The organism is Caulobacter sp. (assembly GCF_017744445.1).
GTDB lineage: Bacteria > Pseudomonadota > Alphaproteobacteria > Caulobacterales > Caulobacteraceae > Caulobacter.
Genome location: NZ_JAGIBH010000169.1, coordinates 1 through 109,740, shown reverse-complemented (window position 1 = coordinate 109,740; position 109,740 = coordinate 1). Strand labels below are relative to the sequence as shown.

The following is a 109,740-nucleotide window of genomic DNA, read 5'->3' as shown; positions in this document are numbered from 1 at the left end:
CCAGGGTTTCAGCCGCCTTGGCCGCCGCGTCCAGTTCCGAGGCCGCGCGGGCGAACTCAGCCGACAGGGTTTCATAGTAACCGTTGCGCGGGTCGGGTTCGGTCTGCGGGGCCGGGTCGGGCAGCAGCCAGGCGAAGTCGCGGACGGCCAGGGTCTGGTGGGCGGTCATCATGAAGCGCCGCCAGATGCTGGCCGGGATGTCGCCGCCGACCACCTTGTTCATCGGCTTCTCGTCGTCGTTGCCGACCCACACGCCGGTGACGTAGTCGGGCGTGAAGCCCACGAACCAGGCGTCGCGCCAGTTCTGGCTGGTGCCGGTCTTGCCCGCGGCCGGGCGGCCGAAGGCGGCGCGCTTGGCCGTGCCTTCCGAGACCACCTTCTTCATCATCTTCACCATGATGCTGGCGTGGCCGATGTCGTAGACGCGGCGCTCGGCGGCCGGCGGGGCGTGCTGAAAGACGCCGCGGCCGTCCTGGGTCACGATCGACTCGATGACGTAGGGCTCCAGCCGCACGCCGCCCTGCTGGAAGACCTGGAAGCCCGACGTCAGCTGCAGCAGGTTCACCTCGTACGAGCCCAGCGACACCGACAGATCCGGCACGGGCGGCAGGGTGGTGATGCCGAAGCGGCGCACCAGATCGCCGATCGCCGCGCCGCCGGCTTCCTTGCCCAGCTTCACGGCCACGGTGTTGGTCGAGGTGATCAGGGCCTGCTCGACAGTCATCGGGCCGCGATAGCCGCCGCTGTAGTTCTCCGGGCTCCAGTCGCCGAACTTCACGGGCTCGTCGACGCGGATGTCGGTGGGCAGCACGCCCTTCTCGACGGCGGCGGCGTAGATGAACGGCTTGAAGGTCGAGCCTGGCTGGCGGCGGGCCTGGACGGCGCGGTTGAAGGGGCTCTCGCCATAGCCCGTGCCGCCGACCATGGCGCGGATAGCCCCGTCGGCCGACAGCGACAGCAGGGCCGCCTGGGACGCGCCCGAGCGGGTGGTCTCGGTGGCCATGGTCTGGCGCACGACCTCGGCGCCGTCGCGTTGCAGCAGCGGATCGATGGTCAGGCGCACAACAAGATCGGGCGCGTTCTGGCCGGCGATCTTCACCGCTTCGGTGGTGGCGTAGTCCAGCACCCAGCCGTAGTCGCCCTCGTCCTGCAGGGCCATCGGCGACAAGCGCGGGGTGTCGTCCAGCGCGCGGCTTTCCTGCTCGGCGGTGATCCAGCCTTCCTTGCGCATATTGGCCAGGATCAGGCGCGAGCGGGCCAGGGCGCGCTCCATGTCGTTGGTCAGGGCCAGACGCGAGGGGGCCTTGGGCAGGCTGGCCAGCAGGGCCGATTCCGACAGGGTCAGCTGGCTGGCGGGCTTGCCGAAATAGGTCTGGGCCGCGCCGTCGACGCCATAGGTGCCGGCCCCGAAATAGATGCGGTTCAGGTAGAGCTCGAGGATCTCGTCCTTGGTGAGGACCTGCTCCAGCTTCCAGGCCAGCAGCATCTCCTGCAGCTTGCGCTTGACCACCCGGTCAGGCGTGAGGAACAGGCCCTTGGCCAGCTGCTGGGTCAGGGTCGAGGCGCCCTGGCGGGTCTTGCCGGCGCGCCAGTTGATCCAGGCGGCCCGGCCGATGCCTTGGACGTCGATGGCGCCGTGCTTGTAGAAGCGCCGGTCCTCGGCCGCCAGGAAGGCCATGGGCACGTAGTTGGGCACCGAGCCGATGGTGATGCGCTGGCCATAGCGCGGGCCGCGCGTGGCGATGACCTGGCCGTTGCGATCCTCGAAGCGGATGCCGGGCGCGCGGTTGACCGCGAACAGCGCCGAGCGCGAGGGCAGCGGCGGGGTGTCCTTGAGATACTTGAACCAGACATAGGCCGCACCGCCGCCGACGGCGAGCACGCCGACCAGGAACGAGACCAGCAGCACGCCCCAGATCCAGCCCCACTTGCGAGCCTTCTTCCTGGCGGCGTGGTGCTTCAAATCCGCGCGGAACGGCTCCTCGGGCGGGGGAGGGGGCGGAGGCGATTGAGGTGGCGGGGCGCTATCCGAAAACTTGAACGGATCGCGCAGCGGCGGCTCGGAAGCCCACGGATCATGGGGCTGCGCAGGCGCGCCGGGGCCCTGTCCCTGCCCACGCTTGGACGGATCCTTGTCGTCGAACTTGTAAGGCGGCAGCGTCCAGTCGTTCACGGTCTGCGTCAGGCTCTGTTTGGTCGCCGGGTCAATCGGGTTTAGGACGGCGCCATGACGCCACACAAATATTTCTGGCAGACGAAGACGCTCGTCGAAATGACCGTCCCCGAGTGGGAAAGTCTATGCGACGGCTGCGGACTTTGCTGCCTCGTTCGCTTCGAAGACGAAGATACCGGTGAAATCGTCCCTACCCGCGTGCACTGCCAGCTGTTCGACGAACATCGCTGCCAGTGCAAGGACTATCCGAACCGCAAGAAGACGGTGCCGGACTGCATCAAGCTGACGCCGCACAATATCGAGGACCTGGAGTGGATGCCCCCCTCCTGCGCCTATCGCCGGCTGCACGAGGGCAAGGACCTGCCGCAGTGGCACCCGCTGGTCACCGGCGACCCGGACAGCACCCACAAGGCGGGCGTCTCGGTGCGCGACCAGACGGTCTCGGAGCTGTGCTTCGACGACGCCGAGGACGCTCTGGATTTCACGGCGACGGATTTGATGCGCGATCGCGGGGATGATCCGTACGAGCCGGAAGCCGAAGACTAAAGGGGGCGCTTGCGAGCGTCCTGGTTCTCCCCATCTCGGGTGGAGCTTCGCCGGAGTCTCGCATGTCCTTGCTGATCGCCGCCCTGATCGGGCTTCTGGCCGTGATCGTGTCGCGCGCGCCGGGCGGAAGTCTCTGGCGACTGCTCGTCGATGCCCCCGCGCAGCGACTGAACGCGACAAGCTGGCGAACGCTGCTGGCCGGGGCGATCGTCATGGCGTTCGCCATCTTCGCCGCCGAGTTGGTCATCGCGGACCTGGTCTGGGTGCTGGCCTTCGATATCGTCGGCTGGATCGAGCTGTTCGCGGCGACCCTGATCGTCACGCGGCTGGCGCCGGGGTGGCGATCGTTCAAAGGGCAGTTCAGTAACGTCGTCAGACGTATTTCCCGGCCAAGGCCAAGGGCGGTGCGCGCTCGGCGGATTCGCCGTCCGGGCCGAATCTCCGAGAACCCCGACCCAATTTGGACCCCGGCCTTCGCCTGAGCCCCAGAAACAGAAAAGGCCGGCCCGCGAAACGCGGAGCCGGCCTCTCGTCGCCCTTACGGCGAGAAGGTCTAAGCTTAGGCCTTCTTGCCGGTGAAACCGGCGAACTTGGCGTTGAAGCGCGAGACGCGGCCGCCACGGTCCATCAGCTGGGCGTTGCCGCCCGTCCACGCCGGGTGGGTGCGCGGATCGATGTCGAGCGCGAGGTTCGCGCCTTCCTTGCCGTAGGTCGAGCGGGTTTGATAGCTCGAGCCGTCGGTCAGGGTGACGGTGATGAAGTGGTAGTCGGGGTGAATGTCTTGTTTCATGGCGGCGATCCAGACCGACTAAGCCGGCGAGTGTGAATTGGGGTAAGCGCCAACCTGCGCACGCGCGGGGTGGCCCTCGAAGACGGGCGGCTATAAAGAACCCGCGCGATTTTGGCAAGGGACTGTTGATGACTGACGTGAACGCCGGCGAGCAAAAGGCCGATGGCCGCCCCGGCGCGGGGGCCGAACTGGTCCAGGGCATGGCCGAGGCCAAGGCCCGCCGGCCGCGCCGCAAGGACATCCGTCCGCTGGTCCACCTGCTGCCTTTCGTCAAGGCCCACAAGGGCGACGGCTTCGCCGCGGCCTTCTTCCTGCTGTTTTCGACGGGCGCGACCCTGGGCCTGACGGCGGCCTTCAAGGAGGTGATCGACCACGGATTCGCCAAGGGCGCTGGCGCCGAGATCAACAGCGCGTTCCTGGGCCTGGGCGCGGTGGCGATGGTGCTGGCGATCGCCACGGCCCTGCGATTCTTTTTCATCACCCGCCTGGGTGAGCGGGTCGTGGCCGATGTGCGTCGCGCGCTCTATGGCCACACCCTGACGCTTGATCAGCAGTATTTCCTCAAGACCCGCACGGGCGAGGTGCTGTCGCGCCTGACCACCGACGTCAGCTTGATCGAGCAGTTGGTCGGCGCCTCGGCCTCGATCGCCCTGCGCAACATCCTCAGCCTGGTCGGGGGGCTGGGCTACATGGCCGTGGTTTCGCCCAAGCTGGCGGGCTTCATCGTCTTGATGGTGCCGGTAATCCTGGCTCCGATGTTCCTGGTCGGCCGCCGCGTGCGCAAGCTGACCGTCACCGCCCAGGACAAGTTCGCCGACGCCGTGGGTTATGCCGGCGAGAGCCTGGACGCCCTGGAGACCGTGCAGGCCTTTGGCCGCGAGCGCGCCTCGGCGGGCCGCTTCGGTGGCGCGGTGGACGAGGCCTACAAGGCCTCGGTGCGCCGGATCACCACCCGCGCCAGCATGACCGCCATGGTCATCACCCTGGCCTTCGGCGGCGTGACCCTGCTGCTGTGGAGCGGCGCGCGCCTGGTCCTGGCCGGCGAGATGACCGGCGGCACCCTGGCCCAGTTCGCCATGCTGGCGGTGATGGCCGCCGGCTCGATCGGCGCCCTGGGCGAGGTGTGGGGCGACGTCCAGAAGGCCTCCGGGGCCATGGACCGCATCGCCGAACTGCTGAACGCCAAGCCCGACATCGCCGCCCCGCCGGCGCCGAAGACCCTGCCGGTCCCGGCCCAGGGCGCGATCGCGTTCGAGAACGTGGTCTTCGCCTATCCCGGCCGCCCCGACCTGCCGGCCCTGAACGGCTTCGACCTCAGCGTAAAGCCGGGTGAGACCGTCGCCCTGGTCGGCCCCTCGGGCGCGGGCAAGAGCACCGTCCTGCGGCTTCTGCTGCGCTTCTACGACCCGCAGAGCGGCGGCATCCGCCTGGACGGCGTCGACCTGCGCGACGCGTCTCCCGAAGAGGTGCGCGCCCGCATGGCCCTGGTCGCCCAGGACTCGCCGCTGTTCTCGGGCTCGGCCATGGACAACATCCGTTTCGGCCGCGCCGACGCCACCGAGACCGAGATCCACGCCGCCGCCGACGCCGCCCAGGCCGCCGGTTTCCTCTCCGCGCTCCCTCAGGGTTTCGACACCCCGGTCGGTGAGCGCGCCAAGACCTTGTCGGGCGGCCAGCGCCAGCGCCTGGCCATCGCCCGCGCCCTGGTCCGCCAGGCGCCGATCCTGCTGCTGGACGAGGCCACCAGCGCCCTGGACGCCGAGAGCGAGCGCCTGGTCCAGCAGGCCCTGACCGCGGCCATGGAAGGCCGCACCACCCTGGTCATCGCCCACCGCCTGGCCACGGTGCTGAAGGCCGACCGGATCGTGGTGATGGAGGAGGGCAAGGTGGTCGAGCAGGGCACGCACGCCGAACTCTTCGCCAAGGGCGGCCTCTATGCCCGCCTGGCCAGCCTGCAGTTCGGCTTCGAGGCGGCCTAGACCGCGGCCCCGAGGATCACCGCCAGCACGGCCACGATCAGCACCACGCCCTCGACGGCGTGGATCAGCACCGCCAGCCAGCTGGATCGGAAGATCTGGGCCGGCAGGCTGTAGCAGAGGCAGCTGATCAGCAGGCCCGGCATGATCCAGAACTTGTGGGCGTGGTAGGCGGTGAACAGCACGCCATTGCCCAGCCAAGCCCATCGGCCCCAGGCCTTCTCCATGCGCGGCAGCAGCACGCCGTGGAACAGCAAGGCTTCGCCCAGGCCGTAGTTGAAGACGCTGGAGACCACGGCCAGCGCCAGGATGTCCCAGCGTCCTCGGGCTTCCGGCGTGGCCAGGTGCTCGATGAAGGCGAAGGACGGGGTGTGGGCCGCCAGGGCCTGGCCCAGGGCCGTGCCCTGGAACCAGGCGCCGGCCGCGTCGTCGCCGACGAAGCCGACGGCGGCGAACACGGGGACCAGCAGGAAGGCCGCGATCGCCGGCCGTCCCCTCCAGGTCGGCGTCGCCAGCCACAGTCGCCGAGCCAGAGCGGCGGGCCGGAAGGGGACGCCTTCCAGCTTCAGCACGATGACCGACAGCATGCCCTGCCAGGCCATGCCGACGACCATCAGCCGCCAGAAGACCAGGCCCGGCAGCGGATCGCCGGGCGCGATCAGCCGGGGCGCGACGACCCAGGCCAGCACCGCCATCGGCGCGGCGGCGGCCAACCAGATCACCAGGATGGCCGCCGTCCCGCTGGCCGGCCTGGCGGGCGCTGAGACGGGCACGAGCGCGTGGGAGCGGTCGATCGCGCTCACGACTAGAACCGCCGCACCAGGCTGACGAAGGCGCCGGCCGAATGGTCCTTGGCCATCAGAGGGCTGTCGGTGATGTCCTTGTCGAAGAGTTCGACCTCGCCTGCGGCGATCACGAACAGGCGGTCGGTGACCTGGTAGCGGGCCTGGACGCCCAGCGACGGGACCAGCACCCCGCCCGATGCCGCGCTGGGCGTGCGGCCGTATTCGTAGGCCCGGGCGACGCCGGCTTCCTTGACGCTGAGGCCGTACAGCCAGGTGGCCAGCTTCTTGTCCTTCCACGAGACGCCGGCAACCACGTCGACCGACAGCTTCTCCGAGGGCTGGGCCGACAGGGTCAGGTCCAGGTTGATCTCCTGGCCCTTGGTCTCGCAGCTGACGTCGCGCAGGTATTCGACGCTGAGGGTCGCGGGGCCGGTCGTGCCGCTGAAGCGGCCGCCCAGGTCGACGCCGGTGCTGCGCTTGAGGAAGGCGAAGTCGCGGGTGTCCTTGGGATCGACCAGCTGGAAGCGTGGCGCGACGCGGCCCTCCAGCTTGAAGTGGTCATTGCCCCAGGCCTTGACCGCCAGGCCCGACAGGTCGGCCGTCAGGCGATCGGTCTGGTAGACGAACAGCGGCAGCACGCCGGTCTGGGTCTTCTTCTTGGCGGTCGCGTAGGGATTGGTGGTGGCGTAGACGCCAGCGCCCAGCAGGAAGAGGCGCTCGGGCTTTTCGGTTTCCTGGGCGTGGGCGGCGATGGGAGCCAGGGCCAGGACGCAGGCGGCCAGGGAAAAACGAAGGATCATGACTGTTCTCATGCAGTGGGAGGAACAGTCGTCTAACTGGCTCAGCTTGCGCCTAGGCGCCTTCCGGACGGGTAGGCTCGAAGGCTCGGAAGCTTCCGGGCCGTCCCGTTCGGACATCAGGCCCGGAAGGCGCTGGGCGGCTGGCCGGCGTGTTTCTTGACGGCGGCGTTGAAGGTCGAGCGCGAGTTGAAGCCGACGTCGTAGGCGATGGTCAGGATCGGCTCGTCCGAGCTCTTGATGCGTTCGACCGCCTCCTCGACCCGCCAGCGATTGACGTAGTCGAAGAAGCTCTGGCCCAGGTGCTCATTCAGGGTCTGGGACAGATGGTTGGGCGTGATGGCGATACGGCTGGCCAGGGCGCTCAGCGACAGCAGCGGATCGCGATAGAGGGCGTCGGCGCGCATGGCCTGCTCCAGCCTGACCGCGATCTCGACCTGGCGCGTCTCGGGCAGGGCCGAGCGGGCGTATTTCTCGGGCGAGGGCAGGACCTTCGGGGTCTCGGTCTCGCGGGTGTAGATCGGCTTTTGCGACAGGCCGAACAGGCCGATAGCCGCGGTCCAGCCCAGCTCGATCGCGGCGGCCGCGACGTCCAGCCAGTGGGTGCTGGCGCCCAGGGACAAGGCCGACTTCACCGCGCCCCAGGCCCAGGCGGCCAGCATGATCAGCACCAGCGCCCGCAGCCAGCTCAGGGTGCGGTCCTCGATGTTGGAGAAGAGATCGCGCACCCGCCGCACGTGCCGGCTCAGCACCACCAGGGCGGCCGCCAGATAGCCCAAGGTGACCAGCAGGAAGAGGGCCACGAACAACAGCTGCAGGATGCCCGCCAGCGTGTCCGTCTCGGCCAGGCCATAGACCGCCAGCCGCGTCCGCGCTGGCAGCAGGAAGAACGGCGAGGCGATCAGCACAGCCACGCTGGCCGGCCAACCGATCCGCCAGGCGCGGGCGAAGGTCCAGCGATCGGGCTCGCCGGTCATGGCGAGCACATAGGCCAGGATCGACGGTCCCAAGAACAACGACAGCGCCCACAGGATCCCGGTCGTCCACGGATGGGCGCCATAGACCCCGGTGCGGTCCAGCAGCAGGTCGATGCCGGATATCCCGCTCAGCGCCAGGAACACCGCCAAGGCCGTCGCCGGCGCGTCCTTCCAGTCGCGCCGCACGCCCAGCTGCGCGGCCGCGAACAGCCCGATCGCGGCCGTCGCCGAAGACAGGATCAGCGCCGGAGCGTCGACCATGAACTGAGAGCCTCCCCCGAAGCCCGACCTACTTTCGCAAATCCGCCGGCGTCGTCGGTTCGCTGATCACGCGTTCCATCGCCTTCCAGCGGGCGTCCTCGGTCTTGCCGGCGCGGTAGACGTGGTCGCGGACCATGTCCTGGCCGATGTTGTAGTTGATGACGTACGAGCGGTAGGTCTCGATGAAAGACACCCGCTTTTCGGCCCCGCCGCGCGAATAGAGGCTGTATTTCATCAGCGCCTGTACAGCCTGTTCCTTGGTCATCTTGCCCGACAGATACAGCGCCGCGACCGTGTTGCCGCTGCTGGCCAGCGCGCCCTTGGCCGCCTGCAGTTCGCCGTAGGTTTTCGCCGTCGCCGGATCCAGGCCCGCCAGCGGATACAGCTTGTCGCGCTCGAACTGCGTCTTGGCGTCGCCGGGGAAGGCCAACTCGATGCCGAAATTGGCGCTGCCCTCGGCGATGAACGACTGCGGCGAGAACAGCGGATAGACCGAGAACTCGATCCAGCCCTTGTCCTTGGTCAGCTTCTGCTCCAGCAGGGCGTTCAGCACGTGGTGGCCCGGATAGCCCTCGTGGCAGCCCAGATCGAGCGCGCGGCTGATGTAGATCGGCAGGTCGGTGTTGATCTGGATCAGGCTGTGGGCGTTGCCCTTGTACCAGTTGTAGCCGCTCCAGGGCTTCTTGGTGACGAACTCCATGTCGAAGCGTTCGCCAGCCGGCAGCTTGATGTGCGCTTCCGTCTTGGCCTTGCAGGCGGCGATGCCGGCCTGCATCACGGCCTCGACCTTGTCGGTCGGGATCACGTAGCGGTTCTGGAAGGCGTCGACGCGGGCGGCCAGGTCACCCTTGCCGGGGACCAGCTTTTCGATCTTCGCCAGGATCGGATCGTAGCTCTTCAGGGGCTTGAGCACTGGGCGGACACTGAACAGGCCCTCGGCCTCGTCCTCGAAGCTGAACTTGTCGCCAGCGATCATGGCCAGGCGGGTCTGGGCGGCCTTCACCTGACCCCTCAGGAAGGCCTTGCGGCGCAGCTGGTCGGCGTCGAGATCCTTATTGGGAACCTTGGCCAGCAGCAGCTGCAGGCGGTTGGCTTCCTTGCGCAGCACCGAGACGGGGCGCGGGGCCAGCTTGGCGGCGTCCTGCATCGCCTGTGGGCCGTAATAGGCGTCGACATAGCCGGGCTCGCGCTCGCCGGCCTCCAGGGTCAGGCGCACGAAGTCGACGGCGATCTTGTCCAGCAGGTCCGAACCCGGCGAGGCGAAGGCGGGCGCGCCCAGCAGCATGACGGCGGCGAGGGCGGCCGCGGAGACGGCGTGGCGAAGCTTCATGGAGTTCCCCTGAACGGACAGGCGCGCACGCTGCACCGTCTCGCCCCGCTTCGGCAATATCGAGGAACGATTTAGCCTCGCGCGGCGGCGGCCAGGCCCGGGAAGTCGCTGAACACCCCGTCGACGCCGGCCGCGTACAGGGCCCTGAACACCGGCGCGACGTCGCCGTGCAGGGCCAGGAAGGCCGGGTCCTGGGGATCGCCTTTCCGCAGGCTGGCGGGCAGGAAGTAGTTCTCGGCGCGGACAGTCCAGGGGTGGACGGCCAGGCCGGCGGCGTGGGCATTCTTCACCAAGTCGGTGGCCGGCAGCAGGACCTGCTTGTCGTTGGGAACCACCAGGCTCCAGTTCGGGCCCAGGCCGTCGGCATAGACGGCGACGTCCTTCAGGCCCTGGGCGGTGATCAGGTCGGCATATTTGACGTTCGGCAGGTCGGCCGGGCCGCCTTCGCCATCGACCAGTAGAACCAGGCGCGCGGCGGTCTTGGCCTTCAGCTTCTTCAGCGGGCTGACCTCGAAGCACTGCACGAACACCGGCGCGGTCGCCGAGTTCAGGTCCAGGGCCTTCAACTTGGCGACCAGGCGGTCCTCGGTCGGCAGGCCGATCGAGGCGAAGTAGGTCGGGTGCTTCAGCTCGGGATAGACGCCGATCGTGCGGCCCGTGCGCTGGGTCCCGGCGCGGGCGATGGCCACGACCTCCTCGAAGGTCAGGATCTGAGCCTGGCCGTCGAACGCGGCGCTGGCCGGACGCAGTTGCGGCAGCCGCTCGCGGGCGCGCAGGGTCTTGATCTCGGCCAGGGTGAAGTCCTCGGTGAACCAGCCGGTGACTTGCTGGCCATCGATCGTCTTGGTGGCCTTGCGGGCGGCGAATTCGGGACGGCTGGCCACATCGGTCGTGCCGCCGATCTCGTTCTCGTGGCGGGCCACCAGGTGACCGTCCTGGGTTGGGACCAGGTCCGGCTCGATGAAGTCGGCGCCCTGCTCGATGGCGCGCTCGTACGACAGCGCCGTGTGCTCGGGTCGCTCGCCGCTGCAACCGCGATGGCCGATGACGATCGGCTTTTTCGTCTGGGCGAAGCCGAAGCCGGGCAGCAGCGTGCCGGCGAGCGCGGCGGTGGTCATGGCGCGACGGGTAAGCAGGGTCATGGGCGCGGATTTAGCGCTCGGATGTGACGGTTTGGCTAGAGGGACGAGGAATCTGAATTTCCACCGCTTGACGAGAATAAATTATTGTATGACGATAATTTCAACTTTAGCGGAGGGGCGGGCTATGGACAGGCAGGGCGCGAGCGTGGGTCGTGGGATACGCTGGATTAGCGCGGCGATGGCGGGCTTCTGCGGCCTGATGGCCACGGCGCTGACCATGATCGTGGCGGGGATGCTGGTCCTGACGGCGATCGCGGACTGGACGCATCAGCAAGCGACCTGGCGCGCCGGCAACGACAAGATGAACGTCGCGGCGAAGGTGACCAGTACGGCTGAGGTCTGCGGGCCCGACAAGCCGTCCCCCTGTCCCATCCTGAAGCCCGACACAGCGCGCCCCACTCTGAAGGCCTATGTCAGCGGCCTGATCGGGAAGGCGGTCATGCAGGCGCCGCTTGCGGCCCTGGCCTATGGCTTGTTCCAGGCCTGCGCCTGCTTCGTCGGTTTCGCTCGCGGGCGACTGCTGGCGCGGCGCACGGTGGACCAACTGGTGCGGTTCGCGCTGGCCGGGCTGGGCTTCGTCCTGCTGTCACCGTTCGCCGCGAAGCTGGGCGGTCTGGCGACGGACGGTTCGCGCAAGCTGATGGACATCGTGACCGGCGACCGCTCGGTGCTGTTCTCGGTCAGCACCTACACCGCCAGCTACGCGGGCGTATCGAACGTTCTGACCGTGATCTATGCCGTCACCTTGACCCTGATCGCCCTGATCATGGTGAAGGCGGCCGCGATCGCCGACGACCACGCCCAGATCGTCTGATGCCGATCGTGGTCAAGCTGGCCGTGATGATGGCCGAGCGGAACGTCAAGTCCAAGGACCTGGCGGCCCATATCGGCATCACCGAGGCCAATCTCTCCCTGCTTAAGCAGGGCAAGGTGAAGGGCGTGCGTTTCGAGACCCTGGAGAAGATCTGCGACTATCTGGATTGCGAGCCCGGCGACATCCTGCGGATGGATCGCCGCCCTTAAAACCTGTCATCCCGGGCGCAGCGTAGCGGAGACCCGGGACCACAACAGGCTCGGAGTTTCCGGCGGTCCCGGCTCGGCGCGCTTCGCGCTTGGCCGGGATGACAGTTTTTAACGGCCTTAGGCCGCCCGCAGGCGTTCCAGGATCTGCGGATAGAGGTCCTGGTTGCTGGCCAGGATCGACTTGCCGCCCACGACGTCCAGGTCGTTCTCGTCGATCGTGGTGACCTTGCCGCCCGACTCCTGGACCATCAGCACGCCGGCGGCGATGTCCCACGGGTTCAGGTTACGCTCCCAGTAGGCGTCGAAGCGGCCGGCGGCGACCCAGGCCAGGTCCAGGGCGGCCGAGCCGAAGCGGCGCACGCCGGCGACCTTCTGGCTGACCTGGTGCAGCTCCTTCAGGAACTGGCCGTGGCCCGGCTTGCCGGCGAACGGCACGCCCGTGGCCAGGATGCTCTCGTCCAGGTGACGGCGGGCGGCGACGCGCAGACGCTTCTCGGCGCCCAGGAACGCGCCTTTGCCCTTTTCAACCCAGAACAGGTCGTGGGTGATCGGGTTGTAGGTGACGCCGGCGACGACGCCTTCGCCTTCACGCTGCAGCGCGATGTTGACCGCGAAGTGCGGGATGGCGTGCATGAAGTTGGTGGTGCCGTCCAGCGGATCGACGATCCAGGTGTGGGTCTTGTCGGTGCCCTCGATCATGCCACGCTCTTCGCCCAGGAAGCTGTAGCCCGGGCGGGCCTTGGTCAGGATCTCGAACAGGGTCTGTTCGGCCTTGATGTCGGCATTGGTGACGAAATCGGCCGCGCCCTTCTTGGAGACCTGCAGTTCGGTGACTTCGCCGAAGTCGCGAGCCAGGCCGCGGGCGGCCTTCCGGGCCGCGTCGATCATGACGTTCAGGAGGGCGGAAGGCGTGGCCACGGGCGGATATCCTCAAGGAAATGCCGTCGACGCCCGCCGGAAAGTCCGGCGGCGGAGCGGTAGGTCGACGGTGTGAAAGAACGGGCGCGGAACCTAGTCGTCCACAGGCGGAATGGCAAGATGGGCCTGATTCAACAGGCTTAACGGCATTTTTCGCCGAACCATGTCACACGGGCGGGGTCTGTCTCGTCCTGCCTTCGAACCATTTTCGGAGGGCGACATGCGCTGGATCGCGATCGGACTGACGGTTCTGTTTCTGGGCAACGGCCTGGTGATGCTGACCGTCCCTTACCCTTGGTACCTGACCATTCCCGGCGTCATCCAGACCGGGCCGTTCAACGACCATTTCGTGCGCGACATCGGCGCCACCTATCTGGCCTGCGGGATCGGGACCCTGCTGGGGGCTCTGAACCTGCGGCGGCACGCCGGGGCGGTGGTCGTGGCGGCGGCGTTCCAGGGCGCCCATGCGATCATCCACGTGATCACGCCCTTCTGCGGAACCAGCCTGCCGTGGCCGCTGCTGGCGCGGGACTTTCCGGGCGTCTTCCTGCCGACCCTGCTGACGATCTGGCTGGCGGTCGCGGCGGTTCGGGCTCAGAAAGCTTGGCATGACGGCGTCTGACGCGATCTTCGAGGCCAAGCGCCCGGCCATGACCGGCCTGGCCTACCGCATGCTGGGCTCACGGGCCGAGGCCGAGGACGTGGTGCAGGACGCCTGGCTGCGCTGGCGCAAGGTCGACGCCGACACGGTCGAGGAGCCCGGCGCCTATCTCAACCGCGTGGTCACTCGCCTGGCCCTGGACCGCCTGAAGTCGGCCCGCGCCCGGCGCGAGGTCTATGTCGGCGAATGGCTGCCCGAGCCGGTGGTCGAGCCCGACTTCGAGGCCGGTGGCGACGCCGACCTGTCGGTGGCCTTCCTGCTGGCCCTGGAGCGGCTGACCCCGCTGGAGCGGGCGGCCTTCCTGCTGCACGACGTCTTCGACACGCCCTTCGCCGAGATCGCCGCCGTGCTGGGCCGCAGCGAGACCGCTTGTCGACAGCTGGCCTCGCGGGCCCGCGAACATGTGCGCCGCGACCGCCCGCGCTACACGCCCAGCGCCGACGAGGAGCGCAAGCTGACCACGGCCTTCTTCCAGGCGCTGCTGACCGGCGACGAGGTCGCGCTGCGCGACCTGTTGACCGAGGACGTGGTCTGGCACGCCGACGGCGGCGGCAAGGCCAACGCCAACCTCAATCCGATCTATGGGATGGAGAAGCTGGTCGCCATGCTGCTGGGCATCCGGCGCAAGTGGCCGCCGCCGGCCGACGCCACCGCGCGCCTGGCCCGGGTCAACGGTCAGCCGGGTCTGGTGCTGGCGGCAAGCGGCGTCGTCTTCCAGACCATGAGCCTGGAAATCGAGGGCGGCCGTATCGCCGCCGTCTACACGGTGCGCAACCCGGACAAGCTGGTCGGGCTGGACGCCTGACCTTAAGGCAGCTCGGCCTTCGGCAGCGTGTCCTTGGTCTCGCAGGCCAGCTTGCCGGCCTTGCCGACGGCGCCGGAGATGTCCTCGATCTTGGCTTCCTTGCGCCAGCCCTTGGGCAGGCCCTTGGAGCCGTCGAAGTCCATCCCGAGGTCCATCCACTTGTCGGCCGCGCAGTCCAGCGCGAAGACCAGGATCGGCCCCTTGCTGGCCGGCCAGTTGCGGTAGGCGCCGTTGGCCTTGCCTTCAGCGATGCGGGTGACGATCAGGCCGCTGGTCTGGTCGACGCGGGTGAAGTCCGCGTCGTAGTAGGTCTTGGTCTCGCCCGGAGCCAGCTTCCAGGTCTCGGCGGTCGCGCCTGCGGAAAACGCCACGACCGGTACGCTAAGCAAACACACTACGAGCCGCTTCATGTCAGCGTCTCCCCCTTACCTGTTGTTCGCTGGGGAAGACGCTATGCCTGTGTGCAGTGCGTCACAATATCACTGTTATTCCAAGCTCAGCGGGCGGCGAGACCCTCGGCGATAGCCGTATTCAAGGCCGCGACAGCCGCATCGGGACCTTGCGGATGCGCCCACACGCCGGCCGAGACGGCCAGGAAGTCGGCGCCCGCCGTGGCCAGGGGCGAAGCGTTGGCGGCGGTGATGCCGCCGATGGCCACGCACGGGACCTCCATGGTCTCCTGCCAGATGGTCAGGATGTCGGGCTCGGCGGTGGTCGGGGCGTCCTTGGTCGAGGTCGGGAAGAAGGCCCCGAAGGCGACGTAGTCGGCGCCGGCCTCGGCCGCTTCCATGGCTAGGTGGCGGCTGTCGTGGCAGGTCACGCCGACCATGCGCTCGCCCATCAGCTTGCGGGCGTCGCGATAGGCCATGTCCGACTGGCCGACATGGACGCCGTCGACCGGCAGGCGGGCGGCCAGGTCGGGGCGGTCGTTCAGGATGACGGCCACGTCGCGGGCCTGGGCGATCGGCGCCAGCACGTCGACGGCCGCCTTGATCACGTCGTCAGGGACGTCCTTCAGGCGGATCTGCAGGGCGGCCACGTCGCCGCCTTCCAGGGCCTTGGCCAGCTGGCGGCCGAACCCGGCTAGGTCGTCCAGGGCGGGCGGGGTGATCAGATAGAGGCGGCAGGGAAGCGTCATAGGGCGGGCTTTATGCCAATTTGGGGACAGATGCGACCTCTGGCCGCTGCTAACCAGAGTGAGAGTCAGTTGCAAAACCTCTCGCGACCAGCTAGATGAGAATGACACTCAATCGTGTAGGGCGTTCGTTCCTTGTACGTCTGTAACTGTAATGGCATCCGCGAGCGCGAAGTCCGCGCCGCCATCGACGCTGGCGCCACCCGTCCGGCCGACATCTTCCGCTCGAAGGGCTGCCAGGCCCAGTGCGCCAAGTGTGTCTGCGAGATGCGCCAGATGATCCAAGACAATCGCGAGGCGCTTGCATTCGCAGCCGAGTAACGGCCGAAAAGCCAATAAATTCAGCTATCGCGAAGCACTCTCACAGATTTCTGTGAGAGCGCGAAACACTCGCACACATTCAAGTTGAACCCCGTTTCGGCTTGCCCCAGGTTCCCGCCGACAGACGAACCTTAAGGAGGCCGCCATGCAGGGCGATCCCAGCATCATCCGATTGCTCAACGCGGTGCTCACCAACGAGCTGACGGCGGTCAACCAGTACTTCCTGCACGCGCGGATGTACGACAACTGGGGCTTCAAGCGCCTCGGCAAGATCACCTACGACGAATCCATCGGCGAGATGAAGCATGCCGACATGCTCATCAACCGCATCCTGTTCCTGGAAGGCCTGCCCAACCTGCAGGACCTGCACAAGCTCAAGATCGGCGAGACCGTGCCGGAATGCCTGAACAGCGACCTGCAGGTCGAACTGGCCGGCCGCGAGACCCTGATCCCCGGCATCATCCAGTGCGAACAGGCCCGCGACTATGTCAGCCGCGAGCTGCTACGCGTGATCCTGAGCGACACCGAGGAGCACATCGACTTCCTGGAAATGCAGCTGGGCCTGGTGAAGTCGCTGGGCGAGCAGAACTACCTGCAGTCGGCTGTGGGCGAGCTGCCGGCGTAAATCTACACCGTCTTCCCGGCGAAAGCCGGACCCAGATGGAAGAATGCTGGGACGGGTTCTAGGAGCTCCGAGCTTTTCCAATCAGCCCCAGCGCTCCGAGATCCAGGCCCCGGCCTTCGCCGGGGAAATCGGAGGTGGGGTTAGACCCGCTCCATGAACACCCGCAGGCTCTCATCCAGCCCGCGCGCCAGATGTTCGCGCCGGATCTCCGTGAGGTCCGGCGCTAATTTTTGGTCGTCGAGATCGCGAAAGCCCAGGCGGCGATAGTAGGGCGCGTTCCAGGGGACGTCGCGAAAGGTCGACAGCAGCAGGCGGCGGGTCCGCTCGCCGACCGCATCGATCAGCGTCGCGCCGAGGCGCCGGCGCTCGAAGGCCGGCAGCACGTCGATCTGCTCTATATAGAGGCCATCGCTGACGGGACGGAACATCACGAAGGCCGCAAGCGCGCCGTCGATCTCGGCGACCAGCAGGCCGCCCGTCGCGATCCGATCAGACAGCACCGACGCTGGCGAGGGCTCATCAGCGGCCAGAGCGTCCATCAGGCCGATGAAACGCTGGGCCGAGGCCCGCTCGATGTCTCGAACGGCCTCGATCTCGGAGGCGAGAGCAGGGCGGATGGCGACGGTCATGCCGCCATGCTGACCTGCCGGATGCGCGGGGTCTAGGCCGCGCGGGCGCCCGGACGGCGGCTCTGGGCGACGGGCTGCGAATGGTCCTGACCGGTGTTGAAGCGCTTCACCAGGTCGGCCAGGTCATGGGCCTCGACGCGCAGGTTGGCGGCGGCGGCGGTGGTCTGCTCGACCATGGCCGCGTTTTGCTGGGTCACCTGGTCCATCTGGTTCACGGCGCTGTTGACCTGGTTGAGGCCGGTGGCCTGCTCCTGGGCCGAGCGGGCGATCTCGGAGATCAGGCCGTCGATCTCGCCGACCTTGCTGACGATGCCGTCCAGCGAGGCGCCGCTTTCGCCGACCAGCTTCACGCCGCGATCGACCTGGGCGGTCGAGTTGGCGATCAGGGTCTTGATCTCCTTGGCCGCATCGGCCGAGCGCTGGGCAAGCGCGCGAACTTCCTGGGCGACGACCGCGAAGCCACGGCCGGCTTCACCGGCGCGCGCGGCTTCGACGCCGGCGTTCAGGGCCAAGAGGTTGGTCTGGAAGGCGATCTCGTCGATCACCCCGATGATCTGACCGATCTGGGCCGAGGACTTTTCGATCTCACCCATGGCGGCCACGGCCTGCTGGACGACCTCGCCCGAGCGGCCGGCGTCGACGCGGGCGGCCGAGGCGGCCTGCGAGGCGCGGCGGGCGCCTTCGGCGCTGCGCACCACGGTGGCGGTGATCTCGTCCAGGGCGGCCGCGGTCTCTTCCAGGCTGGCGGCCTGCTGTTCGGTGCGGCGCGACAGGTCGTCCGAGGCGTAGGAGACCTCGTCGATGCCGGCCTGCATGGTGTTGGTGCGCTGGGCGATGATCGAGACGGTCTCGCGCAGGCTGTCGACGGCGGTGTTGAAGTCGGCCTTGATCTGGACGTAGCGCGGATCCACGAGCGAGGTCATGTGCTCGCTGACGTCGCCGCGCGCCAGGCGGCGCAGGCCTTCGGCCACCACCGACACCAGGTTGTTGTCCTCGTCGGCCTTCTTGCGGGCGGCCTCGGCGGCGGCGCGCTCCAGCTCGACGGCGGTGATGTCCGAGGCGAACTTGACGACCTTCACCGGCTTGCCGTTCTTGTCGAACAGCGGGTTGTAGGAGGCCTGGATCCAGATCTCCTTGCCGCCCTTGCCCACGCGCTTGAACTTGTCCGAGAAGAACTCGCCGGCATTCAGGCGGCGCCAGAACTCGCGGTACTCGCCGCTCTTGGCGTAGTCGTCCTCGACGAACAGGCTGTGGTGGCGGCCCTGGATCTCCTGCAGGCCGTAGCCCAGCGTTTTCAGGAAGTTGTCGTTGGCCGTGACGATCGTGCCATCAAGGTTGAACTCGATGACCGCCTGACTGCGGTGGATGGCGGCGATGACGGCCTCCATCTCGGCGGTCTGGCCCGTGGCCTTGGCGTCGTCCTGGCGCGTCCGGAAGAAGGACATCGGCGTTTTCCCTGATCGCGAGGCCCCCGAACTTCACCACCCTGGCGAAGCCCGCTTCTCGCGGTTCGGCGACAGGTTGCGCGCCCAAATTCAAAAAGAGCCTTAACGCGGTGAAGCTCGCGGTTGAATTTCAAAAATCTCGGTATCTAAAAAATCCCATAAAAAACAGCAAGATGATGCCTTTTGCTAAACGCGGCGTTTTCCTTAACGCGGCATCCGGTCGCACGAGACTTTAGGATAGATCGAGTCAGGGCTGTGCTCGTGGGAGTCGTGCTCCCGACACCCTAGGGGCGTTTTGAGGTGGCGCGGCGCGAGGATCAGGCCATCATGGGCGTCAGGCCCTGCTGAAGCTGGAACCAAGGCTCAGCTGGGCTGTTTGACCTTGCGAGTTCACGAGGGAGTCCCGCCATGCATATCGCCAACGGAAAGTCGCGCGAGCGCGCCCTGGCCGGTCGCGAAGCGTTCGAGCTTGATCGGCGGGAGGGCGGCGTCCATCCGGCGGCGCAGGTCGCGGTTGGCGCGGCCCTGGCCGGCGGCGCGATCGTCGCGGCCCTGATGATGGGCCGTCGCCACGAGCGTGTGCTGGACGACGAGATGTACGCGGTCGAGTTCGCCGAGATGCACGAGCCGGTCGCCCATCAGCCCAAGCCCTTGACCAGCCTTCTGCTGCCGCCGCTGTTCATCGCCATGACCCTGTCGGGCCTGCGCACCTGGAACGCGCCGTCCAGCCCGGCCCGCACCCGCGCCTTGACGATCTGGAGCCTGGTGCAAGGCTTCAACGCCCTGTGGCTGGGCCTGGGCGCCAAGCGGGTCGGCGGTCAGCTGGGGGCGGCCACGGCCTCCCTGGCGGCCTCGGCGGCCTATGCCATTGAGGCGCGCAAGGTCGGCGGCGCCGCTGCCCCGGACCTCGGCTGGGTCGGCATCGCTAACGCCCTGACGGCCCAGCTGTGGCGGCGTCCGATGGTTCCGCGCGTCCCGACCATCCACTAATCCCACCATCCGATTTCCCCGGCGAAAGCCGGGGCCCAGATGCAAGAACGCCCGCGATCCGGTCAGAATTGCGGGCGTTTCTGCATGCGCCTCACAGCTTTACGATCTGGGTCCCGGCTTTCGCCGGGAAGACGGAATAGAGGAGGGCTCAGGCGATCTTCAGCACCCGATCCAGGCTGAACTTGCCGCCGCCGCGGGCGATCAGGAACAGCAGCAGGCCCGCCCACGACAGGTGGGTCGGCCAGGCGTCCGGGTAGACGAAGATCTCGATCACCGCCGTCATGCCCAGGAAGGCGAGCGCGGAGAGTCGCGTGAACAGTCCCAGCACCAGCAGCACCGAGAACAGGTGCTCCGAATAGGTCGCCACGTGCGCCGCCACGTCCGGCGGCAGCAGGGGCACGTGGTACTCGCTCTCGAACAGGGCGTAGGTCCCGTCGGTGATGTGCAGGAAGCCGTCGACCTTGGTGCGGCCCGACTGGAAGAAGATGGCGGCCACGCCGAAGCGGGTGACCAGGGCCAGGACGTCCTCGCTCAACAGCTTGCGGGCGGTCTGGGCGAAGGCGTCGAACGGGGCGCGGAGCGAGAGGGCGGTCATCGGGCGGTTTCCATGAAGGCGCCCCGGGCGATCAGGGCGGCGAAGAGTGGGGCAAGCTGGACATCGGGATCGGCCTCGAAGGCGCGGCCGGCGGCTTCGGCGGAGCTCAGGCCGTCGCCGCAGGCGCGCAGGAAGGCTGTTTCAGCGTTGCCGATCACGCGATGCATAACTGCGCCCTTGTCGCGAACGAGCAGCAGCGTCTCGGGCTGATCGGGCAGTTCCAGGTCCTCGCGCCCTTCGCGGGCGGCGACCCACAGGCTGGGCAGGCCGGCCTCGAAGCTGGCGAAGCGGACGCTGGGATGCAGGGCCAGGTTGGTCTCGGCCAGGACCTCGGGCGGCAGGGCCGCTAGCGCCTCGGCGGTAAGGACCGGCGCCTCTGCGGCAAACAGAGCCTCGGTCCACAGGCGGTCCAAATGGGCGATCCCGGCCAGATAGGGCGTGTCGTCGGCCGGGGGGAAGCGCTCCAGCCAGGTGGGGAAGGCCTCGCCATAGTCCAGCAGGGCGGCGCTGGCCGGCGGGGCCTCGCGTGCGAACAGGGCGGCGGCGGCGCGGAACCAGTCCTCGCCGACCATCGACAGCACGGTCGGGAAATTGGCGGCCAGGGCGTCGACACAGCCCTTGGCGATGGTGTTGCGGTAGACCGACAGGCCCGCCGCGCCTTCACCTGGCGCGAGCCAGGGCGACAGGGCCGAGGGGCTGCCGGCGAGGGCGGCGACGAACGCGTCCTGGAAATCCAGCAGCTCAGGCATGGACGGCCTCCAGCGCGGAGAGCTCGGCGGCGGCGCGGTCGCGCTCGGCCATGAGAATGGCGAAGGCGGGAATGTCGTCGTCGCGCTCGATCAGCGTCGGGCGCGGGCCGATGCGGCGGATCAGGCGGCGGTAGAGGGCCCAGACGGGCTCGGCCACCGGCGCGCCGTGGGTGTCGATCAGCAGAGACGAGCCGCCCGTGTCGGCGCCGTGGCCGGCCAGGTGGATCTCGCCGATCGCCTCGGCGGGCAGGGCGTCCAGATAGGCCTCGGCGGCGTAGCCCAGGTTGCTGGCGCTGACGAAGACGTTGTTGACGTCGACCAGCAGGCCGCAGCCGGTGTGCTCGACCAGGGCGGTGAGGAACGTGACCTCGTCCAGGTCGTGGCCGGTCAGGGGCAGGTAGAGCGAGGGGTTCTCGATCAGCACGCGGCGGCCCAGGGCGTCCTGCATGCGGCCGATGTTGGCGGCGATGCGGGCCAGGGCCGCATGGGTGCGGGGAAAGGGCAGCAGGTCGGGCTGGTGCGCACCTCGGTGCGTCGACCAGGCCAGGTGCTCGGACACCACGAACGGCTCGAACCGGTCGACCAGGCGCTTCAGGGCGGCCAGGTGGTCGGGATCCGGATCGGCGTCGGCGGCCAGGGACAGGCCCACGCCGTGTAACGATAGCGGCCGGCGCGCGCGGACGGCTTCCAGCGCCGCCAGGCGCGGCCCGCCGGCCGACATGTAGTTCTCGGGATGGACCTCGAACCACAGCCCCTCGGCGTCGCAACCGAGCGCGTCGGCATAGTGCTGGGATTTAAGGCCGAGGCCGGCGGTGATCACGGGGAAACTCTCCAAATCCGATCTTCCCGGCGAAAGCCGGGACCCAGATCCCAGGGCGTTTGGGCTGATTGGAGGGGCTCGGGGGTATTGGAGCCCACTCCAGTGCTCTTCCATCTGGGCCCCGGCTTTCGCCGGGGAGATCGGAACTTAGGGGATGTGGAATTACATCTTCGGGGTCAGCGAACCCATGCCGGTCGGGGTCTTGATCGTGATGCACGTGCCCTTCTTGACCATCTTCCAGGCGTTGCCCTGGTAGTCGGCCTTCGAGGTGCCGGCGCACGAGGTGCCAGCGCCGGCCTTGCAGTCGTTCTCGCCGGCCTTGGCGACGCCGTAGCACTTTTCCTGGTCGCCCTTGGCCTTGCCGTGGTCGTCGGCGGCGGCGATCGAGACGCCGGCCGACAGGGCCAGGACGGCGGCGAGGGCGGCGGTGGCAGCGGTGCGGTTCATGGGGTTTCTCCTCGGTGTTGTTTCACACCAGGCGGCTCTGTCGCCGCCCGGTCGATGGGGAAGTACGAAGCGACACCGGGGAAGGTTACAACGATCGACGAACAAAATTTCGGCGCGGTTTCACGGCCTAGGTTCCGGCGCGGCGCGCGGGCGTGTAACCATCCGCCCCTCGCGCGCGAATAGGGGCTTGCGTGACGGATACCGAAACCCGTTTGAAGGCGCTGATGCTGCGCGGGCTGGACGGCGACGCCGCGGCCTATCGCGAGTGTCTGGCCGGTCTCGGCGTTCGACTTCGCGCCTATTTCGCGCGGCGGATGTCCGGCGCGCCCGGCGATGTGGAGGATCTTGTGCAGGAGACGCTGCTGGCGGTGCATCTCAAGCGGTCGACGTGGGACCCGTCCCAGTCGTTCACCGCCTGGGCGCATGCGGTGGCGCGCTACAAGCTGATCGACCATTGGCGGCGGCGAAAGATCCGCCAGACCCTGCCGATCGAGGACCACATCGAGTTTCTGGCCGCCGATGAGCCGGATCCGGGTGTCGGCCTCGAACTGGATCGCGCGCTGGCCACCCTGCCGGAGAAGCAGCGGATCCTGGTCACCGACGTCAAGCTGACGGGTCTTTCCCTGGCCGAGGCCGGGACCCGCGCGGGCATTTCCGAAGGGGCGGCCAAGGTCGCCCTGCACCGGGCGCTGAAGTCCCTGGCCGAAAGGATGCGCCGTGCGGACGGATGACCTGATCGACGCCCTGGCCCAGGACGCGGGCCCCAGCCGTGCGCCGCCCAGGCGTCTGGCGATCGTCGCGGGCCTGGGCGCCCTGGCGGCTCTGATCCTGGTGCTGGCCTGGCTGCACACCCGCCATGACCTGATGCAGGCCATGCGCGGCGGCATGTTCTGGATGAAGGCGCTCTATACGGGGGCGCTGGGCCTGGCCGGTTATCTGGCGATCGAGCGTCTGTCGCGGCCGGCGGGCTCGGGCCGGCGCGGCTGGATGCTGGGCGGCGTGGTCTTGGGCCTCTTCGCCCTGGCCGGCGTCGTCCAGGCGATGATGAGTCCCGACATCCAGATGGCCCTGCACATGCTGCGCGGGCACTCGTGGCACGTCTGCAGCCGCAACATCCTGATGCTGGGACTGCCGATGCTGGGCCTGGGCCTGTGGGCCGTGCGCGGCATGGCTCCGACAAGGCCCGTCGCCGCCGGCTTCGCCACGGGCCTGTTCGCGGGCGGGGTGGCGGCCACCGTCTATGGCCTGCACTGCGCCGAGAACACCTTCACCTTCGTGGCCCTCTGGTACAGCCTCGGCGTGCTGTCGCTGGCCGTTCTTGGCGCACTGATCGGGCGCTGGGCGCTGCGCTGGTAGGCAGATGACGCGTCCCCAGAAGTAGTGACGATCACGTTTCGTATCGTCGCCTTAGGGTCGATTGACAAACCATCGTTCCGCCAATGAAGTGCCGCCGCTTTTCGCGAATGAGACGCGAAAAGCTTCACTGAAACGCCAGCCGGCTCTGTGGGGAGAGGCGCGTGACGATCGACGACACCGTTGCTCCGCTGGACGCGGGAGCGAGCGGCGAAAGCCTTGGCGCACCCATATGGTCGACCGCGACCTTGCCCTGGCGGCTGGCCGAGATTGGCGGCGCGGGGGCTCTGGCCGGCGTGCTGATGATCCTGGTCTGGCTGGAGGTGCGGCCTGACCTGACCGGGGCGGCGGGGCAGGCCTTCTTCTGGATCAAGGCCGCCTATACGGCCGGCGTCGCCCTGTGCGCCCTGGTCGCGGCCACCTGGCTGGCGCGCGGACGGCCGGGGGGCCTGACGGTGCTGAGCCTGGCCGGCGCGGCCGCGGTCGCCATGCTGATCGCCGCCGGCGTCCAGAGCGCGGCCATGAGCCCGGCCACGCTGATCACGCTTCATTGGCCCAACGCGCTGGTGTGCCTAGGCAATATCTTGGTCATCGCCGCCCCGATGCTGGCGCTGACCGTTTTCGGCCTGCGCGACGTCGACTTGCTGCGACCCGCGCCGACCGGCTTCGCCTGCGGACTGTTTTGTGGGGGCGTAGCGGCGACGGTCGACGGCTTGCACTGCTGGCAGGGGACCTACGCCTTCGTCGGTCCCTGGTTCACCCTGGCCATGCTGGTCAGCGGGGGGATCGGGGCCGGCGCGATCAAGCTGCTTGCCCGTCGCCGCCGCTTTCTCCTGCCGGCGGAATAGAAAAGGCCTCCCGGATCGCTCCGGGAGGCCCTTCATCTTCAAGCTCTAGAGCGCCTTACTCGGCGGCGGCCCTGGCCGCGCCGGCGCCGAACTTGGCGTCCAGTTCGCCGGCCGTGTAGCGCTTGGCCATGGTCGCGGTCGACAGCGCCTTGATCTTGTCGGCGTGGCCGGCCGAGCCGAACTCGACGAAGCGGGCCTGGCAGACCTTGCGCATGGCTTCCTTGGCGGGCTTGAGATAGGCGCGCGGGTCGAACTCGTGCGGCTTCTCGACCAGGATCTTGCGGATGGCGCCGGTGATGGCCATGCGGTTGTCGGTGTCGACATTGATCTTGCGCACGCCGTGCTTGATGCCGCGCTGGATCTCTTCGACCGGCACGCCCCAGGTCTGGGGCATCTCGCCGCCATAGGCGTTGATGATGTCCTGCAGGTCCTGCGGAACGCTGGACGAGCCGTGCATCACCAGGTGGGTGTTGGGCAGGCGGCGGTGGATTTCCTCGATCACGTTCATGGCCAGGACGTCGCCGTCCGGCTTGCGCGTGAACTTGTAGGCGCCGTGGCTGGTGCCCATGGCGATGGCCAGGGCGTCGACGCCGGTGGCCTGGACGAAGTCGACCGCCTGGTCCGGATCGGTCAGCAACTCGTCGTGCGAGAGCTTGCCTTCGAAGCCGTGGCCGTCTTCGGCCTCGCCCATGCCGGTCTCCAGCGAGCCCAGCACGCCCAGCTCGCCCTCGACCGAGACGCCGCAGCTGTGGGCCATCTGGACCACCTTGCGGGTGACATCGACATTGTATTCGTAGGTCGCCGGGGTCTTGGCGTCTTCCATCAGCGAGCCGTCCATCATCACCGAGGTGAAGCCGTACTGGATCGCCGTGGCGCAGGTGGCCGGGCCGTTGCCGTGGTCCTGGTGCATGCAGACCGGGATGTGCGGATAGATGTCGACCAGGGCGTCGATCATCTTGGCCAGCATGATGTCGTTGGCGTAGTTCCGCGCGCCGCGCGAGGCCTGGATAATGACCGGCGAGTTGACGGCTTCGGCCGCCTCCATGATCGCCAGGCCCTGTTCCATGTTGTTGATATTGAAGGCGGGCAAGCCGTACTCATGCTCGGCGGCATGGTCCAACAGCTGGCGCAGCGTGATGCGAGCCACGTAATTCTCTCCTGCAAGCGTGAAGTAGGGTTGGGTCGTTTCTTGTTTTTGGGGCCGTGACGCTTGTGCGTTCTCTGCCCGGGTCAGTCATTAGTCAGTCCGGCGCGGATCTGCACGATCCGCGCCAGGATGAGTATCTTAGGATTCGAGCGCCGCGACGCCCGGAAGGGTTTTGCCCTCCATCCATTCGAGGAACGCGCCGCCGGCGGTCGAGACGAAAGTAAAATCGGCCGACACGCCCGCGTGGTTCAGTGCAGCGACAGTATCACCGCCGCCCGCAACCGCCACAAGCTTACCCGATTTCGCCAGGGATGCAGCGTGTTTTGCCGCCGAAACCGTCGCTTCATCGAACGGAGGCACTTCGAAAACGCCCAACGGACCGTTCCAGATCAGCGTGATGCTTGAATCCATGGCGGCCAGCAGGCGCTTGGCGCTTTCCGGGCCGGCGTCCAGGATCAGGTCGTCGGCCTGAACTTCGTTCAGCGCACGGACGGCGGTCTCGACGCCAGGCGCGACCTTCTTGGCCACGACCACGTCGACCGGCAGCAGCAGCTCGCAGCCGGCGGCTTCGGCCTTCTTCATGATCTCGCGGGCGGTGTCGGCCAGGTCCTTTTCGCAGAGCGAGCCGCCGACATCGTGGCCTTGGGCGAACAGGAAGGTGTTGGCCATGCCGCCGCCGATCGCCAGGCGATCCAGCTTGGCGACCAGGTTGTTCAAGAGGTCCAGCTTGGTCGAGACCTTGGAGCCGCCGACGATGCCGATCACTGGCTTCTTCGGGTTGCCGAGCGCGGCGTCCAGGGCTTCCAGCTCGCGCTGCATCGACAGGCCCGGATAGGCCGGCAGCAGCTTGGCCAGGCCTTCGGTCGAGGCGTGGGCGCGGTGGGCGGCGCTGAAGGCGTCGTTGACATAGATGTCGCCGTTGGCGGCCAGGGCCTGGGCGAAGTCGGCGTCGTTCTTCTCTTCGCCGGCGTGGAAGCGGACGTTTTCCAGCAGCGCGACGCCGCCGTTTTCCAGGCCGTCGACGACCTTGGCGGCTTCATCGCCGATGCAGTCGCTGGCGAAGGCGACCGGCTGTTCCAGCAGCTTGGAGAGTGGCTCGGCCACGAAGCCCAGGCTCATCTCCGGCACGACCTTGCCCTTGGGGCGGTCAAAGTGGGCCAGCAGGACGACCTTGGCGCCTTGCTTGGACAGATAGTGGATGGTCGGCAGGGCTGCGCGCAGGCGGGTGTCGTCGGTGATCTTGCCGCCGTCCACCGGGACGTTGAAGTCGACGCGAACGAGGGCGCGCTTGCCGGCGAGATCGGCGGTGTCGAGAGTGCGGAAGGGCATGGAGCTTCCTGAGTAGCGGGTAAGGAAAACCCCCGCTCCTTGCGGAGCGGGGGCTGGGTCGTTCAGTTCCTTAGAGGAACTTGGCCATCTCGAGGGCCGTGTCGCTCATGCGGGTCGCGAAGCCCCACTCGTTGTCGTACCAGCTGAGCACGCGGACCAGCTTGCCTTCGATGACTTGCGTCTGGGGCAGGGCGGCGGTCGAGCTGGCGGCGATGTGGTTCAGGTCCGACGAGACGACCGGATCGGTCGTGGTGAACAGCACGCCCTTCATGGCGCCGTCGGCGGCGGCCTTCAGGGCGGCGTTGACCTCGTCCACCGTGGTGTCGCGCGACGGGACGACCTTCAGGTCGATGACCGAAACGTTCGGGGTCGGGACGCGGATCGACGAACCGTCCAGCTTGCCCTTCAGGGCCGGCAAAACCAGGCCCAGGGCCTTGGCGGCGCCGGTCGAGGTCGGGATCATGCTCAGGGCCGCGGCGCGGGCGCGGTAGAGGTCCTTGTGCATGGTGTCCAGCGTCGGCTGGTCGCCGGTGTAGCTGTGGATCGTGGTCATGTAGCCGCGCTCGATGCCGACCAGGTCCTGCAGGACCTTGGCCACCGGAGCCAGGGCGTTGGTGGTGCACGAACCGTTCGAGACGACGATGTCGTCGGCGGTCAGGGTCTCGTGGTTGACCTTGTAGACGATGGTCTTGTCGGCGCCGTCGGCCGGAGCCGAGACCAGCACGCGCTTGGCGCCGGCTTCCAGGTGCAGGGCGGCCTTGTCGCGGGCGGTGAAGATGCCGGTGCACTCGAACGCGATGTCGACGCCCAGTTCCTTGTGCGGCAGGTCCTTCGGGTCGCGGATCGCCGTGACCTTGATCTTGCCCATGCCGACGTCGATCCAGTCCTCACCCGAGGTGACCGTGCCGGGGAAGCGGCCGTGGACGCTGTCGTAGCGCAGCAGGTGGGCGTTGGTTTCGACCGGACCCAGGTCGTTGATCGCGACGACCTCGATGTCGCGGCGGCCATGCTCGGCGATGGAGCGCAGGACCAGACGTCCGATGCGGCCGAAGCCGTTGATGGCGACGCGAATAGCCATGGGTCTTTCTCCTGTTATGGCCGCCGGATCTGATGCGATCGGCGTTCCCTATTTGGGTGCGCGTTTTGCGGGGGAAAGGCGCGAAGTCAAGGCCTCAGAAACTGACACGCCTTTCGTAAATGCTGCTATGGGCTCCGCGTCGCCCAAATCTCGCCCCTGCGTCTGGCATAGACGGGCTCGATCTATATGTTGCGTTGCATGATTGGAAACCGCCGATGATCCCGGCCGACGGTACGGCCCTCGACCTCGCCGTGCGCCGCCTGGAGCGCGCGATGGCCTCGCTCGAACAGCGTCTGGCGGCCAAGGCGGCCGAAGCCTCTCGCACGCCTGTGTCCGTCGCGACCTCGGCCGAGCCGGGCCTGTTCCCTGAAGTTTTTGGGGACCAGGAGCGCGCGCGCCTGATCGCCGACCTGGACGCCGCCCGTGAACGCGAGAGGGCCTTGGAAGAAGCCGGCGAGCAGGCTTCGGCGGCTCTGGGCCGCGCTATCGCCGAGATCCGCTCGGCTCTGGGCGACGAGGCCGTGGCCAATGACGACCACGAGCATGATGACGAGGTCGGCGCGCCCGACCAGGACCAGGATCTGTTCGACGATCCCAAGGAGGGCTGACCGATGGCCCAGGTGACCATCCACGTGAACGGCCGCCCCTACATGGTCGGCTGCGAGGACGGCCAGGAGCCGCACCTGACCGAGCTGGCGCGCCTGTTCGACCGCCAGGTCCGCCAGGTCAGCAGCGACGTCGGCCAGTTGGGCGAGACCCGCCTCTTCCTGATGGGCGCCCTGCTGCTGGCCGACGAGCTGTCGGACATGAAGTTGCGCCTGGCCCACGCCAACGCAGAAATCAGCCGCCTGAACCAGGAAGGCACCAAGGCCGAGATCGCGGCGATCCGGGCGCTAGATGCGGCGGCGGAGAAGATCGAGAAGCTGGCGGCGGAATAACGAGCCGCGTCACCGCGCCGCTAGCAATCCACCCTTCGAACCCCTATCTTGTCAGACGGCGGGTCATGCTGTGGCTCTCGTCGAAGATTTCTTATCCCAGGGACCTTAATCTCTCTATCGGGACCTGTTCCCTCCCGTGGCCGTGGCTGCGGGAATACGGGGCCCACCTGTTACTGACAGGTTCGAGTGGATTGAAACGTCTTCACGGTTCTTCGCGGCGCCGCCACCCTTTCCCCTGAAAAGCGCTATAGACGGGCGATGACCATCGTCGACCCCCTCGCGGCCAAGATCGCGCTGCGCGTCTTTCTGCGCAATCAGCGCAAGCAACTGGCCCTCGAACATCCCGAAGCCGACTGGATGATCGCCGAGGTCGCGCGCGAGCCGCTGGCAAAGCTGTTCCCCAATCCCGCCGGCAAGGTCGCGGCGCTGTACCACGGCCTGGGCTCGGAGATTTCGCCGCGCATCCTGGCCGATCAGATGGCGGAAGCGGGCTGGGTCCTGGCCCTGCCGGCGGTGCTTGACAAGGACGACGGCGAGATGGTGTTCCGGCGCTGGGACCGCGCGGCGCCGCTGGTCCACGACGCCATCGGTCTGCGCAGCCCTTCGCCGGAAGCGCCGGTGGTCCAGCCGGATCTCGTGATCACGCCGCTGCTGGCCTTCCAACGCGATGGCCTGCGGCTGGGGCAGGGCGGCGGCTACTACGATCGGGCGCTGGAGGACCTGCGGGCGCGCAAGCCGGAGGTCTTCGTGCTGGGCTTGGCCTATAGCGGTCAGCAGGCGGAGAATCTGCCGCACGAGCCGCATGATCAAAGGCTGGACGCCATTCTCACCGAAAAAGAGTATATGGCCGTCAAAGACATGGGCCGTTAGCGCCCCCCTCAAGGACTTCTGATGCGTTTCGCCTTCTTCGGCGATGTCGTCGGCAAGTCGGGCCGTGACGGCCTGGCCGACCATCTGCCCGATCTTCGCCGCCGGCTCGGGCTCGAGTTCGTGATCATCAACGCCGAGAACGCGGCGGCCGGTTTCGGCATCACCGAGAACACCGCGCGCGAGCTGTTCGACGCCGGCGCCGACTGCCTGACCTTGGGCAACCACAGCTGGGACCAGCGCGAGGCCCTGACCTATATCGTGCGCGAGCCGCGCCTGATCCGTCCGGCCAACTATCCGATCCTGTCGGACGCGCCGGGTCGGGGCAGCCACCTGTTCCAGACCGACAGCGGCAAGACCGTGTTCGTGGTGAACCTGCTGGGCCGCGTCCACATGGACGCCATGGACGACCCGTTCGCCGCCGCCGACCGCGAGCTGGACAAGGCGCCGCTGGGCCAGGTGGCCGACGCCGTGATCGTCGACATGCACTGCGAGGCCACCTCCGAGAAGATGGCCATGGGTCACTATTGCGACGGCCGCGCCTCGCTGGTGGTGGGCACCCACACTCACGTCCCGACCGCCGACTGCCAGGTGCTGCCGGGCGGTACGGCCTACCAGACCGACGCCGGCGCCTGCGCCGACTATGACAGCGTCATCGGCAACCAGAAGGAAGAGCCGCTGCGCCGCTTCACCACCAAGATCAGCGGCGGGCGCTACACGCCAGCCTCGGGGCCGGCGACGGTGTGCGGCGTCTTCGTCGAGACCGACGATCGCACCGGCCTGGCCGTCCGGGTCGAGCCGATCCGGGTGGGCGGGCGTCTGAAGCAGAGCATCCCCGAGGTCTAGCCGGGGGTTCTTGGCACATCCGTGCAAGCCGGTTCTTGCGGCTGTCATGGAACGGGTCTCTGATCAGGCTTCACGCCAAAGGAGACCTGCCATGACCGACGCCCTCTACACCGCCAAGGCCCACGCCGTGGGCGGCCGCCAAGGCACCGCCAAGACCGACGACGGCCACCTGGACGTGACGTTGGGCTATCCCAAGTCGCTGGGCGGCGACGGCAGCGGCACCAACCCCGAGCAGCTGTTCGCGGCGGGCTATGGCGCCTGCTTCCTGGGCGCGCTGGGCCTGGTGGCCCGCAACACCGGCGTCAAGCTGGGCGAGCACAGCCTGGACAGCGAAGTCGACCTGATCAAGGACGAGACCAGCTTCCACATCGCCGTGCGCCTGAAGCTGAACGCCCCGGACCTGGACCGCGACACGGCGCTGAAGCTGCTGCACGCCGCCCACGAGGTCTGCCCGTACTCCAAGGCGACGCGGGGCAATGTCGATGTGTCGCTCGAGGTCGCCTGAGCCTTTCCCACTCTCCGTCTCCCCGGCGAAAGCCGGGGCCCAGATCTCAAAGCGCTGGGGATGATTGGAGGGGCTCAGAGCTCTTAGCGCCTGCCCAAGCGCTCTTCCATCTGGGTCCCGGCTTTCGCCGGGAAGAACGGGTGTTGTGGACTACTGGGCGGGAAAATATTTGAAGAAGGGCTCGGCCTCGGTCAGCACGCGCTGCACCGATGGCCGGGCCTTCAGTCGTTCCAGGTACGACAGGCACAGCAGCCAGCGGCCCTCGAACGCCTGCACCTTGTCGGCATAGAACAGCGCCGGCAGCGCCGCGCAGTCGGCCAGACCGAAGTCGCCGCTGATCCAGGTCCGGCCATCAGCCAGCACCGTCTCCAGATGATCGCAGGCCTTGGCCAGCTGGCTGTAGGCCTCGTCGACGCCGAAGCCGTCCTTGGCCTCGGGCGGGCGCAGGCGGTCGGCGATGATGCGCTGCATGGGGTGGTGGACATAGTGGTCGAAGAAGCGGTCCCAGTACCTTGCCTGCAGGGCCGCGTCCGCATCCGCTGGCACAAGCCGGACGGCCCCCGGATAGTGCAAGTCGAGATATTCGAGGATGACGCTGCTCTCGAGCACCGTCTCGCCGCGGGCGTCATCTTGCAGGGCGGGCATCTTGCCCATCGGCGACAGCTTCAGGAACGCCTCGCGAGCGGCCGGATCGCCGAGATTGACCATGGCGTTCTCGAACGCCGGGCCCATCTCGTAGAGGCCGATCAGCGCCTTCCAGCAGAACGAGGACAGCGGGTGGGCGTGCAGCGTCAGGCTCATCGGGCACTCCAAATACTTAAGTCATTGCCTAACTATATCGGACGGCACTGGCGCGCAACCCTGGCGGCGGGGGTGACAAAACCCGCCTCCGGGCGCTAGAAGCGCGCCACACTTCATTTTCAGATCAGAGACAGAGCCTCCGAATGGCCGGCCACTCGAAATTCAAGAACATCATGCACCGCAAGGGCCGCGCCGACGCCGCGCGCTCCAAGCTGTTCTCCAAGCTGTCGCGGGAAATCACCGTCGCGGCCAAGACCGGCCTGCCCGATCCGGCCATGAACCCGCGCCTGCGCCTGGCCGTGAACAACGCCAAGGCCGAAAGCCTGCCCAAGGACGTCATCGACCGCGCGATCAAGAAGTCGCAGATGGGCGACGCGGCCGACTACTCGGAAATCCGCTACGAAGGCGTCGCCGCCGGCGGCGTCGGCATCATCGTCGAGGTGCTGACCGACAACAAGAACCGCGCCGCCGCCAACGTCCGCTCGTACTTCACCAAGATCGGCGGCAACATGGGCGCCACCGGTTCGGTGACCTTCAACTTCGATCACGTCGGCCAGATCACCTACCCGGCCAAGGCCGCGTCGGAAGACGACATGATGGAAGCCGCCATCGAGGCCGGCGCCGATGACGTCACCTCGGACATGGACGAGGAAGGCGAAGGCCACACCATCTACACCGCGTTCGAGAGCCTGAACGAAGTGGCGGCCGCCCTGGAAGCCAAGTTCGGCCCGGCCGGCAACACCAAGATCGCCTGGCGTCCGAAGATGCAGGTGCCGGTCACCGGCGACTCGGTGGCCACCCTGATGAAGCTGCTCGACCTGCTGGACGAGGACGACGACGTCCAGAACGTCTATTCGAACGAAGACATCAGCGACGAAGACCTGGCCAAGCTGGGTTGATGAATTTGGGGGAGGTCCTGCGGGCCTCCCCTCTGTGTTTGTGTTTCCAGTGATCGAGGCCCCGGTGACCGTCTCCTCCAACGCCCTGGCTGTCGTCGACCTGCCGAACCTGCCCAACCACTATCGCGGCAAGGTGCGGGACAATTACGACCTGCCGGACGGCCGCCGGGTGATCGTCGCCTCGGACCGCCTCAGCGCCTTTGACCGCAACCTGTGCGCCGTACCGTTCAAGGGCCAGGTGCTGACGCAGACGGCGCGCTACTGGTTCGACGTCACGGGCGACATCTGCCCCAACCACGTCGTGGCCTATCCCGACCCGAACGTGCTGATCGGCCAGCGGCTGGAGATGCTGCCGGTCGAGCTGGTCGTGCGCGGCTATCTGGCCGGGACGACTTCGACCTCGATCCTGACCCTCTACAACAAGGGCGAGCGCCAGATGTACGGCGTGACCCTGCCCGACGGCCTGCGCGCCAACCAGCGCCTGCCGCAGCCGATCCTGACCCCGACCAGCAAGGCCGCCGACGGCGACCATGACGCGCCGCTGTCGCCCGCCCAGATCCTGGAACAGGGCCTGCTGACGGCGCAGCAGTGGGACACGCTGGGCGCCTACGCCCTGGCCCTGTTCGCGCGTGGGCAGGAACTGGCCGCCCAGCGCGGCCTGATCCTGGCCGACACCAAGTACGAGTTCGGCCTGGACGCCGACGGCCGCATCGTGCTGGCCGACGAGATCCACACCCCCGACAGCAGCCGCTTCTGGAAGGCCGCGACCTACCAGGCGCGGTTCGAGGCCGGCGAGCGTCCAGAGAGCTTCGACAAGGACTTCGTGCGCGCCTGGGTGGCCGAGCGCTGCGATCCCTACAAGGACGAGATCCCGGAGATCCCGCAAGCGCTGATCGCCCAGACCTCGGACGTCTATATCGAGGCGTTCGAGACCATCACCGGCCAGACCTTCGTGAAGCCTGACGCGGCCGAGCCGGTGCTGGACCGCGTGCGGCGCAACCTCGACGCCTATCTGGCCGACTAGGGATCACTGGAGCTTCCCGCCCGTTACAGCGGGCATGGACTGGCTGCTGTCTCCCTACGACTACCTCCCCATCGTCGGCGCGGTGATCGCCGGCGGCGCGATCGGGCTGGAGCGCGAGTATCGCAGCCGTCCCGCGGGCCTGCGCACCCATGTGCTGGTCGCGCTGGCCTCCGCGCTGCTGATGATGGCCGCCGTGCATCAGGTGCGGTGGATGAGCGACACGCCTATGGACGTCGTGCGTATCGATCCGGTGCGGATGGCGCACGGCGTGCTGACCGGCGTGGGCTTTCTGTGCGGCGGCGTGATCTTCCAGCAGGGCTTCTCGGTCCATGGTCTGACGACCGCCGCCTCCCTGTGGATAACTTCGGCGATCGGGACATTGTTCGGCGTCGGCCTCTACGGCCTGGCGGTGGTGGGCACGGTGATCGCCCTGGTGGTTCTCAGCGCCGCCCGCTTCCTCGACCATCGCCTGCCGCAGAAGAATTTCGCCGAGATCCGCGTACGGTCGCGGCGCGAGGCGATGCTGCGCGAGACTGACTTCCGCGACTTGCTGGGCGCCTTCGAACTGAAAGGGGCGCGCCTGGATCAGCGGCTGGTCGAGGGCGGGGCGATCTTCGAGCTGTCGGGGATGTTCTCGGGCAAGGACACCCTGCCGCTGTCGGCCGTGGCCGATCGCCTGCGCGAGGACCCTCGGATCGTCGAGTTCGATATTCTTCCCCGTAAGGACTGATCTTCTCCCCGTCACACCGCGCGGCTAGACTGCGTCGCATGGTCCTGCGGGTTCACATCGACACCGATTGCGGCGTGGACGACGCCCTGGCGCTCGCCTTGCTGGCCCGGTCGCGACAGGCCGTCGAGGTGGTCTCGATCTCGGCCGTGTTCGGCAACACCTATGTCGACCAGGCCGCCGCCAACGCCCGGGGCGTGCTGCGCCTGGCCGGTTGCGGGGCCGAGGTCTATATCGGCGCCGGCGCGGGCCTGGCCAAGCGCCGGGTCGAGCGCATGCGGCCGGCCCACGGCGTCGACGGTCTGAACGGCGCGGGCTTCTCGCAGCGCTGGAAGCTGCCGGAACTGGATCGCGGCCACTCCACCAACTTCCTGGCCTTCGCCGCCCGCCGCAAGATCAGCGGCCTGTTCCTGGGGCCGTTGACCAACCTGGGCAAGAGCTTGCTGGAGGACCCCGTGGCCTTCCGGGGCTGGCGCCCGACCATCGTCGCCGGCGCGTTCGCCGTCGAGGGCAAGGCCAAGGGCGGCGCCGACTTCAACACCTGGAGTGATCCCGAGGCCCTGCAGCGCACGCTGGAGGCCGGAACCATGCCGCGCCTGATGCCGCTGGACATCACCCACCAGGTCGAGGTCACGGCCGAGGACTTGGCCAAGGGCGCGGTCTGCTGCGGCTCGCCGCTGTCGCAGCGCCTGACCAAGGCCGCCGGCGGCTATATCGCCTTCCACCGCCAGGTCTGGGGCGGCGAGGGCTGCCGGCCGCACGACGCCGTGGCCGCCGCCAGCCTGGTCGCGCCGGAGCTCTTCACCTTCGAGCCGGCTCGCCTGCGGGTGATCGTCGACGGCGAGCGCCTGGGCCGCGTCGAACGCTTCGACGGCGCGCCCAATGCCGAGCTGTGCACGGGCCTGGACATCGCGGCGGTCAAGCGCCTGATCCTGGCCGGGCTGTTCGGCTGGAGCGCGGTGGAAGCCGCCCAGATGGAAGCCTAGTGCGGCTGGCCCCACTGGGCCGCGCGTTCGCGAACGAGATCCCGCATGAACTGCTCCAGATCGGCCAGACGGCGATCCATCTCCGCCACCGACACGCCGTTCCAGATCGCGTGGTCATAGACCGACCGCGCCTCGCGCAGGCTTTCGCCGGCCTGGTAGCGCTCGGTGATGTAGAGGGTCTCGAGGAGCTTTGTGGGGCGGTCGATCTTCTCGTGCTTCATCGACCAGTAGCTGACCATGTACTCGGCCAGGATGCCGTCGTCCGATGTCTCGACCATCGTCCGTCTCCCTTTACGCTGGAGGGGAAATAGGGACGCCGGACGACGGTTCCAGAGTGCGGCGGAGCATTCTTTCGCTGGATCCCGGCCTTCGCCGGGATGAGCGCTTTGGGCGCTCATTTGCCGCCCGCATAGTCCTTGATCAGGGCGTACAGGAAGTCGCGCCCTTCGTAGAGCGACTTGACCCGCATGCGTTCGTTCAGGCCGTGGATGCCGTCGCCGTCCGAGCTGCCGAACAGGCCCGAGACGCCGTAGGTCGGGATGCCCGCCGCATTGGTGTGGACGCCGTCGGTGGCGCCGGTCAGCAGGATCGGCACGACCGGCACGCCGGGCCACAGCTTGGCGGCTTGCTTCTCGATCGGACCCATGATCGCCGGGGTCAGGGGCGGCGGCGGCGAGACGCTGTTGGGTTCGTGGGCCAGGGTCACGGTGGTCGGCGCGCCGGCCAGTTCGGCCAGCTTGGTCCGGACTTCCTCGACGGGCGTGCCGGGCAGGATGCGGCAGTTGACGTTGGCCGTGGCGCGCTGGGGCAGGGCGTTGGGCGCGTGGCCGGCATTGACCATGGTCGCCACGCAGGTGGTGCGCAGCATCGAGTTCCACATCGGGTCGGCCGTGACCGCCTTCAGCGCCGCCGGGTCGTTGATGTCGGCCACCAGGGCCTTCATCGCCGTCGCCTGGGCGGGGTTCACGCGGGCCTGCATCTTGGTGAAGTAGCCGCGCGTGGCGTCGTTGAAGCGGGGCGGGAAGCCATAGGCGCCGATGCGGTCCAGGGCCGCCGACAGCTGGTAGATGGCGTTGTCCGGCACCGGGCGGCTAGAGTGGCCGCCGGGATTGGTCACGGTCAGGGTGAAGTCCTGATAGACCTTCTCGCCGCCCTGGACCTCCAGCACGACGGGCTTGTCGTTCTCGTCCAGCAGGCCGTCGGCGCCTTCGTTCAAGGCGAACTCGGCGTCGACCAGCGGGCGGTGGTTCTTCACCAGGTCTTCGATGCCGTTATAGGCCTCGCTCTCCTCGCCGCAGGTCAGGGCCAGCTTGATGTCGCGGCCGGGCTTGTAGCCCGACTGCTTGAGGCGGATCAGGCTGTCGACCCAGATGGCCGCCTGGGCCTTGTCGTCCGACGTGCCGCGCCCGAAGAAGTAGCCGTTCTCCTCGACCAGCTTGAACGGGTCGCGGGTCCAGTCCTCGCGCTTGGCCTCGACCACGTCGATGTGGGCCAGGAGGAGCATCGGTTTGGACTTCGCATCGGTCCCGTGGAGGATCGCCACCAGCGAGCCCTCCTTGGGATGGCCGTCGGCGACCACGACCTTGACGTCGGCCTCGGGGAAGCCGGCCGTCTTCAGTCGCGCGCCCATCGCCTCGGCGGCGGCGGTGCAGCTGCCGACCGACAGGGTGGTGTTGATCTCGACCAGCTCCTTGTAGAGGTCGCGGAAGGCCAGCTGGTCGGGGCGGACGGTCTTGGGCGGCTGCGCGGTCTGGGCGTTGGCCAGAACCGGAGCGGCCAGAAGCGCCGCCGCCATCATCCACACCGACCGTTTCATCCGTACTCTCCCCAATGAAGCTTGGGTGCGAACAGAGCTTGCCTGACGGGGGTGCGCAAGGGGCGTCGTTTACCGCTCGTTAGCAATACAGGGGCTTTTCCTCGGGGGCGGATCAGACGATGTTGCGAGAACACATGATGAACGCCATTCGCATCCTCGGACTTGATCCTGGCCTCCGCCGCACCGGCTGGGGCGTCGTCAGCGTGCTCGGCTCGCGGGTGACGCACGTCGCCCACGGGGTCATCGCGCCTGACGAGAAGGCCGCCTTCTCCGATCGCCTGCTGCATCTTTTCGAAGGCATCTGCGCGGTGATCGAGCAGCACAAGCCTGACGAGGCGGCGGTCGAGGAGACCTTCGTCAACACCAACGCCCAGTCGACCCTGAAGCTGGGCCACGCCCGCGCGGCGGCGATGATAGCGCCCGCTCGCGCCGGCCTGTTGGTGGCGGAGTATTCCAACGCCATGGTCAAGAAGGCGGTGGTCGGGACCGGCGGCGCCGACAAGGCCCAGATCGCCTTCATGATCGCCCGCCTGCTGCCGACCGCCGGCTCGCCGACGGCCGACGCCGCCGACGCGCTAGCCGTGGCCATTGCCCATGCCCACGCCCGTACGGCCCGGAGAGTCGCATGATCGGTCGTCTCAGAGGGGCTGTCGCCGAGGTCGGTGAGGAAGAAGCCCTGATCGACGTCATGGGCGTCGGCTATGTCGTCCGCTGCGGTCACCGCACGCTGCAACGCCTGCCGGCCCTGGGTGAGGAGACTTTGCTGCACATCGAGAGCCAGTGGAGCGAAAGCGCCGGCCTGCGCCTCTACGGCTTCGCCACCCGCGAGGATCGCAAGGCCTTCGTGCTGCTCCAGGCCATCCAGGGCGTTGGGCCCAAGGCGGCCATGGCGGTGCTGGACGTGTTGTCGCCGGCCGAGCTGGCCTCCGCCGTCGCGCGCGAGGACAAGGCCGCCGTCGGTCGCGCCAGCGGCGTGGGTCCGAAACTGGCTTTGCGCATCGTCACGGAGCTGAAGGACAAGCCGATCACCGACGGGCCGGTGCTGATGGCCGCGCCGACTTCGTCGACGCCGTCCGCGCCCGCCAAGCCCGCGCCCACGGGCGACGCCGTCGCCGCCCTGATGGGCCTGGGCGTGGCCGAGGTGAACGCCCGCCGCGTCGTCGAGGCCGCCGCGGCGGCGCTGGGTGAAGAGGCTACCGTGCAGGCCCTCATCAAGGCCGGCCTGCAGGAGCTGGGGCGATGAGGCTCCTCCCACCTGACCGCTTCGCGGTCGTCCGCCCCCAAAGGCGGGCGGAAGGTTCCCTCTTCCCCCTCCGGGGGAGGAGCGCGCAGCGCGGAGGGGGCCAGTGACCCGCATCATCTCCGGCGACCAGCAGCACGGCGACCTGGCCCCCGCCGACCGCGCTCTGCGGCCCCAGACCCTGGCCGAGTTCGTCGGTCAGGAACAGGCCAAGGGTAACCTGCGCATCTTCATCGAGGCCGCCAAGGGCCGGGGCGAATCCCTGGACCACGTCCTGCTTTTCGGCCCGCCGGGCCTGGGCAAGACCACCCTGGCCCAAATCGTCGCCCGCGAGCTGGGCGTGAACTTCCGCGCCACCTCGGGGCCCGTGCTGAACAAGCCCGGCGACCTGGCCGCGATCCTGACCAATCTCGAGCCGAACGACGTCCTGTTCATCGACGAGATCCACCGGCTGTCCTCGAACGTCGAGGAGATCCTCTATCCGGCCATGGAGGACCACGTGCTGGACCTCGTGATCGGCGAGGGCCCCTCTGCGCGCTCGATCCGCATCGACCTGGCGCCCTTCACCCTGGTGGCGGCGACCACCCGAGCGGGCATGCTGGCCACGCCGCTGCGCGACCGCTTCGGCATTCCGATCCGCCTGGAGTTCTACACTCCGGCCGAGCTGCGCCACGTCCTGCTGCACGCCGCTCGCAAGATGGGCGCGCCGCTGTCCGACGACGGCGCCGACGAGATCGCCAAGCGCGCTCGCGGCACGCCGCGCGTCGCTGGCCGCCTGCTGCGCCGGGTGCGTGACTTCGCCACCGCCGACGGCGCGACCGTCATCGACCGCAAGGCCGCCGGCATGGCCCTGGCCCGGCTTGAAGTGGACGAAGTGGGCTTGGACAGCCTGGACCGCCGCTACCTGCGCGCCATGATCGAGCACTATGGCGGCGGCCCCGTGGGCGTCGAGACCATCGCCTACGCCATCGCCGAGGCCCGCGACGCCGTCGAGGACGTCATCGAGCCCTATCTGATGCAGCAAGGCTTCATCCAGCGCACCCCGCGCGGCCGCATGGCCTGCGGCAAGGCCTACCTCCACCTGGGCCTGACCCCGCCCGCCGCTCCGCCGGGGTCGGCGCAGGGCGGGTTGTTCGACGAAGGCTAGGCGAGACCAGGGGATTTGAGATGGGGTCTGCTAAGCCGCCATACTCGATTGATTTCAAAAAGCGTGTTTGTGCGTTTGCGGAATACGAGGGAGTTTCCGCGACTTCTCAGAAGTATGGGGTATCGAGGAGTTCGATATCGCGCTGGCTAGGGCTCCATGAAGCTGGACGCTTGGGTTTGCATCCATATGACTATGGCGATGCGCGATCGCTTATGTCTTGCCTGCATTGTGGCGGTAAGCCAGACAGCAAAGATCACAATCCATCTAGAATATTTCTGGATAAAAATATCCGAACGGGCCTTGATCCTGACGATCTACCGGTCGTTGGCCTTTGCAGATCATGCAATAGCTTCTTCTCGGTAGATGAGCCGTATCTTGCTTGTCTTGTAGAAGCCGCGCGTACTGGTGTTGCCGAACCGGATGATCGGTGGCGGCCCAAGGCTCGAGTAGCGCTGGCACATAATAGAAAGCTGCAGAGAATCCTCAAAGAAGCAAAGCAGCAATTGCCTAACGAGACGATATGGCGAGTTGATACGGTTCGTGTCGATAGGGTCGCTCGGAAGCTTGCCGTTGGTCATGCCGCCTTCGAGCTACATGATCCTCCGTACTGTGAGCCTTCGCTGGTTTCGCTCTTTCCGCTTCATACGTTGAGATCGGCGCATAGGAATCACTTCGAAACAGTCCCCGAACTACCCGGGTATCCGGAAGTTGGATCTAGGGCCCTTTTCCGAATGTTCGAAGATTATCCATCTCAAGATGAGAATGGATGGATTGTGATCCAGCCGGGAAGATATCGCTACATGGCGGTTGGCAGCGGGAATTTGGCCATGGTTCGGATGGTTCTTAGCGAATATCTGGGAATCGAAGTGATTTGGAACGATGGGGAGCCACTAGAAGCTCCCGAATACAATCCAGATCAAATGTCGTTTGATTTCTACAGCGGCTTTTCCTAGCCACACAGAAATTATGACCCTCTCGCTAGCCAGACGATCCGCCGCACTAATCGCCGACTTCGGGCGGCGGCTGCGGATTACCTTCGGCCAACGAGGTCAGCCAGCGGCTGACTGCCTCGTGGCTGATTACCCGCCCAGCGGCGACATCGGCTTCAGCGCGGGCGTCTGCGGCTGCCTCTGCGGCGGCGTCAATCTCGTCGAAGATGGCGGGCTCGACCTTCATGCAGAAAGGCTAGCACAAAAGAAGAACATGTCCAGCGCGACCCGCATGGGTTGAGGCTCTCTTTAGGGCTGACGTCCGCGATCTCAGCCGCTAAGCAGTCCCCATGACCACCCCGCCCGAACCCACAGCCGGCGTGTTCTCCGGCCGCGAGCATCAGCTGCCGGTGCGGATCTATTACGAGGACACCGACTTCTCCGGGATCGTCTATCACGCCAACTACCTGCGCTATCTGGAGCGGGGGCGGAGCGATTTCTTCCGGATGGTCGGCATCTCGCACACCGAGCTGGCCAAGGCCGATACGGCTTTCGCGATCATCCACATGACGCTGGACTTCAAACGCTCGGCGCGGATCGACGACGCCCTGGTGGTGCGCACCACCTATGACCGGGTGAAGGGCGCGCGGCTGTACGTCACCCAGCGGGTCACGCGCGGCGACGAGGTGCTGATCGAGGCCAAGGGGGAGGCGGTCTGCATCACCCTAGACGGCCGCCCGCGTCGTCCGACGGCGGAGATGTTGGCGCAACTGGCGCCCTGGCTCGCAAGCGAGAGCGAATAAACAAACATCGTTTTTCGGGATCGCTCGACGATTGTCATAGTTTCACCCAAGCGTCGCTTCATGCCATACGGCGCAGAGTAAGATCTTTCAGACGCCCCAACGGAGCCAAACCCGCATGGACGCCTCGGCCGCCGCACCGAATTTCTCGTTCTTCGCCCTCTTCATGCAGGCCGACTGGGTCGTCAAAGGCGTGATGATCGGCCTGATCCTGGCGTCGCTGGGTTCGTGGGCCGTGATCCTGGACAAGCTGTTCCGCTTTTCGAACCTGAACCGCGCCGCCGACCGCTTCGAGGAGCAGGTCTCGGGCGGGCGTTCGCTGGAGGACGTCGCGGGCGAGGCCGGCGCCAATCCGCGCCACGCCCTGCCGCGCATGCTGCAGGCGGCCCTGAAGGAATGGCGCGACGCCAAGACCAAGGGCGCGATGAGCGAGAACCAGGCCGCGTTCCTGGTCGCCCGCATCGACCGCATCCTGGACACCCAGATCGCCCGCGAGACCAGCAAGGTCGAAGAGGGCCTGGGCAGCCTGGCCATCGTCGCCACCGCCAGCCCGTTCATCGGCCTGTTCGGCACGGTCTGGGGCATCATGCACGCCTTCCAGAACATCGCGATCTCGAAGAACACCTCGCTGGCCGTTGTCGCCCCGTCGATCGCCGAGGCCCTGTTCGCCACGGCCGTCGGCCTGATCGCCGCCATCCCGGCCTACATCGCCTACAACAAGTTCTCGACCGACGCGGGCAAGTACGCCGGCCGCCTGGAAGGCTTCGCGGACGATCTGTCGACCGCGATCCAGCGCCGCCTGTCGGAACGGGTCTAAGCCCATGTCGATGTCGTCCAGCGACGCCTTCGCCACCAATAGCGGCCGTGGCCGCCGCCGTCGCGGTCGCCGCTCGCGCGGGGCCCTGTCCGAGATCAACGTCACGCCTCTGGTCGACGTGATGCTGGTGCTGTTGATCATCTTCATGATCAGCGCCCCGCTGCTGACCGCCGGCGTGCCGCTGGAGCTGCCCAAGACGGAAGCCGCCGCTTTGCAGAACCAGGAAGAACCGATCACCGTCTCGATCGACCGCGAAGGCAAGATCTTCGTCGGCGAGACCCAGATCCCGTTCGAGAACCTGGCGCCGGGCATCCGCGCCAAGGCCGGCGACGGCTACGACAAGCCGATCTTCGTCCGCGCCGACGGCGGGGCGACCTATTCGGTCGTCGCCCAGGTGATGGCGGGCCTGTCGAACGCGGGCTTCAACAAGATCAACCTGATCACCGAGACGGGCGGCCCGTCCTCGGGCGCGGCGCCCAAGGACGCCCAGCCGGAGGGCGCGGGCGACCTGCGGCCGGCTCAATAGGCGCTGCATGAGCGCTCGCCGCGAACAACAGATCTCTCCGGGCCTGGTCGGCTCGATCGCGCTGCACGGAGCCGTGGCGGCGTTGATCGCGTTCGGCTTGCCGTGGAAGCAGGCCAAGCCGATCACGATCGGGGAGTCGGTGCCGGTGACCATCGTCACCAACGGCCCGACCAACGTCCGCCCGGCTGAGCAGGCGCCCGAGGAGCAGACGGCCCAGGCGCCGGACCCGGTCCCGGAGGCGACGCCGCAGCCGCCGGCTCCGACCCCCGCGCCGACGCCGACCCCGGCTCCCGCGCCGCCGCCCAAGCCGACCCCGACGCCCAAGCCTTCGCCGACCCCGACGCCGACCAAGCCGACGCCGGCCAAGAAGAACGACAACGACTTCTTCGCCTCGCTGGAAGCGTCGATCGCCAAGTCCAAGAAGGCGACAGGCAAGCCCACCGCCAATGCCCCCAAGGGCCCGGCCCGCGCGGAGACCTCGGTCTCGGCCCGTCCGGCCATGGGCGCGGCCACCGGGCTTTCCGCCGCCGCGCTGGGTCGCCTGCAGGGCGAGGTTCAGGACCGCTGGAACCCGAACTGCGAGGTCGAAGGCGGCGCCAATGTCAGCGTGCGGGTGGTGTTCGTGATCGGCCCGGGCGGCCGCGTCGTCGGCCAGCCGGAGTCGCCGGGCACCTCTTCGCCCGATCCCGTCGTCAAGGCGGCCTCGGACCGCGCCGTGCGCGCGCTGTTCGCCGCTTCGCCGTTCGCCTACCTGCCGCAGGACCTGTACGGTCAGAAAATCGCCCTCAACTTCAACGCAAAACAGGCCTGTTCGCGTTGATGCTGGGACGGAAACACAAGGAGACCTCGATGCGCTTCAAAGCTCTGGTGCTCATGGCCGCCGTCCTGCTGGGCGGCGCAGCGTTCGTGACCCCGGCCGCCGCGCAGATCGAGGTCGACATCAACGCCGGCGCGGTCAAGCCGCTGCCGATCGCCGTGCCGGCCTTTTCGGGCGCGACGCGCGGCGCTGAGATCGCCCAGGTCATCACCGGTAACCTCGAGCGCTCGGGCCTCTTCCAGCCGCTGAATGTCTCGAGCGTCGCCGACAAGCTGAGCGATGTGAATGTCCAGCCGCGCTTCCCCGACTGGCAGGCGACCGGGGCCCAGGCCCTGATCAACGGCCAGGTGACGGTCGGCCCCGACGGCGGCTTGCGCGTCGACTTCCGCCTGTGGGACGTGTTCAGCCAGCAGCAGCTGCTGGGCCTGCAATTCTCGTCGACGCCGGACAACTGGCGCCGCGTGGCCCACAAGATCAGCGACGCCGTCTATGAGCGCCTGACCGGCGAGAAGGGCTATTTCGACACCCGCGTGGCCTTCGTCGCCGAGAGCGGCCCCAAGCTGAATCGCGTGAAACGCCTGGCGATCATGGACCAGGATGGCGCCAACCCGCAGTACCTGACCGACGGCTCGTACATCGTGATGACGCCGCGCTTCTCCTCGACCAGCCAGGAACTGACCTACATGGCCCTGCGGCCGACGGGGTCGTCGATCTACCTGCTGAACCTGGAGACCAGCCGCCAGGAAACCATCGGCAAATTCCCCGGCATGGTGTTCGCCCCGCGCTTCTCGCCCGACGGCGGCAAGGTGGCGTTCTCGGTGGAGAAGGCCGGCAACAGCGACATCTACATGATGGACCTGCGCAGCCGCTCGTCGACCCGCATCACCACCGACCCGGCCATCGACACCTCGCCGTCATTCTCGCCGGACGGGACCAAGATCGCCTTCAACTCCGACCGCGGCGGCCAGGCGCAGCTGTATGTGATGAATACGGACGGTTCGGGCGTGCGCCGGATCTCGTACGGCGGCGGCCGCTACACGACCCCGGTCTGGAGCCCGCGCGGCGACTTCATCGCCTTCACCAAGCAGACGGGCGGCGAGTTCCACATCGGCGTGATGCGTCCCGATGGCAGCGACGAGCGCCTCTTGACCACCAGCTATCTCGACGAAGGCCCGACCTGGGCGCCGAACGGCCGAGTGCTGATGTTCTTCCGTGAGGGGTCGTCGGGCAATCCGCGCCTGTGGACGGTGGACATCACCGGCCGCATCCTGCGTCCCGCCGCCTATCAGGGCGCGGGCTCGGACCCGGCGTGGTCGCCGCTGCTCAACTGATTGACATAGAGACCGGGTAAATCGAGCAACCTGGGCCAGATCAATGCGTTCATGGCTCAGGTTTCCGGGCGCGGGCTATTCGCGCCGGAAGTGAATCCGCATCGTGTGTCGACCATCTGACATCATTGTGAGGTTTGGTCAGACATTTTCAGGACCCATTCCAAGCGCAGCTTAGGTATGGGTCAGATCCAGAGTTCGTAGACTGAGGAGAAACTGGATGAGCTTCGACACCAAGCGCGCCTTTAGACTGGCGCTCGTCGGCGTTGCCGCCGCCTCGCTCGCCGCCTGCGCTTCGCGCCCGAAGCCCCAGCCTGTCGCTCCGACCCCGGAGCCGCCGCCGGCGACCCCGAGCCAACCCTACACCCCGCCGACCCAACCGCCGGTGTCGTCGGGCGTGCTGCCCGGCTCGGTGCAGGACTTCGTCGTCAATGTCGGCGACCGCGTCTATTTCGACACTGACGAATATTCGGTCCGCGCCGACGCCCAGCCGGTCCTGGCCGGTCAGGCCCAGTGGCTGAACCGCTATCCGGCTGTCCGCGTCCGCATCGAAGGCAATGCCGACGAACGCGGCACCCGCGAGTACAACCTGGCCCTGGGCGCCCGCCGCGCCAACGCCATCCGCGACTTCCTGATCGCTCAGGGCGTCTCGGCCGCGCGCATCGAGACGATCTCGTTCGGTAAGGAACGTCCGATTGACGCCGGCACCAGCGAAGAAGCCTGGGCCAAGAACCGTAACGGCCGCACGGCCATCACGGACGGCGCTCGCTAAGCTGAAGTAAGACAGGGGCGGCTTCTTCAACGAGAAGCCGCCCTAGTTTTGTCTGGTCTCTATCGGTAGATCACGGTCATGAAGCTGAAATCCGTCCTGCTCGCCGCCCTGTTCGCTTCGGTCGCTACGGTCGCCGTGGCCCAGACCCCGCTGCCGCCCGCCGATCCGCTGGACGACCGCTCGGCCAAGCGCGTGGAGCGGATGGAGAAGGTGGTGCGCGAGCTGCGCGCGATCGTCTTCCAGGGCCGCGACACCGGTAAGCCCGTCGTGGTGCAGCCGGCCGAGACCGACGCCCAGATCGGCGCGCTGAACGAGCGCGTCGGCGACCTGGAACAGACCCTGACCAAGCTGAACGGCCAGAACGAGACGGCCAATTTCGAGCTGACCAAGGCCAATCGCGCCGCCGCCGACCAGAAGGCCCGCGCCGACGCGCTGGAGCAGCGCCTGGCCGCCGTCGAAAAGACCCTGGCCGACCTGCAGACGGCCGCCGCCGCCCAGGTCGCCGCGCCGGCCGTGGGGACCACCCCGCCGCCGCCCGCGCCGCCGGCCGATCCGGCCGTGGCCTTCAAGCAGGCCAAGGACCTGCTGCTGGCCGGCGACTACGCCAATGCCGAACAGGCCTTCTCGGCCTTCGTGGCCAACTACCCGGAAAGCACCCGCTCGGCCGAGGCCAAGTACTGGTGGGGCGAGACCCTGTTCGTGCGCGAGGCCTATAGCGACGCCGCCGGCGCTTATATCGGCGCGATCCGCGGCTGGCCGCAGACGACCTGGGGACCGGACGCGACGCTGAAGCTGGCCCGCTCGCTGGTGGCGCTGAAGAAGACCACCGACGCCTGCCGCACCCTGGACGAGCTTTCCAAGCGCTATCCCAAGGCCCCGGCCCAGGTGACCTCGCGCGCGGCCTCGACCCGCGTCGCGGCGAAGTGCTCCTAGGCGAACTGCGTCCTATCCAATTCTTGCTTCCCTAGGCCTTGTGCCTAGGGCCCATCGTTCAGCAGATCAGACGTTGGAGACTGGGCGCCCACGCAAGCGGCGCTCACCTACTGCGCCGAGCCTGGCGGAACCATGGATCCTGGGCACAAGGCCCAGGAAGGCAATGAAGGGGATATCGGAATTTATAATGTTCGCGCCATCTTCGACCAACGCCTCGATCCGGCCTCCGCCGCTCCGCTGGCCGTCGGCTTTTCGGGAGGCGGCGACTCCCTGTTCCTGCTGAAGGCGGCCTTGGATCTGGGCCGCCCCGTGCTGGCCCTGGTCGTCGATCATGGCCTCCAGGCCGGCAGCGACCGCTGGACCGCTGAAGCCGTCGCCAAGGCGCGCGCCTTGGGCGCCGAGGCTCAAGCCCTGGTCTGGACCGGCGACAAGCCGAAGACGGGTCTGCCCGCCGCCGCTCGCCGAGCCCGGCACGCCCTGCTGGCGGAGGCTGCTCGCGCCGCCGGCGCCAAGGTCCTGCTGCTAGGCCACACCGCCAGCGACTTGGCCGAGGGCGCGGCCATGCGGGCCGAGGGCTCCAGCGTTTCCGACCCCCGCGAATGGGCGCCGTCACCGGTCTGGCCGGAGGGGCGCGACGTCTTCCTGCTGAGGCCGCTGCTGAGCCTGTCCCGCGACGAGATCCGGCAGGCCCTGGCCGATCAGGGCGAGACCTGGCTGGACGATCCGGCCAATGAGGATCTGCGCTACGCCCGTGCGCGAGCGCGTGCCGCCGGGGCAGGGGAGATATCCCCGATGGAGGCGACTTCGCTTTCGCCGCCGTGTTTCACCGTCGACGCCGTCGGGACGATCCGCCTGCCGCGCGACGTCGCCGCCGCCCATCTGGCCGCCGCCCTGCTATGCGCTGCCGGAACCGAGCGACCGCCGCGCGGCGAGCGGCTGGAGCGCCTAGTCCAGCGGATCCGATCCGGCGAAACCTTCGCCGCCACTCTGTCCGGTGCGCGGATCGAAGCCGGCGACGATGTCCTGATTTGCCGCGACGCCGGCGAGACCGCGCGCGGCGGCCTGGCGGCGCTGGAGCTCGCGCCTGGTCAGGCCGGCATCTGGGACGGCCGCTGGGGAGTCACCGCTGGCGATACGGCCCTGACCGTCACCGCGCTGAAGGGCAGGGCGGCCAGCCTCTCCGCCGCCGATCGCGCGAGGCTGACCGCCATTCCCGCCTCGGCGCGCCCCGCCTTGCCGCTGATCTCAAGCCCGCTTGACGGCCCGAAGCTTGCAACCGAAGGAGAGGCGCGCGCGCGCCTGCTCGTTCTGGGTCGCTTCAAGGCCGCTGTCGGCCTTTGCGACCAAGAATCCGTGACCTGATGTCACGTGCATGGCGCTTGCGCGTTCAACCGCCTATCTTGGTGGGTCAAGGCCTATCGTTGGAAAGACGACGCGTATGAATTTCAGGAACCTGGCCATCTGGCTGGTGATCGTTGCGGTGCTGGCAGGCGTTTTCGTCGTCAGCCAAAATGCGCGCACGAAGACCAATAGCGATGTCAGCTACTCGCAGCTGCTCAAGGACGTCGACGCCGGCAAGATCAAGTCGGCCGAGATCGCGGGTCAGCAGGTCATCGCCAAGACGGCGGACAACAAGACGCTGACGGTCAATGCGCCGCTGAACTCCGACGAGCTGGTCAACCGCATGGTGGCCAAGAACGCCGACGTGAAGTTCAAGAGCGGCTCGATCAGCCCGTGGGCCATCCTGGTGCAGCTGCTGCCGATCCTGCTGGTCGTGGGCGTCTGGCTGTTCTTCATGCGCCAGATGCAGGGCGGGGCGAAGGGCGCCATGGGTTTCGGCAAGTCCAAGGCCCGCCTGCTGACCGAGAACAAGAACCGCATCACGTTTGAAGACGTCGCGGGCGTCGACGAGGCCAAGGAAGAGCTGCAGGAGGTCGTCGATTTCCTGAAGGATCCGGCCAAGTTCCAGCGCCTGGGCGGCAAGATCCCCAAGGGCGCCCTGCTGGTCGGTCCTCCCGGCACCGGTAAGACCCTGATCGCCCGCGCCGTCGCGGGTGAGGCGGGCGTCCCGTTCTTCACGATCTCGGGTTCGGACTTCGTCGAGATGTTCGTCGGCGTCGGCGCCAGCCGCGTGCGCGACATGTTCGAGCAGGCCAAGAAGAACGCCCCCTGCATCATCTTCATCGACGAAATCGACGCTGTCGGTCGCCACCGCGGCGCCGGCCTGGGCGGCGGCAACGACGAGCGCGAGCAGACGCTGAACCAGCTGCTGGTCGAGATGGACGGCTTCGAAGCCAATGAAGGCATCATCCTGATCGCCGCCACCAACCGTCCGGACGTGCTGGACCCCGCGCTGCTGCGTCCGGGTCGCTTCGACCGCCAGGTCGTGGTGCCCAACCCCGACGTCGCCGGTCGCGAGAAGATCATCCGCGTGCACATGAAGAACGTGCCGCTGGCCGCTGACGTCGACGTCAAGACGCTGGCGCGCGGCACCCCGGGCTTCTCGGGCGCCGACCTGGCCAACCTAGTCAACGAAGCCGCCCTGACGGCCGCCCGCAAGAACCGTCGCATGGTCACCATGCACGACTTCGAGCACGCCAAGGACAAGGTCATGATGGGCGCCGAGCGCCGCTCGATGGCCATGAGCGACGCCGAAAAGAAGCTGACCGCCTATCACGAGGGCGGCCACGCCCTGGTGGCCCTGCGCGTCCCCGTCGCCGATCCGGTCCACAAGGCCACGATCGTGCCGCGCGGCCGCGCCCTGGGCATGGTCATGCAGCTGCCGGAAGGCGATCGCTACTCGATGAGCTACGACATGATGACCTCGCGCCTGGCCATCATGATGGCCGGCCGGGTCGCGGAAGAGCTGATCTTCGGCAAGGAGAAGATCACCTCGGGCGCGTCCAGCGACATCAGCGCCGCCACCAGCCTGGCCCGCAACATGGTCACCCGCTGGGGCTTCTCGGATGAGCTGGGCACGGTGGCCTATGGCGACAACCAGGACGAGGTGTTCCTGGGCCACTCGGTCGCCCGCACCCAGAACGTCTCGCCCGAGACGATGATCAAGATCGACAAGGAAGTCCGTCGCCTGGTGAAGGGCGGCGAGGACGACGCGCGCCGCATCCTGACCGAGGAGCTGGACCACCTGCACTCGGTGGCCAAGGCTCTGCTGGAGTTCGAAACCCTGAGCGGCGACGAGATCGTCGGCGTCATGAAGGGCGAGATGCCCAAGCGCGACGAGGACGAAAGCAACAAGGAAACGGTCGCCGCGCCGTCCCTGGTGCCGCTGTCCCCGGGCGCGGGCGCCAGCGTCACCGCCTGAGGCGGGGATCCGATCCAAAGAATGAAGCCGGCTCGCAAGGGCCGGCTTTTTTCTTACGCCCGCACCCGGAACTGCCGAGGCCAAGACGTCTTTCCCAAGAAGGCCGCAACCTGTCGGCCATCCGACCGTTCAAGCTTGGCCGCGTAGGCGCGGTCGAGGGGCTCTGCTATTGGAAACCATGTCCGCCAAAGACGAGCCGGTTGGCTCGCTCCCGCCCTCGTCCGCAGTGTTCGCCTTCCTGGCGGGAGGCGGCGATATGGGCGCGGCCGTTGCGGCCCGTGATTGGTCGCAGACAGCGCTGGGAGCGATCGACGGCTGGTCGCCGGCCCTGAAGACCATGGTCGGGCTGATGCTGGCCTCGCCGATCCCGTCATTCCTGGCCTGGGGCGTCGATGGCGTGCTGCTGCACAATGACGCCGCGCGCCGGCTGCTGGCCGCCAACACGCCTGCCCTGGGCGGACGGTTCGCCGAGGTTTTCCCGATCCCCGCTGGCTTGCCGATGCTGGACCAGGCGCGGGCGGGCACGAGCGTGGTGCGCGAGTCCATCGGTTTCTCCCGCGCCGACGGTGAGGCGGCCTGGTGCAACCTGATGCTCTCGCCGGTGCGCGACGAGACCGGCGCGGTCGTCGGCGTCCACGTGCTGTGCAATGACATCACCGAGCGCGTCCGCCGCGAGCAGGCCCACCTGGAGGACGAGCGCCGCTATCGCGCGCTGTTCGAGTCGATGGACGAGGGCTTCTGCGTCATCGAGTTCCTGGACGGTCCGTTCGGCCCGCTCAGCGACTACATGCACATCATGGCCAACGCCGCCTATGAGCGGCATGCGGGCATCCCCAACGTGGTCGGCCAGAAACTGCGCGAGATGGTGCCGGCCGAGGCCGACGCCTGGGTCGCCCGCTACGGCGAGGTGCTGCGCACGGGCCAAGCGATCCGGTTCGAGCAGGAGCTGGTGGCCACTGGCCGGCATCTGTCGCTGTCGTCGTTCCGCATCGAGCCGCCCGAGCTGCGCCAGGTGGCGGTGCTGTTCCAGGACATCACCGCTCGCAAGCAGGCCGAGGAGGAGCTGCGCCTCCTGAATGAGACCCTGGAGGCCCGCGTTGCCGAGGCGCTAGCCGGTCGCCGCCTGCTGGCCGATGTGGTCGAGGGCGCCAGCGTCTTCGTCCAGGTGGTCGACATGAACCTGACCTGGCTGGCCATCAACAGCGCCTCGGCGGGCGAGTTCGAGCGGATCTTCGGCATCCGTCCCAAGACCGGCGACAACATGGTGGAGTTGCTGGCCGACTATCCGGAACACCAGGCCCAGGTGCGGGACGTCTGGTCGCGCGCCCTGGCGGGCGAAAGCTTCATGGAGACCGATGAGTTCGGCGATTCCGAGCGCGAGCGTCGCCACTACGAGATGCGCTTCCATCCCCTGTACGACATGAACGGCCAGCGGATCGGCGCCTATCAGTTCGTCTACGACGTCACCCAGCGTGTCGTGGAGCAGGAGCGCCTGCGCGAGACCGAGGAAGCCCTGCGCCAGGCCCAGAAGATGGAAGCCGTCGGGCAGCTGACCGGCGGCCTGGCTCACGACTTCAACAACCTGCTGGCCGGCATTTCCGGCTCGTTCGAGATGATCGGCGCGCGGCTGGCGCAAGGGCGGGCGGCCGATGTCGATCGCTACCTGGCGGCCGGCCAGGGCGCGGCCCGTCGCGCGGCCGCCCTGACCCATCGCCTGCTGGCCTTCTCGCGCCGCCAGACGTTGGCCCCCAAGCCGGTGGTCATCAACCGGCTGATGACCGAGTTCGTCGAGCTGGTGCGCCGCACGGTCGGCCCCGGCATCCAGGTCGAATATGTCGGCGCCACGGGCCTATGGCCGACGCTGGTGGACGCCAACCAGCTGGAGAACGCGCTTCTCAACCTGTGCATCAACGCCCGCGACGCCATGCCGGACGGCGGGGTGATCACGCTGGAGACCGGCAACCGCTGGCTGGACGCCCGCACCGCCCGCGACCACGGGCTGGAGCCGGGCCAGTATGTCTCGGTCTGCGTCAGCGACACCGGCACGGGCATCGACAAGGCGACGCTGGAGCGGGTGTTCGATCCGTTCTTCACCACCAAGCCGATCGGCCAGGGCACGGGGCTGGGGCTGTCGATGGTCTATGGCTTCGCCCGCCAGTCGAACGGCCACGTGCGGATCTATTCCGAGGTGGGGCAGGGGACCATGGTCTGCCTGTACCTTCCGCGCCGGCTGGGCGAGGAGGACGAGGTCGAGGCCGTCGAGCGCCCGGTCGACGCCGCGCCGGTCAAGGCCGGCAAGACAGTGCTGGTGGTCGACGACGAGCCGACCGTGCGGATGCTGGTCGTCGATGCGCTGGAAGAGCTGGGCTATGCCTGCCTGGAAGCCGCCGACGGCTCTGCCGGCCTACGCATTCTGCAATCGGCCGCCGAGATCGACCTCTTGATCACCGATGTCGGCCTGCCGGGGGGCTTGAACGGCCGCCAGGTCGCCGACGCCGCCCGCGCCTTGAAGCCCGACCTGAAGGTCCTGTTCATCACCGGCTATGCCGAGAACGCCGTGCTGAACCACGGGCATATCGAGCACGGCATGGAGGTGCTGACCAAGCCCTTCGCGGTCGGCGACCTGGCCGGCCGGGTCGACCGGATGCTGCGCGAGGCGTAGAACGCCCGGATGGTCACGCCCAACCGTCCTCAGGTCATGGGGATCGTCAATGTCACGCCCGACAGCTTCTCGGACGGCGGCAAGTTCGTCGCCGCCGCCGACGGCATCGAGCATGCCCGCCGCCTGATCGCCCAGGGCGCCGACATCCTGGACGTCGGCGGCGAGAGCACCCGGCCGGGCGCGGCCCCGGTCTCGGAGTTCGACGAGATCCTGCGGGTGGTCCCGATCATCGAGGCGATCCGCAAGGCCAGCGACATCCCGATCTCGATCGACACCATGAAGCCCGGCGTGGCCCGCGCGGCGATCAAGGCCGGGGCGACGATCTGGAACGACGTCGCCGCCCTGCGCGTGTCGCCCGACGGACCGGAGGTCGCCGCCGAGCTGGGCTGCGAAGTCGTGCTGATGCACATGCTGGGCGAGCCGGGGACCATGCAGGACGACCCGCGCTATGACGACGTGGTCGCCGAGGTCGAGGCCTTCCTGCTGGCGCGCGCCTTCACGGCCATGGCCGCTGGCGTGGCCAAGGAGAAGATCTGGCTGGATCCCGGCATCGGCTTTGGCAAGACGGTGGAGCACAATCTGGCTCTGCTGAAGGCCCTGCCGCGTTTCGTGGCTCTGGGTTATCCGATCCTGCTGGGGGCCAGCCGCAAGCGGTTCATCGCGGGCATCGACCCTTCGGCCGGCGAGGCGACCGATCGATTGGGCGGCTCGCTCGCCGTCCATCTGCATGGCGCGGACGCCGGCGTGGCGGCGGTGCGGGTCCACGACGTGCGCGAGATGGTCCAGGCCCTGGACGTCCAGGCCGCTATCAAAGCTATTTGAAGCACAGCTCAGGGAACCCCTTGTTCCACAAGCGATAGGTGCGCTCGCGCGCGAGTCAGGGTTGTCCGCGACTCCCGGCCTCGCTTGCGGGTTGGGGAATCACCGCGCTTAAATATCTGGGGACGGCCTATCGAAAGCACCCGCAAGATGCGCTCGCGACATGCCCTGATCATTGAAGACGAGATCCTGATCGCGCTGGAGATCGAGGAACTGCTCAAGGAGCAGGGGTTCACCAGCATCGCCATCGCCGACAGTCCTCTGGAGGCCCTGGACAGCGCGCTGCGGAAAAAGCCCGACCTGATCACTGCCGATTACCGGATCGTCGACGGCACCGGCGTCGAGGCCGTGAAGATGATCATGGCCCACCTTGGGCCGATCCCGGTCGTCTATGTCACCGGCCACGCCAAGGCTCTGGACGACCAGAAGGACGGCGTCGTGGTCCAGAAGCCGATCCGTCCGAACGTTCTGGCGGGGGCCTGGCAGCACGCGCTGCAGGCGGCGTAGCGGGCCTTCCGAATCCCGCCTAAACAGCGGGGATGTCAGACGCAGCAAAAGGCCGCGTCCTCGTCATCGCCGGATCCGATTCCGGCGGCGGCGCGGGGATCCAGGCCGACATCAAGACCATCACCGCCCTGGGCGGCTATGCGGCCACCGCGATCACCGCGGTGACGGTGCAGAACACCCTCGGCGTCACTGGCGTCCATCCGATCCCGCTGGAGGTGATCGCCGCCCAGGCCCGCGCGGTGCTGGACGACATCGGCGCCGACGCGATCAAGACCGGCATGCTGGGCGACGCCGGCGTGGTCGAGACCGTGGCGGCCGCGATCGATCACGCGGGCAAGGTTCCAGCCGTCGTCGACCCGGTGATGGTGGCCAAGGGCGGCGCGCCGCTGCTGGCCGAAGCCGCGATCGGCGCCGTGAAGACCCTGATGATCCCGCGCGCCGCGTTGCTGACCCCCAACGCGCCCGAAGCCGCCGCCCTGACGGGCCTCGTCGTCGAGACCACCGACGACCTGCGCCGGGCCGGCGAGGCGCTGCTGGCGATGGGCGCGAAGGCGGTCCTGATGAAGGGCGGCCACGTCGAGGGGGAGCGCGTCGTCGACGTGCTGATGACCTCCGAGGGCGAGACCACCTTCGAGGGCGAGCGCATCCAGACTCGCCACACCCACGGCACCGGCTGCACGCTCGCCAGCGCCTGCGCCACGGGTCTGGCCCAGGGGCTGCCGCTGCAAGAGGCCGTCGCCCGCGCCTGGAACTATGTCCATGAGGCCATGCTGCGCGCGCCAGGCTTCGGCGCCGGCCATGGCCCTCTCGATCACGGCTGGACCCTTCGCCAATGACCCAGAGCTTCGAAGACCGCCTACGCGAGATCATTCGCGCCACGCCCACGACCTGGGAAGTGCTCAACACCGTCCGCGACCTCGACCTGCCAGACTGGATGATCTTCTCGGGCGCGGTCTATCAGCCGGTCTGGAACCACCTGACCGGCCGCGACCTGGCCTATGGCATCAAGGACTATGACGTCGCCTATCACGACGACAGCGACACCAGCTACGAGGCCGAGGACGTCGTTATTCAGCGCGTCGCCGCCGCCTTCGCGCCGCCGCTGCGCGAGCTGGTCGAGGTCCGCAACCAGGCCCGCGTGCACCTGTGGTTCGAGAAGAAGTTCGGCGCCGACGAGCCCTATCCGCCGCTGGAGGACAGCGCCGCGGCCCTGAAGCGCTTCGTGGCCACCGCCTTCTGCGTCGGCGTGCGGCTGGAGAAGGACGACAGTCTCAGCGTCTGGGCGCCGTTCGGCCTGGAAGACCTGTTCGCCATGCGTCTGCGGCCCAACCCGCTGCGGGTGAAGGGCGCGGGCGGCTGGGAGCGCACCACGGGCTCGGCCAAGGCGCGCTGGCCGGAGATCAGCGTCGAAGGCTAGTTCAGAGCTGTCATCCCGGGCGTAGCGCAGCGTAGACCCGGGACCGCAACAGGCTCGGAGCTTGCGGCGGTCCCGGCTCGGCGCGCTTCGCGCTTGGCCGGGATGACAGTTTTCATTGTCACCGGGACAATAAAGGCTTTGCCGCCTGTCCCGCTGGCGCATAACAGCGAAGTCCATCTGAGGAGCTTCCCATGCGCCAGTGGACCATCGACGCCTTCGCCAGCGGCCCGTTCAAGGGCAACCCGGCCTGCGTGGTCGAGCCGTTCGAGACGTGGCCGTCGGACGTGTGGATGCAGGCCCTGGCGGCCGAGAATAACCAGGCCGAGACCGCCTATCTGCTGAAGACCGCCGACCCGGCCCGCTACGGCCTGCGCTGGTTCACGCCGACCCTGGAAGCCCCGCTGTGCGGCCACGCCACCCTGGCGGCGGCGCACATGCTGTTTGCGGAACTCGGCGTCGACGTCCCGCTGCTGACCTTCGACACCCTGTCGGGCCCGCTGACCGTGCGCCGGGCGGGCGAGGGGCTGGAGATGGACTTCCCGGCCGACCCGCCGCGCCAGACGGGCGTTCCCGAGGGGCTGGCCGAGGCCCTAGGCGCAAAGCCCGTGGAGGTCTGGGCCGGCGCCTATCTGATCGCGGTGATGGACAGCGAGACGACGGTGCGCGGGCTGAAGCCCGACCTCACCGCCATCAAGAAGATTGAAGGCGAGGCCACTGGCGGTCCGGGCCAGACGGTCGTCGTGGCCAAGGCCGACGCCGACAAGCCCTATGCCGTCGTCAGCCGCTTCTTCGCGCCGGGTTTCGGCATCCCCGAGGACCCGACCACCGGCTCGGCCCACTGCATCCTGATGCCGCTATACGGCGACAAGCTGGGCCAGACGGTTCTGAAGTTCCACCAGGCCTATCCCGGCCGGGGCGGCGACCTGGAATGCGAAAGCCGCGGCGCGCGCGTTCTGTTGCGCGGCCGCGGCTTCACGGTGGTGGAGAGCCGGCTCCGGGTGGAGCCGACCTAGGTCTTAGCGACGGGGGCCGTGGCCGTAGCCATAGCCGTAGTCACGGTCGTGGCGCTCGTAGCGGATCTGGGCGCTGATGCGGTCGAAGCGACGATCCAGGTCGGCGCGTTCCCAGCCGCTCAGGCCGCCGCGGCGGTACTGGGCTTCCAGGCGAGCGGTCTGACGGAGGTCAGCGCGCAGGCGGTTGGCTTCCGAGCGGGTCAGGCTGTGGTTGCGCACGCCCTGGTCGATGCGGCGCTCCAGCATGTCCTGGCGCTGGTTGATCGACTGGGCCGAAGCCACGGCGGGAACGGTGGCGGCCGCCAGGGCCGAGACCGCAACGATCGGGATCAGGATCTTCTTCATCGGTTCGGTTCCTTTCAAATCTCTGCGTCGCCCGTTGTCCTGGGGAAGGGGGGAAGCGACGTTGAGCTAAGAGAAACACGTCCAGCCTGAAGCGGTTCTGAGCCGCTCGTTATGTTCTGTTCATCTGTGTCGAAAGGTAGACTTAGGCCGCCTGGGCCAGGCGCGCGGCGGTCATGGCCGCTTCGATGGCGGCGTACAGCTTGGTGACCTCAATCGGCTTGGCCACGTGGCCGTCCATGCCGGCGGCCAGATAGCCTTCGACCTGATGAGCCAGGGCATTGGCGGTCACGGCGACGATCGGGGTGCGGACGCGGCCTTCCGCGGCTTCCAGCGCGCGGATCGCCTGGGCGGCCTCGACGCCGTCCATGCCGGGCATGTGGATGTCCATCAGCACGATGTCGAACTTGGCGGCCTTCCAGGCCTCGACGCAGGCCGCGCCGTCGGCGACCAGCACCACCTCGGCGTTCAGCGGCGCGAGGACCGCCTCGACGACCTTCTGGTTGGTCGGATTGTCGTCGGCGGCCAGCACGCGCAGGAACGCCGTCTCGGCGGCCGGGGCGGGGGCCTCGGTCTCGACGCGCGGCTCGGGCGCGGGCGCGTGGCCGTCGTCGATATAGTGGACGTCGGTCAGCGCTTCTTCGCGCGGCAGGCCGACCAGGACGGTGAAGGTCGAGCCCCGGCCCTCGCGGCTCTGGACCTTGATCGAGCCGTCCATCATGGCGGCCAGCTCGCGGCAGATGGCCAGTCCCAGGCCCGAGCCGCCGAAGCGGCGGGTGGTGGTGCTGTCGGCCTGAACGAACTTGTCGAACAGGCGCGGCAGGATCTCGGGCGAGATGCCGATACCGGTGTCGGCCACGTCGATGCGCAGGCCCGAACCATCCTCGGCAGAGGCGAAACGCACCGCGACGGCGCCTTCCAGCGTGAACTTCAGGGCGTTGCTGATCAGGTTGCCCAGGATCTGGCGCAGGCGGTCGCTGTCGCCGCGCCAGACGCCCTGCGCCTCGGGCGCGATGGCGACCTCGAAGGCCAAGCCCTTGTCGCGAGCCTGGGGCGCGTAGGTCTCGCGGATAGCCTGGGCCAGTTGCGCGATGTCGAACGGACGGTCGGTGATCTCCAGGCGGCCGGCCTCGATCTTGGAGAGGTCCAGTACATCGTTCAGTACGCCCAGCAGCAGGGCGCCAGATTCGCGGATCACCTTCAGGCGCTCGCGCTGCTTGGGGCCCAGATCGTCCATGGCCATGACCTCGGCCATGGCCAGCACGCCGTTCAGGGGCGTGCGGATCTCGTGGCTCATATTGGCAAGGAAGTGCGACTTCAGGACGTTGGCGGCATTGGCGTCGTCGCGCGCCTTGACCAGTTCGGCCATCGCGCCGCGCAGGTCGTGGTCGTTGGCCTCAAGGCGGCAGACCAGGTGGTTGAAACTGTCGGTCAGGCTCTGGAAGACGTCGTCGTCGGCGGTCTGCTCGACGGCCTTGTAGCGACCGCCGACGGCCGTCTCGTGCATGGCTTCCGACAGGCGCTCCATCGGGCGGGCTAGGCGGCGGGCCAGGCTGTTGGCCAGCAGGATCGCCAGGCCGGCCGCGCCGAAGAACAGAGCGCCGGTCAAGGCCAGATCGCGAGCCAGGGTCTGGCCCAGGCCCGGATGCTGGGCGACCAGCACCAGGGTGCCGACCTTCTGCGAGGACAGCTTGATCGGCCGGGTCAGGGTGTCGGCGTCGGTCGGATTGGCCGCGCCCAGCTGGGCGACGGTGCGTCCCTTGGTGTCCATGATCCGCACAGCCGCGACGCTGGGGGCTTTGGCCACGGCTTCGAGGGCTCGGTACACGCCGACCATGTTGTGGTCGGCCAGCGGCGCGGCGGCGCCGGCGGCGGCCATCTGGGCCAGGATCTCGTGATTGGCGCGGGCTTCCTGTCTCGCGACGCTCCATTGCTGCAGCATGAAGCAAAGACAGGCAGCGACGAGCGCCAGCACAGTCGTGGCCAAGGCCACGCCAGCGATTCGCGCCTGTAGTGGCGCGTGTGTCGCGGCAGTGCTCGCGCTGTTGTTGTGCTTTTCGCCCATCAGCGTTCAGGAACTCAATCGTCGCGACAGTATGCCTGAAGGTTCCTAACGCTTCGCTTCCAAGGCCAGTGCGAGTTGCGCGACAAAACAACGCTAGGGCGCATTTTTGCGTTGCTTTACCTTTAACAATCTATTTACCTTTTCCATTAGTGTTTCGTTAACGGAGGCGGGCGTGGAAAAGGTTTTTGTTGCTCAGCGCGTGGCTAACAAGCTGTACGCGACCGAGGCTGCGGTGGACGCGGCGATGATGGAAGTCACGGAAATGATGGCCGAGCTGGTGCAGGCCCGTAAGGACCTGGGTCTGTCGGCGGTCGTGGCGAACGGCGCCAGCGCCAAGCTCGCCGAAGCCGTTCAGGCGCTGGCGACGGCGCGTACGGCGGTGGTCGATGCTCACGGCGAGCTGGACAGCGTCAAGCTGCGTCTGGGCATCCGCACCAAGATGATCGGCTTCGACAAAGGCGACGGCATCGAGACGCGCGGTCTTCGCGAAGTCGCCAGCGTGCGAGAAGCCGTCTAAGCAAACATTGCAATACTTTAATACCTAAGGCCTCTAATTCCGGTTAGAGGCCTTTTGACATGAGTCCCTTAGTCGCAGCCTGGATAGGTTGGGCGGTGCTGATCATCGTCCTGGTGCTGGCATGCTGGAAAGGCGGCCAGGCCGAACGCCTTGGCGTGGCGATTTTCCTGGCGGGCGCGATCTACGCCATGCTGGTCTACCAGTTCGTTCCGCGCAGCCTCGTGCCGTCGCTGCTTTTGCTGGGCGAGGGCTTGATAGGCGCGGGTTTCCTGTTGCTGGCCTTACGGCACATGAGCGCCTGGCTGGGTGTGGCCATGCTGTTGCAGGCGATCCAGTTCAGCTTGCACGCCTACTATCTGGTGGGCGGGCTGCGGCGCGACAGCACCTATGCGATGATCAACAATCTGGATTCAATCGGTGTGCTGCTCTGCATCCTGGTCGGCACGCTGTTGGCCTGGCGTCGGAGCCGAGCCACGGCAAGATAATTGCCGCGACCGGACGATTGGTCGCGCCTTTCGCAAAATCTCTCCTTGCAATCCACCGCGAAACGAGGTTCTTCGCCGGCGGGCCACATCCCCCCAACGGGATGCAGTCCATCTGTAAGGATGGGAGACATCGCTATGACTACCCTCGCCAAGCCGGCAATCCGTCCGGCTCGCCCCGAGTTCTCTTCCGGCCCCTGCGCCAAGCGCCCCGGCTGGACCCCCGAAAATCTTCAAAACGCCGTGCTGGGCCGTTCGCACCGCTCCAAGCTGGGCAAGGCGCGCCTGAAGGCCGCCATCGACCAGACGCGCGAAGTGCTGGAAGTGCCGGCCGACTTCCTGATCGGCATCGTCGCCGGTTCGGACACCGGCGCCGTCGAGATGGCCATGTGGTCGATGCTCGGCGCTCGCCCCATGCAACTGATGGCCTTCGAATCCTTCGGCAAGGACTGGGTCACGGACGTCACCAAGCAACTGAAGCTGCCCGACGTCGAAGTCCTGAGCGCTCCCTACGGTGAGCTGCCGGATACTTCGAAGGTCGACCCGGCCAAGGACCTGGTCTTCACCTGGAACGGCACGACCTCGGGCGTGCGCGTGCCGAACGCCGACTTCATCTCGGCCGACCGTGAAGGCATCACCATCTGCGACGCCACCTCGGCGGCCTTTGCCCAGGACCTGGATTGGGCCAAGCTCGATGTCGTGACCTTCTCCTGGCAGAAGGCGCTTGGTGGCGAAGGCGCGCACGGGATCCTGATCCTGTCGCCACGCGCCGTGGCCCGCCTGGAAAGCTACACGCCGGCCTGGCCGATGCCGAAGCTGTTCCGCATGACGAAAGCCGGCAAGATCGCCGCCGACATCTTCGAAGGCGCGACCATCAACACCCCGTCGATGCTGTGCGTCGAGGATGCGCTGGACGCCCTGAAGTGGGCCGCCTCGATTGGCGGTCTGGACGCCATGCAGGGCCGCGCCGACCAGAACCTGGCCGTGCTGGCCGACTGGGTCGCCAAGACCCCGTGGGTGGACTTCCTGGCGGCGACGCCTGAGATCCGCTCCAACACCTCGGTGTGCCTGAAGGTGGTCGATCCCAAGATCGCCGCCCTGCCGGAAGACGCTCAAGCCGACTTCGCCAAGAAGCTGGCCAGCCTGCTCGAGAAGGAGGGCGCGGCCCTCGACATCGGCGGCTATCGCGACGCCCCGGCCGGCCTGCGCATCTGGTGCGGCGCCACGGTGGAAGCTTCGGACCTCGAGGCCCTGACGCCCTGGCTCGACTGGGCCTTCGCCACCGTCTCGGCCGAACTGGCCGCTGCTTAAGACTCAGCACTGGCCCCCACCTGACCTGCTCGCGCAGGTCTGTCCGCCCCCAAACGGGGCGGAGGGAAATTCTCCTCCCCCTCTTGGGGGAGGGGGACCGCCGAACGGCGGTGGAGGGGCCTTCACAGACATTCTCCGCAAGGAATCCCGCACATGACCGCTCCTCGCGTTCTCATCGCTGATAAGCTCAGCCCCGCCGCCGTCGACATCTTCAAGAACCGCGGCGTCGCCTTCGACATCAAGGTCGGCCTCAGCAAGGACGAACTGATCGCCGTGATCGGCGACTATGACGGCGTCGCCATCCGCTCGGGCGCCAAGCTCGACAAGGACGTGATCGCCGCCGCCCACAAGCTGCGCGTCATCGCCCGCGCCGGCATCGGCGTCGACAATGTCGACATCCCGGCCGCCACGGCCAAGGGCATCGTCGTGATGAACACGCCCTTCGGCAACTCGATCACCACGGCCGAGCACGCCATCGCCATGATGTTCGCCCTGGCCCGCCAGATCCCCGCCGCCGACGCCTCGACCCAGGCCGGCAAGTGGGAGAAGAACCGCTTCATGGGTGTTGAGCTGTACGCCAAGACCCTGGGCCTGATCGGCGCCGGCAACATCGGCGGCATCGTCGCCGACCGCGCGCTGGGCCTGAAGATGAAGGTCGTGGCCTACGACCCCTTCCTGTCGCCGGAACGCGCCGTCGAGATCGGCGTCGAGAAGGTCGAGCTGGAAGAGCTGCTGGCCCGCGCCGACGTCATCACCCTGCACACCCCGCTGACCGACAAGACCCGCAACATCCTGTCGGCCGAGAACCTGGCCAAGACCAAGAAGGGCGTGCTGATCGTCAACTGCGCCCGCGGCGGCCTGGTCGATGAAGCCGCCCTGCGCAAGCTGCTGGACGAAGGTCATGTCGGCGGCGCGGCCTTCGACGTGTTCACGGTCGAGCCGGCCAAGGAAAACCCGCTGTTCGGCTCGGACAAGGTCGTGGCCACCCCGCACCTGGGCGCCAGCACCAACGAAGCCCAGGAGAACGTGGCCCTGCAGGTCGCCGAGCAGGTTTCGGACTATCTGCTGACCGGCGCGGTCACCAACGCCCTGAACAGCCCCTCGATCACGGCCGAAGAAGCCCCCAAGCTGAAGCCGTTCGTGGCCCTGGCCGAGAAGATCGGCGCCCTGGCCGGCCAGATGGTCGACTTCGGCGTCACGGCCATCGACATCGCCTACGAAGGCGAAGTCACCAACCTGAACGTCAAACCGATGACCTCGGCGGCTCTCGCCGGCGCGCTGAAGCCGATGCTGGCCGAGATAAACATGGTCTCGGCTCCGGCCATCGCGAAAGAGCGCGGCATCACCGTCTCGGAAAGCCGCCAGGAGCTCAGCCCCACCTATGACAGCCTGATGCGCGTCACCATCACCACCGAGAAGGGCAAGCGCGCCTTCGCCGGCACGGTGATCGCCGGCGCCCCGCGCATCGTCGAGGTCAAGGGCATGGAACTGGACGCGGGCTTCTCGCCGGCCATGCTGTACATCAACAACCTGGACAAGCCGGGCTTCATCGGCGCGCTGGGCATGCTGCTGGGCGAGGCGGGCGTGAACATCGCCACCTTCAACCTGGGCCGCGTCTCGGCCGACGAGGACGCTATCGCCCTGGTCGGCGTCGACCAGGCCCCGGCCGCCGACCTGCTGGCCAAGATCCAGGCCCTGCCGCACGTGAAGGAAGCGCGCGCGCTGACGTTCTGAGGAAAAGATGCTCCCCCGCGATGCGGGGGAGCTGTCACGGAGTGACTGAGGGGGCTAATGCGGCTTAGGCCGAGCTGGCCCCCTCCGGCCCTCTGGGCCACCTCCCCCGCATCGCGGGGGAGGAGCTTCCAAAGGCGCCGCATGTCCCTGCTCATCCCCCGCAAGATCAGCTGGCCGGGTTTCCTGGTCTTCCTCGGCGCCGTGGTGTTCACGCTGTACGCGGCCCTGGCGCCCGGCGACGACACGGCCGGCCTGATCCCGTGGGACAAGGCCAAGCACTTCATCGTTTTCTACGGCCTGACCTTCCTGGCCACGATCGCCCTGCCGCGCAGCCGGCCGTGGAAGATCGGCGTGGTGCTGCTGGGCTTTGGCGTCGCCATCGAGATCCTGCAAGGCCTGCCGATGGTCGGCCGCGACGCCGACGTGTTCGACATCGTCGCCGACACCTTGGGGATCGGCTTCTATTTCGGCCCGATCATCGTCACCCAGTGGATGAACCGAGAAGACTAGGCCGGCGTTCCGCCGCGTCCGGCTCCATCCCGGAATCGCGCCGCGCCCGCTCGGGCCTCGCGGCGCAGCGGCTCCAGCCCGCCGCGGCCCTCGACCTTGAGCGCCTCGGCCAGGTCGACATCCCATTGGACATAGGTCGAGGCGCGATCGGCGCGCAGGCACAGCTGCGGGAAGGCCGCGATCTGCCCGGCCAGCTCATGCGCCGCCGCCAGGGCCATGCCCCTCGGAACCACGCGATCGGCCAGACCCCACGACAGCGCCTCGCTCGCTCCGACCGCACGGCCGGTCAGGATCATGTCCAGCGCCCGGCCCTGGCCGATCAGGCGCGGCAGCCGCACCGTCCCGCCGTCGATCAGCGGCACGCCCCAACGCCGGCAGAAGACGCCGAAGGTCGCGTCCTGCGCCGCCACCCGCAGGTCGCACCACAGGGCCAGTTCCAGCCCGCCGGCCACCGCATGACCCTCGACGGCGGCGATCACCGGCTTGGACAGCAGCCGCCGCGTCGGGCCCATCGGGCCTTCGCCTTCCGGGTCGTAGTGCTCGCCTTCGCCGGACGCCGCCACGTGGAGATCAAAGCCCGCGCAGAACGCCCCGCCCGCGCCGGTCAGGATCGCCACGGCGGCGACCTCATCGGCCTCGAAGGCGTCGAACGCCGCGCGCAGTTGCAGGGCGGTCTCGGGATCGACGGCGTTGCGCTTGTCGGGGCGGTTGATCGTGACGGTCCAGACGGGGCCGTCGGTTTCGACCAGCACTTCGGTCATGGCGAGATCTCCAGGCGAAGGTCACGATAGGCAGCCACGAGAGCGTCCTGGCTGAAGGCCAGGTTACGCCCGCTGGGATTGGGCAGCACCCAGGCGATGGCGCCGGCGAAGGGCTCGGTCTGCCGGCCCCAGTCCACCGATCGGCGGTTCAGCATCGCGCCATAGGCCGCCTTGCCCAGGAAGGCGAGATAGGCCGGCTTCCAGCGGCAAACCCAGGCCTCGAACCCGGCGGCGGCCTGTACGAACTCGGCGCGGGCCAGGTCGTCGACCCCGGCGGTCGGGCGCTCGACCACGCTGGTGATGCCCAAGCCGTAGTTTAGCAGGCTGGCGTCATCCTGGGCGGCGACCAGGTGCGGCGTGAAGCCGGAGAGATGCAGCACCTTCCAGAACCGGTTGCTGCGCCCGACGAAGTGATGGCCCTCGGCGGCGGCCGACAAGCCGGGGTTCAGGCCTACGAAGACGACGGACAGTCCCGGCGCGACGATGTCGGGGAGGGGCTTAGGCATTCAGCGCCTTCGTCCCGCTGACGAACGGGTTGCCACGCACATAGAACCGCAACGGCCGGTCGGCGTCCTTGGTGATGCCGATGCGGATGCCGACGCCGATGTCGGCGGGTTCGTGGTCGTCGCGCGCCAGCCACAAAGGCCCCTCGGCGCACAAGTCCATCCCGTCGGCCCACGGGCCGATCTGTAGTGCTTGGGTCAGTCGTCCGGGGCCTCGCGCCAGGTCTCGTAGTTTCTCGGTGCGGCGATGGGCCTGCATCAACGCGACCCCCTCCAGCGGCTCCAGCGCCCGGATCAGGACGCCGGCGCCCACCCCCTCGACCTCGCTGGAGACGTTCAGCATCCAGGACACGCCGTAGTTCAGATAGATGTAGGCGTGGCCGCGCTCCAGGAACATCGGCCGCGTGCGGGGCGTCATGCCCTTGAAGGTGTGGCTGGCCGCGTCGCCGATGATGTAGGCCTCGGTCTCGACGATGCGGCCGCTGATCACGCCGTCCGGCGTCTCGCGCACCACGACCTTGCCGATCAGGAAGCGGGCGAGGGTCTCGGTGTCGACCGGCAGCTCTTCGCGGGTGAGGCGGGCGTGTTTGATCGTACTCATGCCCCTTGAACTCCGACTTCCCCGGCGAAAGCCGGGGCCCAGATCGAACCCACAAACGTTCGCCTACTCGATAGGGCGGTATCTCGGATCATCCCCAAACTCTCCAGGTGAATCTGGGCCCCGGCTTTCGCCGGGGAGACCGGGATTAGAAGCTATCCACCCGCACTTCCCAGGGCCGGCTCATCCCAGCCGCCGCATCCATGCCGCCGACGATCCAGCGCCGGGTGTCGGCCGGGTCGATGACCGCGTCGATCTCCAGGGCGGCGGCCATGCTGGTCGCCTTGCCGGCCGCGTAGAGCCGCGCCACCAACTGGTCGTAGAGAGCTTTTTGTTTCACGGGATCGGTCTCGGCCTCCAGCTCCTTGCGGTAGCCCAGCTTGACGGCGCCCTCCAGCCCCATGCCGCCGAACTCGCCGGTCGGCCAGGCGGCGATGAAGGCCGGGGCGTGGAAGCTGCCGCCCGCCATGGCCTGGGCGCCCAGGCCGTAGCCCTTGCGGGTGACCACGGTGAAGAGCGGCGAGCGCAGCTTGGCGCCGGCGATGAATTGGCGGCTGACCCGGCGCACGGCGGCGGCGTCTTCGCTGTCGGGGCCGACCATGAAGCCGGGGGTGTCGCACAGGCTCAGCACCGGCAGGGCGAAGGCGTCGGCCAGCTGCAGGAACCGCGCGGCCTTCTCGGCGCCCTCGCAGTCGATGGCCCCGCCCAGATGGCGCGGATCGTTGGCGATCAGGCCCATCGGCCGGCCCTCGATGCGGATCAGGCCGGTGACCATGCCGGCCGCGAAGCCGCCGCGCAGTTCCAGGAACGAGCCCTCGTCGACCAGGCCGGCGATCAGGGCGCGGACGTCGTAGACTCGCAGGCGGTTCTCGGGGATCGCGTTCCGCAGCCGGCGTTGGTCCGACGCGGTCCACGACGCCAGCGATCCCTGGAAATAGGACAGCGCCTGCTTGGCCAGCCGGGTGGCATGGGCCTCGTCGTCGGCCAGGATGTCGATGACGCCGTTGGCCCACTGATGCGCCGACGGCCCGATCTGTTCGGGCCGGAAGGCGCCCAGCCCGCCGCCCTCGATCATGGCCGGCCCGCCCATGCCCAGATTGCTGTCGCGGGTGGCGATGATGATCTCCGACAGGCCCGCGATGGCGGCGTTGCCAGCGAAGCAGCGGCCGGCGACGATGGCGATCTTGGGGACCAGGCCCGACAGCTGGGCGAAGCTGCGGAAGGTCGGGACATCGAGTCCCGCCACCGCCGTGGTGTCGGTGTCGCCCGGCCGCCCGCCGCCGCCCTCGGCGAACCACACGACCGGCAGGCGCTGGTCGGCGATCACGCTCATCAGCCGGTCGGACTTGCGGTGGTTCTTCGCCCCCTGCGTGCCGGCCAGGACGGTAAAGTCGTAGGCCAGGGCCGCCGTCCGCGCCTTGTCCGGCGGGAAGAGGGCGCCGTTGACGCTGCCGATCCCCGTGATCAATCCGTCGGCCGGGGTGCTGGCGATCAGGTCCTCGACCGAGCGCCGCCGCTTCTGGGCCGCGATGGCCAGGGCCCCGTATTCCAGGAAGCTGCCCGGATCGACCAGGTCGTCGATATTTTCCCGCGCCGTGCGATGGCCGGTCTTGCGGCGCTTGGCGACGGCGTCGGGACGGGCCTCGTCCAGCGTGTAGCGGTGGCGGGCGATGACTTCGGCCAGGTCGGGGCGGATGGCGTCCAGGTTCTCTTCGAGGGTCTCGGTCGCTTCGCCACCTTCGATGTCCATCGGCTCCAGGAACACCAGCGGCTGGCCCTCGGTGACGGTTGCGCCGGGCGCGGCGGCGATCTTCAGCACCCGGCCGCCGGACGCGGCATGGACCAGATGCTCCATCTTCATCGCTTCCAGCACGGCAAGCGCCTGGCCGGGGCGGACGAAGTCGCCTTCGGAGACGCTGATCGAGCCGACTGTGGCCGCGAGCGGTGCGGCGACGGCAATGGAGCCATCAAGGGTCTCGAAGTGAGCGTTGCCCTCCGAAGGCAAAGGCAGGCCGGCGACCAGTTCGGCGGCGTGGTTCTCGATGAACCGCGTCGTCGGCGTCTCCGGCGCGGTGGCCAGGATGGCGCGCACCAGCGGCGCGGTGGTCGCCACGCCCGTGACCTGGAACTCCGCCAGCGCCCGGTCCAGGCGCGCGGCGGCCTCGAGATAGGTCCGGCCGCGCGCGACCACTTTGGCCAGCAGGCTGTCATAGGCCGCACCGACCGACGTCCCGGCCGTGACGCCGGCGTCGACCCGAACCCCCGGACCGCCCGGCGGGCCCCAGACGCCGATCGTCCCACTGGAAGGCTTGACCTGACCGTCGGCGGTCAGGGTCTCGGCATTGACCCGCGCCTGGATAGCGACGCCGAAGGCAGGTGGGACGTCGAGGTCCAGGGGCTTGCCCGCCGCGATGTCGAACTGCAGCCGGACCAGGTCCAGGCCCGTGACCTCTTCGGTCACCGTGTGCTCGACCTGCAGGCGCGGATTGACCTCCAGGAAGTAAGGCGCGTCGCCCTCGACCAAGAACTCCACCGTGGCGAGGCCGTGATAGCCGGCGCACAGCGCCTCGGCATGCTTCCAGAGTTGGGCCCGCAGCGTCTCTGGCAGGACGCCCGGCGCGATCTCGACCAGCTTCTGGTTCCGGCGTTGCAACGAGCAGTCGCGGTCGCCGACGGCCAGCACTCGCGCGCCGTCGCCGACGATCTGCACCTCGATGTGCCGCGCCCGTTCGACCAGCTTTTCGGCATAGAGCCCGCCGTCGCCGAACGCGGCCTCGGCTTCGCGCTGGCAGGCCGCGAAGGCCGCGTCCAGCTCGGCCGGATCCCGCACCGCCCGCATGCCGCGCCCGCCGCCGCCAGCCCGAGCCTTCAGCATGATCGCGCCGTGCTGGGCCAGGAACGCTAGCGCGTCTTCCAGCAAAATCGCGCCCGTGCCGGGGATAAGGGGCACGTTGAGTTCCGCCGCCAGCGCCCGCGCGCGAGCCTTGTCGCCGAAGACTTCCAGGTGCTCCGCCGACGGACCCACGAAGACGATCCCGGCCTCGTCGCAGGCTCGCGCCAGGGCGGGGTTTTCCGACAGGAAGCCGTAGCCGGGATGCACGGCGTCGCAGCCTTGCGCCTTGGCGGCGTCCACGATCGCGGCGATGTCCAGATAGGCCTTGGCGCCGATACCGGGCAGGGCGACCGCAGGGCCGGCGACATGGGCCGTGTCGCCTTCCGCATGGACCATCACGCTCTCGATCCCGGCCTCCGCCGCCGCGCGGGCGATGCGGACGGCGATCTCGCCACGGTTGGCGATCAGGACGCGGGCCAAATTAGCGCGAGATGGGGACATGCGGGCTCCCGGAAATGGGTCGGCTTCATACGGCCGTTTGACGCACCTTCACCCAGCCAGCTTGACTCTCCAAGCATGAAAGATCAGAACAAAAGTGGAACATGGAGTTGGGAAATGGCCGGACCGCGCGAAGCGCGTCTTGCGGCCCTGAGAGGCCAGATCGCCGCTATCCAAGCGGGGACTCGGACTCCGACTCCGGTCCTGCCGTTCGGTGATCTGGCCATCGACGGCTGCTTCCCGGGCGGCGGCCTGCCGCTGGGCGGCTGGCATGAGGTGGCGGGCGCGGGGCTGGAGGACGAGACGGGCGCGGCGACGGCTGCTTTCGTCGGCCTCCTGCTCAGGCCTCTGGTGCGAACTGGCGCGATCGTCTGGGTCGCGCGGCGCAACGACCTGTTCGCGCCGGGCCTGTTCGGTCTGGGTTTCCCGGCCGACCGGCTGATCCAGGTTCGCACCCGCGACGAGGCCGAGACCCTGTCGGTGCTGGAGGACGCCTTGTCCACCCAGGGCGTCGCCGCCGCTGTCGGCGAGGCCGAGGCCCCGGACCTGACCGCCGGTCGCCGCTTGCAGCTGGCGTGCGAGAAGCGCGGCGGCCTCGGGGTGGTGCTGCATCGCCGGCCCTATGGCGGGCGGACGGGGAAGACGCAGGCCGTGTCCGGTTCGGCTTCGTTCAGCCGCTGGCGGATCGGGCCATCCCCGACCCCGCCGCCGCCGGACGACATCGGCCTGGGTCCGCCGCGCTGGCGGGTCGAACTGGAACGCTGCCGGGGCGGACGCGCCGGCGCCTGGATCTTGGAAGCACAGGAGGCCGGCCATGGCCCGCATCCTTTCCGTCTGGTGTCCCAACTGGCCGATCACGACGTGGCGCCGGCGGAACCCGGGCTACGACGGGTCGGGTGAGGCGCCTGGCCCCCTCCGCGCCTTTGGCGCTCCTCCTCCGGAAGGGAAAGACCGCCGCACTCCTTCTTCCCCCTCCGGGGGAGGAGGATGCGTAGCATCAGGAGGGGGCAAGTTGGCTCCCCCCTTCGCCCTGCTGGTCTCCGAGCACGGAACCCGCCGCCTCGCCGCCGTCGACGAGACCGCTCGCGCCCTGGCCCTCTCCCCCGGCCAGAAGGCCGCCGACGCCATGGCCCTGGTCCCGAACCTCGTCACTTTCGATCACGACCCCGCCGCCGATCGCGCGGCGCTGGAAGCCCTGTGCGACTGGTGCGTGCGGTTCTCGCCGGCCGTGGCGATCGACGGCGACGACGGCCTGTTCCTGGACATCACGGGGGCCGACCACCTGTGGGGCGGCGAGGACCAGATGCTGGTCGATCTCGTCGCTCGGCTGGCGCGCTGGGGCGTGCCGGCGCGGGCGGCGATCGCCGACACGGCCGGCGCGGCCTGGGCCCTAGCCCGCTATGGCGACGACCTCTCCATCGCGCCGCCCGGCCAGCAGCGCGCGGCGATCGAGGACCTGCCGGTCGCGGCCCTGCGCCTGGAGGACGCCGCCGAGGCCCAGCTGCCGCGCCTTGGTTTGCACCGGGTCGGTCAGCTGTTGGCCCTGCCGCGCGCCCAGCTGGCCAAGCGCTTCGGTCTGGCCACGACTTTGCGCCTGGACCAGGCCCTGGGCATGGCGGCCGAGGCCCTGACCTTTCGTCGCCCGGCCACGCCCTGGTTCGACCGCTTGGCTTTCTTCGAGCCGATCAGCGCGCCGGAAGATCTGGCCCGCGTGGCCGGCGACGCCCTGGCGCTGATCTGCCAGCGACTGGAGGCCCAGGGACGCGGCGCCAAGCGTTTCGAGGTCGTGTTCCACCGCCTGGACGGCAAGGCCTATCCGGTGCGCGCCGGCCTGGCCCGCCTCGGCCGCGACGCCCGGCGGCTGGCCAAGCTGATCGTCCCCAAGCTGGACAAGGTCGATCCCGGCTTCGGTATCGAGGTGGTCACCGTCCACGCCTGGGCGGTCGAACCCCTGGCCGCGGCCCAGGAGCGCCTCGACGCGGATGCGGACGCCACGCTCGACGAGACCCTGGCGCCGCTGGTCGACCGCCTGGTCAATCGCCTGGGCGAGAACCGCGTCTGGCGCGCCGATCCGTTCGAGAGTCACGTCCCCGAACGCTCGGTCGTCCGCAACGCGCCGCTCGATCCCCCGGTCGTCGCGCGCTGGGATCCCGACCGCCCGCGCCCGGTGCGTCTGTTCAAGCGCCCGGAGGCGATCACCGCCATCGCCAAACTGCCCGACGACCCGCCGATGCAGTTCACCTGGCGCGGCCGCGCCCACCGCGTGCGCCGCGCCGAGGGGCCCGAACGCATCGGTCAGGAGTGGTGGCGCGCCGGGGTGGGCGAGACCGATACGGGACCGGACAGGATCCGCGACTACTACCGGGTCGAGGACGACGCCGGCGGCCGGTTCTGGATCTATCGGCAAGGGCTGTTCGGCGAGGACGAGACGCCGAAGTGGTGGATCCACGGGTTATTCGGATGAGCGCCTCGCGACAGAACCATCTTTCCTCCCCCTTTGGGGGAGGGGAACCGGCGAACGCCGGTGGAGGGGCCACGCCATGACCCCCGCCTATGCCGAGCTGCAGACCACCACCAACTTCTCGTTCCTGCGCGGGGCGTCGCATGCGGGCGAACTGGCGCTGGCGGCCGACGCACTAGGTCTGACGGCGATCGGTGTCACCGACCGCAACAGCCTGGCTGGTGTTGTCCGCGCCTGGACAGCAGCCAAGACACGCAAGGTCCGAGTCCTGACCGGTTGCCGACTGGACTTCATGGACGGCACGCCCAGCCTGCTCTGCTACCCCACCGATCGAGAGGCGTTCGGTCGCCTGACGCGCCTGCTGACGGTCGGGCAGCGCCGTGCGGAGAAGGGCGAGTGCCATCTCACCTGGAAGGACTTCCTGGACCATTCGGACGGCCAGCTGGGCCTGATCATTCCGCCAGGGACGCTGGACGACGCCTTCCAGCGTGACCTCGTCCGCATGGCCGGCGACCTGCGCGGCCGGTCGTGGCTGGCGGCCAACCGCGCCTACGCCGCCCAGGATCTGAAGCGCCTTTCTCGTCTCGACGCCCTGGGGCGCGAGGCCGGCGCGCCGATGGTGGCGACCAATGACGTCCTCTACCACGGTCCCGAACGCCGGCCGCTGCAGGACGTCATCACCTGCGTGCGCGAGCACTGCACGATCCAGGAGGCGGGCTTTCGCCTGCAGGCCAACGCCGAGCGGCACATCAAGGCGCCCGCCGAAATGGCCCGCCTGTTCGAGCGTTGGCCGCGCGCGGTCGGGCGCACCGTCGAGATCGTCGAACGGATCGACTTCGACCTCGAACACATCAAGGAGGAATATCCCGACGAGCCCGTGCCGCCAGGCAAGACGGCCATGCAGCACCTGACCGACCTGACCTGGAGCGGGGCGGCCTGGCGTTATCCGGCCGGCGTGCCCGAGAAGGTCGAGAAGCAGCTGAAGGAAGAGCTGCGGCTGATCGGCAAGATGGACTACCCCAACTACTTCATCACCGTGCACGACATCGTGCGCGAGGCGCGCAGCATGGGCATCCTGTGCCAGGGGCGTGGCTCTGCGGCCAATTCCTCGGTCTGCTTCTGCCTGGGCGTGACGGCGATCGACCCGACCGAGCACCGGCTGCTGTTCACCCGCTTCATCTCAGAAAACCGCGGCGAGCCGCCCGACATCGACGTCGACTTCGAGCACGAGCGGCGCGAGGAGGTGATGCAGTACGTCTATCGCCGCTACGGCCGCGAGTACGCCGCCATCTGCGGTACGGTGATCCACTACCGCCCGCGCAGCGCCATCCGCGACGTCGGCAAGGCCCTGGGGCTGACCGAGGACGTCACCAGTCTGCTGGCCGGCACGGTCTGGGGCAGCTGGGGCTCGGGCCTGCCCGAGGAGCACCTGCGTAATGCGGGCCTGGATCCGGACGCGCCCGAGATCGCCCGCGCCGTGGCCCTGGCCACCGAACTGATGGGGTTCCCGCGCCATCTGTCGCAGCATGTCGGCGGCTTCGTCCTGACCAAACGACGGCTGGACGAGACCGTGCCGATCGGCAATGCGGCCATGGACGACCGCACCTTCATCGAGTGGGACAAGGACGACATCGACAGCCTGAAACTGATGAAGGTCGATGTGCTGGCGCTGGGCATGCTGACGGCGATCCAGCGGGCTTTCGGCATGCTGCGCGCCGACCATGGCGAGCCGATCCACGACCTGGCCGACGTCCCCGTCGAACTGCCCGGCGTCTACGACATGCTGTGCAAGGCCGACAGCGTCGGCGTGTTCCAGGTCGAGAGCCGGGCCCAGATGTCGATGCTGCCGCGCCTGAAGCCGCGCCGGTTCTACGACCTGGTGATCGAGGTGGCGATCGTCCGGCCCGGTCCGATCCAGGGTGACATGGTGCACCCCTACCTGAAGCGGCGAAACGGGATCGAGCCGGTTGAATGGCCGAAGCCCGATCCGAAGCACGGCCCTGAGAACGAGCTACAAGAGATCCTCGGCAACACCTACGGCGTGCCGCTGTTCCAGGAGCAGGCCATGAGCCTGGCCATCGAGGCGGCCAAGTTCACGCCCGACGAGGCCGACGGTCTGCGCAAGGCCATGGCCACCTTCCGCAACCTGGGCACGCCCGACGAATATCGCGACCGCTTCGTCGAGGGCATGGTCGGGCGCGGCTACCAGCGCGACTTCGCCGAGCGGTGCTTCAAGCAGATCGAGGGCTTTGGCCACTACGGCTTCCCGGAAAGCCACGCGGCCAGTTTCGCCAAGCTGGTCTACATCTCGGCCTGGATCAAATGGGCCTGGCCGGACGTGTTCTGCGCGGCCCTGATCAACTCTCAGCCGATGGGCTTCTACCAGCCTGCCCAGCTGGTGCGCGACGCGCGCGAGCACGGCGTGGAGGTGCTCGCGCCCGACATCCTGGCCAGCGACTGGGACTGCACGCTGGAGGCCATGACCTCGGGTTTCCGCGCCCCCCGGATCCGCGAGGACAAGATCGCCTGCCAGGACAGCCGCAAGCGCTGGAAGGCCGTCCGCCTGGGCTTCCGCCAGATCAAAGGACTGAAGGAGAAGATCGACATCCAGCCGCTGCTGAAGGCCCGCGCCGAGGGCGCCCGCACCCCTGCCGAGTTCGCTCAAGGCGGCGTGCCGCAGCGAGCGCTGGAGCTGCTGGCCGAGGCGGACGCCTTCGCCTCGGTGGGGCTCACCCGTCGCGAGGCGCTGTGGGCGGTGAAGGGGCTGAAGGGCGAGCACAAGGCGCCCGTGCAGGCGCCGCTGCTGGCCGGCCTGCCGCTGTTCGAGGACAAGGTCGCCCTGCCAGCCATGGGCAACCCGCAGGAAGTCGCCGAGGACTACCGCACCACCAGCCTGTCGCTGAAGGCCCATCCGGTCGGCTTCTATCGGTCGATGCTGGCGCGGCGCGGGGTGATCACGGCTGAGCAGCTGCTGACGGTCAAGGACGGGACCAAGGTGTCGGTGGCGGGGCTGGTCCTGATCCGCCAGCGGCCGGGCACGGCCAAGGGCGTAGTGTTCGTGACTCTCGAGGACGAGACGGGCGTGGCCAACGCCGTGGTCTGGAAAGACCGCTTCGAGGCCGATCGCAATGTGGTGATGACCGCCTCGTTCCTGGTCGTCCATGGCCGGGTGCAGCGGGCCGAGAATGTCATCCACGTGGTGGCCGAAGGCTTCACCGACCTGTCGGCGCACCTGTCGACCCTGAGGGACGAACCCGGCGCGCCGGCTCCGCGCGTTCGGCAGAAAGTGTCAGGGCGGCTGCTGCGGAGCCGGGACTTCCACTAGGTCCTTGCGGAGCGCCCCCTCCGTCAAGTCGCCTATCGGCACCGCGCCACCTCCCCCGTTTCACGAGGGAGGAGGAAGCTGCACTCTCCCGCCCCGCTTGCGGGGGAGGTGGATCGCTGCGGATATGCAGCGAGACGGAGGGGGCGCTTCTGAGCCGAAGTCCGCTTCCCACCCCAAAGCGAACGGCTACGACGCCGCACCGCTCCACACCCGCCGCAGCGCCCAGTACACCGCCCCCGCCATGATGAAGCTGGGCAAGGTCGCGCCCAGGTCCGGGACCAGGCGGCTCAAGGCCTGATAGGCGGCGATACCGGCGACCCAGGCTAGCAGGGCCTGGAAGCGGAAGCCGTTGGACGCCTCGACGCTCGCGCGGCGACGGATCACGAAGTGGTCGGTCAACAGCACGCCGAACAGCGGCGCGAACACCGAGCCGATCAGCAGCAGGAAGCCCTCGTACCGGGCCAGCGGCGCGAACAGGGCGATGGTGGTGCACAGGCCGCCGAAGATCAGGGCCAGGTTGGCGGACTTGGCCGGAACCAGGGTGGCGGTCGAAATGGCGGCCGAGTGGATGTCGGCGAAGGTGTTGTCGGTCTCGTCGATGACGATCAGGAACAGCGCAATGCCTCCGCCGCTGGCGGCCAGGGCGGTCAGCAGTAGGGTGTCGCCGCCACCCCCAAGATGCGTAGAAGACGCCAAGGCATAGGCCGCGCCCAGGCCCATGAACCAGATATTGGCCAGCAGGTAGCCCAGGGCGCTGCCCTTGAACATGCCGCCGCTGGTGCGCCCAAACCGCGTGTAGTCGGCGATCAGCGGCAGCCACGACAGCGGCATGGCGATGACCAGGTCGACGCCGGCGCCGAAGCTCATCCCGCCGGTCCCGGCCTTGGCGAAGAGGGCGGCCAGATCGTGCTCGGCCAGGAGTCGCCAGCTCAACCAGCCCGCGCCGGCCAGCAGCAGCCACAGGCCATAGGCGCGCAGGAACCGGCGCACGAACGACAGTGGTCCGACGATGGCCAGCCAGGTGGCGAGGATTCCGAAGACGAGGGTCCAGACGACCGGGCTGGACAGGCCGAAGGTCTGCCTGGCCAGGGCGTCGGCGGCGTCGCGCATGGCGATGATCTCGAACGCGCCCCAGCCGACCAACTGCACGGCGTTCAGCACCGTCGGCACGCGGGCCCCGCCCGCGCCCAGGGTCAGGCGCAGGGCGCCCATCGACGACAGGCCGGTGTCGGTCCCGACCACGCCGGCGGCGGCCAGCAACAGGGCGCCCAGGACCGAGCCCGTGGCGATCGCCGCCAGGGCCGCGCCCAGGCTGAGGCCTGGAACCAGAAACGCGCCAGCTTGCAGGACCAAGAGGCCGATGCCCAGGCTGAACCACAACGAAAAGGCGTCGCGGGCCGTGAAGGCGCGGCGCTCGGCCGGCACCGGGGTCAGGGGATCATAGGTGTCGTCGAGCTGAGCCATGGCCCGGTTTAGCAGGCTCACCGCGCCCGCGCGAATTTACCGTTTATGGCCAAGCTGTGTCGCGTCGGCCGTGAAAGCGTCACCGTTCAGTCGAATCAATGTCTGGTTGCGAATGTGCTCTTGGGGTTGAAGCCATGGGGGTGGCGTAGGGGGACGCGTAATGGACTTGAGCCTGTTGGCGCTGGGTGGCCTGGCGGCCGCCATGGCCCTGGATGCGGCGCCTGATCCGGTTCCAGCGGCGCCGCGCAAGACACCGGTGTCTTGCGACGAGCTCGAGGGCGACGCCGCCAAGGCCAAGTGCCGACGCGAGCGCAACGAGCTGGATCCCCTGACCATCAAGGGCGCCAAGCCCGGCGACACCGAAGGCCTGATCGAGCCCGAGCTGGAGCTGGACGAGGAGGCGATCCGCACCCTGGGGGCCAATACGCTGGGCGAGCTGATGGCCAAGCTGGCGCCGGTCCTGTCCAATGCCCGTGGCCGCAGCGACGAGCCGCCGGTCATCCTGATCAACGGCCAGCGCTCGACCGGCAACATGAGCGACATCCCGACCGAGGCGATCCTGCGCATGGCGCCGCTGCGCGAGGAGGAGGCCCTGGCCCATGGCTACCGCGCCGACCAGCTGGTCCTGAACATCGTCCTGAAGAAGCGGTTCAACGCCATCACCGTGACCAACGAGGGCCTGTGGCTGGCGGAAGGCGGTCGCGCGTCGAGCGACCAGCTGCTCAACCTGTTCAAGGTGCAGGGCGAGGGGCGGACCCTGGCCAGCGCCCGCTATCACCGTGACTCGCCGCTGTTCGAAGACGAGCGCGGCGCGGTCCGCACGCCGGTCGCCGGCAGCTCCGAAGCCCTGGCCGACCAGGTCGTGGGCGGCGACCTGACCGCCTCACGCACCCTGCTGCCGCGCACCGAGCAGGCCAAGCTGGACGTGACCCATACCCGCCCTCTGCGCGGCGGCGCCATCGCGACTCTCGGCGGCGACTTGCAGGTGGGCAGCAGCGTCAGCTTCCGGGGCCTGCCGGCCGTGGCCCTGGATCCGCCCGGCGATCTCGACATCTACCGCTATATCGATGCGTCCGAGGCCCTGAAGGTGCGCAACGACACCCGCAGGATCGGCCTGGTCGCCGGTCTTTCGGGGCGCAAGACCCACTGGCGCTGGAACCTGGACGGCGGCGTCGACCGCAGCGAGAGCGCCTCGCGGATCGGTCGGGGCCTGGACACGACGGCTCTGCGTGCGGCCGTGGCGGCGGGCGAGGTCGATCCCACGGCGGCGATCCCCGATGGCCTGATCCGCTACGCCCCGCGCGACACCGCCGACTCCGTGGCCACCAGCGCCAAGCTGGACATGACCTTGAACGGCACGTTCGCGGGCCTGCCGGCGGGGCGCATGCGAGGCACGGTCCGCCTCGGCGCCGATCATCGCCAGTTCGAGTCCGAGAGTGTCCGCTCGGGCGTGCGCATCGACCAGGTGCTGACCCGCGATCGCGGGACCCTGCAGGCCAGTCTCGACACGCCCCTGGTCAACGGCGCCGGGCCGCTGGCCTTCCTGGGCAAGCTGTCGGTCAACGCCAACGGCCAGTACGAGCGGTTCTCCGACATCGGCGGCTTGCTGACGGCCGGCGGTGGCGTGAACTGGACGCCGGTCAAGGGTCTGAACGTCTCGGCGGACTACAGCTGGGAAGAAGGCGAGCCGACGCCCCAGCAGGTGAACAACCCCGTCCAGCAGACCGCCGCCACGCCGGTCTATGACTACGCCACCGGCCAGACGGCGTTCGTCACCCTGACCTCGGGCGGCAATCCGAACCTGCGGCCCGACAGCCGCCAGCTGATCAAGCTGGGCGTCAACTACAGGCCGTTCGAGACGCGGGATTTGCGGCTGTCGACGAATTATGTCCGTACGCGGATTGATGATCCGATCGGCGGATTTCCGTCGGCCTCGGCCGAGCTGGAGGCGGCCTTTCCGAGCCGCTTCATGCGCGACGCTCAGGGCCGCCTGACGGCGATCGACACGCGGCCGGTCAACTTCGCCCACGCCGACACCGAGGACCTGCGCTCGCGGGTGACCTATGTGCGCCGCTGGGGCGGGCCCAAGCCGGGGACGGGGCCGAACTCGGTGTTCATCGCCCTGAACGACCGCTGGCGGCTGCGCGACGAGGTCACGATCCGCGAGGGCATGGCCCCGCTGGACAAGCTGAAGGGCGCGTCGCTAGGCCAGTTCAACGCCTCGCCGCGCCATGAGATCAACCTGTCGGTCAATCTGGGCATACCCGGCTACACCTTTACCGCGGCGGGTTTCTGGCGCAGCCCGACCCGCGTCGACGGCGGCGCGCGCGGCCAGGACCTGCGGTTCTCGACCCCGCCGGTGCTGATCCTGATGACTTCAGTGGACCTGGGCGCCAACAAGGCTCTGGCCAAGGACCGGCCGTGGCTGAAGGGGACCAAGCTGAACTTCGGCCTGGAGAACGCCTTCGATAGTTACATGCACGTGCGAGACAGCCAGGGGAGGACACCCGAGAACTATCAGGAGGCGCTGGTGAAGACGGGCGGCGGACGGGCGGTGCGGATGAGTTTGCGGAAGCAGTTCTAGGCGCTACGTCGCCGGTCCGTCGCAGCGCCCGTACATCTTGTCGAGGCTGGCGAGGTAGGCGCTCATCGGCTCGAGGCCCAAGGTGGCGCGGCGCTGGTCGACGCCTGCCGGGGCTTCAAGGTCGCTTGGAACGGCGTGTTTGCCTCCGGCGCATCCCGTGCCTTCTGTGCCGTAGCGCTGTGACCGCTTCTCCTGCAGCGCCACGCGATCATAGAGGTTGGCGTAGCCGTTCGGAGCTTTGCCGGCGGCGACCAGCGGCTCCATCTTGGCCAGCACATCCTTTTGGAACGCCAGGTCGTCGGCATGGCTGACCACGCTGAACGCGGCCGAGGCGGCGCGCGAGCCGACCTCGTCGTCGGTGAACCAGCCCCGGTCCGCCAGCAGCACTTTCAGGCGCTGGGTGTTGCGGTGGTCGATGGCCTTGTAGTGATCGGCCCAGACCTTGTCCAAGGCCTCGCGGTCGGCCGGCGAGGCGTCCTTGCGTGCGCGCAGGAAGGTCGTGCGGGCGGCGTAGTCGATCGCGCCCATGGCCCCCAGTTCGCGGATCAGGTCCTCGCGCGCCAGGATCGCCTTGGCCTCGACGGCCGCGCGTTCGACGACGGGAGAGGGCTGCTGGGCCAGGACCGGTGAAGCGGCCATGGCGGCCAGGAACACCAAGTGAATCGCGCGCAAGGTCCCCTCCCGAATGGTCAGGGAAAGCTTGACGCGGCTCGCGGCGAAATTGCGGCGCTCAATCAGGAGGCGCGGATCTTCACCACCTTGGACGGGCCCACCTGGCGCAGGTCCTCGACCAGGTCGAACAGCTGGGCGCGGACGGCGGCTTCGTCGCCGGCTTCGGCCAGGGCGTCCAGCGCATCCAGGCGCTGGTCTTCGATGACCGGCGCGGCCGAAAGGCGCAGGGCCTCCATGATGCCGGGGGCCTTGGGACGGGCGACCTCGTTCACGTCCAGCAAGGTCTCGGTCAGCTTCTCGCCGGGGCGCAGGCCGGTGATCTTGATCTCGATGTCGCGGTCGGGGACCAGACCCTGCAGCTCGATCATGCGCTTGGCCAGGTCGATGATCTTGACCGGCTCGCCCATCTCCAGGGTCAGCACCCCGGCCTCGTCGGCGTCGGTGGCGATCATCGACAGGGCGACGGCGCGCAGCACCAGCTGCACGGCCTCGGGGATGGTCATGAAGTAGCGCTCGACCGCCGCGTCGGTCAGGGTGACCGGGCCGCCGCGGGCGATCTGCTGCTGGAAGATCGGCACGACCGAGCCGGCCGAGCCCAGCACGTTGCCGAAGCGCACGATGCTGACGCGCATGTCGCCGCCGCCGCCGTACTGGCGGGCCACGGCCTCGGCCACGCGCTTGGCCGCGCCCATCACGCTGGTCGGAGCCACGGCCTTGTCGGTGGAGATCAGGGCCAGGTGCGCGGCGCCGCAGGCCTTGGCGGCCATGGCGACGTTGCGGGTGCCCAGGACATTGGTGCGCACGCCCTCGCAGGGGTGGTTCTCGACCAGGGTGACGTGTTTCAGCGCCGCGGCGTGGAAGACGATGTCGGGCTTCATCTCGGCGAAGACGCGGGTGACGCGGGCGGTGTCGCGCACGTCGCACAGCACCTCGCGCCGCGGCAGCAGCGGGTGGCTGTCGGCGATCTCGCGGTCGATATGGAACAGGTTGTATTCCGAAGTGTCGACCATGGTCAGCTGGGCGCAGCCGCTGGCGGCGATCTGGCGGCACAGCTCCGAGCCGATGCTGCCGCCGGCCCCGGTGACCAGCACGCGGCGACCTGAGACCAGGGCGCGGACGGGCTCGGGATCCAGGCGCACCGGCGGGCGGCTCAGCAGTTCTTCCAGGCTGATTTCGCGCAGGGTCTCGGCGCTGGTCGCCGCGCCCATCTCGACCACGCCGTGGCGGCGCAGCAGGCGCACGCCCTCGGTCTTCAGCCGACCCAGGCGTTCGGCGCCAAAGGTGCTCATGGCGCTGTCGGTCAGGAACAGGATGGCGGAGGGCGACAGGCCGCTGTCGCGCAGCCGGGCCAGCACGCGGTCGAAGTCGGCGATGGCGCCCAGCACGCAGACGCCGCGCAGCTCGTCGCCGGTCTCGCGGTCCATCGGCGAGACGACGCCGATCGGGGTGTAGCGCTCGCCCAGGCCCGCCGGGGCGCGCAGGAAGGCGTCGGCCTCGGTCGCCGAACCGACGATCAGCAGGCGGGGCAGGGCCGGGTGCATCGAGGCCGGACCCAGGCGCAGCACCGAGTCCAGCAGCTGGCGCTCGTGCAGGCTGCGGCGGATGACGCGCAGGGCCGACAGGAAGGTGCCCTGGAACAGGGCCGCGCCGGCCACGGTGCGCAGGCCGCCGTCGATGCCCGGATGGGCGAAGCGGGTGATGACCATGAAGGTCGCGGCCGTCAGGAAGGCCGAGCGGAACAGGCGCAGGTGGTCGCTGGCCGACACGAAGCGCCAGGGCGCGCGCTCGACGCGGAACAAGAGTTCGACGATCAGGGACGCCAGGGCGTACAGGCCCGCCTGCAACAGCGTGTCCGGCGTGAAGGGCATGTCGATGACGAGATACCGGCCGACCAGCAGGGCCACGAAGGCCAGCAGGACGTGCGTTCCGATCTTGCCTACATGCCCCATGAAACGAACCTCTCGAGCCTGAAGGCCGGGGCGGGCCCCGGTGGAATCGTTCAAGCAACTAGCACGGCAATCCGTCGCCGTCGCGGTTTCAGCCGCGACGCAGGGGCAGAACTTCAATGACGTCGTTCGCCGAAGCGGCCGGCGCGCCGGGGCGTCGACGAACCAGAGCATCCGCCCGGGCGAAGACGCCGACCAGCGAGGAATCCTGATCGGGGAAAACGCTGGCGAGCGTTCGCCCCTCGGGATCGACCGACAGGGCCGCGCGCATCCAGTGCTCGCGGGGGCCGCCGGCGCGCAGCGGGGCGGCCAGGCGGGCCGGGATCAGGCGCACCTCGGGATCGGCTCCGGCCAGGGCCGACAGCAGGGGGCGCAGGAACAGTTCGGCGCAGACCATGGCCGAGGCGGGGTTGCCGGGCAGGCCCAGGACGCGGCGACCGTCACCCAGATGTCCGAACCACGTTGGCTTGCCGGGGCGAACCGCCACGGTCTCGACGGCCAGCTCCAGGCCCAGGGTGCGCAAGGCCGGCTTGACCAGGTCGTGGTCGCCGACCGAGGCGCCGCCGACGGTGACGATCAGGTCGGCTTCGACAGGCCCCTCTTGGGAAAGACAAGAAGAGGCGGCCTCGGCGATGGCGGCTGCATCATCGGCCGCGGCGGTCAGGCGGAAGGCCTCGCCACCCCAGCTGTCGATCAGGGCCGCCAGGGCGAACGAGCCGCTTTCGAAGATCTGGTCCGGGCGCGGGCTGCCGCCGGGCGGGACCAGCTCGTCGCCGGTGGCCAGGATCGCGACACGCGGCCGGCGGGCGACCGGGACCTGCGCGAGGCCAGCCGAGGCGACCAGGCACAGTCGCCACGGATCGATGACGACGCCGGCCTCAAGCAGGACATCGCCGGCCCGGAAGTCGCCACCGGCTGGGCGGAGATTGGACTTGGGATCCTCGCCGGCCTCGAAACGGACCGTGTCGCCCTCGCGGACGGCTTCTTCCTGGATGATCACCAGATCAGCGTGCGCCGGGATGGGGGCGCCGGTGAAGATGCGGACGGCCTCGCCGGCCTGGACGTCGCGTGGATAGGCCTTGCCCGCCGCGCTCTCGCCGGCGACCGCGAAGGCTCTGCCCGGCGCGTAGTCGGCCCGCCGGATCGCCCAGCCGTCCATGGCCGAGGCGTCGAACGGCGGCTGATGACGGTCGGCCACGACGGGCGCGGCCAGCACGCGACCGATGCTGTCGGTGAGCGGGACGCTCTCGACGCCAAGCCGCGCGGCGCCGTCCAGGATCCGGGCGCGCGCCTCCTCGACCGTGAGGTTCTTGAGGTTGGGAAGGTCAGCCATGTGCTTGCTCAGAATCCAACCCAGACAACCCTGCCTTCCTAGGCCTTGTGCCTAGGACCCAGCGTTCCGCTCGCACGACTTGGCCTGCGGTCGCCCACGCAAGCGGCGCTCCTTCTGGAGTATCCGAGCCTAGCCGAACCATGGGTCCTAGGCACAAGGCCTAGGAAGGCAAGTTTTGTTTGCTTCTGAATAAAGGGCGTAGTCCTACCCCACGAAGGCGCGCTCGATCACGAAGTCGCCCGGCTCGGCGTTGGAGCCTTCCTTCAGGCCGTGAGCCTCCAGGAGGTGGGCGGTGTCCTTGATCATCGCCATCGAGCCGCACAGCATGGCGCGGTCGTGCTCGGGGTCGAACTTGACCTGCTCCAGGCCCAGGTCGGCGAACAGCTTGCCGCTCTCGATCAGGTCGGTGAAGCGGCCCTGACGCTCGAACGGCTCGCGGGTGACGGTCGGATAATAGACCAGCTGGGCCTTGGCCTCATCGCCGACCAGCGGATCCTCGTGGATCTCGGCGGTGAAGAGGTCGCGGTAAGCCAGCTCCTTCACCTCGCGCACGCCGTGGGCGACGATCACCTGCTCGAAGCGGCTGTAGGCGTCGGGGTCGCGGGCGACCGACAGCCACGGCGCCAGGCCCGTGCCGGTGCCGAACAGGAAGAGGCGCTTGCCGGGACGCACGGCGTCTAGCACCAGCGTGCCGGTCGGCTTCTTGCCCAGCAGGATGTCGTCGCCTTCCTGGATCTGTTGCAGGCGCGAGGTCAGCGGACCGTCGGGAACCTTGATCGAGAAGAACTCCAGTTCCTCGGCAAAGTGCGGCGAGCCGATCGAATAGGCGCGCAGGATCGGCTTCTTCTCGTCCTCGCGCGGCGGCAGGCCGATCATCACGAACTCGCCCGAGCGGAAGCGGAAGCTGGCCGGACGCGTGATGGCGAAGCTGAACAGGCGGTCGGTCCAGTGCTTCACCCACAGCACCTTCTCGGTGAAGTAGGGGGCTTCTTTCACGGGAGCGGCGGCGGTCGCGGTGGCCGTCATATGAACCTTGAATCCTTTAGACATACGGGAGCCGCCACGGCCCTGAGGCGGCTATCGTCTCATTTGAGCACCGCCGTCTCCATGTCAACGCCGGTTGTCTAAAGCCGGCGTTGGAAAAACTCAGCTGTCCGGCAGAACGGCCACCGCTGTGTCGGGGAGTCGAAAGATCATCAGCAGTATTCGCATGCGCAGAGAAAGCGGCGTCTCGGTTCGCGAACAAATGTTCAGATGAGAAACGCTATCAGCTTGGCGCGGCATGGGATTGCACTTGGCTGGACGAAGTTTCCAGGCTTCATGCGTCTGTCGTCCGGTTAAGGACAATCCTTTTCCCAATCTGTCAAATCGCCGAACCGGTTTTTCGAAAGCGTCAAAAATGTGATTGCCGCTCTTCAAAACGAGGCGCAGACTTCCTTTTGCTTCGTTCGCGGAGCCAACGATACGGAGGAACGTATGCGGGTTAGGTTCATAGGGGCCGCCGCGGCGGCCGGTCTGTTAGCGTTTGGTTTGGCTGGTTGCAGTGACGGCGGCGCGAAGACGAAAGTCGCGCAAGCCAATCAAGTCGTCGTGGAAGGCACGCCTGTCACGGCGTCGGGCTGCGTCAGGCCCGTCGAGAACACCAATTGCCTGGTCGTGAAGGGCCGGGGCGGTGGTTATTACGACATCAGCAGCGCAAGTCCCGCGCCGGACCTGTCCAAGGGCGTGGCGGTTTCGCTGCGCGGCACCGACAGCGGCAAGAACACCCAGTGCGGGCGCGAGCTGACGAACGTGAAGTTCTCGTACCTGGGCATCCAGTGCGGCGCGACGCTGCCGGCCAGCGCCTCGACCAGCACGGACAAGGACGCCAAGACCAAGCAGGAAAAGGCCGGCTGACCGAAACCAGCCGGGTCTGACTTGTAATCCTAGCCCTCGCCGGAGCCCGGATCGGTCCGGGTCTTCGGCGAACGGGTGCTGTCGGCCGCGCCTGGCGGCTCGGTGGCCGGTCGAGGTGGCTGGCCCTCCCGAGGCGCGGGACGCTGGTTCTCGTGCTCGATCTCCCGATTCGACGGACGATCGGCATTCGAGGGCTGCGGTTGGGGGGAGGAGACTGTCGGCATGGCGAAATAACGCCGTGGCCGGGTCTTCCGATCCCCAAAACCGGCCCGTTCCGCGCTGTTCGAAGCCCCGAACGGCGGGGTTGTGGGCGCCTAAAGCCGTCAAACCGTTCCGCCGCGCTTGCTCGCCGCATGCGACCCTGCTAAATGGCGCGGCTCTGGCGACAGAACATGGCGCGCCGAGGCCTTGAGCCTTCCGGCGCGCTGTCTGTCTCTGGATGTCCGTCAGCCCGAAAGGGCGGTCGGAATGCAGGAGTGTAGCTCAGCTGGTAGAGCGTCGGTCTCCAAAACCGAAAGTCGTGGGTTCGAGTCCCCCCACTCCTGCCACTATATGTTTCCGACAGGCCGCCATTTGGCCGGTCGCATTTGCCGCCGGATCGCTCGCGATCCGATGGTTTTGAGAAAGTCGTGAGCCTCTAGAGCATGGCCAGGAAACCGGGATCCAGCCCGTCCGCGATCAAGAACCGCGCCGCGAAGACGGCCGCGGCGATGGCACCTGCGAGCGCTGGCGCGACGACGGCCGCCGCCGCTCCCGCCGCCCCGAAGAAGCGCACCAGCCCGGTGCAATTCTTCCGCGAAGTTCGCGCCGAAGCCCGCAAGATCACCTGGACCACCCGCAAGGAGACCTGGATCACCTCGGTGATGGTCTTCATCATGGTGGTCATGGCGTCGCTGTTCTTCATGGCCGTCGATGGCGGCCTGGGCCTGGCCATGAATCAGCTGCTGAAGCTGGCGACCGCGGGATAAGATAGAGCGATGAGCACCGAAACCGCCTCGAACCCGAACCACAAGTGGTACATCGTCCACGCCTACTCGAACTTCGAGAAGAAGGTGGCCGAGAGCATCCGCGAGCAGGCCAAGAACCAAGGCCTGGAAGAGAATTTCTCCGAGATCCTCGTGCCGACCGAAGAGGTCGTCGAGATCCGCCGCGGCCGTAAGGTCAATGCCGAGCGCAAGTTCTTCCCGGGCTACGTCCTGGTGAAGATGAACCTCTCGGACGAAGCCTACCACCTGATCAAGAACACCCCGAAGGTCACGGGCTTCCTGGGCAGCGGCTCCAAGCCGATGCCGGTCTCCGAAAAGGAAGTCCAGCGCATCGTCGGCGCGATCGAGGAAGGCGTCACCGCCCCGAAGGCCGTGGTGCTGTACGAAGTCGGCGAGAATGTCCGCGTCACGGACGGCCCGTTCGCCAGCTTCAACGGCTCGGTCGAATATGTCGACGAGGAAAAGGCCCGCCTGCGCGTCACCGTCTCGATCTTCGGCCGCGCCACCCCGGTGGAGCTGGAATACAATCAGGTCGAGAAGATCGCCTAACTCGGCGGTTCGATCGCAAGCTTCTGAAAAGCCCCGCGTCGCAAGGCGCGGGGCTTTTTGCTGTTCGGGGCCTGCCTCCCTTCGTCGTCATCCCGGCCGCAGCGAAGCGGAGAGCCGGGACCCAGCGGCGGCCGCATTGCGCTTGGCTCCTGGGTCCCGGGTCGGCTGCGCCGCCCGGGATGACGAGCGGGGGATGTCAGTCTTCAATGGCCTCGACGCCCTGGCGATCTAGTTCCGCCAGGCGGTCGCGCATCGCCTGCAGCTGCTCGGGCGAATGCCCCGTCCAGCGGGTCAGCTCGCCGACGATCCGCAGAGGATAGGACGTGCGGTAGGAGCGGGTCGGATTGCCCGGAAACTTCTGGTCGGTGAGGTTGGGGTCATCCTCGATCGGGCCGGTCGGCTCGACCACATAGATCCGCGGCGGTCCGTCGCCCCGGGCGAGCTCCGCGCCCCAGATGGCCGCGTCCAGCGTGGCGGTCAGATAGACGAACTTGGCCAGATTGCGCTTGCCGTAGTTGGAGGCGTAGCCCGCGCCGATCAGGTCGCCCAGGTTCAGGTCGGCTTTCGTACCGTGATAGAACGGTTCCGCGCCCGGCGTGACGGTGGTGGTCATGGTCAACGGCCCTTCTGTGATGGAGACCCGACGGTCCCCGCGTCGAGGGCGCTACAAACTGCGCATAAATCGCCGTTCGCCAATTCTTGAAATCAGGTTTTTCCGCCCCAAATCCCCTTCAGGCAGGGGCGACGATATTGGCTGGGGGTTTGGCAAAAGAGCCAACTCGGCGCATTTTCCGCCTCCCGACCCAGGAGACGTCCCGATGAAAGCGCCCCGCAAACTCGTGGTTCTGGCGGTCGCGCCCGTCTCCCTGAGCATCGTCCTGTTGCCGCTGGCCAACCGCCTGCCGCTGCCCGACGGCCTGATCGGCTGCGCCATCGGCAGCCTGTTCGGCCTCTCGTTGGTCGGCCTGCTGGCGATGGCCGGCAAGGCCAAATGCGCCTCTTAAAGCAGGCTCCGCACACAATCCGAAACAGGTCTTGAGGGCCCGAAATCCGCGTGCGGCTTGCCGTCCACGCGAATGTGACTACTCTGTAACTGGAGCGTCCGGGGCTGAGCGAGCGCGATGGGGGGGCCTATCACCAAGTCGCAGACAGGGGACAACGGCCATGCCGTAGCGGTTTCGATGCCTCTCGAGGTCATCGAAGGCGATTGCGCGCGCCTGTCGCCTGACGGCCTCGCGCCCGACGATCCCGTGGTTGCAACCGTGGCCGCTTTCGTGCTCCAGACCCTGCAACCCTATGCGCCCGCGGGCCAGATCGTGACGCCGACGACCGACATCACGACCGACCTGCATATCGACTCGCTGAGCGTGATGAACGCGGTGCTCGACATCGAGGACCGCTTCGACATCTCGGTCCCACTCAATCGACTGGCCCAGTTCCGCACCGCCGAGGACTTGGCCGCCTACATCGTCTCAAGACTCGGAAAACACTGAATTGGGCATCTTCGACACCCATTCCGCCCTGATGGCGCGCTACGAAACCGCTCGCGCGTCCGGACAAATGCCGACCGGCGTGGTGATGGACAGGCTGCTGTCCGCCACCGAGGCCGAGATCAACGGGCGAAAAACCGTGACCGTCGGCACGCACAACTATCTGGGCCTGGCCTATGATCCGGCGTGTATCGACGCCGCCGTCGAAGCCGTGCGCCGCGAGGGTACCGGTACCTGCGGTTCGCGGATCGCCAACGGCTCGTTCTCCGAGCACGTGGCGCTGGAGCGCGAGATCGCCGACTTCCACGGCATGGCCCACGCCATGGTCTTCTCGACCGGCTACCAGGCCAACCTCGGCGTGATCTCGACCCTGGTCGGGGCCGGCGACTTCCTGCTGCTGGACGCCGACAGCCACGCCTCGATCTACGACGCCTGCAAGCAGACGCAAGCCAGCGCCATCCGCTTCAAGCACAACGACCCGGCCAGCCTGGAGGCGCGCCTGCGCCGCGTGAAGGACGAGCCCGGCACCAAGCTGGTGGTGGTCGAGGGCATCTATTCGATGCTGGGCGACATGGCTCCGCTGAAGGAGATGGTCGAGGTCGCCCGTCGCTACGGCGCCTACATCCTGGTCGACGAGGCCCACTCGATGGGCGTGCTGGGCGAGCGCGGCTGCGGCCTGGCCGAGGCCGTCGGCGTGCTGGACAATGTCGACTTCATCGTCGGCACCTTCTCCAAGAGCCTGGGCGCGGTCGGCGGCTACTGCGTCTCCAACCTCGAGCAGTTCGACATCCTGCGCGTGGCCTGCCGCCCCTACATGTTCACCGCCTCGCTGCCGCCGGCCACCGTGGCCTCGGTGCGCGCCGCCCTGGCCGCCGTCCGCGAGCGTCCGCAGCTGCGCGAGAAGCTGTGGAACAACGTCAACCGCTTCTACGGCGCCCTGGCCGACGCCGGCTTCCAGCTGGGCTCGATCGCCAGCCCGATCGTGGCGGTGTGCCTCGACTCCGAGCTGACGACCCTGGCCATGTGGCGGGCGCTGCTGGACCGCGGCTACTACGTCAATGTCGGCCTGCCGCCAGCCACGCCCTCGGGCGAGAGCCTGCTGCGCTGCGCCATCTCGGCCGCCCATTCCGAGGCTCAGCTGGACGGCCTGGCCGAACAGCTGATCAGCCTAGGGCGGGAGTACGGCGTCCTGCCCCAGGAAGACCTGCGTCGGGCCGCTAAGGCCTGACGTCCCGGCGCCTGCCCAGCCACACATAGAAGCTGGGCAGCACCAGCAACGTGAGCACGGTGGAGGTCAGCAGGCCGCCGACCACCACCGTCGCCAGCGGCTTCTGCACCTCCGCGCCCGGCCCGATCGCCAGGGCCATCGGGATGAAGCCCAGGATCGCCACCAGCGCCGTCGTCAGCACTGCCCGCAGGCGGCCGACCGTGCCGTCGATGACGGCGGCGGCGAGGTCGGTCTCGCCCTCAATGCGTTGCTTGATGCTCTGCATGAGCACCAGGCCGTTCAGGGTGGCCACGCCCGACACGGCGATGAGGCCGACGGCCGCCGAGATCGAGAACGGCATCCCCCGCAGCAGCAGCGCCAGCGCTCCGCCGACCAAGGCCAGGGGCACGCAGGCGAAAACCAGCGCCGCCTCCGTCGCCGAGCCCAGGGCGAAGAACAGCAGTACCGCGATCACCAGGAACACCACGGGCACGATGATCGCCAACCGCGCGCTGGCCCGCTCCAGGTTCTCGAACTGCCCGCCCCAGTCCAGCCATGAGCCGGGCGTTGGCCGGACGTCCCGCGCCACGGCGGCCTGCGCGTCCTTGACGAAGCCGCCCAGGTCGCGACCCCGTACATTGGCCTGCACCACGATGCGGCGCTTGCCGTTCTCGCGGCTGACCTGGTTGGGACCCTCGGCGGTGTCGAAGCGGGCGATGCTGGACAGCGGCACGGCGCTGCCGCCTTCGCTCTCCGACACCACGGGCAACTGGCCCATGGCGGCCGGATCGGCGCGCTTGGCGTCGTCCAGGCGCACGACCACGTCGAAGCGACGATCGCCCTCCAGGATGTGCCCGGCCTCGCGCCCGCCCAAGCCGATCTCCAGGGCGTCGGCGGCGTCGCTGGCGTGGACGCCCAAGGCCGCCGCCGCCGTGCGGTCGACGCTGGCGGTAATGGTCGGCTGGCCCGAGATCTGCTCGACCTTCACGTCCGCCGCGCCAGGGACCTTGCGCAGGGTGGCGGCGACCTGGTCGGCGGTCCGGCTCATGGCGGCGAAGTCGTCGCCATAGACCTTGACCGCCACGTCTGAACGCACGCCGGCGATCAGCTCGTTGAAGCGCATCTGGATCGGCTGGGTGAACTCATAGGCGTTGCCGATCAGCTTGGAGAGATCGCCCTCCATCCGTTCGACCAGTTCGGCCTTGGATAGACTCGGATCCGGCCAATCCTTGCGCGGCTTCAGGATCACGAAGGTGTCCGAGGCGCTGGGCGGCATCGGGTCCGAGGCGATCTCGGCCGTGCCGGTGCGGGTGAAGACCAGGGCGACCTCAGGCTGAGCCGAGAGCACCTTCTCGACCTCGAACTGCATGGCCTGGCTCTCTTCCAGCGAGATCGAGGGCACACGGCTGGCCTGGACCAGCAGGTCGCCTTCGTCCAGCGTCGGGGCGAATTCACGGCCCAGGGCGAAGAAGGCGACGACGCCCAGCACCAGGGCCAGCACCGCGCCGCCAGCCACCGCTCGGGGACGGGCGACGGCGGCGCGCAGCACCGGTTCGAAGCGCGTGCGAACCACGGCCATCGCCTTGGTCTCGCCGTGGCCCTTGGGCTCGCGCACCGCCAGAGCGGTCAGGGCCGGGACCAGGGTCAGGGACAGCACGAAGGCGCCGGCCAGGGCGAACATCACCGTGGCGGCCATCGGCGTGAACATCTTGCCCTCGACGCCCTCGAAGGTCAGCAGCGGGGCGTAGACCAAGAGGATGATCGCCTGGCCGAAGGCGGCGGGGCGGGCCATCTCCTTGGCGGCCTCGACCGCGACCGACAGGCGCTCGCCGGCGGTCAGGTCGCGGCCCTCGGCTTGGCGACGCAAGGCCAGGCGCCCGAGCGTGTTCTCGATCACCACCACGGCCCCGTCGACGATCAGGCCGAAGTCCAGCGCCCCCAGGCTCATCAGGTTGCCGCTGATTCCGAACCTGCGCATGGCGATGGCGGCGATCAGGAATGACAGCGGAATGACCAGGGCCGTGATCAGGGCGGCGCGGAAGTTGCCGAGCGCGAAGAACAGCACCGCGATGACCAGCAGGGCCCCGACCGTCAGGTTGTGCTCGACCGTGCGGATGGTGGCGTCGACCAGGCGCGTGCGGTCCAGCACCGGCTTGATGATCACTTCCGGCGGCAGGCTGGGCGCGATGGCCTTGAGGCGTTCGTCGACCCGCGCTGCGACGGTGCGGCTGTTCTCGCCGACCAGCATCAGGGCCGTGCCGATCACCACCTCGCGGCCGTTCTCGCTGGCCGAGCCCAGGCGCGGGGCGTGGCCCAGGGCGACGGTGGCCACGTCCGAGACCTTGACCACGGCGCCGTTGCGGCGGCCGATCGGCGTGTCGGCCAGCTCGGTCAGGCTTTTCACGCGGGCGTCGGTGCGGACGATATAGGCCTCGCCGCCGCGCTGGACATAGCCGGCCCCGGCTATGCGGTTGGCGTGCTCCAGCGCCTCGACCAGCTGTGGCAGGCTGATGCCGCGCGCCGCCAGCTTAGCCGGGTCGGGATGGACGGCGTACTCCTTGACGTAGCCGCCCAGCACGTCGACGCCGGCCACGCCGTCCAGGGTCTTCAACTGCGGGGCCACGATCCAGTCTTGGACCGTGCGCAGATAGGTGGCCTTCTCGACGTCGGTCCGCAGGGTCTCGCCCTCGGGCGTGACATAGGCAGCGCCCGTACGGGCGGCCGCGCCCTTGAACTCGACAGTCCAGATATAGACCTCGCCGAGGCCGGTGATCGGCGGACCCATGCCGGGCTCCAGGCCGTCGGGCAGGCTGGCGCGGGCGGCTTGCAGCCGCTCATTGACCAGGGTGCGGGCGAAATAGAGGTCGGTCTCCTCGGTGAACACGGCGGTGATCTGCGAGAAGCCGTGCCGCGACAGCGAGCGGGTCTCGACCAGGCCCGGCGTGCCGGCCAGCGCGGTCTCCAGCGGGAAGGTGACCTGGCGCTCGACCTCCTCGGGGCCGAGGGCGGGCGCGACGGTGTTGATCTGCACCTGGCGGTTGGTGATGTCGGGCACGGCGTCGATGGGCAGACGCGACAGCTGCTGCAGGCCGAACGCGAACAGCGCCACGGCCAGCAGCACGACGATCCACCGGAAGCGGACCGAAAGGTCGATGAGGCGATTGAGCATGATCAGTCCTCGTGCCCCGCTTCGCCCTTGCCCAGCTCGGCCTTCAGGCGGAAGGCGCCCTTGCCGGCGATGGTCTCGCCGCCGCTCAGGCCTTTCAGGATCTCGACCGAACCGGCGGCGGTGCGGCCAGTGACGACGGGCGCGGCGCGGAAGCCCTTGGGCTCAGCGACGAACACCACGGTGCGGCCTTCGAGGGTCTGGACGGCGTCGGCGGGTACGGTCAGGCCGCCGGCGCCCTTGGCCAGGATCACCCGGGCCGAGACGATCGAGCCGATCTGCGGCGCAGGGGCCATGGGCCTGGCGCGGACCACGGCCGCGCCGGCGCCCAGGGCGCTGGGAGCGACGGCGACGATGCGCGCGCCGGCCTCGCCGCCCTCGGGCCGCTGGACCAGCACGGCGTCGCCGACCTTGATCGCGCCGGCCGAGGCGGGCGGGGCGTCGAAGACGTATTCGACCTGGCTCTGATCGGCGATCTCGGCGACCAGGCCGCCTTGGGTCAGGAAGCCGCCGACGCGGGTGTCGATGCGGGTGACGATCCCGGTGATCGGCGCGCGCAGGGTGGCGACGCCGCCGGCGCTGGGGCCGCCTTGGGCCGCGACCTGGGCGCGGGCGGCGCGCAGTTCGGCCTGGGCCTTGTCGGCATTGGCCTGGCTGGCTTCCCAGTCCTGGCGAGCAACGACGCCGGCTTCGAACAGGCGACGATCGCGGGCCGCGGCGGCTTGAGCCGCGCGGGCCCCAGCCGCTGCGGCGTCGACACTGGCCCGTGCGCCGGCGCCCTCCGCGCTGCGCAGGGTGGCGATGGCCGCGCCGACGGTCACGCGGTCACCAGCGGCGACGTGGACGCGCTCGACCGTGCCCGACACCGACGCGCCCAGGGCGGCCGAGGCGTTGGCGGCCAGGGCCACGCGGCCGGGCAGGACGAGCTCGGAGCCGCCGCCGCGTCCGACCGTGGTGGTCAGCACGCCGGCCTTGGCGGCGTCGATTGCGGACAGGGCGACGAAGCCGTCCTCGTGAGGGGGCTCTTCCTCGGCGTGGCCCTCAGCAGCGGCGGGGGCCTTGTCGGTCAGGCGACCCAGGCCAAAGCCCAGGCCAGCGGTGGCGACCAGGGCGATGGCCGCGCCGGCCATGAGCAAATTGCGGTTGGTCATTGGGCGCCTCCAAAGGCGATCTGTCCGTTGGCCTGGGCGAGGTCCGCGCAGGCCTTGGCGCGCGCCAGGCGCGCCTCGATGTGGCGTTGGCGGGCGGCGACCAGGTCGCGGCGCGCCGAAAGCAGTTCCAGCAGCGGCAGCTTGCCGGCCTCGTAGCCCAGCTTGGCCAGGCGATAGGCCTCGCGGGCGGCGGCTTCACCCTCGCGGGCGGCGGCGGTCGAGCGTTCCGCCGCGCGGGCCTCGCCCTCGGCCCCGCGCCGGTCGGCCGTGGCGTCGGCCTGAGCGATCAGGAGGCGCGCGCGGGCGGCGTCGGCCTCGGCCTGGGCCGCCTTCACCGCGCCGCGGTTGCGGTCGAACAGCGGCAGGGGCAGCGAGACCCCGGCCACGGCGGCGGTGGCGTCGTCGCCCGCCAGCCGCCGGACGCCGAAGCTGACCGTGACGTCGGGCGCGGCTCGACGGCGTTCCAGGTCCAGCTTACGGGCAGCGGCGGTCTGCTCGGCCTGGGCCACGGCGACGGCCGGCGGCTGGTCGGTCGTGGCGGACGCCGTCCAGGCGCGGTCCAGCACGCCGGGCGTCACGGCGACGTAGGTCTGCTCAGCCCCGATCAGAGCCGACAGCCGCGCCAGGGCGGCGCCGGCTTCGGCCTCGGCGCGGGATTGCTCGGCCTGGGCTGCCGACACCGCCGCCTGGGCCTGCAGGGCGCGCAGCTCGGCCTCCTTGCCGTTGTCGACCAGCAACCGCGCGGCGCGGGCGTCGGCCTGCGCTAGCTCGACGCGCTCCTTGGCCAGGACCAGCCGCTCCTCGGCCGCCTCGGCGGTGGCGTAGGCCACCGAGAGGTCTCGGGCGAAGGTGACCCGGGTTAGGCCTGCGCGCGAGCGAGCCGTGTCCAGTTCGGCGCGAGCGGCGGCGACGCGCGCGCCGCGCTTGCCGCCCAGCTCCAGGGTCTGGCCGACCGACAGGGTGGTCTCGGCGCTCCGGAAGTCGCGATAGGGGCCGTCGCCCCCGACGTTCTCGACCTGCAGGTCCAGGGTGGGATTGGGCCGGGCGCGGGCCTGGAGCGCGCGACCCTCCGCGGCGCGCGTCTCGGCCTCGCCGACGATCAGGCGCGGTGCCGAAGGCTCGCGCAGCAGGGTTTCAAGCGGCGGCGCGGTCTGGGCCTGGGCCGCGCTCCATAAGGCGCCGCACACGGCGGACGCCAAGGCCGCGCGCAGCGGCCATCGGTTCGATGACATGAAGATTCCTCGCAATGACAGGACGGCGGCGCGCGAAGGGCGCGCAGGTCGTCAGGCGCGAGGCGGGTGGTCGAGCGGGGAGGGGCTGTGCGAGGCCGGCGTCAGGGCCGCGACCAGGGCATGCTCGGCGGTCTTGGGCTCAGGCGCGGAGACAGCCAGCACGGGCGCGTCGATCAGCGAACCACCGTGATGGCAGTGGCCACCCAGGCAGCACGCGGCCTTGCAGGGCGTGCTGTCGTGCTTCTGGTCGGTCTGGATCGTCTGCTCGGCGTTGGCCGGACGTTCGTCGCAGATGCAGCTGGCCGAGGCGACGGCCGGGATCAAGACGAGCAGCGCCAGCACGCAGGCGACCAGAAGGCCCCCCAGGTTCCGCTGCCATGTCGTCGTCCTGACCATGGCGGCTCTATAGCTTTTGCGAACGACTCTGAGAACGCGTTACATAATCACAGCGTCCGGCGCGGCTTCGCACCCTTTGACTCCGCGTCCCCCGCCTGCTACACGCGCCGCCTCGCTCCCGGACCCCGCGTCCTGGGGCGTGCTTGTCGTTCTGGCGGCAGGTTCAAATCCGTGGGAGGGCCGCCAAGCCCGGACCACGGCTCACAAGTGAGGACACTATGGCTAAGAAGATCCTGGGCTACATCAAGCTCCAGGTGAAGGCTGGCTCGGCCACGCCTTCGCCCCCCATCGGCCCGGCTCTGGGTCAGCGCGGCGTCAACATCATGGGCTTCTGTAAGGAGTTCAACGCGCGCACCGAGAACGTCGAAAAGGGCACCCCCCTGCCGACCGTCATCACGGTCTATCAGGACAAGTCGTTCACCTTCGTCACCAAGACGCCCCCGGCCACCTTCTTCCTGAAGCAGGCCACCGGCCTGAAGTCGGGCGCGAAGCTGACCGGTCGCGAGACCGTCGGCCAGATCACGCGCGCTCAGCTGCGTGACATCGCCGAAAAGAAGATGAAGGACCTGAACGCCAACGATCTCGAGGCCGCCGCCAAGATCATCGAAGGCTCCGCCAAGGCCATGGGCCTGAAGATCGTGGAGGCCTAATCACATGGCTAAGCAACCCAAGCGCATTCAAGCCTGGACCGGCGACCGCGACGCGACCCACTCGGTCGAAGCCGCCATCGCCCTGGTGAAGGCCAACGCCAAGGCCAAGTTCGACGAGTCGATCGAAATCTCGGTCAACCTGGGCGTCGACCCGCGTCACGCCGACCAACAGGTCCGTGGCGTCGTGAACCTGCCCTCGGGCACCGGCCGTGACGTCCGCGTCGCCGTCTTCGCCAAGGACGCCAAGGCGGCTGAAGCCACCGCGGCGGGCGCCGAGCACGTCGGCGCCGAAGACCTGTACGAAAAGATCGCCGGCGGCTTCATGGACTTCGACCGCGTCATCGCGTCGCCGGACATGATGGCCCTGGTCGGTCGCCTCGGTAAGGTGCTGGGCCCGCGCGGCCTGATGCCGAACCCGAAGGTCGGCACCGTGACCCCGAACGTCGCTCAGGCCGTCAAGGACGCCAAGGGCGGCGCCGTCGAGTTCCGCGTCGAGAAGGCGGGCATCGTCCACGCCGGCATCGGCAAGGCCTCGTTCACGGACGAAGCCCTGGTCATCAACGTCAAGGCTCTGATCGACGCCCTGAACCGCTCGAAGCCCTCGGGCGCCAAGGGCGTGTTCATCAAGCGCATCGGCCTGTCGTCGACGATGGGTCCGGGCTTCAAGGTGGACACCGCCTCGGTCGGCTAATCGCTGATTGAAGCCAAGTTACCTGGGCGGGCGCTGGAGCGATCCAGCGCCCGTCTTGCGTTTGGGCGCGCGCAATAAAAGCTTGAGCGCTTCGGCAATTTAAGATTGATCGTCTCTCAACGCCGCCGTGCATCGGCGCGATCGCGACGGGGGCGTCATGTACACGACAGCGCAGCTGATAAGCATCTACACGTCCCTCACGGGGGTAGCGCCGGACGTCGTCGTCCAGCTGACCCTGGACGCCTGGGCGACCCAGAGTCAGACGGGCGGCATCTCCGACGCTCAGCTGATGGATCGGATGAACAGCACCTGGGCGCCGCCGACGCCGGTCGATCCCGGCCCGTCGCCGGAACCCGATCCGGAACCCACACCTGATCCGAGCCCTCCCGATCCCGGCCCGCCGCCGGTCGTCTTCAGCCCGTCGCAGGTGCTGAACACCTTCTATGCGGCGATCTCGCGGGGGAGTTTCGCGGCTGCCGGCTCAGTCGACAGTCAGGCGTTGAACGCCTTGGCCACCAAGGTCGGCAGCGGTTCGATGACGCTGGCCGACGCCCAGGCCGCCGTCATCAAGATGGCGGGGCAGTCGGTCTCGGTCGTGAACCTGACCTACCAGTTCTTCACGGGAAGCACGCCCTATCAAACCGGCGTCGACTACCTGATCGGCAACCCCTCCGGCCTGGCCAGCGCCTACTATCAGGGCTTCAGCCTGGAGAACCGCTACATCAACTTCGCCACCAACCTGGGCAAGGTCGGCGAGGGGGCGGCGCGCTTCGCGGCGGCCTATGGCGGACTGTCGCTGGCCGAGGCCCTGGGCAAGGCCTATGCCGAGATCTTCGGCGCGCCCCCCGGCGACGCCAAGATCCGCGAGCTGCTGGACGCCCAGCTGCCGGTCGGCGGCCAGACCATCACGCGCGCCGACTATTTCGCCAGCTTCGGCCAGGACGGCCCGAACGGTCTTGGGACCAAGGCCGCGATGGTCGGCTGGCTGCTGGCTGAAGCGGTCAAGGCTGGCGTCGGACCCTACGCCAAGGCGCAGGACGCCTTCCTGGCCGATCTGGGAGGCGACGGGATCGCCAAGTTCCACGTCGACCTGCTGGGCGCGTACGGACCGCACGTCGCCCCGCCGGCCGGAGCGTCGCTGAGCTTTGCCCAGAACCAGTCGATCTCGGTCTCGGCCGCCGATGCGAAACTGCGCGCCACCGACAACAGCGACGTGATCGCCGGCGAAGGCGGGCTGGGCGCGGGGCAGACCATCGCGACCGGCGGCGGTGACGACCGGGTCACCATCTCGGGCGTGGTCGACGGCAAGATCGTGCTGGGCGACGGCAATTCGGTGGTCACCCTGAGCGACGGCCTGGGCGCGAGCGGCTCGGTCACGTTCGGGCGCGGCTCCAACACCCTCCATCTGGGCGGTAAGCTCGCGGCCGGCGCCAGCGTCTCGGCGGCGGGGTTCGACAACACCCTGCACATCACCAGCACGTCGGCCCTCGTCTCGGGCAGCGTCACCGGCTTCCAGACCATCGTGCTGGATGCTCCGCCCGCCGCCGGCGCTCTGGCGGGCATGAAGGACGCGCAACTGATCTACGACATGGTCCCGTCGAACTTCGGCGAGGACGTGAAGGTCAACATTACCGCCGCCAACCATGAGACCGTCGTGCTGAAGGACACCGCCTACGGCGTCGTCATCACCGACAGCACCGTGGCAGGCGCCAGCGAGATCGTCGTCCACCTGGACAACTTCACCGGCGCGCCCACCACCAAGGTCGACTACCGCAACAATCCGCCGGTCAGCGCGTACTATTCGGCCGATGGCGGCTCGATCACGATCGTCAGCACGAACGACATCGACTGGCAGACGCGCACCGGCAAGGTGACGCTGTACGTCGACAGCGACAGCACCGCCGGCATGATCTGCGGCTATTTCCCGGTCTTCTCGATGGCCACCTCGGCCTTGAGGTCGCTCCAGGTGCTGGAATTGCGCGGGACGGGCAAGCTGACGGCCCAGATCTTCGAGACCTTCACCCAGATCGACGCCACCCGAGGCGGGGCTTTCGACCTGACCTATTCGGTCGCCGGCAGGACCTGGATCGACGGGCTGAAGACCGTGCAAGTGGGGAGCTTCAAGTTCTCGGACTGGGGCGGCAAGCTGACGGTCGGCCTGGGGCATGCGGCCGACAAGGACTATTCCGCGCCGATGACGTTCACGCTGGGCGCGGGCGCCGACACCATCGTCGCCGCCAACGGGGCGGAGGGGCTGAACAACCTGGCGATCGTCGACAAGACCGTCTTCGTCACGGCCGAGGTGACGGGCTTCGAGAAAGGCGTCGACCACCTGGTCCTGGACGCGGTCAGCCATGGGACGATCGTCAATGTGCAGGCCGCCGTCGAGGGGGCGTCGTCCCTGACCCAGGCCCTGACCCTGGCCGCGGCCAAGGTCGCGGCGGACGGCCTGGCGGTCTTCACCTATGGCGGCGACACCTATGTCTATATCCAGGACGACCTGGCCGGGCTGAACATGACGGGCGGCGGCCACGCGGGCGATGGCCTGATCAAGCTGGCCGGGGTCACCGGCCTGTCGGTCGTGACCGGCGCGGCCAACGGCGACATCCACTGGGCCTGAGGCGTCCGCCAGCGACGAAATGAGAGGGGCGGGGCCTTGCGGCGCCGCCCTTTTTCTTTGATCCAGGGGCGATGGAACAAGACGACCGCATTCTGGATGTCGCCGTGATCGGCGGCGGACCGGCCGGGCTGATGGCGGCCGAGACCATCGCCAAGGCCGGCAAGTCCGTGGCGGTGTTCGAGAAGATGCCGACCTTCGGGCGCAAGTTCCTGATGGCCGGGCGCGGGGGGCTGAACCTCACCCACTCCGAGGATTTCGAGCGGTTCGCCGGGCGTTATGGCGCGCGGTCGCAGGCTCTGCGGCCGATGCTGGAGGCCTTCTCGCCCAAGGACCTGGTCGCCTGGGCCGAGGGCCTGGGCCAGCCGACCTTCGTGGGCGCCAGCGGCCGGGTGTTCCCGAAGGCGATGAAGGCCTCGCCGCTGCTGCGGGCCTGGCTGGCGCGGCTGGAGGGGCTGGGCGTGCAACTGCGTACGCGGGCCGAGTGGACGGGCTGGAGCGCCGACGGCGGCCTGCTGATCAATGGCGAGGTCGTGCGGGCAAGGGCCGTGGTGCTGGCCCTAGGCGGGGCCAGCTGGGCCAAGCTGGGCTCGGACGCGGCGTGGGTCCCGACGCTGGCGCCGCTGGCCCATATTGCCCCCTTCCGCGCCGCCAACTGTGGTTTCGACGTCGCCTGGAGCGCTGTCTTCCGTGAGCGCTTCGCCGGCGAGCCGCTGAAGAACGTGGCTCTGCGACACGGCGAGGCCAGCGCGCGCGGTGACGCCATGGTCGCCGGCTACGGCCTGGAGGGCGGGGCGGTCTACGCCCTGGCCGCCGCCCTGCGCGATACGATCGAGGCCGAAGGGCGGGCGGCGCCGACCCTCGATCTGCGTCCTGACATTCCCGCCGAGACCCTGGAGCGCCGTCTGCAAGCGTCGCGCGGCGGCCAGAGCCTGGCCAACTTTCTGCGCAAGGCGGTCAAGCTGTCGCCGGTCGAGGTCAATCTGCTGCGCGAGGCGCATGGCCTGGACCTGCCGACCGAGCCGGCGGCCCTGGCGGCGGCGATCAAGGCCGCGCCGATCGTGCTGACCGCCGTGCAGCCGCTGGATCGCGCCATCTCGACCGCCGGCGGCGCGCGGTTCGAGAGCCTGGACGGTCTGGCCTTGAAGGAGCGGCCCAATGTGATCCTGGCCGGCGAGATGCTGGACTGGGAGGCCCCGACCGGCGGCTACCTGCTGCAGGCCTGTTTCGCCACCGGCGTGGCGGCGGGCCAGGCGGCGCTGGCCAGACTCTAGGGCTTCATCGCCGCCTTGATCCTGACCGCCATCGCTTCCAGGTCCTTCGGATCGGCCGGCTTGTTCTCGACCAGATAGACCGGCTTGCCGGCCACGCGCGGGATCACGTGGATGTGCAGGTGCGGCACGCTCTGGCCCACGCCGTTGTTCTGCAGGATCAGGAAGCCTTCTAGGCCCAGGGCGTCAACTTCCGCCTGACCGACCTTCTGGACCACGGCCATGACCTTGGCGATGTCCTTCGGATCCATCTCCAGCAGGTTGCGAGCCTTGGAGGTCTTGGAGATCACCAGCACGTGGCCGGGCTCCAACGGGGCGCGATCCATGAAGGCCAGGACGTCGGCGTCCTCGTAGACCTTGTAGCTAGGCGCCTCGCCCCGGATGATCCGGGCGAAGATGTTGCCCTCGTCATACGCGCCCTTCAGCGGCGGGAAGGGGGCGGTCGCGGCGCTCTTGGGCTCGAACCGGGCCAGCCAGCGGATCACCTCGCCCTCCAGCGCGATGCGCGCGTCCGAGAAGCTGTGGTCGGTGGCCATGTAGGTTTCGGTCAGCGCCTTGGCGTTGGCCGCCTTCGCGGCGTCGGCCAGCTTGCGGGTGGTGGGCGCGCCGGCGAACTCGGCGCCGATCAGCAGCAGCGGACGATCGGCGATCCTGGCGGTCAGTTTCTGAAGGTCCAGCTTGTCGGCGTCGCGCTCGATCTCGGCGACCAGGGCCTCGGGCGTCGTCGCCAGCGGCGCGGTGTCGGGGCGCATGGCCTCGATCGCGGTCTTGCGCGTCTCCGCCGAGGTGATCCGTTCGCTGCGTGAGCCGATGTCCCACGAGTCGATCAGCACCGCGCCGGCCACGCGGGGCTCGGAGGCGACGGCGTCGGCGGCCATGAAGCCGCCCATGCTGTGGCCAGCCACGACGATGCGGCTGGGATCGATGTGATATTTGGCGACATTGGCGGGATCGAGCAGCCAGGCGACGGCCGCCTCGCCGTCGGCGCGGGCATTGGCGAAGCTGAACTTGCCCTGGCTGCCCCACGAGCCGCGATAGTTGATGCGCATGGCGTTCCAGCCGGCGCGGCGCACGGCCTGCAGCAGATCGATATTGGTCTCGTTGCCCGGGAAGCCGTGCAGGAACAGCATGGTCGGATGCGGCCCGGCGCCCGAGGCCGTGTAGAGGATCGCATTGACCTTCGAGCCGGCGATGTCGACCTGGAAGGCGGCCATATCGGCCGGGCGGTCCTTGTCGCGAGCCGGATCGGCGACGACGGCGCGGGGCGTCGGCGGGACCTTGGGCTCGGCCAAGGCAGGGCCGGCCAGCGCCAGCATCAGGGCGCCCAAGACCAGGGGACGCGCCCCGGCGATCAGTCTGCGAGTCATGCGGCGCCCCGTGTCGTGCAAATCCTTGGCTGGGACGCTGCTATCTCCGGCGGGAAACGGCAAGGGAGAGGCGCTAGATCACCGCGACGATGGCGCGGAAGAGTTCGGCCTTGGCCTCGTCCGGGGTGATCTCGCCAGCGGCGGCCACGCGCGAAAGCGTCTCGGCCGCGCCCAGCATCGCCCACAGCCGCGCCGTCGAGACCGTGCCGCTCGGAGCGAACGGGGCCAGCAGCGCGCGGCACGTCTCCAGGAAGCTCGACAGATAGGCGTGCTTGGCCGCTTCCAGCGCCGGTGAGCCGGCCAGGGCCGCCAGCACGCCGGGAATCTCGCGGCCCTGCTTCAGCACGCAGTCGACATAGGCGCCGGCGATCAGGCGGGCGCGGGCCTCCAGCGTGGCTTCGGCGCCGGCCAGGGCGGTGTCCATGGCCGCGTTCTGCACGGCGTCATGGGCCTCGTAGAGCGCGATCAGCAGGCCATCGCGCGTGCCGAAGTGGTCGTAGACCACCGGCTTGGTCACGCCGGCGCGCTCGGCCAGCCGGCCCAGGGTCAGGGCGTCGGTCCCTTCCTCGCGGATGATCGTCCACGAGGTCGCCAGCAGCTGCTGCAAGCGGTCCTCGCGCGTCAAGCGGCGGCGGGGCTGAGAGGTTGACATGGCTATATACCAAAAGTAACTTACCAAAAGTATATAGTGCTATTCGCGACCTTCAAACGCTTTCCGAGGAGCGCTCCCATGCATGCTCTCGTCGTGCTCTCCCATCCCGTTCCAGGCTCCCTGACCCACGCCGTCGCCGAGGCGGTGAGCGAGGGTGTCTCGGGGCAGGGCCATACCTTCGAGATCGCCGACCTGGCCGCCGAGGGCTTCGACGCCGCCTTCGCCGCCTCCGACATCGACGCCCACCTGCGGCGCGCGGCGCCCTCGGCGGCGGTGTTGGCCGAGCAGGCGCGGCTGGACCGGGCAAACGCCCTGGTGCTGGTCTATCCCGTCTACTGGTGGTCGATGCCCGGCCTGCTGAAGGGTTGGATCGATCGGGTGTTCGCCAATGGCTGGGCCTATGAGGAACGGGGCGACGGCACGACCGAGAAGAAGCTGGGCCGTCTGGCCGTGCACCTGGTCGCGATCGGCGGGGCGGATCTTCGCACCTATGCCCGCCACGGCTATTTCGGGGCCATGCGCACCCAGATCGACCACGGCATCTTCGGCTATTGCGGCGCGCCGGTGGTCACGTCCGAGCTGCTGACGGCCTCCGAGCCGCCGGCCGCTCACCTGGAGCGGGCCCGAGCTATCGGCCAGTCGATCTTCACCCATGGTCGCGCGCGCGAGGCGGCTTGAAGACCCCCTGTTGATATCCGGCGCCACTTCGTCTATACGGCGCGCCTCTTCGACGGACTCTCGGGTCCGCTGGAGAACCTGTTTGAGAACAACGGGGCGTGGGGTCACCAACGCCGTAATCGAGGAAGGGCCCTTCCTCACCGTCGGGAGACAGGGATAGAGACGCCAAGTCTTCCTGCTCGAGACCTCAGGTCCGAGACCGGAACGCGGCCGACTTTCCTTGGAACAGGCATATGCGACTCGCACGCGGGAGCAATTCCGCATGGGACCGCATCTGGCTGCCGGAATGGTCCGGCCGCTGTTATTGAGTAGGAGACCGCAATGGACCGCGCTCAAAAGCAGGAATCGATCGAGTCGCTGAAAAGCGTCTTCGCCGATGCCGGCGCTGTCGTCGTGACCCACTACATGGGTCTGACCGTTGCGGAAATGACCGACCTCCGCCTCCGCCTCCGCAAGGACGGCGCGGCGATCAAGGTTGTGAAGAACACCCTGGCCCTCAAGGCTCTGGACGGCAAGCTCGGTGAAAAGGGCGACACGCTCTTCACCGGTCCGGTCGCCATCGCCTACGGCCCGGACGCCGTCACCGCCGCGAAGGTCGCGGTGCAGTTCGCCAAAGAAAACGACAAGCTCAAGATTGTCGGTGGCGTTCTGGACCAGACCAACGTGCTGGACGAAGCCGGCGTGCGTGCTCTGGCGACCCTGCCGTCGCTGGACGAACTGCGTGGCAAGCTTATCGGCCTCATCCAGGCTCCGGCGACCAAGATCGCTGGCGTCCTGCAGGCTCCGGCCGGCCAGCTGGCTCGCGTCTTCAACGCCTACGCGACCAAAGACGCCGCGTAACGGTCATCCCCGCAAATCTATCCCAATCTCTCTAAGGAACTGACACATGTCGAAGCTCGAAAAGCTGGTCGAAGAACTGTCCACCCTGTCGGTGCTGGAAGCCGCTGAACTGTCGAAGCTGCTGGAAGAAAAGTGGGGCGTCTCGGCCGCCGCTCCGGTCGCCGTCGCCGCCGCTGGTGGCGCTGCCGCCGCTCCGGCCGAAGCCGCTGAAGAGCAAACCGAGTTCACCGTTGTCCTGGTCGACGGCGGCGACAAGAAGATCAACGTGATCAAGGAAGTCCGCGGCGTCCGTCCGGACCTGGGCCTGAAGGAAGCTAAGGACCTGGTCGAAGGCGCTCCGCAGAACGTCGTCGAGAACGTTTCGAAGGCTCAAGCCGAAGAAGTCTCGAAGAAGCTCACGGAAGCCGGCGCCAAGATCCAAATCAAGTAATCTGGCCCCAGCTTTCGCTGGGACTGGGTTCCTTTTGGAACTGCCGAGCGGCCTCGGAGGGAAACCTCCGGGGCCGTTTTCTTTTTGGGCGGTTCGCCTGAGGGAAGAGTCCGCTCCCCCGTGGGGTGAGCCCCGGTTGCGGATATCGCAATGGGTCGCGTAGAGGTCGAGACGGGTTGGGGAACCGTCGATGTCGACACGCTATTGGATCTATGCCGGGCCGCATGGCGATGGCGGGCCCGTGTCGACCGACGAGCTGGCCCTGCTGCTGCGTGAGCGGATGCTGAGCGTCGAGACGCCCGTCCGGCCGGTCAGCCAGCTGAGCTGGGCGCCGCTGGCCCAATGGCTGCCCGAGCTGGCGCCGTTCGCGGTCAAGACGCCTCCGCCGCCTCCGCCACCACCACCTCCTCCTCCGCGTCCCGCGCCGGTTCCGCCGCCGCAGCCGAGACCCGCGCCGGCGCCTCAGCCCCGGCCGATGCCCGCACCGCCGCCGCCGTTACGGCTCGAGGAGCCGCCGCCGCCGATCGCGCCACCGGTGCTGCCGCCTCCCTTGCCGCCCAAGGGCGCCTGGACCGACCGCGCGCCGCATCCGTGGCGCCGGTACTGGGCGCGGATGTTCGACACCCTGGTCACCGGCAGCGTCACCTGGATCGCCCTCAGCATGGTGATGTTCGTGGTCGCGCCGTTCCAGGCCGAGCGGTTCTTCGCCGTGTTCAACGGGCCCGGCGGCCAGATCCTGGACGTCATGCTGACCCTGGTCGCGGTGATCCCCGGCAACGCCCTGATGATCGGCCTGACTGGCGTGTCGGTCGGCAAGTGGCTGTTCGGGGTCAAGGTCGTGAAGCCGGATGGCCGGCCGATCGGCTTCGTGGCCGCGTTCGGGCGCGAGCTGCAGGTGTGGTTCAACGGCCTGTTCTTCGGCGTGCCGCTGATCTCGCTGTTCACCCTGGTCGGCTCGTATTCGCAGCTGAAGGAGGCCAAGGTCGCGGCCTGGGATCCGCCGCGCCGCCGCGTGGTGCTGCACCGGCCGATGAACGCCCTGCAGGTCTGCCTGATCCTGCTGGCCATTCCCGCCCTGATCGCCGCGCGCGTGGGCCTGACTCTGCTGGCCAAGCAGCCGTGAGCGACTGGCGGGTCGCCGACCGCGACGGCCGGATTGGCCTGTTCTCGGAAGACGCGCTGCGCGACGCCGTCGCGCGGGACGCCCTGCCGCCCGGCTGCCTGGTGTGGAGCGAGGGCATGGCCGGCTGGGCGCCGATCGACGAGGTTTTCCCCCGCCCCAAGCGCCAGCCGAAGGCGGGACCGTTCAGCGGGCTGCTGTGGTTCCTGGGCGTCCTGCTGGCGACGGCGCTGTTCCTGGCGGCCGGGGCGTTCAGCCTGGCGCTGATGGGCACGGACCTGCTCGACGAATTCCCGCGCGCGTGGCTGGAGGTCGTCTGGTTCGGCGGCGCGGTTCTGCTGGCCTTGGCGACCTTGCTGTTCTGGCTGGCCTGGCGCGGCGCGACCGCGCGCTGGTCCAGCATGGAGGCGCGGGGGCTGGTGCGGATCCTGGTCACGCTGGTCGCCCTGGTCGGGGCGGGGCTGGCGGTGTTCCACGGCTGGCAGACCGAGGCGGTCAGCCGCGTCGCCCATGCCGCCGAGCAGATGCGGGACTACCGCCTGACCTATGTCCCGCAGTCGCAGACGCTGAAGATCAACGGGCAGATCGGTCCCGGCTTCGCCAAGGCGGTCGAGGCGCGGATGGCCGCCCATCCGGTGCGGCGCATCGAGATCACCAGCCCGGGCGGCCTGGTCCAGGAGGCCCTGCGCGTGGCGCGGGGGCTGGAGGCGCGGGGTGGGGTGACCGTGGTCGCCCGCCGGTTCTGCGCCAGCGCCTGCGTGGTGGTGCTGATGGGCGGAGAGCAGCGGCTGGCCGACTACGACATGACCATCGATTTCCACGCCATCGACAGAACCGTCGATCTCAAGCTGGAACTACAGAGCTACATCCAGCGTGAGCAGACGACGGAGGCGCGGACCTATCTGGTGGGACGCGGCGCGCCCGAAGCCTATGTCCGCGAGTCCGAGCGGCTGGGGTCGGGCAAGATCTATCGTGTCCCGTCGGTGATCCTGGCCGAGCGGGGCATGCTGACGGGGCTGGTCGATGGGGAAGGGGCTTCGATCGCGGTCGCCGAGGCGCGCGCGCGCCTGGAGGAAGCGTTCCCGGGCGTGGAGCTGAAACCGTTTCCGCTATCGGTGACCGACCCGGTCTTGAACGAGGCCGCCACTCGTCCCTAAGCTGCGCCTCGGATCACAGGGGCGCGTCATGATCATTCAGCCTTCTCGCCGTGACCTTGTCGCCGGCGGTGTCGCGACCCTGGTCGCTGGACCGGCGCTGGCCGCCGATGGCTTGGGCGGCATCGTCATGCCGGCCTCGCCGACCGACAGCGAGCTGCGCGGCCTGTCGCCCACGGGTGGCAAGTCGTACTGGGCCTCGGGCTCGAAGGGCTGGCTGATCCGGGGCAAGGGCGAGCGCCAGGATCCCATGCGGATCATCGGCGCCGAGGGCCTGGACTTTCGGGGCTTGCACGCCTTCGACGACAACCACCTGCTGGCCATGAGCGCCGGCCCCGGTCCGAACTCGCAGCTGTGGCGCACCAAGGACGGCGGCAAGACCTGGAAGCGGATCTACACCAACCAGGATCCGGACGGCTTCTGGGACTCGATCGCGTTTGTCGACGGCAAGCGCGGCTTCATCCTGGGTGATCCGACGCAGGGACGGTTCACGGTGCTTTACACCGCCAATGGCGGCGAGACCTGGACGCGGCTCAAGGATCAGGGCGTGCCGCCCGCCGCGCCAAACGAAGGGGCCTTCGCGGCCAGCAACGGCTGCATCGCGATCGGCAAGCGCGGGCAGGTGGCCTTCTGCACCGGCGGAGCCGGCAAGGCGCGGGTCTATCTGTCACGTGGCGGCGGCGGGGTGTTCGTGGCCGCCGATACGCCGATCCTGGCCGACGCCGGGACCAAGGGCGCGTTCGCCGTGGCCTTCGGCAAGGACAACACGCTGTGGGTCTGCGGCGGCGACTACAAGAACCCGACCGCCCAGGGCGTGAACTTGGCGCGGCTGAGCCCCGGCCGGGTCACCTTCGAGCCGGTCGCGGCGCCGGCGGGCTACCTGTCCAGCGTTTCGGTCCACGGCTCGACCGTCATGGCGACGGGCCTGGCCGGCACGATCGTCAGCCGCAAGGGCGCGCCGTTCGAACGGATCTCGTCCGCGCCGATGAACACGGTGCGCCTGACCTCGGAGAAGTCCGGCGTGCTGTGCGGGCCCAAGGGCTCGATAGGTCTGTGGAAGGCCTAGGCCGCCACCGGACGAGAGGCCACCGTCGCCGCGCCGGTCACGCGGAAGCGTCCGACAAGGCGGGCCAGTTCGCCGGCCTCGGTCTTGAGGCCCGCCGCGGCAGCGGTGGCTTCCTCGACCATGGCGGCGTTCTGCTGGGTGACCTGGTCCATCTGGTTGATGGCGGCGTTGACCTGGTTCAAGCCGACGGACTGCTCCTGGGCCGAACTGGCGATCTCGCCGATCAGGGCGTCGATCTCGGCCACCTTGCCGACGATCCCCGTCAGGGCGCGGCCGGTCTCGCCGACCAGATGCACCCCGCGCTCGACCTGTGACGAGGCGTTGGCGATCAGCTGCTTGATCTCCTTGGCCGCGTCGGCCGAACGCTGAGCCAGGGCGCGGACTTCCTGGGCGACGACGGCGAAGCCCTTGCCCGCGTCACCCGCCCGCGCGGCTTCGACGCCGGCGTTCAGGGCCAGCAGATTGGTCTGGAAGGCGATCTCGTCGATGACCCCGATGATCTGGCCGATCTGGGCGGAGCCTTCCTCGATCTCGCCCATGGCCGCGACGGCCTCGCCGACGATCGTACCCGAGCGCTCGGCGTCGGTGCGCGCGCCGCTGGCGCTGGACGAGGCCTGGCGCGCGCCCTCGGCGCTGCGCTTGACCGTGGCGGTGATCTGGTCGAGCGCGGCGGCGGTCTCTTCCAGGCTGGCGGCCTGCTGCTCGGTGCGACGCGACAGGTCGTCCGAGGCGCTGGAGATCTCCTGCGAGCCGCCCTGGATGCCACCGACCGCGCCGCTGATCGTGGTCATGGTCTCGCGCAGGCTGTCGATGGCGGCGTTGAAGTCGGTCTTGATCTGGCTGTACTGGCCGGCGAAGGCCACGTCGATGCGGGCGGTCAGGTCGCCTTGCGCCATGCGCGACAGGCTCCCCGCCAGGCTCTGGACCACCTGGGCCAGCTCGGCCTCGGCGCGGCGGCGCTCTGCTTCGGTCCGGCCGCGTTCGCTGTCGGCTTCGGCGCGCATGGCCTCGGCTTCCTGCTCGACGGCGCGGGCCTTCAGGCCGTTGTCCTTGAAGACCTGCACGGCCTTGGCCATGTCGCCGATCTCGTCGCGGCGCGTCTGGCCGTCGATCTCGACCTCCAGGTCGCCGTCGGCCAGGCGACGCATGCGCTGGGCCAAGGCGTTCAGCGGGCGGCTGATCTTGGCGCGCGAGACCCACAGGCCGAAGGCGAGGGCGGCGCAGCCGGCGACCAGGGCGCCGACCACGCTGATCATCACGGTGCGATCGGCGGCCTCGCCCAGCTCGACGCTGTCAGCGCCGTCGGCTGCGGTATTGGCTTCGTTGTAGGCGCGAAGGTCGGCGGTGAGGGCGGCGATCTTGGGGTCCACGCCCGCCAGGATGGCGCGAGCGTGGTCGTCCTGGTCGGCGCGACCGGCCTGGACGGCGGCGTGGGCCGGCTTCACCAGGATCTGAGCGCGCTGGCGGAAGGCGCCGATCACGGCGGCGTTCTCCTGTTCCAGCCGCACGGCGTTGTCCAGGTTCTTGTACAGCTTGGCGACGGAGTCCTCGAAGGCCTTCTCGGCCGCGGCGGCTTCAGCGCTGGCGCCCTCATAGGCCACGACCCGGTAGGCGGCGTAGCCCACCTGGTTGATCTGGCGGGTCGCGCGAGCGATCTCGATGGCCGCCGGGGCGCTGTGCTCGGTCAGCCGTTTATAGTCGTTGGCGATGCCGTGTAGCTGCAAGCTGGTATAGCCCGAGCAGGCGACGAAGGCGGCGGCCAGCACCAGCAGGGCCGTCAGGATCTTGGTCGAGATCTTCCAGTGATCGAAGGCTTGCATGGCCGCGGTCCTCGGCGCTCCGCCATCGCTGCGTGCGTTGGGCGAGAAGAGCAACCATCGCTAGCTTTCGCGAGCGTGGTGACCGGTTAAGTGACCAGTATATCGCCAGGTATAGGCCTGCGTCGCGTGGTCGCAGGTCTACGGTGAACGCGTTCAATGAGTCGAGGCGGCAAAAATAGAATTCATCACAAAAGTACAGTTTTCGACAGTTTTGAACTGTACTTGATCGCGCCGTACGGGTGGAACCGTTCGGCCGGCGGCCACGTTTCCCCGCCATGCTCAAGGTCGCCGGTATCCTTCTCGCCCTCATGGTCCTGTTCGGGATCCTCGGCTTCGTCGTCGACGTGGCCGGCGCGATCACCAAGGCGGCGTTCTTTGTCTGCCTGATCGCCCTGGGCGTTTCCCTGGCCATGAAGGCCTTCAAGCGCGAGGCTTAGCGGAACCGGGTTCGCTGAAAGCCTGGCCGCACAAGGTTGTGGGAAACCGCAAGAGCGTATTTACGCCAGTTTACGAATCCCCCTTTTCTTCCCCGCTTTCATCCCCTATATCCCCGCGTTCACGATTACATCGGCGGAGCGCGTCTGCGCGTCCGTATTACGCCCCGAGGCGCGATCAGTCGCCCTCCGATCCGCGCGAAGGGGCGCCCATCAGGCTTCCGGTCCCGGTCGCCCGATAGGGGAATTCCAGCGTCCGCCGTTCTCGGAGCACGAGAGCGGTGAGGGTGGACGCTACGGACATTCGATTTCACGCGCGGACTCTGTCCGCGCCGCAGGGAAACAACATGGCGCAATCCTTCACCGGCAAGAAGCGGATCCGGAAGTCGTTCGGCCGCATTCCCGAGGCTGTGCAGATGCCGAACCTCATCGAGGTTCAGCGCTCCTCCTACGAGCAGTTCCTGCAGCGCGAGGTCCGTCCGGGCCTGCGTCGCGACGAGGGCGTCGAGGCGGTCTTCAAGTCGGTGTTCCCGATCAAGGACTTCAATGAACGCGCGGTGCTCGAATACGTCTCGTACGAATTCGAAGAGCCCAAGTACGACGTTGAAGAGTGCATCCAGCGCGACATGACCTTCGCCGCGCCGCTGAAGGTCAAGCTGCGCCTGATCGTGTTCGAAACGGAAGAAGAAACCGGCGCCCGCTCGGTCAAGGACATCAAGGAGCAGGACGTCTACATGGGCGACATCCCGCTCATGACGGACAAGGGCACCTTCATCGTCAACGGC

Annotated in this window: 109 protein-coding genes, 1 tRNA gene and 3 pseudogenes (1 of these 113 only partly in view); 69 read left to right on the top strand and 44 right to left on the bottom strand. The window is 68.3% G+C overall.

Annotated features, from left to right (window positions below):
- Positions 1 to 2,173 carry the 5' portion of a PBP1A family penicillin-binding protein gene (locus tag J7528_RS24815; RefSeq protein ID WP_291880221.1) on the bottom strand. It extends 47 nt beyond the left edge of the window, so 2,173 of the gene's 2,220 nt are visible here — the first part of the coding sequence; the start codon lies at positions 2,171 to 2,173; the stop codon falls past the left edge of the window.
- A 54-nt stretch (positions 2,174 to 2,227) separates the two neighbouring features.
- Between J7528_RS24815 and J7528_RS24810 the strand changes: the two genes are divergently transcribed.
- Together J7528_RS24810 and J7528_RS24805 are read left to right on the top strand one after the other, a co-directional pair.
- Complete coding sequence (locus J7528_RS24810) at positions 2,228 to 2,719, top strand: YcgN family cysteine cluster protein (RefSeq protein WP_291880220.1); 492 nt, start codon at positions 2,228 to 2,230, stop codon at positions 2,717 to 2,719.
- A gap of 62 nt (positions 2,720 to 2,781) precedes the next feature.
- The gene (locus J7528_RS24805) at positions 2,782 to 3,201 is read left to right on the top strand and encodes a hypothetical protein (protein ID WP_291880219.1); all 420 of its coding nucleotides are present in this window, start codon (positions 2,782 to 2,784) and stop codon (positions 3,199 to 3,201) included.
- 77 nt (positions 3,202 to 3,278) lie between these two features.
- On the opposite strand, the gene rpmE is transcribed toward J7528_RS24805, so the two are convergent.
- Positions 3,279 to 3,509 carry a 50S ribosomal protein L31 gene (gene rpmE / locus J7528_RS24800; protein WP_291880217.1) on the bottom strand — a complete coding sequence of 77 codons (231 nt, stop codon included), beginning with the start codon at positions 3,507 to 3,509 and terminating at the stop codon, positions 3,279 to 3,281.
- Between the two features lie 125 nt (positions 3,510 to 3,634).
- Here rpmE and J7528_RS24795 point away from each other — a divergent pair, with 125 nt between their 5' ends.
- Positions 3,635 to 5,488 carry an ABC transporter transmembrane domain-containing protein gene (locus J7528_RS24795; RefSeq protein WP_291880216.1) on the top strand — a complete coding sequence of 618 codons (1,854 nt, stop codon included), beginning with the start codon at positions 3,635 to 3,637 and terminating at the stop codon, positions 5,486 to 5,488.
- On the opposite strand, the gene J7528_RS24790 is transcribed toward J7528_RS24795, so the two are convergent.
- From J7528_RS24790 to J7528_RS24770, 5 genes are all read right to left on the bottom strand, one after another.
- Positions 5,485 to 6,288, bottom strand: coding sequence for a CPBP family intramembrane glutamic endopeptidase (locus J7528_RS24790; RefSeq protein WP_291880214.1), 804 nt, complete (start codon positions 6,286 to 6,288; stop codon positions 5,485 to 5,487). The genes J7528_RS24795 and J7528_RS24790 overlap by 4 nt on opposite strands.
- Before the next feature lie 2 nt (positions 6,289 to 6,290).
- Positions 6,291 to 7,070: a MipA/OmpV family protein gene (locus tag J7528_RS24785; RefSeq protein WP_291880212.1), complete on the bottom strand. Its 780-nt coding sequence runs from the start codon at positions 7,068 to 7,070 to the stop codon at positions 6,291 to 6,293.
- A 116-nt stretch (positions 7,071 to 7,186) separates the two neighbouring features.
- The gene (locus J7528_RS24780; protein WP_291880210.1) at positions 7,187 to 8,305 is read right to left on the bottom strand and encodes a helix-turn-helix transcriptional regulator; all 1,119 of its coding nucleotides are present in this window, start codon (positions 8,303 to 8,305) and stop codon (positions 7,187 to 7,189) included.
- Positions 8,306 to 8,333: 28 nt separating this feature from the next.
- Positions 8,334 to 9,635 (bottom strand): hypothetical protein, encoded by a 1,302-nt coding sequence (locus J7528_RS24775; protein ID WP_291880209.1) that lies wholly within the window; start codon positions 9,633 to 9,635, stop codon positions 8,334 to 8,336.
- Positions 9,636 to 9,706: 71 nt separating this feature from the next.
- The gene (locus tag J7528_RS24770; protein WP_291880207.1) at positions 9,707 to 10,777 is read right to left on the bottom strand and encodes a glycerophosphodiester phosphodiesterase; all 1,071 of its coding nucleotides are present in this window, start codon (positions 10,775 to 10,777) and stop codon (positions 9,707 to 9,709) included.
- A 178-nt stretch (positions 10,778 to 10,955) separates the two neighbouring features.
- Here J7528_RS24770 and J7528_RS24765 point away from each other — a divergent pair, with 178 nt between their 5' ends.
- Both J7528_RS24765 and J7528_RS24760 read left to right on the top strand, forming a co-directional pair.
- Positions 10,956 to 11,591 carry a hypothetical protein gene (locus J7528_RS24765; protein WP_291880206.1) on the top strand — a complete coding sequence of 212 codons (636 nt, stop codon included), beginning with the start codon at positions 10,956 to 10,958 and terminating at the stop codon, positions 11,589 to 11,591.
- Positions 11,591 to 11,800, top strand: a complete 210-nt coding sequence (locus J7528_RS24760; protein ID WP_291880205.1) for a helix-turn-helix transcriptional regulator — start codon at positions 11,591 to 11,593, stop codon at positions 11,798 to 11,800. The genes J7528_RS24765 and J7528_RS24760 overlap by 1 nt, the downstream gene beginning before the upstream one ends.
- Positions 11,801 to 11,917: 117 nt before the next feature.
- Here J7528_RS24760 and J7528_RS24755 read toward each other — a convergent pair whose 3' ends face one another.
- Positions 11,918 to 12,718, bottom strand: a complete 801-nt coding sequence (locus tag J7528_RS24755; protein WP_291880203.1) for an inositol monophosphatase family protein — start codon at positions 12,716 to 12,718, stop codon at positions 11,918 to 11,920.
- 220 nt (positions 12,719 to 12,938) lie between these two features.
- Between J7528_RS24755 and J7528_RS24750 the strand changes: the two genes are divergently transcribed.
- Together J7528_RS24750 and J7528_RS24745 are read left to right on the top strand one after the other, a co-directional pair.
- The gene (locus tag J7528_RS24750) at positions 12,939 to 13,340 is read left to right on the top strand and encodes a hypothetical protein (RefSeq protein ID WP_291880202.1); all 402 of its coding nucleotides are present in this window, start codon (positions 12,939 to 12,941) and stop codon (positions 13,338 to 13,340) included.
- A complete protein-coding gene (locus J7528_RS24745) occupies positions 13,327 to 14,184 on the top strand; it encodes a sigma-70 family RNA polymerase sigma factor (RefSeq protein WP_291880200.1) in 858 nt (285 codons plus the stop codon). Before J7528_RS24750 ends, J7528_RS24745 begins: the two co-directional genes overlap by 14 nt.
- A 2-nt stretch (positions 14,185 to 14,186) precedes the next feature.
- Here the strand turns inward: J7528_RS24745 and J7528_RS24740 are convergent, their stop codons facing one another.
- Both J7528_RS24740 and thiE read right to left on the bottom strand, forming a co-directional pair.
- Positions 14,187 to 14,594 (bottom strand): hypothetical protein, encoded by a 408-nt coding sequence (locus J7528_RS24740; protein ID WP_291880198.1) that lies wholly within the window; start codon positions 14,592 to 14,594, stop codon positions 14,187 to 14,189.
- An 86-nt stretch (positions 14,595 to 14,680) separates the two neighbouring features.
- On the bottom strand, positions 14,681 to 15,322 hold the full coding sequence (thiE, locus tag J7528_RS24735; RefSeq protein ID WP_291880196.1) for a thiamine phosphate synthase: 642 nt from the start codon (positions 15,320 to 15,322) through the stop codon (positions 14,681 to 14,683).
- A gap of 132 nt (positions 15,323 to 15,454) precedes the next feature.
- Between thiE and J7528_RS24730 the strand changes: the two genes are divergently transcribed.
- Entirely contained in the window at positions 15,455 to 15,640 is a 186-nt protein-coding gene (locus J7528_RS24730; protein ID WP_291880193.1) for a (2Fe-2S)-binding protein, read from the top strand.
- A gap of 145 nt (positions 15,641 to 15,785) precedes the next feature.
- The gene (bfr, locus tag J7528_RS24725) at positions 15,786 to 16,265 is read left to right on the top strand and encodes a bacterioferritin (RefSeq protein ID WP_291880190.1); all 480 of its coding nucleotides are present in this window, start codon (positions 15,786 to 15,788) and stop codon (positions 16,263 to 16,265) included.
- Between the two features lie 140 nt (positions 16,266 to 16,405).
- Here the strand turns inward: bfr and J7528_RS24720 are convergent, their stop codons facing one another.
- Positions 16,406 to 16,894 carry a GNAT family N-acetyltransferase gene (locus tag J7528_RS24720; protein ID WP_291880187.1) on the bottom strand — a complete coding sequence of 163 codons (489 nt, stop codon included), beginning with the start codon at positions 16,892 to 16,894 and terminating at the stop codon, positions 16,406 to 16,408.
- Between the two features lie 32 nt (positions 16,895 to 16,926).
- A complete protein-coding gene (locus J7528_RS24715) occupies positions 16,927 to 18,339 on the bottom strand; it encodes a PAS domain-containing methyl-accepting chemotaxis protein (RefSeq protein ID WP_291880183.1) in 1,413 nt (470 codons plus the stop codon).
- Between the two features lie 408 nt (positions 18,340 to 18,747).
- Between J7528_RS24715 and J7528_RS24710 the strand changes: the two genes are divergently transcribed.
- Positions 18,748 to 19,329: a tryptophan-rich sensory protein gene (locus J7528_RS24710; RefSeq protein WP_291880180.1), complete on the top strand. Its 582-nt coding sequence runs from the start codon at positions 18,748 to 18,750 to the stop codon at positions 19,327 to 19,329.
- A 148-nt stretch (positions 19,330 to 19,477) separates the two neighbouring features.
- On the opposite strand, the gene J7528_RS24705 is transcribed toward J7528_RS24710, so the two are convergent.
- The 4 genes from J7528_RS24705 to J7528_RS24690 all read right to left on the bottom strand — a co-directional run bounded on the left by J7528_RS24705 (position 19,478) and on the right by J7528_RS24690 (position 21,940).
- Positions 19,478 to 19,924 carry a DoxX family protein gene (locus J7528_RS24705; RefSeq protein WP_291880177.1) on the bottom strand — a complete coding sequence of 149 codons (447 nt, stop codon included), beginning with the start codon at positions 19,922 to 19,924 and terminating at the stop codon, positions 19,478 to 19,480.
- Complete coding sequence (locus J7528_RS24700; protein WP_291880174.1) at positions 19,921 to 20,673, bottom strand: DNA-binding domain-containing protein; 753 nt, start codon at positions 20,671 to 20,673, stop codon at positions 19,921 to 19,923. Before J7528_RS24700 ends, J7528_RS24705 begins: the two co-directional genes overlap by 4 nt.
- Entirely contained in the window at positions 20,666 to 21,493 is an 828-nt protein-coding gene (locus tag J7528_RS24695) for a DUF692 domain-containing protein (protein ID WP_291880172.1), read from the bottom strand. The genes J7528_RS24700 and J7528_RS24695 overlap by 8 nt, the downstream gene beginning before the upstream one ends.
- Before the next feature lie 162 nt (positions 21,494 to 21,655).
- Positions 21,656 to 21,940: a DUF2282 domain-containing protein gene (locus tag J7528_RS24690; protein ID WP_291880169.1), complete on the bottom strand. Its 285-nt coding sequence runs from the start codon at positions 21,938 to 21,940 to the stop codon at positions 21,656 to 21,658.
- 191 nt (positions 21,941 to 22,131) lie between these two features.
- On the opposite strand from J7528_RS24690, the gene J7528_RS24685 reads away from it, so the two are divergent.
- From J7528_RS24685 to J7528_RS24675, 3 genes are all read left to right on the top strand, one after another.
- On the top strand, positions 22,132 to 22,671 hold the full coding sequence (locus J7528_RS24685) for a sigma-70 family RNA polymerase sigma factor (protein WP_291880167.1): 540 nt from the start codon (positions 22,132 to 22,134) through the stop codon (positions 22,669 to 22,671).
- A complete protein-coding gene (gene nrsF, locus J7528_RS24680; RefSeq protein WP_291880164.1) occupies positions 22,658 to 23,296 on the top strand; it encodes an anti-sigma-F factor NrsF in 639 nt (212 codons plus the stop codon). The genes J7528_RS24685 and nrsF overlap by 14 nt, the downstream gene beginning before the upstream one ends.
- A 161-nt stretch (positions 23,297 to 23,457) precedes the next feature.
- Positions 23,458 to 24,141 carry a DUF1109 domain-containing protein gene (locus J7528_RS24675; protein ID WP_291880161.1) on the top strand — a complete coding sequence of 228 codons (684 nt, stop codon included), beginning with the start codon at positions 23,458 to 23,460 and terminating at the stop codon, positions 24,139 to 24,141.
- Positions 24,142 to 24,196: 55 nt separating this feature from the next.
- On the opposite strand, the gene fba is transcribed toward J7528_RS24675, so the two are convergent.
- From fba to gap, 3 genes are all read right to left on the bottom strand, one after another.
- Positions 24,197 to 25,288, bottom strand: a complete 1,092-nt coding sequence (fba, locus tag J7528_RS24670) for a class II fructose-bisphosphate aldolase (protein WP_291880158.1) — start codon at positions 25,286 to 25,288, stop codon at positions 24,197 to 24,199.
- Positions 25,289 to 25,426: 138 nt separating this feature from the next.
- Entirely contained in the window at positions 25,427 to 26,617 is a 1,191-nt protein-coding gene (locus tag J7528_RS24665; RefSeq protein ID WP_291880155.1) for a phosphoglycerate kinase, read from the bottom strand.
- Positions 26,618 to 26,687: 70 nt separating this feature from the next.
- Complete coding sequence (gene gap, locus J7528_RS24660) at positions 26,688 to 27,695, bottom strand: type I glyceraldehyde-3-phosphate dehydrogenase (RefSeq protein WP_291880152.1); 1,008 nt, start codon at positions 27,693 to 27,695, stop codon at positions 26,688 to 26,690.
- Between the two features lie 215 nt (positions 27,696 to 27,910).
- Here gap and J7528_RS24655 point away from each other — a divergent pair, with 215 nt between their 5' ends.
- The 5 genes from J7528_RS24655 to J7528_RS24635 all read left to right on the top strand — a co-directional run bounded on the left by J7528_RS24655 (position 27,911) and on the right by J7528_RS24635 (position 30,851).
- Positions 27,911 to 28,303 carry a hypothetical protein gene (locus J7528_RS24655; RefSeq protein ID WP_291880148.1) on the top strand — a complete coding sequence of 131 codons (393 nt, stop codon included), beginning with the start codon at positions 27,911 to 27,913 and terminating at the stop codon, positions 28,301 to 28,303.
- 3 nt (positions 28,304 to 28,306) lie between these two features.
- Complete coding sequence (locus J7528_RS24650; RefSeq protein WP_291880144.1) at positions 28,307 to 28,633, top strand: cell division protein ZapA; 327 nt, start codon at positions 28,307 to 28,309, stop codon at positions 28,631 to 28,633.
- 258 nt (positions 28,634 to 28,891) lie between these two features.
- Positions 28,892 to 29,503, top strand: coding sequence for a 5-formyltetrahydrofolate cyclo-ligase (locus J7528_RS24645; RefSeq protein ID WP_291880141.1), 612 nt, complete (start codon positions 28,892 to 28,894; stop codon positions 29,501 to 29,503).
- A gap of 21 nt (positions 29,504 to 29,524) precedes the next feature.
- Complete coding sequence (locus J7528_RS24640) at positions 29,525 to 30,346, top strand: YmdB family metallophosphoesterase (protein WP_291880138.1); 822 nt, start codon at positions 29,525 to 29,527, stop codon at positions 30,344 to 30,346.
- 91 nt (positions 30,347 to 30,437) lie between these two features.
- On the top strand, positions 30,438 to 30,851 hold the full coding sequence (locus tag J7528_RS24635) for an organic hydroperoxide resistance protein (RefSeq protein ID WP_291880136.1): 414 nt from the start codon (positions 30,438 to 30,440) through the stop codon (positions 30,849 to 30,851).
- 150 nt (positions 30,852 to 31,001) lie between these two features.
- Here the strand turns inward: J7528_RS24635 and J7528_RS24630 are convergent, their stop codons facing one another.
- On the bottom strand, positions 31,002 to 31,652 hold the full coding sequence (locus tag J7528_RS24630) for a glutathione S-transferase family protein (protein ID WP_291880133.1): 651 nt from the start codon (positions 31,650 to 31,652) through the stop codon (positions 31,002 to 31,004).
- 143 nt (positions 31,653 to 31,795) lie between these two features.
- Here J7528_RS24630 and J7528_RS24625 point away from each other — a divergent pair, with 143 nt between their 5' ends.
- The 4 genes from J7528_RS24625 (at position 31,796) to J7528_RS24610 (ending at position 35,288) form a co-directional block, all read left to right on the top strand.
- Positions 31,796 to 32,551 carry a YebC/PmpR family DNA-binding transcriptional regulator gene (locus J7528_RS24625; protein ID WP_291880131.1) on the top strand — a complete coding sequence of 252 codons (756 nt, stop codon included), beginning with the start codon at positions 31,796 to 31,798 and terminating at the stop codon, positions 32,549 to 32,551.
- Between the two features lie 64 nt (positions 32,552 to 32,615).
- Positions 32,616 to 33,575, top strand: coding sequence for a phosphoribosylaminoimidazolesuccinocarboxamide synthase (locus tag J7528_RS24620; RefSeq protein ID WP_291880127.1), 960 nt, complete (start codon positions 32,616 to 32,618; stop codon positions 33,573 to 33,575).
- Between the two features lie 34 nt (positions 33,576 to 33,609).
- A complete protein-coding gene (locus J7528_RS24615) occupies positions 33,610 to 34,305 on the top strand; it encodes an MgtC/SapB family protein (protein WP_291880124.1) in 696 nt (231 codons plus the stop codon).
- A gap of 38 nt (positions 34,306 to 34,343) precedes the next feature.
- Positions 34,344 to 35,288, top strand: a complete 945-nt coding sequence (locus tag J7528_RS24610) for a nucleoside hydrolase (protein WP_291880121.1) — start codon at positions 34,344 to 34,346, stop codon at positions 35,286 to 35,288.
- On the opposite strand, the gene J7528_RS24605 is transcribed toward J7528_RS24610, so the two are convergent.
- Together J7528_RS24605 and J7528_RS24600 are read right to left on the bottom strand one after the other, a co-directional pair.
- Complete coding sequence (locus J7528_RS24605) at positions 35,285 to 35,566, bottom strand: hypothetical protein (RefSeq protein WP_291880118.1); 282 nt, start codon at positions 35,564 to 35,566, stop codon at positions 35,285 to 35,287. The genes J7528_RS24610 and J7528_RS24605 overlap by 4 nt on opposite strands.
- 116 nt (positions 35,567 to 35,682) lie before the next feature.
- Positions 35,683 to 37,104 carry a M20/M25/M40 family metallo-hydrolase gene (locus tag J7528_RS24600; RefSeq protein ID WP_291880115.1) on the bottom strand — a complete coding sequence of 474 codons (1,422 nt, stop codon included), beginning with the start codon at positions 37,102 to 37,104 and terminating at the stop codon, positions 35,683 to 35,685.
- Positions 37,105 to 37,226: 122 nt separating this feature from the next.
- On the opposite strand from J7528_RS24600, the gene ruvC reads away from it, so the two are divergent.
- The 4 genes from ruvC to J7528_RS24580 all read left to right on the top strand — a co-directional run bounded on the left by ruvC (position 37,227) and on the right by J7528_RS24580 (position 40,444).
- On the top strand, positions 37,227 to 37,733 hold the full coding sequence (gene ruvC / locus J7528_RS24595; RefSeq protein WP_291880335.1) for a crossover junction endodeoxyribonuclease RuvC: 507 nt from the start codon (positions 37,227 to 37,229) through the stop codon (positions 37,731 to 37,733).
- Entirely contained in the window at positions 37,730 to 38,347 is a 618-nt protein-coding gene (gene ruvA, locus J7528_RS24590) for a Holliday junction branch migration protein RuvA (RefSeq protein WP_291880112.1), read from the top strand. Before ruvC ends, ruvA begins: the two co-directional genes overlap by 4 nt.
- A gap of 103 nt (positions 38,348 to 38,450) precedes the next feature.
- On the top strand, positions 38,451 to 39,491 hold the full coding sequence (ruvB, locus tag J7528_RS24585) for a Holliday junction branch migration DNA helicase RuvB (RefSeq protein ID WP_291880109.1): 1,041 nt from the start codon (positions 38,451 to 38,453) through the stop codon (positions 39,489 to 39,491).
- Between the two features lie 170 nt (positions 39,492 to 39,661).
- Entirely contained in the window at positions 39,662 to 40,444 is a 783-nt protein-coding gene (locus J7528_RS24580; RefSeq protein ID WP_291880106.1) for a hypothetical protein, read from the top strand.
- Positions 40,445 to 40,490: 46 nt separating this feature from the next.
- Here the strand turns inward: J7528_RS24580 and J7528_RS24575 are convergent, their stop codons facing one another.
- Positions 40,491 to 40,667 carry a CopG family transcriptional regulator gene (locus tag J7528_RS24575; protein ID WP_291880104.1) on the bottom strand — a complete coding sequence of 59 codons (177 nt, stop codon included), beginning with the start codon at positions 40,665 to 40,667 and terminating at the stop codon, positions 40,491 to 40,493.
- A 103-nt stretch (positions 40,668 to 40,770) separates the two neighbouring features.
- On the opposite strand from J7528_RS24575, the gene ybgC reads away from it, so the two are divergent.
- The 15 genes from ybgC to J7528_RS24500 all read left to right on the top strand — a co-directional run bounded on the left by ybgC (position 40,771) and on the right by J7528_RS24500 (position 56,153).
- Entirely contained in the window at positions 40,771 to 41,223 is a 453-nt protein-coding gene (gene ybgC, locus J7528_RS24570; protein ID WP_291880102.1) for a tol-pal system-associated acyl-CoA thioesterase, read from the top strand.
- 115 nt (positions 41,224 to 41,338) lie between these two features.
- Positions 41,339 to 42,037 (top strand): protein TolQ, encoded by a 699-nt coding sequence (gene tolQ, locus J7528_RS24565; RefSeq protein ID WP_291880099.1) that lies wholly within the window; start codon positions 41,339 to 41,341, stop codon positions 42,035 to 42,037.
- A gap of 4 nt (positions 42,038 to 42,041) precedes the next feature.
- Entirely contained in the window at positions 42,042 to 42,563 is a 522-nt protein-coding gene (locus J7528_RS24560; RefSeq protein WP_291880096.1) for a biopolymer transporter ExbD, read from the top strand.
- A 7-nt stretch (positions 42,564 to 42,570) separates the two neighbouring features.
- The gene (locus tag J7528_RS24555) at positions 42,571 to 43,383 is read left to right on the top strand and encodes an energy transducer TonB (RefSeq protein ID WP_291880094.1); all 813 of its coding nucleotides are present in this window, start codon (positions 42,571 to 42,573) and stop codon (positions 43,381 to 43,383) included.
- Entirely contained in the window at positions 43,380 to 44,711 is a 1,332-nt protein-coding gene (gene tolB, locus J7528_RS24550; protein WP_291880092.1) for a Tol-Pal system beta propeller repeat protein TolB, read from the top strand. Before J7528_RS24555 ends, tolB begins: the two co-directional genes overlap by 4 nt.
- Positions 44,712 to 44,913: 202 nt before the next feature.
- Positions 44,914 to 45,480, top strand: a complete 567-nt coding sequence (pal, locus tag J7528_RS24545; RefSeq protein WP_291880333.1) for a peptidoglycan-associated lipoprotein Pal — start codon at positions 44,914 to 44,916, stop codon at positions 45,478 to 45,480.
- Between the two features lie 78 nt (positions 45,481 to 45,558).
- Entirely contained in the window at positions 45,559 to 46,413 is an 855-nt protein-coding gene (gene ybgF, locus J7528_RS24540; RefSeq protein WP_291880089.1) for a tol-pal system protein YbgF, read from the top strand.
- Between the two features lie 174 nt (positions 46,414 to 46,587).
- On the top strand, positions 46,588 to 47,775 hold the full coding sequence (gene tilS / locus J7528_RS24535; RefSeq protein WP_291880331.1) for a tRNA lysidine(34) synthetase TilS: 1,188 nt from the start codon (positions 46,588 to 46,590) through the stop codon (positions 47,773 to 47,775).
- Positions 47,776 to 47,851: 76 nt separating this feature from the next.
- Positions 47,852 to 49,735: an ATP-dependent zinc metalloprotease FtsH gene (ftsH, locus tag J7528_RS24530; RefSeq protein WP_291880086.1), complete on the top strand. Its 1,884-nt coding sequence runs from the start codon at positions 47,852 to 47,854 to the stop codon at positions 49,733 to 49,735.
- A 256-nt stretch (positions 49,736 to 49,991) separates the two neighbouring features.
- Positions 49,992 to 52,397 carry a PAS domain-containing protein gene (locus J7528_RS24525; protein WP_291880084.1) on the top strand — a complete coding sequence of 802 codons (2,406 nt, stop codon included), beginning with the start codon at positions 49,992 to 49,994 and terminating at the stop codon, positions 52,395 to 52,397.
- A gap of 9 nt (positions 52,398 to 52,406) precedes the next feature.
- On the top strand, positions 52,407 to 53,219 hold the full coding sequence (gene folP, locus J7528_RS24520; protein WP_291880082.1) for a dihydropteroate synthase: 813 nt from the start codon (positions 52,407 to 52,409) through the stop codon (positions 53,217 to 53,219).
- A 147-nt stretch (positions 53,220 to 53,366) separates the two neighbouring features.
- Positions 53,367 to 53,723 (top strand): response regulator, encoded by a 357-nt coding sequence (locus tag J7528_RS24515; RefSeq protein ID WP_291880081.1) that lies wholly within the window; start codon positions 53,367 to 53,369, stop codon positions 53,721 to 53,723.
- A gap of 32 nt (positions 53,724 to 53,755) precedes the next feature.
- Positions 53,756 to 54,559 carry a bifunctional hydroxymethylpyrimidine kinase/phosphomethylpyrimidine kinase gene (gene thiD / locus J7528_RS24510; protein WP_291880078.1) on the top strand — a complete coding sequence of 268 codons (804 nt, stop codon included), beginning with the start codon at positions 53,756 to 53,758 and terminating at the stop codon, positions 54,557 to 54,559.
- Positions 54,556 to 55,140 carry a nucleotidyltransferase family protein gene (locus tag J7528_RS24505; protein WP_291880076.1) on the top strand — a complete coding sequence of 195 codons (585 nt, stop codon included), beginning with the start codon at positions 54,556 to 54,558 and terminating at the stop codon, positions 55,138 to 55,140. Before thiD ends, J7528_RS24505 begins: the two co-directional genes overlap by 4 nt.
- Positions 55,141 to 55,331: 191 nt before the next feature.
- Positions 55,332 to 56,153 (top strand): PhzF family phenazine biosynthesis protein, encoded by an 822-nt coding sequence (locus J7528_RS24500; RefSeq protein WP_291880074.1) that lies wholly within the window; start codon positions 55,332 to 55,334, stop codon positions 56,151 to 56,153.
- Positions 56,154 to 56,156: 3 nt separating this feature from the next.
- Here J7528_RS24500 and J7528_RS24495 read toward each other — a convergent pair whose 3' ends face one another.
- A complete protein-coding gene (locus J7528_RS24495) occupies positions 56,157 to 56,498 on the bottom strand; it encodes a hypothetical protein (RefSeq protein WP_291880073.1) in 342 nt (113 codons plus the stop codon).
- Positions 56,499 to 56,640: 142 nt separating this feature from the next.
- A pseudogene (locus tag J7528_RS24490) lies at positions 56,641 to 58,651 on the bottom strand (ATP-binding protein).
- 81 nt (positions 58,652 to 58,732) lie between these two features.
- Between J7528_RS24490 and J7528_RS24485 the strand changes: the two are divergent.
- The 5 genes from J7528_RS24485 (at position 58,733) to J7528_RS24465 (ending at position 63,114) form a co-directional block, all read left to right on the top strand.
- Positions 58,733 to 59,077: a hypothetical protein gene (locus J7528_RS24485; protein ID WP_291880071.1), complete on the top strand. Its 345-nt coding sequence runs from the start codon at positions 58,733 to 58,735 to the stop codon at positions 59,075 to 59,077.
- 95 nt (positions 59,078 to 59,172) lie between these two features.
- A complete protein-coding gene (locus J7528_RS24480) occupies positions 59,173 to 59,562 on the top strand; it encodes a hypothetical protein (protein WP_291880068.1) in 390 nt (129 codons plus the stop codon).
- A gap of 135 nt (positions 59,563 to 59,697) precedes the next feature.
- A complete protein-coding gene (locus tag J7528_RS24475; RefSeq protein ID WP_291880065.1) occupies positions 59,698 to 60,870 on the top strand; it encodes a phosphoserine transaminase in 1,173 nt (390 codons plus the stop codon).
- 153 nt (positions 60,871 to 61,023) lie between these two features.
- Entirely contained in the window at positions 61,024 to 62,604 is a 1,581-nt protein-coding gene (gene serA / locus J7528_RS24470) for a phosphoglycerate dehydrogenase (RefSeq protein ID WP_291880062.1), read from the top strand.
- 141 nt (positions 62,605 to 62,745) lie between these two features.
- A complete protein-coding gene (locus tag J7528_RS24465; RefSeq protein ID WP_291880060.1) occupies positions 62,746 to 63,114 on the top strand; it encodes a hypothetical protein in 369 nt (122 codons plus the stop codon).
- On the opposite strand, the gene J7528_RS24460 is transcribed toward J7528_RS24465, so the two are convergent.
- From J7528_RS24460 to J7528_RS24445, 4 genes are all read right to left on the bottom strand, one after another.
- Positions 63,111 to 63,875, bottom strand: a complete 765-nt coding sequence (locus J7528_RS24460) for a crotonase/enoyl-CoA hydratase family protein (protein WP_291880058.1) — start codon at positions 63,873 to 63,875, stop codon at positions 63,111 to 63,113. The two genes, J7528_RS24465 and J7528_RS24460, sit on opposite strands and share 4 nt — an antisense overlap.
- Positions 63,872 to 64,381, bottom strand: a complete 510-nt coding sequence (gene mug, locus J7528_RS24455; RefSeq protein ID WP_291880055.1) for a G/U mismatch-specific DNA glycosylase — start codon at positions 64,379 to 64,381, stop codon at positions 63,872 to 63,874. The genes J7528_RS24460 and mug overlap by 4 nt, the downstream gene beginning before the upstream one ends.
- On the bottom strand, positions 64,374 to 64,979 hold the full coding sequence (locus tag J7528_RS24450) for a DNA-3-methyladenine glycosylase (protein WP_291880053.1): 606 nt from the start codon (positions 64,977 to 64,979) through the stop codon (positions 64,374 to 64,376). The genes mug and J7528_RS24450 overlap by 8 nt, the downstream gene beginning before the upstream one ends.
- A 145-nt stretch (positions 64,980 to 65,124) precedes the next feature.
- The gene (locus J7528_RS24445) at positions 65,125 to 68,310 is read right to left on the bottom strand and encodes a carboxyl transferase domain-containing protein (RefSeq protein ID WP_291880051.1); all 3,186 of its coding nucleotides are present in this window, start codon (positions 68,308 to 68,310) and stop codon (positions 65,125 to 65,127) included.
- A gap of 114 nt (positions 68,311 to 68,424) precedes the next feature.
- Between J7528_RS24445 and J7528_RS24440 the strand changes: the two genes are divergently transcribed.
- Together J7528_RS24440 and J7528_RS24435 are read left to right on the top strand one after the other, a co-directional pair.
- The gene (locus J7528_RS24440; protein ID WP_291880049.1) at positions 68,425 to 69,207 is read left to right on the top strand and encodes a protein imuA; all 783 of its coding nucleotides are present in this window, start codon (positions 68,425 to 68,427) and stop codon (positions 69,205 to 69,207) included.
- Complete coding sequence (locus J7528_RS24435) at positions 69,122 to 70,771, top strand: DNA polymerase Y family protein (protein WP_291880047.1); 1,650 nt, start codon at positions 69,122 to 69,124, stop codon at positions 70,769 to 70,771. The genes J7528_RS24440 and J7528_RS24435 overlap by 86 nt, the downstream gene beginning before the upstream one ends.
- On the opposite strand, the gene J7528_RS24430 is transcribed toward J7528_RS24435, so the two are convergent.
- A complete protein-coding gene (locus tag J7528_RS24430) occupies positions 70,760 to 70,849 on the bottom strand; it encodes a hypothetical protein (protein WP_291880045.1) in 90 nt (29 codons plus the stop codon). The two genes, J7528_RS24435 and J7528_RS24430, sit on opposite strands and share 12 nt — an antisense overlap.
- Between J7528_RS24430 and J7528_RS24425 the strand changes: the two genes are divergently transcribed.
- Positions 70,848 to 74,093 (top strand): error-prone DNA polymerase, encoded by a 3,246-nt coding sequence (locus J7528_RS24425; RefSeq protein ID WP_291880042.1) that lies wholly within the window; start codon positions 70,848 to 70,850, stop codon positions 74,091 to 74,093. The genes J7528_RS24430 and J7528_RS24425 overlap by 2 nt on opposite strands.
- A gap of 32 nt (positions 74,094 to 74,125) precedes the next feature.
- Here J7528_RS24425 and J7528_RS24420 read toward each other — a convergent pair.
- Both J7528_RS24420 and cytX read right to left on the bottom strand, forming a co-directional pair.
- Positions 74,126 to 74,238: pseudogene (locus tag J7528_RS24420) on the bottom strand (hypothetical protein); the annotation flags it as partial.
- Positions 74,239 to 74,279: 41 nt separating this feature from the next.
- A complete protein-coding gene (gene cytX / locus J7528_RS24415; RefSeq protein ID WP_291880039.1) occupies positions 74,280 to 75,557 on the bottom strand; it encodes a putative hydroxymethylpyrimidine transporter CytX in 1,278 nt (425 codons plus the stop codon).
- A gap of 160 nt (positions 75,558 to 75,717) precedes the next feature.
- On the opposite strand from cytX, the gene J7528_RS24410 reads away from it, so the two are divergent.
- Positions 75,718 to 78,141 (top strand): hypothetical protein, encoded by a 2,424-nt coding sequence (locus tag J7528_RS24410; protein WP_291880037.1) that lies wholly within the window; start codon positions 75,718 to 75,720, stop codon positions 78,139 to 78,141.
- 3 nt (positions 78,142 to 78,144) lie between these two features.
- Here the strand turns inward: J7528_RS24410 and J7528_RS24405 are convergent, their stop codons facing one another.
- The 4 genes from J7528_RS24405 to J7528_RS24390 all read right to left on the bottom strand — a co-directional run bounded on the left by J7528_RS24405 (position 78,145) and on the right by J7528_RS24390 (position 83,142).
- Positions 78,145 to 78,813: a DUF6624 domain-containing protein gene (locus J7528_RS24405; protein ID WP_291880034.1), complete on the bottom strand. Its 669-nt coding sequence runs from the start codon at positions 78,811 to 78,813 to the stop codon at positions 78,145 to 78,147.
- A gap of 62 nt (positions 78,814 to 78,875) precedes the next feature.
- Complete coding sequence (locus J7528_RS24400) at positions 78,876 to 80,762, bottom strand: nucleoside-diphosphate sugar epimerase/dehydratase (RefSeq protein WP_291880031.1); 1,887 nt, start codon at positions 80,760 to 80,762, stop codon at positions 78,876 to 78,878.
- Positions 80,763 to 80,850: 88 nt separating this feature from the next.
- Positions 80,851 to 82,092, bottom strand: a complete 1,242-nt coding sequence (gene glp, locus J7528_RS24395; protein ID WP_291880028.1) for a gephyrin-like molybdotransferase Glp — start codon at positions 82,090 to 82,092, stop codon at positions 80,851 to 80,853.
- A 204-nt stretch (positions 82,093 to 82,296) separates the two neighbouring features.
- On the bottom strand, positions 82,297 to 83,142 hold the full coding sequence (locus J7528_RS24390; protein ID WP_291880025.1) for a ferredoxin--NADP reductase: 846 nt from the start codon (positions 83,140 to 83,142) through the stop codon (positions 82,297 to 82,299).
- A gap of 426 nt (positions 83,143 to 83,568) precedes the next feature.
- Between J7528_RS24390 and J7528_RS24385 the strand changes: the two genes are divergently transcribed.
- The 4 genes from J7528_RS24385 (at position 83,569) to nusG (ending at position 85,523) form a co-directional block, all read left to right on the top strand.
- A complete protein-coding gene (locus J7528_RS24385) occupies positions 83,569 to 83,988 on the top strand; it encodes a hypothetical protein (RefSeq protein WP_291880023.1) in 420 nt (139 codons plus the stop codon).
- Between the two features lie 472 nt (positions 83,989 to 84,460).
- Positions 84,461 to 84,536 (top strand) — tRNA-Trp (locus J7528_RS24375).
- A gap of 96 nt (positions 84,537 to 84,632) precedes the next feature.
- Positions 84,633 to 84,956 carry a preprotein translocase subunit SecE gene (secE, locus tag J7528_RS24370; protein WP_291880017.1) on the top strand — a complete coding sequence of 108 codons (324 nt, stop codon included), beginning with the start codon at positions 84,633 to 84,635 and terminating at the stop codon, positions 84,954 to 84,956.
- 9 nt (positions 84,957 to 84,965) lie between these two features.
- A complete protein-coding gene (nusG, locus tag J7528_RS24365) occupies positions 84,966 to 85,523 on the top strand; it encodes a transcription termination/antitermination protein NusG (protein ID WP_291880015.1) in 558 nt (185 codons plus the stop codon).
- A 196-nt stretch (positions 85,524 to 85,719) separates the two neighbouring features.
- Here nusG and arr read toward each other — a convergent pair whose 3' ends face one another.
- Positions 85,720 to 86,136 carry an NAD(+)--rifampin ADP-ribosyltransferase gene (gene arr / locus J7528_RS24360; protein ID WP_291880013.1) on the bottom strand — a complete coding sequence of 139 codons (417 nt, stop codon included), beginning with the start codon at positions 86,134 to 86,136 and terminating at the stop codon, positions 85,720 to 85,722.
- Between the two features lie 205 nt (positions 86,137 to 86,341).
- Between arr and J7528_RS24355 the strand changes: the two genes are divergently transcribed.
- The 3 genes from J7528_RS24355 (at position 86,342) to J7528_RS24345 (ending at position 88,241) form a co-directional block, all read left to right on the top strand.
- Positions 86,342 to 86,527 carry a hypothetical protein gene (locus J7528_RS24355; RefSeq protein ID WP_291880011.1) on the top strand — a complete coding sequence of 62 codons (186 nt, stop codon included), beginning with the start codon at positions 86,342 to 86,344 and terminating at the stop codon, positions 86,525 to 86,527.
- Between the two features lie 177 nt (positions 86,528 to 86,704).
- Positions 86,705 to 87,016: an acyl carrier protein gene (locus J7528_RS24350; protein ID WP_291880009.1), complete on the top strand. Its 312-nt coding sequence runs from the start codon at positions 86,705 to 86,707 to the stop codon at positions 87,014 to 87,016.
- Between the two features lies 1 nt (position 87,017).
- Positions 87,018 to 88,241 carry an aminotransferase class I/II-fold pyridoxal phosphate-dependent enzyme gene (locus J7528_RS24345; protein ID WP_291880006.1) on the top strand — a complete coding sequence of 408 codons (1,224 nt, stop codon included), beginning with the start codon at positions 87,018 to 87,020 and terminating at the stop codon, positions 88,239 to 88,241.
- On the opposite strand, the gene J7528_RS24340 is transcribed toward J7528_RS24345, so the two are convergent.
- From J7528_RS24340 to J7528_RS24325, 4 genes are read right to left on the bottom strand one after another with little or no spacing between them, the layout of a single operon-like run.
- Positions 88,231 to 91,389 (bottom strand): CusA/CzcA family heavy metal efflux RND transporter, encoded by a 3,159-nt coding sequence (locus J7528_RS24340; protein WP_291880003.1) that lies wholly within the window; start codon positions 91,387 to 91,389, stop codon positions 88,231 to 88,233. The genes J7528_RS24345 and J7528_RS24340 overlap by 11 nt on opposite strands.
- A 2-nt stretch (positions 91,390 to 91,391) precedes the next feature.
- Entirely contained in the window at positions 91,392 to 92,537 is a 1,146-nt protein-coding gene (locus J7528_RS24335) for an efflux RND transporter periplasmic adaptor subunit (RefSeq protein ID WP_291880001.1), read from the bottom strand.
- The gene (locus tag J7528_RS24330; RefSeq protein WP_291879999.1) at positions 92,534 to 93,769 is read right to left on the bottom strand and encodes a TolC family protein; all 1,236 of its coding nucleotides are present in this window, start codon (positions 93,767 to 93,769) and stop codon (positions 92,534 to 92,536) included. Before J7528_RS24330 ends, J7528_RS24335 begins: the two co-directional genes overlap by 4 nt.
- Before the next feature lie 51 nt (positions 93,770 to 93,820).
- Entirely contained in the window at positions 93,821 to 94,165 is a 345-nt protein-coding gene (locus J7528_RS24325) for a hypothetical protein (RefSeq protein WP_291879996.1), read from the bottom strand.
- Positions 94,166 to 94,383: 218 nt separating this feature from the next.
- Here J7528_RS24325 and rplK point away from each other — a divergent pair, with 218 nt between their 5' ends.
- From rplK to J7528_RS24305, 4 genes are all read left to right on the top strand, one after another.
- Positions 94,384 to 94,815 (top strand): 50S ribosomal protein L11, encoded by a 432-nt coding sequence (rplK, locus tag J7528_RS24320; protein ID WP_291879994.1) that lies wholly within the window; start codon positions 94,384 to 94,386, stop codon positions 94,813 to 94,815.
- 4 nt (positions 94,816 to 94,819) lie between these two features.
- Positions 94,820 to 95,506: a 50S ribosomal protein L1 gene (rplA, locus tag J7528_RS24315; RefSeq protein WP_291879991.1), complete on the top strand. Its 687-nt coding sequence runs from the start codon at positions 94,820 to 94,822 to the stop codon at positions 95,504 to 95,506.
- A 157-nt stretch (positions 95,507 to 95,663) separates the two neighbouring features.
- A complete protein-coding gene (locus J7528_RS24310; protein WP_291879987.1) occupies positions 95,664 to 98,126 on the top strand; it encodes a hypothetical protein in 2,463 nt (820 codons plus the stop codon).
- Between the two features lie 71 nt (positions 98,127 to 98,197).
- Positions 98,198 to 99,397 (top strand): TIGR03862 family flavoprotein, encoded by a 1,200-nt coding sequence (locus tag J7528_RS24305; protein ID WP_291879984.1) that lies wholly within the window; start codon positions 98,198 to 98,200, stop codon positions 99,395 to 99,397.
- Here the strand turns inward: J7528_RS24305 and J7528_RS24300 are convergent.
- Both J7528_RS24300 and J7528_RS24295 read right to left on the bottom strand, forming a co-directional pair.
- On the bottom strand, positions 99,394 to 100,761 hold the full coding sequence (locus J7528_RS24300) for an alpha/beta fold hydrolase (RefSeq protein ID WP_291879983.1): 1,368 nt from the start codon (positions 100,759 to 100,761) through the stop codon (positions 99,394 to 99,396). The genes J7528_RS24305 and J7528_RS24300 overlap by 4 nt on opposite strands.
- A gap of 73 nt (positions 100,762 to 100,834) precedes the next feature.
- Positions 100,835 to 101,413: a TetR/AcrR family transcriptional regulator gene (locus tag J7528_RS24295; RefSeq protein WP_291879980.1), complete on the bottom strand. Its 579-nt coding sequence runs from the start codon at positions 101,411 to 101,413 to the stop codon at positions 100,835 to 100,837.
- 78 nt (positions 101,414 to 101,491) lie between these two features.
- On the opposite strand from J7528_RS24295, the gene J7528_RS24290 reads away from it, so the two are divergent.
- From J7528_RS24290 to J7528_RS24265, 6 genes are all read left to right on the top strand, one after another.
- Entirely contained in the window at positions 101,492 to 102,091 is a 600-nt protein-coding gene (locus tag J7528_RS24290; protein ID WP_291879977.1) for an NAD(P)H-dependent oxidoreductase, read from the top strand.
- A 321-nt stretch (positions 102,092 to 102,412) separates the two neighbouring features.
- A complete protein-coding gene (gene rplJ / locus J7528_RS24285) occupies positions 102,413 to 102,931 on the top strand; it encodes a 50S ribosomal protein L10 (protein ID WP_291879975.1) in 519 nt (172 codons plus the stop codon).
- A 46-nt stretch (positions 102,932 to 102,977) separates the two neighbouring features.
- Complete coding sequence (rplL, locus tag J7528_RS24280; RefSeq protein ID WP_291879973.1) at positions 102,978 to 103,361, top strand: 50S ribosomal protein L7/L12; 384 nt, start codon at positions 102,978 to 102,980, stop codon at positions 103,359 to 103,361.
- 190 nt (positions 103,362 to 103,551) lie between these two features.
- Complete coding sequence (locus tag J7528_RS24275) at positions 103,552 to 104,484, top strand: RDD family protein (RefSeq protein ID WP_291879971.1); 933 nt, start codon at positions 103,552 to 103,554, stop codon at positions 104,482 to 104,484.
- Positions 104,481 to 105,638 carry a GYF domain-containing protein gene (locus J7528_RS24270; RefSeq protein WP_291879969.1) on the top strand — a complete coding sequence of 386 codons (1,158 nt, stop codon included), beginning with the start codon at positions 104,481 to 104,483 and terminating at the stop codon, positions 105,636 to 105,638. The genes J7528_RS24275 and J7528_RS24270 overlap by 4 nt, the downstream gene beginning before the upstream one ends.
- 28 nt (positions 105,639 to 105,666) lie before the next feature.
- The gene (locus tag J7528_RS24265) at positions 105,667 to 106,701 is read left to right on the top strand and encodes a YCF48-related protein (protein WP_291879967.1); all 1,035 of its coding nucleotides are present in this window, start codon (positions 105,667 to 105,669) and stop codon (positions 106,699 to 106,701) included.
- On the opposite strand, the gene J7528_RS24260 is transcribed toward J7528_RS24265, so the two are convergent.
- Complete coding sequence (locus tag J7528_RS24260; protein WP_291879965.1) at positions 106,698 to 108,521, bottom strand: methyl-accepting chemotaxis protein; 1,824 nt, start codon at positions 108,519 to 108,521, stop codon at positions 106,698 to 106,700. The genes J7528_RS24265 and J7528_RS24260 overlap by 4 nt on opposite strands.
- A 275-nt stretch (positions 108,522 to 108,796) precedes the next feature.
- Here J7528_RS24260 and J7528_RS24255 point away from each other — a divergent pair, with 275 nt between their 5' ends.
- Together J7528_RS24255 and J7528_RS24250 are read left to right on the top strand one after the other, a co-directional pair.
- Positions 108,797 to 108,958, top strand: coding sequence for a hypothetical protein (locus J7528_RS24255; RefSeq protein WP_291879963.1), 162 nt, complete (start codon positions 108,797 to 108,799; stop codon positions 108,956 to 108,958).
- A gap of 344 nt (positions 108,959 to 109,302) precedes the next feature.
- Positions 109,303 to 109,740 (top strand): annotated as a pseudogene (locus J7528_RS24250) (DNA-directed RNA polymerase subunit beta); the annotation flags it as partial.

What these genes read in the sequence shown, in the direction of transcription:
- thiD (WP_291880078.1), top strand. Translation starts at nt 53,756, where the DNA reads ATGTCAGACGCAGCAAAAGGCCGCGTCCTCGTCATCGCCGGATCCGAT.
- J7528_RS24600 (WP_291880115.1), bottom strand. Translation starts at nt 37,104, where the DNA reads ATGAAACGGTCGGTGTGGATGATGGCGGCGGCGCTTCTGGCCGCTCCG.
- J7528_RS24430 (WP_291880045.1), bottom strand. Translation starts at nt 70,849, where the DNA reads ATGGCGTGGCCCCTCCACCGGCGTTCGCCGGTTCCCCTCCCCCAAAGG.
- J7528_RS24560 (WP_291880096.1), top strand. Translation starts at nt 42,042, where the DNA reads ATGTCGATGTCGTCCAGCGACGCCTTCGCCACCAATAGCGGCCGTGGC.
- serA (WP_291880062.1), top strand. Translation starts at nt 61,024, where the DNA reads ATGACCGCTCCTCGCGTTCTCATCGCTGATAAGCTCAGCCCCGCCGCC.
- J7528_RS24410 (WP_291880037.1), top strand. Translation starts at nt 75,718, where the DNA reads ATGGACTTGAGCCTGTTGGCGCTGGGTGGCCTGGCGGCCGCCATGGCC.
- rpmE (WP_291880217.1), bottom strand. Translation starts at nt 3,509, where the DNA reads ATGAAACAAGACATTCACCCCGACTACCACTTCATCACCGTCACCCTG.
- J7528_RS24300 (WP_291879983.1), bottom strand. Translation starts at nt 100,761, where the DNA reads ATGACTCGCAGACTGATCGCCGGGGCGCGTCCCCTGGTCTTGGGCGCC.
- J7528_RS24495 (WP_291880073.1), bottom strand. Translation starts at nt 56,498, where the DNA reads ATGAAGAAGATCCTGATCCCGATCGTTGCGGTCTCGGCCCTGGCGGCC.
- secE (WP_291880017.1), top strand. Translation starts at nt 84,633, where the DNA reads ATGGCCAGGAAACCGGGATCCAGCCCGTCCGCGATCAAGAACCGCGCC.
- J7528_RS24445 (WP_291880051.1), bottom strand. Translation starts at nt 68,310, where the DNA reads ATGTCCCCATCTCGCGCTAATTTGGCCCGCGTCCTGATCGCCAACCGT.
- J7528_RS24275 (WP_291879971.1), top strand. Translation starts at nt 103,552, where the DNA reads ATGTCGACACGCTATTGGATCTATGCCGGGCCGCATGGCGATGGCGGG.
- J7528_RS24525 (WP_291880084.1), top strand. Translation starts at nt 49,992, where the DNA reads ATGGGCGCGGCCGTTGCGGCCCGTGATTGGTCGCAGACAGCGCTGGGA.
- J7528_RS24665 (WP_291880155.1), bottom strand. Translation starts at nt 26,617, where the DNA reads ATGCCCTTCCGCACTCTCGACACCGCCGATCTCGCCGGCAAGCGCGCC.
- J7528_RS24400 (WP_291880031.1), bottom strand. Translation starts at nt 80,762, where the DNA reads ATGGGGCATGTAGGCAAGATCGGAACGCACGTCCTGCTGGCCTTCGTG.
- J7528_RS24760 (WP_291880205.1), top strand. Translation starts at nt 11,591, where the DNA reads ATGCCGATCGTGGTCAAGCTGGCCGTGATGATGGCCGAGCGGAACGTC.
- J7528_RS24255 (WP_291879963.1), top strand. Translation starts at nt 108,797, where the DNA reads ATGCTCAAGGTCGCCGGTATCCTTCTCGCCCTCATGGTCCTGTTCGGG.
- J7528_RS24720 (WP_291880187.1), bottom strand. Translation starts at nt 16,894, where the DNA reads ATGACCGTCGCCATCCGCCCTGCTCTCGCCTCCGAGATCGAGGCCGTT.
- J7528_RS24295 (WP_291879980.1), bottom strand. Translation starts at nt 101,413, where the DNA reads ATGTCAACCTCTCAGCCCCGCCGCCGCTTGACGCGCGAGGACCGCTTG.
- glp (WP_291880028.1), bottom strand. Translation starts at nt 82,092, where the DNA reads ATGGCTGACCTTCCCAACCTCAAGAACCTCACGGTCGAGGAGGCGCGC.
- J7528_RS24425 (WP_291880042.1), top strand. Translation starts at nt 70,848, where the DNA reads ATGACCCCCGCCTATGCCGAGCTGCAGACCACCACCAACTTCTCGTTC.
- J7528_RS24770 (WP_291880207.1), bottom strand. Translation starts at nt 10,777, where the DNA reads ATGACCCTGCTTACCCGTCGCGCCATGACCACCGCCGCGCTCGCCGGC.
- J7528_RS24645 (WP_291880141.1), top strand. Translation starts at nt 28,892, where the DNA reads ATGACCATCGTCGACCCCCTCGCGGCCAAGATCGCGCTGCGCGTCTTT.
- J7528_RS24655 (WP_291880148.1), top strand. Translation starts at nt 27,911, where the DNA reads ATGATCCCGGCCGACGGTACGGCCCTCGACCTCGCCGTGCGCCGCCTG.
- J7528_RS24745 (WP_291880200.1), top strand. Translation starts at nt 13,327, where the DNA reads ATGACGGCGTCTGACGCGATCTTCGAGGCCAAGCGCCCGGCCATGACC.
- folP (WP_291880082.1), top strand. Translation starts at nt 52,407, where the DNA reads ATGGTCACGCCCAACCGTCCTCAGGTCATGGGGATCGTCAATGTCACG.
- tolQ (WP_291880099.1), top strand. Translation starts at nt 41,339, where the DNA reads ATGGACGCCTCGGCCGCCGCACCGAATTTCTCGTTCTTCGCCCTCTTC.
- rplL (WP_291879973.1), top strand. Translation starts at nt 102,978, where the DNA reads ATGTCGAAGCTCGAAAAGCTGGTCGAAGAACTGTCCACCCTGTCGGTG.
- gap (WP_291880152.1), bottom strand. Translation starts at nt 27,695, where the DNA reads ATGGCTATTCGCGTCGCCATCAACGGCTTCGGCCGCATCGGACGTCTG.
- J7528_RS24515 (WP_291880081.1), top strand. Translation starts at nt 53,367, where the DNA reads ATGCGCTCGCGACATGCCCTGATCATTGAAGACGAGATCCTGATCGCG.
- J7528_RS24465 (WP_291880060.1), top strand. Translation starts at nt 62,746, where the DNA reads ATGTCCCTGCTCATCCCCCGCAAGATCAGCTGGCCGGGTTTCCTGGTC.
- rplJ (WP_291879975.1), top strand. Translation starts at nt 102,413, where the DNA reads ATGGACCGCGCTCAAAAGCAGGAATCGATCGAGTCGCTGAAAAGCGTC.
- J7528_RS24775 (WP_291880209.1), bottom strand. Translation starts at nt 9,635, where the DNA reads ATGAAGCTTCGCCACGCCGTCTCCGCGGCCGCCCTCGCCGCCGTCATG.
- J7528_RS24650 (WP_291880144.1), top strand. Translation starts at nt 28,307, where the DNA reads ATGGCCCAGGTGACCATCCACGTGAACGGCCGCCCCTACATGGTCGGC.
- cytX (WP_291880039.1), bottom strand. Translation starts at nt 75,557, where the DNA reads ATGGCTCAGCTCGACGACACCTATGATCCCCTGACCCCGGTGCCGGCC.
- J7528_RS24640 (WP_291880138.1), top strand. Translation starts at nt 29,525, where the DNA reads ATGCGTTTCGCCTTCTTCGGCGATGTCGTCGGCAAGTCGGGCCGTGAC.
- bfr (WP_291880190.1), top strand. Translation starts at nt 15,786, where the DNA reads ATGCAGGGCGATCCCAGCATCATCCGATTGCTCAACGCGGTGCTCACC.
- J7528_RS24555 (WP_291880094.1), top strand. Translation starts at nt 42,571, where the DNA reads ATGAGCGCTCGCCGCGAACAACAGATCTCTCCGGGCCTGGTCGGCTCG.
- J7528_RS24630 (WP_291880133.1), bottom strand. Translation starts at nt 31,652, where the DNA reads ATGAGCCTGACGCTGCACGCCCACCCGCTGTCCTCGTTCTGCTGGAAG.
- J7528_RS24610 (WP_291880121.1), top strand. Translation starts at nt 34,344, where the DNA reads ATGGTCCTGCGGGTTCACATCGACACCGATTGCGGCGTGGACGACGCC.
- J7528_RS24260 (WP_291879965.1), bottom strand. Translation starts at nt 108,521, where the DNA reads ATGCAAGCCTTCGATCACTGGAAGATCTCGACCAAGATCCTGACGGCC.
- J7528_RS24625 (WP_291880131.1), top strand. Translation starts at nt 31,796, where the DNA reads ATGGCCGGCCACTCGAAATTCAAGAACATCATGCACCGCAAGGGCCGC.
- mug (WP_291880055.1), bottom strand. Translation starts at nt 64,381, where the DNA reads ATGCCTAAGCCCCTCCCCGACATCGTCGCGCCGGGACTGTCCGTCGTC.
- J7528_RS24805 (WP_291880219.1), top strand. Translation starts at nt 2,782, where the DNA reads ATGTCCTTGCTGATCGCCGCCCTGATCGGGCTTCTGGCCGTGATCGTG.
- J7528_RS24500 (WP_291880074.1), top strand. Translation starts at nt 55,332, where the DNA reads ATGCGCCAGTGGACCATCGACGCCTTCGCCAGCGGCCCGTTCAAGGGC.
- J7528_RS24575 (WP_291880104.1), bottom strand. Translation starts at nt 40,667, where the DNA reads ATGAAGGTCGAGCCCGCCATCTTCGACGAGATTGACGCCGCCGCAGAG.
- J7528_RS24440 (WP_291880049.1), top strand. Translation starts at nt 68,425, where the DNA reads ATGGCCGGACCGCGCGAAGCGCGTCTTGCGGCCCTGAGAGGCCAGATC.
- J7528_RS24810 (WP_291880220.1), top strand. Translation starts at nt 2,228, where the DNA reads ATGACGCCACACAAATATTTCTGGCAGACGAAGACGCTCGTCGAAATG.
- J7528_RS24705 (WP_291880177.1), bottom strand. Translation starts at nt 19,924, where the DNA reads ATGACCGCCCTCTCGCTCCGCGCCCCGTTCGACGCCTTCGCCCAGACC.
- J7528_RS24450 (WP_291880053.1), bottom strand. Translation starts at nt 64,979, where the DNA reads ATGAGTACGATCAAACACGCCCGCCTCACCCGCGAAGAGCTGCCGGTC.
- rplA (WP_291879991.1), top strand. Translation starts at nt 94,820, where the DNA reads ATGGCTAAGCAACCCAAGCGCATTCAAGCCTGGACCGGCGACCGCGAC.
- nusG (WP_291880015.1), top strand. Translation starts at nt 84,966, where the DNA reads ATGAGCACCGAAACCGCCTCGAACCCGAACCACAAGTGGTACATCGTC.
- J7528_RS24605 (WP_291880118.1), bottom strand. Translation starts at nt 35,566, where the DNA reads ATGGTCGAGACATCGGACGACGGCATCCTGGCCGAGTACATGGTCAGC.
- J7528_RS24265 (WP_291879967.1), top strand. Translation starts at nt 105,667, where the DNA reads ATGATCATTCAGCCTTCTCGCCGTGACCTTGTCGCCGGCGGTGTCGCG.
- ybgF (WP_291880089.1), top strand. Translation starts at nt 45,559, where the DNA reads ATGAAGCTGAAATCCGTCCTGCTCGCCGCCCTGTTCGCTTCGGTCGCT.
- ruvA (WP_291880112.1), top strand. Translation starts at nt 37,730, where the DNA reads ATGATCGGTCGTCTCAGAGGGGCTGTCGCCGAGGTCGGTGAGGAAGAA.
- J7528_RS24390 (WP_291880025.1), bottom strand. Translation starts at nt 83,142, where the DNA reads ATGTCTAAAGGATTCAAGGTTCATATGACGGCCACCGCGACCGCCGCC.
- ybgC (WP_291880102.1), top strand. Translation starts at nt 40,771, where the DNA reads ATGACCACCCCGCCCGAACCCACAGCCGGCGTGTTCTCCGGCCGCGAG.
- J7528_RS24785 (WP_291880212.1), bottom strand. Translation starts at nt 7,070, where the DNA reads ATGATCCTTCGTTTTTCCCTGGCCGCCTGCGTCCTGGCCCTGGCTCCC.
- J7528_RS24780 (WP_291880210.1), bottom strand. Translation starts at nt 8,305, where the DNA reads ATGGTCGACGCTCCGGCGCTGATCCTGTCTTCGGCGACGGCCGCGATC.
- J7528_RS24460 (WP_291880058.1), bottom strand. Translation starts at nt 63,875, where the DNA reads ATGACCGAAGTGCTGGTCGAAACCGACGGCCCCGTCTGGACCGTCACG.
- J7528_RS24740 (WP_291880198.1), bottom strand. Translation starts at nt 14,594, where the DNA reads ATGAAGCGGCTCGTAGTGTGTTTGCTTAGCGTACCGGTCGTGGCGTTT.
- J7528_RS24330 (WP_291879999.1), bottom strand. Translation starts at nt 93,769, where the DNA reads ATGTCATCGAACCGATGGCCGCTGCGCGCGGCCTTGGCGTCCGCCGTG.
- J7528_RS24355 (WP_291880011.1), top strand. Translation starts at nt 86,342, where the DNA reads ATGAAAGCGCCCCGCAAACTCGTGGTTCTGGCGGTCGCGCCCGTCTCC.
- ftsH (WP_291880086.1), top strand. Translation starts at nt 47,852, where the DNA reads ATGAATTTCAGGAACCTGGCCATCTGGCTGGTGATCGTTGCGGTGCTG.
- J7528_RS24635 (WP_291880136.1), top strand. Translation starts at nt 30,438, where the DNA reads ATGACCGACGCCCTCTACACCGCCAAGGCCCACGCCGTGGGCGGCCGC.
- J7528_RS24715 (WP_291880183.1), bottom strand. Translation starts at nt 18,339, where the DNA reads ATGTCCTTCTTCCGGACGCGCCAGGACGACGCCAAGGCCACGGGCCAG.
- J7528_RS24765 (WP_291880206.1), top strand. Translation starts at nt 10,956, where the DNA reads ATGGCGGGCTTCTGCGGCCTGATGGCCACGGCGCTGACCATGATCGTG.
- J7528_RS24475 (WP_291880065.1), top strand. Translation starts at nt 59,698, where the DNA reads ATGACTACCCTCGCCAAGCCGGCAATCCGTCCGGCTCGCCCCGAGTTC.
- thiE (WP_291880196.1), bottom strand. Translation starts at nt 15,322, where the DNA reads ATGACGCTTCCCTGCCGCCTCTATCTGATCACCCCGCCCGCCCTGGAC.
- J7528_RS24340 (WP_291880003.1), bottom strand. Translation starts at nt 91,389, where the DNA reads ATGCTCAATCGCCTCATCGACCTTTCGGTCCGCTTCCGGTGGATCGTC.
- J7528_RS24325 (WP_291879996.1), bottom strand. Translation starts at nt 94,165, where the DNA reads ATGGTCAGGACGACGACATGGCAGCGGAACCTGGGGGGCCTTCTGGTC.
- J7528_RS24335 (WP_291880001.1), bottom strand. Translation starts at nt 92,537, where the DNA reads ATGACCAACCGCAATTTGCTCATGGCCGGCGCGGCCATCGCCCTGGTC.
- J7528_RS24435 (WP_291880047.1), top strand. Translation starts at nt 69,122, where the DNA reads ATGGCCCGCATCCTTTCCGTCTGGTGTCCCAACTGGCCGATCACGACG.
- J7528_RS24310 (WP_291879987.1), top strand. Translation starts at nt 95,664, where the DNA reads ATGTACACGACAGCGCAGCTGATAAGCATCTACACGTCCCTCACGGGG.
- J7528_RS24750 (WP_291880202.1), top strand. Translation starts at nt 12,939, where the DNA reads ATGCGCTGGATCGCGATCGGACTGACGGTTCTGTTTCTGGGCAACGGC.
- J7528_RS24385 (WP_291880023.1), top strand. Translation starts at nt 83,569, where the DNA reads ATGCGGGTTAGGTTCATAGGGGCCGCCGCGGCGGCCGGTCTGTTAGCG.
- J7528_RS24710 (WP_291880180.1), top strand. Translation starts at nt 18,748, where the DNA reads ATGCATATCGCCAACGGAAAGTCGCGCGAGCGCGCCCTGGCCGGTCGC.
- J7528_RS24700 (WP_291880174.1), bottom strand. Translation starts at nt 20,673, where the DNA reads ATGCCTGAGCTGCTGGATTTCCAGGACGCGTTCGTCGCCGCCCTCGCC.
- J7528_RS24290 (WP_291879977.1), top strand. Translation starts at nt 101,492, where the DNA reads ATGCATGCTCTCGTCGTGCTCTCCCATCCCGTTCCAGGCTCCCTGACC.
- J7528_RS24305 (WP_291879984.1), top strand. Translation starts at nt 98,198, where the DNA reads ATGGAACAAGACGACCGCATTCTGGATGTCGCCGTGATCGGCGGCGGA.
- J7528_RS24615 (WP_291880124.1), top strand. Translation starts at nt 33,610, where the DNA reads ATGGACTGGCTGCTGTCTCCCTACGACTACCTCCCCATCGTCGGCGCG.
- J7528_RS24505 (WP_291880076.1), top strand. Translation starts at nt 54,556, where the DNA reads ATGACCCAGAGCTTCGAAGACCGCCTACGCGAGATCATTCGCGCCACG.
- rplK (WP_291879994.1), top strand. Translation starts at nt 94,384, where the DNA reads ATGGCTAAGAAGATCCTGGGCTACATCAAGCTCCAGGTGAAGGCTGGC.
- arr (WP_291880013.1), bottom strand. Translation starts at nt 86,136, where the DNA reads ATGACCACCACCGTCACGCCGGGCGCGGAACCGTTCTATCACGGTACG.
- J7528_RS24690 (WP_291880169.1), bottom strand. Translation starts at nt 21,940, where the DNA reads ATGAACCGCACCGCTGCCACCGCCGCCCTCGCCGCCGTCCTGGCCCTG.
- J7528_RS24350 (WP_291880009.1), top strand. Translation starts at nt 86,705, where the DNA reads ATGCCTCTCGAGGTCATCGAAGGCGATTGCGCGCGCCTGTCGCCTGAC.